The 112499-nt window shown below is 68.8% G+C and carries 107 protein-coding genes, 1 tRNA gene and 4 riboswitches (2 of these 112 running past the window's edge); of the genes, 75 read left to right on the top strand and 33 right to left on the bottom strand.

Annotation, left to right across the window (positions count from 1 at the left end; genetic code table 11):
- A protein-coding gene (locus tag AC1MBE_RS12580; RefSeq protein WP_479778711.1) for a glycoside hydrolase family 13 protein crosses the window boundary here: on the bottom strand, nt 1-520 show its beginning. It extends 1226 nt beyond the left edge of the window; only the first 520 of its 1746 coding nucleotides appear in the window; its start codon is at nt 518-520; the stop codon falls past the left edge of the window.
- Nucleotides 521-842: 322 nt separating this feature from the next.
- Here AC1MBE_RS12580 and AC1MBE_RS12585 point away from each other — a divergent pair, with 322 nt between their 5' ends.
- The 5 genes from AC1MBE_RS12585 (at nt 843) to AC1MBE_RS12605 (ending at nt 8248) form a co-directional block, all read left to right on the top strand.
- Complete coding sequence (locus AC1MBE_RS12585) at nt 843-2153, top strand: sugar ABC transporter substrate-binding protein (RefSeq protein ID WP_479778713.1); 1311 nt, start codon at nt 843-845, stop codon at nt 2151-2153.
- Nucleotides 2154-2270: 117 nt separating this feature from the next.
- The gene (locus AC1MBE_RS12590; RefSeq protein WP_479778715.1) at nt 2271-3923 is read left to right on the top strand and encodes an ABC transporter permease subunit; all 1653 of its coding nucleotides are present in this window, start codon (nt 2271-2273) and stop codon (nt 3921-3923) included.
- A complete protein-coding gene (locus AC1MBE_RS12595; protein WP_479778716.1) occupies nt 3920-4909 on the top strand; it encodes a sugar ABC transporter permease in 990 nt (329 codons plus the stop codon). Before AC1MBE_RS12590 ends, AC1MBE_RS12595 begins: the two co-directional genes overlap by 4 nt.
- 2 nt (nt 4910-4911) lie before the next feature.
- Nucleotides 4912-6828 (top strand): glycoside hydrolase family 13 protein, encoded by a 1917-nt coding sequence (locus AC1MBE_RS12600; protein ID WP_479778718.1) that lies wholly within the window; start codon nt 4912-4914, stop codon nt 6826-6828.
- A gap of 49 nt (nt 6829-6877) precedes the next feature.
- Nucleotides 6878-8248: an FAD-binding oxidoreductase gene (locus AC1MBE_RS12605; protein WP_479778720.1), complete on the top strand. Its 1371-nt coding sequence runs from the start codon at nt 6878-6880 to the stop codon at nt 8246-8248.
- 36 nt (nt 8249-8284) lie between these two features.
- Here AC1MBE_RS12605 and AC1MBE_RS12610 read toward each other — a convergent pair whose 3' ends face one another.
- Together AC1MBE_RS12610 and AC1MBE_RS12615 are read right to left on the bottom strand one after the other, a co-directional pair.
- Nucleotides 8285-9697: a DUF4032 domain-containing protein gene (locus tag AC1MBE_RS12610; RefSeq protein ID WP_479782597.1), complete on the bottom strand. Its 1413-nt coding sequence runs from the start codon at nt 9695-9697 to the stop codon at nt 8285-8287.
- A 124-nt stretch (nt 9698-9821) separates the two neighbouring features.
- Nucleotides 9822-10904: an ABC transporter ATP-binding protein gene (locus AC1MBE_RS12615; protein ID WP_479778722.1), complete on the bottom strand. Its 1083-nt coding sequence runs from the start codon at nt 10902-10904 to the stop codon at nt 9822-9824.
- Between the two features lie 258 nt (nt 10905-11162).
- On the opposite strand from AC1MBE_RS12615, the gene AC1MBE_RS12620 reads away from it, so the two are divergent.
- On the top strand, nt 11163-11579 hold the full coding sequence (locus AC1MBE_RS12620) for a VOC family protein (RefSeq protein ID WP_479778723.1): 417 nt from the start codon (nt 11163-11165) through the stop codon (nt 11577-11579).
- Nucleotides 11580-11583: 4 nt separating this feature from the next.
- On the opposite strand, the gene otsB is transcribed toward AC1MBE_RS12620, so the two are convergent.
- Both otsB and AC1MBE_RS12630 read right to left on the bottom strand, forming a co-directional pair.
- Nucleotides 11584-12393: a trehalose-phosphatase gene (otsB, locus tag AC1MBE_RS12625; protein WP_479778725.1), complete on the bottom strand. Its 810-nt coding sequence runs from the start codon at nt 12391-12393 to the stop codon at nt 11584-11586.
- Nucleotides 12383-13792, bottom strand: coding sequence for an alpha,alpha-trehalose-phosphate synthase (UDP-forming) (locus AC1MBE_RS12630; protein WP_346960099.1), 1410 nt, complete (start codon nt 13790-13792; stop codon nt 12383-12385). The genes otsB and AC1MBE_RS12630 overlap by 11 nt, the downstream gene beginning before the upstream one ends.
- 308 nt (nt 13793-14100) lie before the next feature.
- On the opposite strand from AC1MBE_RS12630, the gene AC1MBE_RS12635 reads away from it, so the two are divergent.
- Together AC1MBE_RS12635 and AC1MBE_RS12640 are read left to right on the top strand one after the other, a co-directional pair.
- Nucleotides 14101-14991, top strand: coding sequence for a DsbA family protein (locus tag AC1MBE_RS12635; RefSeq protein ID WP_479778727.1), 891 nt, complete (start codon nt 14101-14103; stop codon nt 14989-14991).
- Between the two features lie 158 nt (nt 14992-15149).
- A tRNA-Thr gene (locus tag AC1MBE_RS12640) sits at nt 15150-15223 on the top strand.
- A 358-nt stretch (nt 15224-15581) separates the two neighbouring features.
- Here the strand turns inward: AC1MBE_RS12640 and AC1MBE_RS12645 are convergent.
- The 5 genes from AC1MBE_RS12645 to AC1MBE_RS12665 form a co-directional block, all read right to left on the bottom strand.
- Entirely contained in the window at nt 15582-17252 is a 1671-nt protein-coding gene (locus tag AC1MBE_RS12645; RefSeq protein ID WP_479778729.1) for a phosphodiester glycosidase family protein, read from the bottom strand.
- A 396-nt stretch (nt 17253-17648) separates the two neighbouring features.
- Complete coding sequence (locus AC1MBE_RS12650) at nt 17649-18191, bottom strand: hypothetical protein (protein ID WP_479778731.1); 543 nt, start codon at nt 18189-18191, stop codon at nt 17649-17651.
- 108 nt (nt 18192-18299) lie between these two features.
- Entirely contained in the window at nt 18300-21158 is a 2859-nt protein-coding gene (locus tag AC1MBE_RS12655; protein WP_479778733.1) for an FAD-binding and (Fe-S)-binding domain-containing protein, read from the bottom strand.
- 30 nt (nt 21159-21188) lie between these two features.
- Nucleotides 21189-21941, bottom strand: a complete 753-nt coding sequence (locus AC1MBE_RS12660; RefSeq protein WP_479778735.1) for a FadR/GntR family transcriptional regulator — start codon at nt 21939-21941, stop codon at nt 21189-21191.
- A 70-nt stretch (nt 21942-22011) separates the two neighbouring features.
- Nucleotides 22012-23757, bottom strand: a complete 1746-nt coding sequence (locus AC1MBE_RS12665; protein ID WP_479778737.1) for an L-lactate permease — start codon at nt 23755-23757, stop codon at nt 22012-22014.
- Nucleotides 23758-23947: 190 nt separating this feature from the next.
- Between AC1MBE_RS12665 and AC1MBE_RS12670 the strand changes: the two genes are divergently transcribed.
- From AC1MBE_RS12670 to AC1MBE_RS12685, 4 genes are all read left to right on the top strand, one after another.
- Nucleotides 23948-24751 (top strand): (Fe-S)-binding protein, encoded by an 804-nt coding sequence (locus AC1MBE_RS12670; RefSeq protein ID WP_479778739.1) that lies wholly within the window; start codon nt 23948-23950, stop codon nt 24749-24751.
- A complete protein-coding gene (locus AC1MBE_RS12675; RefSeq protein WP_479778741.1) occupies nt 24748-26316 on the top strand; it encodes a LutB/LldF family L-lactate oxidation iron-sulfur protein in 1569 nt (522 codons plus the stop codon). Before AC1MBE_RS12670 ends, AC1MBE_RS12675 begins: the two co-directional genes overlap by 4 nt.
- Nucleotides 26313-26948, top strand: a complete 636-nt coding sequence (locus AC1MBE_RS12680; protein ID WP_479778743.1) for a LutC/YkgG family protein — start codon at nt 26313-26315, stop codon at nt 26946-26948. The genes AC1MBE_RS12675 and AC1MBE_RS12680 overlap by 4 nt, the downstream gene beginning before the upstream one ends.
- A gap of 68 nt (nt 26949-27016) precedes the next feature.
- Nucleotides 27017-27538 carry a GyrI-like domain-containing protein gene (locus AC1MBE_RS12685; RefSeq protein WP_479778745.1) on the top strand — a complete coding sequence of 174 codons (522 nt, stop codon included), beginning with the start codon at nt 27017-27019 and terminating at the stop codon, nt 27536-27538.
- Between the two features lie 37 nt (nt 27539-27575).
- On the opposite strand, the gene AC1MBE_RS12690 is transcribed toward AC1MBE_RS12685, so the two are convergent.
- The gene (locus AC1MBE_RS12690; protein ID WP_479782599.1) at nt 27576-27923 is read right to left on the bottom strand and encodes a hypothetical protein; all 348 of its coding nucleotides are present in this window, start codon (nt 27921-27923) and stop codon (nt 27576-27578) included.
- A gap of 141 nt (nt 27924-28064) precedes the next feature.
- Between AC1MBE_RS12690 and AC1MBE_RS12695 the strand changes: the two genes are divergently transcribed.
- Together AC1MBE_RS12695 and AC1MBE_RS12700 are read left to right on the top strand one after the other, a co-directional pair.
- Nucleotides 28065-28367: a DUF4193 domain-containing protein gene (locus AC1MBE_RS12695; protein WP_056424304.1), complete on the top strand. Its 303-nt coding sequence runs from the start codon at nt 28065-28067 to the stop codon at nt 28365-28367.
- Nucleotides 28368-28585: 218 nt separating this feature from the next.
- Nucleotides 28586-29146 carry an AMIN-like domain-containing (lipo)protein gene (locus tag AC1MBE_RS12700; RefSeq protein ID WP_479778747.1) on the top strand — a complete coding sequence of 187 codons (561 nt, stop codon included), beginning with the start codon at nt 28586-28588 and terminating at the stop codon, nt 29144-29146.
- Between the two features lie 58 nt (nt 29147-29204).
- Here AC1MBE_RS12700 and fliW read toward each other — a convergent pair whose 3' ends face one another.
- The 4 genes from fliW to AC1MBE_RS12720 are packed head-to-tail and all read right to left on the bottom strand — an operon-like array spanning nt 29205 to nt 32427.
- Nucleotides 29205-29594, bottom strand: a complete 390-nt coding sequence (gene fliW / locus AC1MBE_RS12705) for a flagellar assembly protein FliW (RefSeq protein WP_479778749.1) — start codon at nt 29592-29594, stop codon at nt 29205-29207.
- On the bottom strand, nt 29591-30514 hold the full coding sequence (gene flgL, locus AC1MBE_RS12710; protein WP_479778751.1) for a flagellar hook-associated protein FlgL: 924 nt from the start codon (nt 30512-30514) through the stop codon (nt 29591-29593). Before flgL ends, fliW begins: the two co-directional genes overlap by 4 nt.
- A gap of 4 nt (nt 30515-30518) precedes the next feature.
- A complete protein-coding gene (gene flgK / locus AC1MBE_RS12715) occupies nt 30519-31931 on the bottom strand; it encodes a flagellar hook-associated protein FlgK (RefSeq protein WP_479778753.1) in 1413 nt (470 codons plus the stop codon).
- A 10-nt stretch (nt 31932-31941) separates the two neighbouring features.
- Entirely contained in the window at nt 31942-32427 is a 486-nt protein-coding gene (locus tag AC1MBE_RS12720; RefSeq protein WP_346960058.1) for a flagellar protein FlgN, read from the bottom strand.
- Nucleotides 32428-32721: 294 nt separating this feature from the next.
- Between AC1MBE_RS12720 and AC1MBE_RS12725 the strand changes: the two genes are divergently transcribed.
- The 16 genes from AC1MBE_RS12725 (at nt 32722) to AC1MBE_RS12800 (ending at nt 46361) form a co-directional block, all read left to right on the top strand.
- Entirely contained in the window at nt 32722-33597 is an 876-nt protein-coding gene (locus tag AC1MBE_RS12725) for a flagellin N-terminal helical domain-containing protein (RefSeq protein WP_479778755.1), read from the top strand.
- 189 nt (nt 33598-33786) lie between these two features.
- A complete protein-coding gene (gene fliD, locus AC1MBE_RS12730) occupies nt 33787-35115 on the top strand; it encodes a flagellar filament capping protein FliD (protein WP_479778757.1) in 1329 nt (442 codons plus the stop codon).
- Nucleotides 35115-35651: a flagellar export chaperone FliS gene (gene fliS / locus AC1MBE_RS12735; protein WP_479778759.1), complete on the top strand. Its 537-nt coding sequence runs from the start codon at nt 35115-35117 to the stop codon at nt 35649-35651. The genes fliD and fliS overlap by 1 nt, the downstream gene beginning before the upstream one ends.
- A complete protein-coding gene (locus tag AC1MBE_RS12740) occupies nt 35644-36030 on the top strand; it encodes a hypothetical protein (protein WP_346960062.1) in 387 nt (128 codons plus the stop codon). The genes fliS and AC1MBE_RS12740 overlap by 8 nt, the downstream gene beginning before the upstream one ends.
- 156 nt (nt 36031-36186) lie before the next feature.
- Nucleotides 36187-36528 (top strand): flagellar basal body rod protein FlgB, encoded by a 342-nt coding sequence (locus tag AC1MBE_RS12745; protein ID WP_346960063.1) that lies wholly within the window; start codon nt 36187-36189, stop codon nt 36526-36528.
- Entirely contained in the window at nt 36528-36920 is a 393-nt protein-coding gene (locus tag AC1MBE_RS12750; protein WP_479778761.1) for a flagellar basal body rod protein FlgC, read from the top strand. The genes AC1MBE_RS12745 and AC1MBE_RS12750 overlap by 1 nt, the downstream gene beginning before the upstream one ends.
- On the top strand, nt 36920-37225 hold the full coding sequence (fliE, locus tag AC1MBE_RS12755) for a flagellar hook-basal body complex protein FliE (RefSeq protein ID WP_479778763.1): 306 nt from the start codon (nt 36920-36922) through the stop codon (nt 37223-37225). Before AC1MBE_RS12750 ends, fliE begins: the two co-directional genes overlap by 1 nt.
- Nucleotides 37225-38835, top strand: a complete 1611-nt coding sequence (gene fliF, locus AC1MBE_RS12760) for a flagellar basal-body MS-ring/collar protein FliF (protein WP_479778765.1) — start codon at nt 37225-37227, stop codon at nt 38833-38835. The genes fliE and fliF overlap by 1 nt, the downstream gene beginning before the upstream one ends.
- The gene (fliG, locus tag AC1MBE_RS12765) at nt 38832-39848 is read left to right on the top strand and encodes a flagellar motor switch protein FliG (RefSeq protein WP_479778767.1); all 1017 of its coding nucleotides are present in this window, start codon (nt 38832-38834) and stop codon (nt 39846-39848) included. Before fliF ends, fliG begins: the two co-directional genes overlap by 4 nt.
- Nucleotides 39838-40512 carry a FliH/SctL family protein gene (locus tag AC1MBE_RS12770; protein ID WP_479778769.1) on the top strand — a complete coding sequence of 225 codons (675 nt, stop codon included), beginning with the start codon at nt 39838-39840 and terminating at the stop codon, nt 40510-40512. Before fliG ends, AC1MBE_RS12770 begins: the two co-directional genes overlap by 11 nt.
- On the top strand, nt 40509-41837 hold the full coding sequence (locus tag AC1MBE_RS12775) for a FliI/YscN family ATPase (RefSeq protein ID WP_479778771.1): 1329 nt from the start codon (nt 40509-40511) through the stop codon (nt 41835-41837). The genes AC1MBE_RS12770 and AC1MBE_RS12775 overlap by 4 nt, the downstream gene beginning before the upstream one ends.
- Complete coding sequence (locus AC1MBE_RS12780; protein WP_479778773.1) at nt 41834-42268, top strand: flagellar FliJ family protein; 435 nt, start codon at nt 41834-41836, stop codon at nt 42266-42268. Before AC1MBE_RS12775 ends, AC1MBE_RS12780 begins: the two co-directional genes overlap by 4 nt.
- Nucleotides 42265-42978 (top strand): C40 family peptidase, encoded by a 714-nt coding sequence (locus tag AC1MBE_RS12785; protein WP_479778775.1) that lies wholly within the window; start codon nt 42265-42267, stop codon nt 42976-42978. Before AC1MBE_RS12780 ends, AC1MBE_RS12785 begins: the two co-directional genes overlap by 4 nt.
- Before the next feature lie 992 nt (nt 42979-43970).
- Nucleotides 43971-44702 carry a flagellar hook-length control protein FliK gene (locus tag AC1MBE_RS12790; protein ID WP_479778777.1) on the top strand — a complete coding sequence of 244 codons (732 nt, stop codon included), beginning with the start codon at nt 43971-43973 and terminating at the stop codon, nt 44700-44702.
- Nucleotides 44703-44720: 18 nt separating this feature from the next.
- Nucleotides 44721-45155 carry a flagellar hook assembly protein FlgD gene (locus AC1MBE_RS12795; protein ID WP_346960073.1) on the top strand — a complete coding sequence of 145 codons (435 nt, stop codon included), beginning with the start codon at nt 44721-44723 and terminating at the stop codon, nt 45153-45155.
- Between the two features lie 30 nt (nt 45156-45185).
- A complete protein-coding gene (locus AC1MBE_RS12800; RefSeq protein WP_479778779.1) occupies nt 45186-46361 on the top strand; it encodes a flagellar hook protein FlgE in 1176 nt (391 codons plus the stop codon).
- Nucleotides 46362-46520: 159 nt separating this feature from the next.
- Here the strand turns inward: AC1MBE_RS12800 and AC1MBE_RS12805 are convergent, their stop codons facing one another.
- Nucleotides 46521-47486: a DUF559 domain-containing protein gene (locus tag AC1MBE_RS12805; protein ID WP_479778781.1), complete on the bottom strand. Its 966-nt coding sequence runs from the start codon at nt 47484-47486 to the stop codon at nt 46521-46523.
- Between the two features lie 185 nt (nt 47487-47671).
- On the opposite strand from AC1MBE_RS12805, the gene AC1MBE_RS12810 reads away from it, so the two are divergent.
- The 13 genes from AC1MBE_RS12810 (at nt 47672) to AC1MBE_RS12870 (ending at nt 58481) form a co-directional block, all read left to right on the top strand.
- Nucleotides 47672-47959: a flagellar FlbD family protein gene (locus AC1MBE_RS12810; RefSeq protein WP_479778783.1), complete on the top strand. Its 288-nt coding sequence runs from the start codon at nt 47672-47674 to the stop codon at nt 47957-47959.
- 2 nt (nt 47960-47961) lie between these two features.
- Nucleotides 47962-48783, top strand: a complete 822-nt coding sequence (locus AC1MBE_RS12815; RefSeq protein WP_479778785.1) for a motility protein A — start codon at nt 47962-47964, stop codon at nt 48781-48783.
- On the top strand, nt 48780-49607 hold the full coding sequence (locus tag AC1MBE_RS12820; protein ID WP_479778787.1) for an OmpA/MotB family protein: 828 nt from the start codon (nt 48780-48782) through the stop codon (nt 49605-49607). Before AC1MBE_RS12815 ends, AC1MBE_RS12820 begins: the two co-directional genes overlap by 4 nt.
- An 85-nt stretch (nt 49608-49692) precedes the next feature.
- Nucleotides 49693-50589 carry a flagellar motor switch protein FliM gene (locus AC1MBE_RS12825; protein ID WP_479778789.1) on the top strand — a complete coding sequence of 299 codons (897 nt, stop codon included), beginning with the start codon at nt 49693-49695 and terminating at the stop codon, nt 50587-50589.
- A complete protein-coding gene (gene fliN / locus AC1MBE_RS12830) occupies nt 50586-51314 on the top strand; it encodes a flagellar motor switch protein FliN (protein ID WP_346960079.1) in 729 nt (242 codons plus the stop codon). The genes AC1MBE_RS12825 and fliN overlap by 4 nt, the downstream gene beginning before the upstream one ends.
- Nucleotides 51315-51944, top strand: coding sequence for a flagellar biosynthetic protein FliO (gene fliO, locus AC1MBE_RS12835; protein ID WP_479778791.1), 630 nt, complete (start codon nt 51315-51317; stop codon nt 51942-51944).
- Between the two features lie 38 nt (nt 51945-51982).
- Nucleotides 51983-52831, top strand: coding sequence for a flagellar type III secretion system pore protein FliP (gene fliP, locus AC1MBE_RS12840; protein ID WP_479778793.1), 849 nt, complete (start codon nt 51983-51985; stop codon nt 52829-52831).
- Complete coding sequence (gene fliQ, locus AC1MBE_RS12845; RefSeq protein ID WP_175321994.1) at nt 52828-53103, top strand: flagellar biosynthesis protein FliQ; 276 nt, start codon at nt 52828-52830, stop codon at nt 53101-53103. Before fliP ends, fliQ begins: the two co-directional genes overlap by 4 nt.
- Before the next feature lies 1 nt (nt 53104).
- Nucleotides 53105-53863: a flagellar biosynthetic protein FliR gene (locus AC1MBE_RS12850; RefSeq protein WP_346960082.1), complete on the top strand. Its 759-nt coding sequence runs from the start codon at nt 53105-53107 to the stop codon at nt 53861-53863.
- Nucleotides 53863-54945 carry an EscU/YscU/HrcU family type III secretion system export apparatus switch protein gene (locus AC1MBE_RS12855; protein ID WP_479778795.1) on the top strand — a complete coding sequence of 361 codons (1083 nt, stop codon included), beginning with the start codon at nt 53863-53865 and terminating at the stop codon, nt 54943-54945. The genes AC1MBE_RS12850 and AC1MBE_RS12855 overlap by 1 nt, the downstream gene beginning before the upstream one ends.
- Nucleotides 54946-54982: 37 nt before the next feature.
- The gene (locus tag AC1MBE_RS12860; protein ID WP_479778797.1) at nt 54983-57031 is read left to right on the top strand and encodes a flagellar biosynthesis protein FlhA; all 2049 of its coding nucleotides are present in this window, start codon (nt 54983-54985) and stop codon (nt 57029-57031) included.
- Nucleotides 57009-58217: a hypothetical protein gene (locus AC1MBE_RS12865; protein ID WP_479778799.1), complete on the top strand. Its 1209-nt coding sequence runs from the start codon at nt 57009-57011 to the stop codon at nt 58215-58217. Before AC1MBE_RS12860 ends, AC1MBE_RS12865 begins: the two co-directional genes overlap by 23 nt.
- Before the next feature lie 9 nt (nt 58218-58226).
- Complete coding sequence (locus tag AC1MBE_RS12870; RefSeq protein ID WP_346960086.1) at nt 58227-58481, top strand: carbon storage regulator; 255 nt, start codon at nt 58227-58229, stop codon at nt 58479-58481.
- A gap of 6 nt (nt 58482-58487) precedes the next feature.
- Here AC1MBE_RS12870 and AC1MBE_RS12875 read toward each other — a convergent pair whose 3' ends face one another.
- Nucleotides 58488-59003, bottom strand: coding sequence for a flagellar protein FlgN (locus AC1MBE_RS12875; RefSeq protein WP_479778801.1), 516 nt, complete (start codon nt 59001-59003; stop codon nt 58488-58490).
- A gap of 224 nt (nt 59004-59227) precedes the next feature.
- Between AC1MBE_RS12875 and AC1MBE_RS12880 the strand changes: the two genes are divergently transcribed.
- From AC1MBE_RS12880 to AC1MBE_RS12895, 4 genes are all read left to right on the top strand, one after another.
- Entirely contained in the window at nt 59228-60046 is an 819-nt protein-coding gene (locus tag AC1MBE_RS12880) for a sigma-70 family RNA polymerase sigma factor (RefSeq protein WP_479778803.1), read from the top strand.
- Nucleotides 60047-60182: 136 nt separating this feature from the next.
- Complete coding sequence (locus AC1MBE_RS12885; RefSeq protein WP_441418241.1) at nt 60183-60665, top strand: Dps family protein; 483 nt, start codon at nt 60183-60185, stop codon at nt 60663-60665.
- Nucleotides 60666-60775: 110 nt separating this feature from the next.
- A complete protein-coding gene (locus AC1MBE_RS12890) occupies nt 60776-61162 on the top strand; it encodes an ArsR/SmtB family transcription factor (RefSeq protein ID WP_479778806.1) in 387 nt (128 codons plus the stop codon).
- A gap of 10 nt (nt 61163-61172) precedes the next feature.
- The gene (locus AC1MBE_RS12895) at nt 61173-61646 is read left to right on the top strand and encodes an SRPBCC family protein (RefSeq protein ID WP_479778808.1); all 474 of its coding nucleotides are present in this window, start codon (nt 61173-61175) and stop codon (nt 61644-61646) included.
- A gap of 9 nt (nt 61647-61655) precedes the next feature.
- Here the strand turns inward: AC1MBE_RS12895 and AC1MBE_RS12900 are convergent, their stop codons facing one another.
- Nucleotides 61656-63224, bottom strand: a complete 1569-nt coding sequence (locus tag AC1MBE_RS12900; RefSeq protein WP_479778810.1) for an MFS transporter — start codon at nt 63222-63224, stop codon at nt 61656-61658.
- Between the two features lie 68 nt (nt 63225-63292).
- Here AC1MBE_RS12900 and AC1MBE_RS12905 point away from each other — a divergent pair, with 68 nt between their 5' ends.
- From AC1MBE_RS12905 to AC1MBE_RS12930, 6 genes are all read left to right on the top strand, one after another.
- Nucleotides 63293-63832 (top strand): TetR/AcrR family transcriptional regulator, encoded by a 540-nt coding sequence (locus tag AC1MBE_RS12905; RefSeq protein WP_346960093.1) that lies wholly within the window; start codon nt 63293-63295, stop codon nt 63830-63832.
- A 212-nt stretch (nt 63833-64044) separates the two neighbouring features.
- Nucleotides 64045-64143: riboswitch (glycine riboswitch) on the top strand.
- Nucleotide 64144: 1 nt separating this feature from the next.
- A riboswitch (glycine riboswitch) is annotated at nt 64145-64260 on the top strand.
- Nucleotides 64261-64299: 39 nt separating this feature from the next.
- Complete coding sequence (gene gcvP / locus AC1MBE_RS12910; RefSeq protein WP_479778812.1) at nt 64300-67200, top strand: aminomethyl-transferring glycine dehydrogenase; 2901 nt, start codon at nt 64300-64302, stop codon at nt 67198-67200.
- A gap of 12 nt (nt 67201-67212) precedes the next feature.
- Nucleotides 67213-68361 (top strand): glycine cleavage system aminomethyltransferase GcvT, encoded by a 1149-nt coding sequence (gene gcvT, locus AC1MBE_RS12915; protein ID WP_479778814.1) that lies wholly within the window; start codon nt 67213-67215, stop codon nt 68359-68361.
- Nucleotides 68362-68855: 494 nt separating this feature from the next.
- Nucleotides 68856-69239 carry a glycine cleavage system protein GcvH gene (gene gcvH / locus AC1MBE_RS12920; protein ID WP_441425582.1) on the top strand — a complete coding sequence of 128 codons (384 nt, stop codon included), beginning with the start codon at nt 68856-68858 and terminating at the stop codon, nt 69237-69239.
- Nucleotides 69236-70564: a serine hydroxymethyltransferase gene (glyA, locus tag AC1MBE_RS12925; RefSeq protein ID WP_479778816.1), complete on the top strand. Its 1329-nt coding sequence runs from the start codon at nt 69236-69238 to the stop codon at nt 70562-70564. Before gcvH ends, glyA begins: the two co-directional genes overlap by 4 nt.
- A gap of 367 nt (nt 70565-70931) precedes the next feature.
- The gene (locus AC1MBE_RS12930) at nt 70932-72344 is read left to right on the top strand and encodes an L-serine ammonia-lyase (RefSeq protein WP_479778818.1); all 1413 of its coding nucleotides are present in this window, start codon (nt 70932-70934) and stop codon (nt 72342-72344) included.
- A gap of 9 nt (nt 72345-72353) precedes the next feature.
- Here AC1MBE_RS12930 and AC1MBE_RS12935 read toward each other — a convergent pair whose 3' ends face one another.
- Nucleotides 72354-72908, bottom strand: coding sequence for a TspO/MBR family protein (locus AC1MBE_RS12935; protein WP_479778820.1), 555 nt, complete (start codon nt 72906-72908; stop codon nt 72354-72356).
- 135 nt (nt 72909-73043) lie between these two features.
- Between AC1MBE_RS12935 and AC1MBE_RS12940 the strand changes: the two genes are divergently transcribed.
- Both AC1MBE_RS12940 and AC1MBE_RS12945 read left to right on the top strand, forming a co-directional pair.
- Nucleotides 73044-74117 (top strand): lipid II:glycine glycyltransferase FemX, encoded by a 1074-nt coding sequence (locus AC1MBE_RS12940; protein ID WP_479778822.1) that lies wholly within the window; start codon nt 73044-73046, stop codon nt 74115-74117.
- Between the two features lie 31 nt (nt 74118-74148).
- Nucleotides 74149-75645, top strand: coding sequence for a threonine/serine exporter family protein (locus tag AC1MBE_RS12945; RefSeq protein ID WP_479778824.1), 1497 nt, complete (start codon nt 74149-74151; stop codon nt 75643-75645).
- Nucleotides 75646-75679: 34 nt separating this feature from the next.
- Here the strand turns inward: AC1MBE_RS12945 and AC1MBE_RS12950 are convergent, their stop codons facing one another.
- Both AC1MBE_RS12950 and AC1MBE_RS12955 read right to left on the bottom strand, forming a co-directional pair.
- Nucleotides 75680-76519 carry a siderophore-interacting protein gene (locus AC1MBE_RS12950; RefSeq protein WP_479778826.1) on the bottom strand — a complete coding sequence of 280 codons (840 nt, stop codon included), beginning with the start codon at nt 76517-76519 and terminating at the stop codon, nt 75680-75682.
- Between the two features lie 26 nt (nt 76520-76545).
- Complete coding sequence (locus tag AC1MBE_RS12955) at nt 76546-77325, bottom strand: uracil-DNA glycosylase (protein ID WP_479778828.1); 780 nt, start codon at nt 77323-77325, stop codon at nt 76546-76548.
- A gap of 112 nt (nt 77326-77437) precedes the next feature.
- Between AC1MBE_RS12955 and AC1MBE_RS12960 the strand changes: the two genes are divergently transcribed.
- The 6 genes from AC1MBE_RS12960 (at nt 77438) to AC1MBE_RS12985 (ending at nt 83396) form a co-directional block, all read left to right on the top strand.
- Complete coding sequence (locus tag AC1MBE_RS12960) at nt 77438-77761, top strand: DUF3263 domain-containing protein (protein ID WP_479778830.1); 324 nt, start codon at nt 77438-77440, stop codon at nt 77759-77761.
- Between the two features lie 91 nt (nt 77762-77852).
- Nucleotides 77853-78488: a LytR C-terminal domain-containing protein gene (locus tag AC1MBE_RS12965; RefSeq protein ID WP_479778832.1), complete on the top strand. Its 636-nt coding sequence runs from the start codon at nt 77853-77855 to the stop codon at nt 78486-78488.
- Nucleotides 78489-78661: 173 nt separating this feature from the next.
- Nucleotides 78662-78865 carry a cold-shock protein gene (locus AC1MBE_RS12970; RefSeq protein WP_479778833.1) on the top strand — a complete coding sequence of 68 codons (204 nt, stop codon included), beginning with the start codon at nt 78662-78664 and terminating at the stop codon, nt 78863-78865.
- Nucleotides 78865-80184, top strand: a complete 1320-nt coding sequence (locus tag AC1MBE_RS12975) for an ABC transporter substrate-binding protein (protein WP_479778835.1) — start codon at nt 78865-78867, stop codon at nt 80182-80184. Before AC1MBE_RS12970 ends, AC1MBE_RS12975 begins: the two co-directional genes overlap by 1 nt.
- 298 nt (nt 80185-80482) lie before the next feature.
- Nucleotides 80483-82120, top strand: coding sequence for a chaperonin GroEL (gene groL / locus AC1MBE_RS12980; RefSeq protein WP_346960625.1), 1638 nt, complete (start codon nt 80483-80485; stop codon nt 82118-82120).
- Nucleotides 82121-82349: 229 nt separating this feature from the next.
- Nucleotides 82350-83396 (top strand): RNase H family protein, encoded by a 1047-nt coding sequence (locus AC1MBE_RS12985; protein WP_479778837.1) that lies wholly within the window; start codon nt 82350-82352, stop codon nt 83394-83396.
- A 38-nt stretch (nt 83397-83434) separates the two neighbouring features.
- Here the strand turns inward: AC1MBE_RS12985 and AC1MBE_RS12990 are convergent, their stop codons facing one another.
- From AC1MBE_RS12990 to AC1MBE_RS13015, 6 genes are all read right to left on the bottom strand, one after another.
- Complete coding sequence (locus AC1MBE_RS12990) at nt 83435-83722, bottom strand: WXG100 family type VII secretion target (protein ID WP_479778839.1); 288 nt, start codon at nt 83720-83722, stop codon at nt 83435-83437.
- 106 nt (nt 83723-83828) lie between these two features.
- Nucleotides 83829-85412, bottom strand: a complete 1584-nt coding sequence (locus tag AC1MBE_RS12995; RefSeq protein WP_479778841.1) for a sensor histidine kinase — start codon at nt 85410-85412, stop codon at nt 83829-83831.
- Nucleotides 85413-85414: 2 nt separating this feature from the next.
- Complete coding sequence (locus AC1MBE_RS13000; protein WP_175322020.1) at nt 85415-86125, bottom strand: response regulator transcription factor; 711 nt, start codon at nt 86123-86125, stop codon at nt 85415-85417.
- A gap of 67 nt (nt 86126-86192) precedes the next feature.
- Entirely contained in the window at nt 86193-87839 is a 1647-nt protein-coding gene (locus AC1MBE_RS13005) for a DNA repair helicase XPB (RefSeq protein WP_479778843.1), read from the bottom strand.
- Nucleotides 87836-90343, bottom strand: a complete 2508-nt coding sequence (locus AC1MBE_RS13010; RefSeq protein ID WP_479778845.1) for a helicase-associated domain-containing protein — start codon at nt 90341-90343, stop codon at nt 87836-87838. The genes AC1MBE_RS13005 and AC1MBE_RS13010 overlap by 4 nt, the downstream gene beginning before the upstream one ends.
- 10 nt (nt 90344-90353) lie before the next feature.
- The gene (locus AC1MBE_RS13015) at nt 90354-90587 is read right to left on the bottom strand and encodes a hypothetical protein (protein ID WP_479778847.1); all 234 of its coding nucleotides are present in this window, start codon (nt 90585-90587) and stop codon (nt 90354-90356) included.
- Nucleotides 90588-90763: 176 nt separating this feature from the next.
- On the opposite strand from AC1MBE_RS13015, the gene AC1MBE_RS13020 reads away from it, so the two are divergent.
- Genes AC1MBE_RS13020 through AC1MBE_RS13030 form a run of 3 tightly spaced genes read left to right on the top strand, consistent with a single transcriptional unit; the run spans nt 90764 to nt 93153 of the window.
- Entirely contained in the window at nt 90764-91147 is a 384-nt protein-coding gene (locus AC1MBE_RS13020) for a cold shock domain-containing protein (RefSeq protein WP_175322024.1), read from the top strand.
- Between the two features lie 5 nt (nt 91148-91152).
- Nucleotides 91153-91755: a DUF3027 domain-containing protein gene (locus tag AC1MBE_RS13025; RefSeq protein ID WP_479778849.1), complete on the top strand. Its 603-nt coding sequence runs from the start codon at nt 91153-91155 to the stop codon at nt 91753-91755.
- 42 nt (nt 91756-91797) lie between these two features.
- Nucleotides 91798-93153 (top strand): MFS transporter, encoded by a 1356-nt coding sequence (locus tag AC1MBE_RS13030; protein ID WP_479778851.1) that lies wholly within the window; start codon nt 91798-91800, stop codon nt 93151-93153.
- 27 nt (nt 93154-93180) lie between these two features.
- Here the strand turns inward: AC1MBE_RS13030 and serC are convergent, their stop codons facing one another.
- Nucleotides 93181-94311: a phosphoserine transaminase gene (serC, locus tag AC1MBE_RS13035; protein WP_479778853.1), complete on the bottom strand. Its 1131-nt coding sequence runs from the start codon at nt 94309-94311 to the stop codon at nt 93181-93183.
- Between the two features lie 328 nt (nt 94312-94639).
- On the opposite strand from serC, the gene AC1MBE_RS13040 reads away from it, so the two are divergent.
- The 9 genes from AC1MBE_RS13040 to AC1MBE_RS13080 all read left to right on the top strand — a co-directional run bounded on the left by AC1MBE_RS13040 (nt 94640) and on the right by AC1MBE_RS13080 (nt 105365).
- Nucleotides 94640-95332 (top strand): iron-dependent transcriptional repressor DtxR, encoded by a 693-nt coding sequence (locus tag AC1MBE_RS13040; RefSeq protein WP_346960615.1) that lies wholly within the window; start codon nt 94640-94642, stop codon nt 95330-95332.
- Nucleotides 95333-95452: 120 nt separating this feature from the next.
- Nucleotides 95453-95696, top strand: a riboswitch (cyclic di-AMP (ydaO/yuaA leader).
- A gap of 4 nt (nt 95697-95700) precedes the next feature.
- On the top strand, nt 95701-96519 hold the full coding sequence (locus AC1MBE_RS13045; protein WP_479778855.1) for a M23 family metallopeptidase: 819 nt from the start codon (nt 95701-95703) through the stop codon (nt 96517-96519).
- Between the two features lie 147 nt (nt 96520-96666).
- Nucleotides 96667-96825, top strand: a riboswitch (cyclic di-AMP (ydaO/yuaA leader).
- A gap of 264 nt (nt 96826-97089) precedes the next feature.
- Nucleotides 97090-97878 (top strand): NlpC/P60 family protein, encoded by a 789-nt coding sequence (locus tag AC1MBE_RS13050; RefSeq protein ID WP_479778857.1) that lies wholly within the window; start codon nt 97090-97092, stop codon nt 97876-97878.
- A 284-nt stretch (nt 97879-98162) separates the two neighbouring features.
- Nucleotides 98163-98663: an HNH endonuclease gene (locus AC1MBE_RS13055; RefSeq protein ID WP_479778858.1), complete on the top strand. Its 501-nt coding sequence runs from the start codon at nt 98163-98165 to the stop codon at nt 98661-98663.
- 53 nt (nt 98664-98716) lie between these two features.
- Nucleotides 98717-99442: a molybdenum cofactor guanylyltransferase gene (gene mobA / locus AC1MBE_RS13060; protein WP_479778860.1), complete on the top strand. Its 726-nt coding sequence runs from the start codon at nt 98717-98719 to the stop codon at nt 99440-99442.
- A complete protein-coding gene (locus tag AC1MBE_RS13065) occupies nt 99426-99713 on the top strand; it encodes a DUF6457 domain-containing protein (protein WP_349627252.1) in 288 nt (95 codons plus the stop codon). The genes mobA and AC1MBE_RS13065 overlap by 17 nt, the downstream gene beginning before the upstream one ends.
- Nucleotides 99710-101263, top strand: a complete 1554-nt coding sequence (locus AC1MBE_RS13070) for a molybdopterin molybdotransferase MoeA (protein ID WP_479778861.1) — start codon at nt 99710-99712, stop codon at nt 101261-101263. Before AC1MBE_RS13065 ends, AC1MBE_RS13070 begins: the two co-directional genes overlap by 4 nt.
- A gap of 84 nt (nt 101264-101347) precedes the next feature.
- Complete coding sequence (gene fdhD / locus AC1MBE_RS13075) at nt 101348-102217, top strand: formate dehydrogenase accessory sulfurtransferase FdhD (RefSeq protein WP_479778863.1); 870 nt, start codon at nt 101348-101350, stop codon at nt 102215-102217.
- A 121-nt stretch (nt 102218-102338) separates the two neighbouring features.
- On the top strand, nt 102339-105365 hold the full coding sequence (locus AC1MBE_RS13080) for an alpha-mannosidase (protein WP_479778865.1): 3027 nt from the start codon (nt 102339-102341) through the stop codon (nt 105363-105365).
- Between the two features lie 212 nt (nt 105366-105577).
- Here AC1MBE_RS13080 and AC1MBE_RS13085 read toward each other — a convergent pair whose 3' ends face one another.
- The 5 genes from AC1MBE_RS13085 to AC1MBE_RS13105 all read right to left on the bottom strand — a co-directional run bounded on the left by AC1MBE_RS13085 (nt 105578) and on the right by AC1MBE_RS13105 (nt 109381).
- The gene (locus AC1MBE_RS13085) at nt 105578-106297 is read right to left on the bottom strand and encodes a hypothetical protein (protein ID WP_479778867.1); all 720 of its coding nucleotides are present in this window, start codon (nt 106295-106297) and stop codon (nt 105578-105580) included.
- Nucleotides 106290-107036 (bottom strand): hypothetical protein, encoded by a 747-nt coding sequence (locus AC1MBE_RS13090; protein ID WP_479778869.1) that lies wholly within the window; start codon nt 107034-107036, stop codon nt 106290-106292. Before AC1MBE_RS13090 ends, AC1MBE_RS13085 begins: the two co-directional genes overlap by 8 nt.
- Nucleotides 107033-107770 carry a hypothetical protein gene (locus AC1MBE_RS13095; RefSeq protein WP_479778871.1) on the bottom strand — a complete coding sequence of 246 codons (738 nt, stop codon included), beginning with the start codon at nt 107768-107770 and terminating at the stop codon, nt 107033-107035. The genes AC1MBE_RS13090 and AC1MBE_RS13095 overlap by 4 nt, the downstream gene beginning before the upstream one ends.
- On the bottom strand, nt 107767-108501 hold the full coding sequence (locus AC1MBE_RS13100) for a hypothetical protein (protein ID WP_479778873.1): 735 nt from the start codon (nt 108499-108501) through the stop codon (nt 107767-107769). The genes AC1MBE_RS13095 and AC1MBE_RS13100 overlap by 4 nt, the downstream gene beginning before the upstream one ends.
- 100 nt (nt 108502-108601) lie before the next feature.
- On the bottom strand, nt 108602-109381 hold the full coding sequence (locus AC1MBE_RS13105) for a hypothetical protein (RefSeq protein WP_479778874.1): 780 nt from the start codon (nt 109379-109381) through the stop codon (nt 108602-108604).
- Between the two features lie 256 nt (nt 109382-109637).
- Between AC1MBE_RS13105 and AC1MBE_RS13110 the strand changes: the two genes are divergently transcribed.
- Nucleotides 109638-111308, top strand: a complete 1671-nt coding sequence (locus AC1MBE_RS13110; protein WP_479778876.1) for an ABC-F family ATP-binding cassette domain-containing protein — start codon at nt 109638-109640, stop codon at nt 111306-111308.
- Nucleotides 111305-112499 carry the 5' portion of an ABC transporter ATP-binding protein gene (locus AC1MBE_RS13115; RefSeq protein WP_479778878.1) on the top strand. Its footprint extends 719 nt past the window's final position, so only the first 1195 of its 1914 coding nucleotides appear in the window; the start codon lies at nt 111305-111307; the stop codon falls past the right edge of the window. Before AC1MBE_RS13110 ends, AC1MBE_RS13115 begins: the two co-directional genes overlap by 4 nt.

A 112499-nucleotide genomic window follows, 5' to 3' on the forward strand; every position in this document is an offset into this window, starting at 1 on the left:
CGCCGAAGTGCGACTGCCAGTTGTTCGGCGGCTCCTCGCCGAAGGGGCCGCGGCCGTCGCGGAAGATGAACATGTCCCGCTCCGGGCTGCCCGCGGGAGCGGCCAGCGCGGCCTGGAACGCGGCGTGCTGGTCTGAGCAGTGGTTCGGCACCAGGTCCACGATCAGCCGCAGCCCAAGGCGCGTGGCTTCGGCCATCATGGCGTCGAAGTCGTCCAGGGTCCCAAACAAGGGGTCGACGTCGCAGTAGTCGCTGACGTCGTAGCCGGCGTCGCGCTGGGGGGAGCGGTAGAACGGCGAGAGCCAGACCGCGTCGATCTCCAGCTCGGCGAGCTGGGGGAGTTCGGCGGTGATGCCGGCCAGGTCGCCGACGCCGTCGCCGTTGAGGTCCCGGAACGAGCGCGGGTACACCTGGTAGATCACGGCCGAGCGCCACCAGCCGGGGGTGTCATCTGCGGCGTGCACCAGGGTCAGCGGGCCGGCCAGCGCGGCGGGGGCTGTGAGTACTGAATCAACGGACATGCCGGTAATCGTAAGTCCCCAACGTCGAAATTGAAAACGCTTCCAGCCGAAGACTGTTTTGAGTCGCCCGGACAGCCTGCGATGAATCCGCGGCCCGGACCCGCAGGTTCCGCACCAACTGGCCTCTTAGGGGTGTCCCGCGGTTTTTCGGCCTGGTCGTCGCCCCGCGACACGCCACGCTAGAATGACTTTCCAAAGCGTCCATCACCGTGTAGCTTGGAAGCGCTTGCAGCTGTGAGCCACATCACCGACGATGCCACCGGGCCAGGAGTCTTCCGAAGAGCCCTCCGCGTGGATGCAGGATTTTATGAAAGGGACACCAATGAAGGTGCAGAACACCCTCACAACCGGGACCAGCCGCCGGGTATTCACGGCCGGTGCGATTTCCGTCGTTGCAGCGCTGGCGCTCAGCGCCTGCGGCGGGGCAGCAGCCACCGGCCCGGCCACGGCGACGGCCACGGCCACCGCGAAGCCGGACCTCAAGTCCGGCGGCGCCGGCACGATCACCATGTGGGTCGACGCCGAGCGCTCGCCCGCCCTGAAGGACATCACCGCGAAGTTCAAGGCCGACACCGGCATCGACGTCAAGCTCGTGGTCAAGGACTTCGCGGCCGTCCGCGACGACTTCATCACCCAGGTCCCCACGGGCAAGGGCCCGGACCTGATCGTCGGTCCGCATGACTGGGTAGGCAAGTTCGTGCAGAACGGTGTGATCGCGCCGGTTGAGCTCGGCGACAAGAAGGACGCCTTCCAGGAGTCCTCGGTCAAGGCCATGACTTACAACGGCTCCGTTTACGGCGTCCCCTACGCGGTTGAGAACATCGGCCTCCTGCGCAACACGGCCATCGTCCCGGACGCGGCCAAGACCATGGACGAGGTCATCGCCAACGGCAAGAAGGCCGTCGCCGACGGCAAGGCGAAGTTCCCGTTCCTGGTCGGCATGGACCCGAAGCAGGGCGACCCGTACCACCTGTACCCGCTGCAGGCCTCCATGGGTTCGCAGGTCTTCGGCAAGGCTGCCGACGGCGGCTACGACCCGAAGCAGCTCCTGATCGGCGACGCCGCCGGCGTCGAGTTCGCCAAGAAGCTCACCGCCTGGGGCGACAAGGGCGAGAAGATCATCAACTCCAACATCACCGGTGACATCGCCAAGGAGAAGTTCCTCGCCGGCGAGTCCCCGTACTACCTGACCGGCCCGTGGAACCTTCCGGACGTGCAGAAGAAGGGCATCAAGTTCGCTGTTGACGAGCTGCCGACCGCCGGTGACCAGCCGGCCCAGCCGTTCATCGGCGTCAATGGCTTCTTCATCAGCGCCAAGAGCGCCAACGCACTGGCCACCAACGAGTTCGTCACCAACTACCTCACCTCCGAGGCAGCCCAGGACTCCATGTACAAGGCCGGCGGCCGCCCGCCGGCACTGAAGGCCTCCTTCGAGAAGGCCTCCAGCGACCCGGTCGTGGCCGCGTTCGGCAAGATCGGCGCCACCGGCGTCCCGATGCCGGCCATCCCGGAAATGAGCGCCGTGTGGGCCGACTGGGGAGCCACCGAGCTCGCCCTGATCAAGGGCCAGGGCGACCCGGCCGCTGACTGGGCCAAGATGGCCGCCAGCATCAAGGCGAAAATCAAGGGTTAGTCCCGCGCCGGTTCCTGACGCATGCGCCGGTAACCGGCAGCACCGGGCCGGGCGGCCGCCAAGCCGCCCGGCCCGTTCCTGCATCACCCCAGCTTCTCCCAAGGACTGTAGACAGCCATGTCAGAAACCGAACTCCGCGAGGACACAGACCCCGCAGCGTCGTCCGCCCCGGACACCGCCCCCACCGCCCCCGGCCGGCAGGCCAGCAGCCTCCGCCGACGCCGGTCCGGCCCGGAGGGCACAAAAGGGACCATCGCCAAGATCGTGCTCCTGGGCCTCGTGGACGCCCTTGCCGTCTACGTCCTGATGATGCTCTTCCTGAGCCAGTCCTGGCTGGCGCTGGGAGTGTCCGCCGCCGTCGTGCTGGTGATCAACTGGATCTACCTCCGCAAGGGCGGCCTGCCCGCCAAGTACCTGGCCCCCGGTGTGCTGTTCCTGCTGGTCTTCCAGGTCTTCGTGGTCATGTTCAGCGGCTACATCGCCTTCACCAACTACGGCGACGGCCACAACAGCACCAAGGATGATGCGATCGCCGCCATCCAGCTCACGGCGCAGAAGCGCGTCCCGGATTCACCGGCCTACAAGACCTCCGTGCTGGCCAAGGACAACTCCTTCTACCTGCTCTTCACCGACCCGCAGGGCAAGGTCTCGCTGGGCAGCACCGACAAGCCGCTGGAGGAAGTCGCCGGGGCAGGCAAAGACTCCACCGGCAAGGCCAAGACGCTGGACGGCTACCGGACCCTGAACTTCCAGGAAATCGTCGCCAACCAGCAGAGCATCCTGGACATCACCGTCCCGGTCTCCGCGGACCCGGCCGACGGCACCCTGCGCACCGCCGACGGCAGCAACGCCTACCAGTTCAAGCCGGCACTCAAGTACGACGCCGGCGCGGACACTTTCACGGACACCGCCACCGGTTCCGTCTACCGCGACAACGGCAAGGGCGCCTTCGCGGCGGACAACGGCGAGCAGCTCTCCACCGGCTGGAAGATCGACGTCGGGATGGAAAACTTCGCCCGCGCCTTCACCGACCCCAGCCTGCGCGGTCCGCTGCTGGGCGTCATCCTCTGGACCTTCACCTTCGCCGTGGCCTCGGTGGCGCTGACCTTCGCGCTGGGGCTGTTCCTGGCCATCACCTTCAACCGCGAGGACCTCAAAGGCAAGAAGGCGTACCGGATCCTGATGATCCTGCCCTACGCCTTCCCGGCCTTCCTCACCGGCCTGGTCTGGTCCGGCATCCTCAACCCCGAGTTCGGCTGGCTCAACCAGACCCTGCTCGGCGGAGCCTCGATCGGCTGGCTCACCGACCCGGTCCTGGCCAAGATCAGCGTCCTCATGGTCAACCTCTGGCTGGGCTTCCCCTACATGTTCCTGGTCTGCACCGGGGCCCTGCAGTCGCTGCCCTCCGAACTGGAGGAGGCCGCCCGGATGGACGGCGCCGGACCGTGGCGGGTGTTCCGCTCCATCAAGCTGCCGCTGCTGCTGGTGTCGATCGCGCCGCTGCTGATCTCCTCCTTCGCCTTCAACTTCAACAACTTCAATGTGATCTTTATGCTCACCGGCGGCGGACCCCGCTTTGCCGACACGGACCGGGACATCGGAGCCACCGACATCCTGATCACCTTGGTGTACAAGGTGGCGTTCGGGCAGGGCACCGGCCGTGACTACGGCCTCGCCAGTGCGCTGGCCATCATCATCTTCATTATCGTGGCCACCGTCTCGGCCATCAGTTTCAAGCAGACCAAGGCACTCGAGGACGTGAACTCATGAACGGGTCAGCATCGCGCACCGCCGCAACGGCGGACGACGCCGAACGCGGCACCGGCACCGACACCGGCGCCGGCAGCACCGCCACCGGCACCACCGACGTCGAATACCTCCAGTCGCTGCGGCGCCGGCGTCCCTTCGGCGTCTGGTTCAAGGACAAGGGCTGGCGCCACCTGGTGGGCGTCATCGTAACGATCTTCGCGGTCTTCCCGCTGCTCTACGTCCTTTCCGCGGCATTGAACTCCACCGGCACCCTGGTGGGCTCCAACGCGCTGTTCAGCAAGATCGACTTCGGCAACTTCACCGCGCTGTTCGACATGCCCTCGCGGCCCTTTGCCCAATGGTTCCTGAACACCATGGTGGTGGGCGGCGTGACCTCCGCGGCCACGGTGTTCCTCGGCGCGATGGCGGCATACGCCTTTTCCCGGATGCGCTTCAAGGGCCGCCGGATCGGGCTGCTGAGCCTGCTCCTGCTGCAGATGTTCCCGCAGCTGCTGGCCGTGGTGGCCATCTTCCTGCTGCTCAGCGGAATCTCCGAGGTTATCCCCGCGCTGGGACTGGGCAGCCAGCTGGGCCTGATCATGGTCTACCTCGGCGGCGCCCTGGGCGTGAACACCTACCTGATGTACGGCTTCTTCAACACCGTGCCGCAGTCCCTGGATGAGGCGGCCAAGATCGACGGCGCCAGCCACACCCAGATCTTCTTCGGCATCATCATGCGCCTGGTCACGCCGATCCTGGCCGTCGTGGGCCTACTGTCCTTCATCGCCATCTCCGGCGAATTCGTGATCGCGTCCGTGGTGCTCACGGACCCGGACAGCCAGACCCTCGCCGTCGGGCTCTACTCCTTCGTGGCGCAGCAGCGCTCCGAAAACTGGGGCGTCTTCGCCGCCGGCGCCGTCATCTCCGCCATCCCGGTGATGGCACTGTTCCTGTTCCTGCAGCGCTACATCGTCAGCGGGCTCACGGCGGGCTCGGTGAAGGGCTAGGCATGTCCGGTGCTGCCGCGGCCGGGTTGCTCCCGCACCACGACGGCTCCGGCCTGCACACGGTGCAGACGGCGGGCCCCGGAGCCGCGGCCCGGCTCCGGGTCCGCATCCCGGCCGGGTGGGGTGCGGCCAGCCGGGTCTGGCTGCGCTCCGTGCACGACGGCGAACCGCGGTACGAACCCTGCGTGAACCTCGGCGACGCCGACGGCTGGGTCTGGTGGGAAGCGGGCATGACCGTCACCAACCCGGTGGCCCGCTACCGGTTCCTGATCGAAACCGGGCCACGGTACTGGAGCCTCAACGCGCAGAGCCTCTTCAGCCGGGACGTCTCCGACTACGCGGACTTCCGGCTGACCACGTTCCCGGCCGCGCCGCCGTGGCTGCGCCGGGGCACCTTGTACCAGGTCTTCCCGGACCGTTTTGCCCGTTCGTCCGCCGGACAAAACCCGGCCTCGGCGCACCCGGTCCCGGACTGGGCCGTGCCCTGCGAGTGGGACACCCCGGTGCAGGGTGCGTCCGCCGAGACGCCGTTCCAGTTTTACGGCGGCGACCTCCCCGGCATCACGGAGCACCTGGACCACATCCAGGGGCTCGGGGCGGACATCATCTACCTGACGCCGTTCTTCCCCGCCCGGTCCAACCACCGCTACGACGCCTCGACCTTTTCCACGGTGGACCCGCTGCTGGGCGGTGACGAGGCCCTGGTGGAGCTGGTGGAAGCGGCGCACACCCGCGGCCTGAAAGTCATGGGGGACCTGACCGCCAACCATTCCGGCGACGCGCACGAGTGGTTCCAGCGCGCCCTGGCCGCGCCAGGGTCCGAGGAGACCGGCTATTACTACTTCAGCAAGGACCACAGCTCCTACGAGGCCTGGTACGGGGTGGCCTCGCTGCCCAAGCTGAACTGGGCCTCGGCGGCCCTGCGGCAGAAGTTCGTCCTGGACGACGATTCCCCGGTGGCCCGCTGGCTCCGGCCCCCGTTCAACCTGGACGGCTGGCGGATCGACGTCGGCAACATGACCGGGCGGCTCGGGGCGACCGACCTCAACCAGGAGGTGGCCCGGCTGATCGCGGACCGGGTCCGCGGGATCAACCCGGAGGCGGCGCTGCTGGCCGAAGCGACCAACGACGCCGCGCCGGACTTCAGTGGCGAGCACTGGCACGGCGCCATGACGTACTCCAATTTCACCCGCCCGCTCTGGGCCTGGCTGTCCGGCGACGCCGGCCACGTCAACTTTTTCGGCACCCCGCTGCCCGGGCCCAACCGGATGGACGCGGCGGATTTCCTCGCCACACACCAGGACCTGGCCGCCGCCTTCAGCTGGGACGTCCGGCAGCAGAACATGAACGCCCTGAACAGCCACGACACGGCCCGGGCCGCCACCGTGATGATCGACGGCGGCCAGCAGCTTGGTGCGGTGCTGATGTTCACCCTGCCCGGCGTGCCGGTGGTGTTCGCCGGGGACGAGTTCGGGCTCAAGGGCGACAACGGGGAGTTCTCCCGGACGCCCATGCCCTGGACCGATCCGGGACGGATCCTGGCCGACCTGCGGGGAGTGTACGCCGCGCTCACCGCGCTGCGCCGGGAACAGCCCGCCCTCACCGGCGGCGGGATCCGCTGGCTGCACGCCCAGGGCGATGCGCTGGCGTTCGTGCGCGAAACCGCGGACAGCACGGTGCTGGTGGTCGTGGCCAGGGCTGCCGCGGACGTGGACCTCGCCTCGGGCCTGCTCTCGGCCCGGCAGCTTGCCGCGCTCGCGTTTCCGCCGGCTTTTGCCGCCGGCACCATCACGGCGGACCCGGCGGACCCGGCGGATCCGGGCGTGGCGGGCGCGCTGTTCCGGGCTGGCGGCCCCGCCGCCGCCGTCTGGGTGCTGCCCGGAGTCGGGCTGCCCGGGGGCGGGCTGCCGGCACCCTAGACTGAAGGTCAAGACTGACGGCCGGATTCGATGGAGAACTGGAGAGCGCATGCGCAGCATTGTTGAGGAGCTGACTTCCGCCCTGGGCAGCGGGAAAGTCGCCGTGGATGAGGCAACCCTGGCCGCCTACGCCGTGGACCAGGCGCCGGTGCTGGATTACCAGCTCCCGCAGGCGGTGGTCCTCGCTGAATCCGTGGCGGACGTCCAGGCAGTGGTGCGGGCCTGCGCCTCCGGCCGGATCCCGCTGGTGGCCCGCGGCGCGGGCACCGGTGTCTCCGGCGGCGCACACGCCAGCGAAAACTGCGTGGTGCTCAGCCTCGAACGGATGAACCGCATCCTGGACCTCAACGCGGACGATGAAACCGCCGTCGTCGAACCCGGCGTCATCAACGCCGAGCTCAACGCCGCCGCCGCCGTGCACGGCCTGATGTACGCCCCGGACCCCGCCAGCTATAGGGTCTCCACCATCGGCGGCAACGTCGCCACCAACGCCGGCGGCCTGCGGTGCGCGAAGTACGGGGTCACCCGCGACTCCGTGCTGGCGCTCGACGTCGTCCTCGCCGACGGCACCCTCATCCACACCGGACACCAGACCTTCAAGGGCGTGGCCGGCTACGACCTCACCGGACTGTTCGTGGGCTCCGAGGGGACCCTCGGGATCGTCGTCGGGATAACGGTGCGGCTGAAGTACCTGCCCCGGGAGGTCCACACCATCGCCGCGTTCTACCCCGACTTCCGCAGCGCCGCGGCCGGTGTCCTCGCGGTGGGCAAGGCGCGCGTGCAGCCGGCCATCATGGAACTGCTCGACGGCGGTTCGCTCGCCCAGCTCGACGGCGCCCACGGCTCGGACCTGGCCTCGCGGGGCGCCTCCCTGCTGCTGATCCAGACCGACGGCTTCGGCGCCGCGGCGGAGGCTGCCGCGATCCGGCCGCTGCTGGCCGCCGACGGCGCCGTGGTGACAATGGAGGCCAACGCCGAGGCCGAACAGCTCGTGGAGCTCCGCCGCAACAGCCGGGGCGTGGAAGTCGACGACGAATACCGGGTGGGCGAGGATGTCGCCGTGCCGCGGTCCCGGCTGGTGGACTACGTCGCGGAGCTGGAGGCGATTGCCGTCAAACACCAGGTCAAGCTCAAAGTGGTGGCGCACGCCGGTGACGGCAACCTGCACCCCACCTTCTGGGTGGACCGGGCCGACGACGCCGTGGACGCCGCGGCCATGGAACGGCTGGGCGCCGCCCTGGACAATTCGGTCACCGTGGCGCTTGCGATGGGCGGCACCATCACGGGGGAGCACGGCGTCGGCCAGTACAAGCTGCGCTGGCTGGGCCTGGAGCAGAAGGAACCGGTGCGCGAGCTGCAGCGCCGGATCAAGGAACTCTTCGACCCGGCCGGGATCCTGAACCCGGGCAAGGCGATTTAGCGCGCCTGTGCTGGAAGGCGGCGGGTGCCTGGGGGACTAGTCGTCTGAGTCCGGGTATTCCTCGTCCGACTCGTCCTTGCCGTAGCGGGACTCCTCGGTCTCGACCTCGAGGATCTTGAGCAGTTCGGTGTCCGGATTGAGCATGATCGCGGCCTCGTCCCGGCGGTGCCGGAGTTCGGAGTCGATGTAGGACTGCACGGCCTCGGCCAGCGGAATGTGCCGGTTCTCCTTCTCGGACATGTACCAGCGGTGCTCCAGGATCTCGTGCACGGCCTCCGCGGGCTCGAGCTTGCCGGACAGGTCCCGCGGGATCGACCGGACAATCGGTTCGAAAATCTGGCTCACCCACAGGTGTGCGCTGTATTCCTCGTCCATGCCCGGGTTGTTGTCCGCCCGGAAGGAATCCATGTCGTTCAGTAGCCGCCGGGCCTGGTTTTCCTGCGCATCCAGCCCGGTCAGGCGCAACAGCCGGCGCTGGTGGTGCCCGGCATCCACCACCTTGGGCTGAAGCTGGATCGTGGAGCCGTTCTGCGTCGTCTTGATGGCGTATTCCTCGACGTCGAAGCCGAGTTCGTTGAGCCGCCGGATGCGGGCGGCCACGCGCCAGCGCTCGCCAATCTCGAAGGACTCCTTCTCGGTCAGCTCGGTCCAGAGCCGCCGGTAGCTCTCCATGATGAGTTCGCTGGTGGCGACCGGGTCCACCTTCTCCTCGATCAGCCCGCCGTCGAGCAGGTCCATCAGTTCGCCGGCGATGTTGACCCGGGCGATCTCCAGGTCGTACTCGCGCTGGCCGGTGGACAGGTCCGGGTACAGTTCACCGGTTTCGGCGTCCACGAGATAGGCGGCGAAGGCCCCGGCGTCGCGCCGGAACAGCGTGTTGGAGAGCGAGACGTCACCCCAGTAGAAGCCGATCAGGTGCAGCCGGACCAGGAGCAGGGCCTGGGCGTCGATCAGGCGGGTCAGGGTGTCCTTGCGCAGCATCTGGGAAAACAGGGCGCGGTAGGGCATGGAGAACTTCAGGTGCCGGGTGACCAGCACGGGGTTCAGCGGCCGGCCCTCCGGGGTGGTCCGGCCGGTGATGACCGCCACCGGCTCAACGCAGGGCACGTCCAGCCGGGCGAGCTTGCGGAGCATGTGGTACTCGTGCCGGGCAATGTGCTCGGAGGTTTCCTTGATGGCGATCACGGAACCGCCGAGGTGGGCGAAGCGCACGATGTGACGGGAGATGCCGCGGGGGAGGGCCGCGAGGTATTCCGCCGGCCAGTCCTCCAGGGCGATGTGCCAGGGCAGGTCCAGCAGTTCGGGCTCGGTGGCGGCAGCCGTGATGCTCAGCGAACTGGAGACGCCCTTGTCGTCGTTGGCGCTGGCAGCCACGTACCGAGGCAGTTTGCCGATTTGCCCGTAGTCAGTGGGTTCGTCGTGCCACTGGGCGCCGTTGTCCTCGGTCATGCGGTTTTCCTCGGTCATAATGCAATTCTCCCGTACGAGGGCGGGCCCCGCCTAAAATCTGCCGGTTAACGGCCGGCGGCGGCCCTCCCGGAGGAGGACCGCCGTCGGTCTCGAAGCTCGAACCTCAGTCGCCGAGGCGCAGGCCGGTCTTGGTGTCGAACAGGTGCACGTGGCCCGACTGCGGGCGGACCCAGACGGTCTCGCCCTTCATCGGGGGGCGGCGGCCGTCGACGCGGGCCACGATGTCGTGGTCCTTGCCGTCCAGCGTGGTGTGGCCGTAGACGTAGGCGTCGGCGCCGAGTTCTTCGACGACGTCGACCTCCACCTGGAGGCCCTCGCCCTGCGGCGCGGTCTCAAGGTCTTCCGGACGGCTGCCCAGGGTGACGGTGGAGCCGGAAGCGACCTCAAGGACATCGCGCGGGACCGGGTAAACGGTGCCGCCGAACTGCACGCCGCCGTCGACGACGGGAAGTTCGAGCAGGTTCATGGCCGGTGAGCCGATGAAGCCGGCGACGAACACGTTTTTCGGCTTGTCGTAGAGGTTGCGCGGGGTGTCAACCTGCATCAGCAGGCCGTCCTTGAGGACCGCGACGCGGTCGCCCATGGTCATGGCCTCGACCTGGTCGTGGGTGACGTAGACCGTGGTGACGCCGAGGCGGCGGGTCAGCGACGCGATCTGCGTGCGGGTCTGCACGCGGAGCTTGGCATCGAGGTTGGACAGCGGCTCGTCCATCAGGAACACCTGCGGGTTACGCACGATTGCGCGGCCCATGGCGACGCGCTGGCGCTGGCCGCCGGAGAGCGCCTTCGGCTTGCGGTCCAGGTACGGCTCGAGGTCCAGGAGCTTGGCGGCTTCACGGACACGCTCGGCGCGTTCTTCCTTGCTGACGCCGGCGATCTTCAGCGCGAAGCCCATGTTGTCCGCGACGGTCATGTGCGGGTACAGGGCGTAGTTCTGGAACACCATCGCGATGTCGCGGTCCTTGGGCGGCATGTCGGTGACGTCGCGGTCGCCGATCAGAATCCGGCCGGAGTTCACGTCCTCAAGACCTGCAAGCATGCGCAGGGAGGTGGACTTTCCACAGCCGGAGGGTCCAACGAGGACCAGGAACTCGCCGTCGGCGATTTCAATGTTGAGCTTGTCAACAGCGGGCTTCTCTGTGCCCGGGTACAGACGCGTAGCGTTATCAAAAGTAACTGTAGCCACAGTTATCAATCCCTTCACCGGCAGGTACGTGCCGGACGATCCGTAGTGAATGGTTCTTCGTATTCAGTTGTGGCATCCGGAGGTGGATGCGCATGCTCCCCGGCCGAAGCCGAGGAGCATCCAATGACGCCGCACGGTAGTTGTGCGCCACATCACATACAGAGTATGTCAGATTTTTGGTTTTAGGGTGAAAAAGTTACGGATGTCATAGGTGGGTTCCGTCACGTGGCGCCGGAAGCGGGTGTATACGCTGTCCGTATGACGGCCCTCCAGATCTATGTCAGTTTCCCAGGCACGGCGCGTGAAGCTCTCGGCTTCTACTCCGAGGTTTTCGGCGGCGAGCTCGCCTTGTTCACGTACGAGGAGTTCAATCGCAGCGACGGCCCGCCGGACGCCATTGCCCACGGACAGCTGAACGGCGCAGTCGGTTTGGCGGGATCTGATGCGGCACCGGGAGAGAAGACTGTCCGGCTGGAGGGCGTCATGCTCTCGTTGCTGGGCACTGCCGAGCCTGCGGTGCTGCACGACTGGTTCGACAAACTCGCTGTCGGCGGACGGGTGGTGGACCCCCTTGCGCCGAAGCCGTGGGGCGCGTCGGACGGACAGGTCATCGACCGGCACGGACTGCACTGGCTGATCGGCTACGAACCCGACGCTTCGCCCGGCGAGGTGTAGCTCTTTAGCTCCCGACGGCCTTCGTCCGTTCGCGCAGCAGCGCCTCCAGCAGTTCGGAGACATGCACCGGCGCCTCCACCCGGAACTCGGCCTGGGTAAAGTCCAGCCCCACCTTGACGCCCACGTCCCCGCGGAGGAGGCTGCCCAGGGCGTCCTCGTCGGTGGTGTCATCGCCCGCGAACACAACCGCGGTGGCCCCGGTCGCCTGGCGGAGGAAGGAGACGCCCTCGCCCTTGGAGGCGTGGACGACGGCGGTTTCCAGCACGCGGTTTCCGGTCTTGAGGAAGACCCCCGGGCGGTCCTGCAGGGCGGCTTTGGCCGCCGCCACGGCATCCTCGGCGACGTCGTCGGCGGCCAGCCGGGTGTGCAGTACGACGCCGGCCGGCTTGTCCTCAAGCAGCGTGCCGGGGGCAACGTCCACGATCTCGGCCAGGATCCGCCGGACGTCGGCGAGCAGTTCCCGCTGGGCGTCTTCCAGGACGAGCTCGGCGGAACCGGGGCCCATCCAGATCTCCGCACCGTGGCTGCCGATCAGCAGGGTCTTCTCCGGCGGCGAGGCGACCGCCCGGAGGCTGTCCAGGGCCCGGCCGGAGATGAGCGCCGTCGTCGTCCGCGGAAGTTCCGCGAGGGCGGCGAAGGCCGCGGCCGAGCGGGGCAGGGCGCGGGAGTCCGCCGCGTGGTCCACCAGCGGGGCCATGGTGCCGTCGAAATCCATCGCCACCAGCAGTTGGTCCGTGCCGGCGACGCGGTGCACGGCCGCCAGCAGTTCCGGGGACAGCGAGAGCCGGATGGTGGGGTCGGGCTCAGGAGTCATCGCGGACCACCTTTTCCTGCAGCGCGCTGAGGAAGTCAGCGGACCAGAGGTCGACGTCGTGGGTGAGGATCTGCTTGCGCATGGCGCGCATCCGGCGGGCGGCCTCGGCGGGCTGCATGTTGACGGCCCGCATGATGGTGTCCTTGAGGCCGTCGATGTCGTGCGGGTTCATCAGGAGCGCCTGCTTGAGCTGGTCCGCGGCGCCGGCGAATTCGCTGAGCACCAGGGCGCCGTCGTTGTTCGTCCGGGCCGTGACGTATTCCTTGGCCACCAGGTTCATGCCGTCGCGCAGGGCGGTGACGAGCATAACGTCGGCGGCCAGGTAGAGGGCCACCATTTCCTCGATCGGGTAGCTGTGGTGCAGGTAGCGGACGGCGGTGTTCTGCATGGTGTCGTAGGTGCCGTTGATGTGCCCGACGGTGCCTTCGACCTCCTCGCGCAGCAGCCGGTACTGTTCGACGCGCTCGCGGCTGGGGCTGGCCACCTGGATCAGGGAGGCGTCCTCCACCGTGACCTTGCCGTCCTGCAGCAGCTCCTCGTAGGCCTTGAGACGGTGCCGGATGCCCTTGGTGTAGTCCAGTCGGTCCACGCCCAGCAGGATGGTCTTGGGGTTGCCGAGGTCCCGGCGGATCTGCTTGGCCCGCTCGATGATCTCCGGTTTGCGCGCCAGTTCGCTGATCTGCTTGACGTCGATGGAGATCGGGAAAGCCTGGGCACGGGCAATGTGGGTGGTTTCGCCGTCGGCACCCTTGACGTGCACCTGCTGCTGTTTGACGCTGGCGCCGAGGAAGCGGCGGGCTGAGCGCATGAAGTTCCCGGCGTCGCTGCTGCGCTGGAAGCCCACCAGGTCCGCCCCCAGCAGGCCGTCGATGATCGCGCGGCGCCACGGCAGCTGCGCGAAAATCTCCGGCGGCGGGAACGGGATGTGGTTGAAGAAGCCGATCTTGAGGTCCGGGCGCGCCTCGCGGAGCATTCTCGGAACCAGCTGGAGCTGGTAGTCCTGCACCCAGACCGTGGCGCCCTGGGCGGCGTGGCGGACGACGGCGTCGGCGAACCGCTTGTTGACCTTCCGGTAGGTGTCCCACCAGGCGCGGTGGAACTCCGGCGGCGCGATCACGTCGTGGTAGAGCGGCCAGAGTGTGGCGTTGGAGAAGCCCTCGTAGTAGAGCTCGACATCGCGGGTGCTGAGCTGGACCGGGATGAGGTCGATGCCGCCGTGGCTGAACGGCTCAAGGTGCTCGTCGGGGGCGCCGTGCCAGCCCACCCAGGCGCCGTCGGTCTTGGTCATCATGGGGGCCAGCGCCGTCACTAGGCCGCCGGGGGAGCGGCGCCAGCCGTCCTCGCAGCCGGGCTCATCCGGGGAGCACCGGTCCACCGGCATGCGGTTGGACACCACCATAAAGTCGAAGCTCGCAGCCGCCTCGGAGGCGTCCGGGTGCTTGTCCGTCGCGGACGCGGCATCCTGCTTCCCGGCTGTCTGCGCAGTATGGTGCTCGGCGCGCTGCTCGGCGTGGTCCGTTGCTTGCATTGGTGCCCCCTGGGTCGCTTGTGGCTCTCATCCACCCTAGCCGGGCGGAATCTTCTGTGCTATTCGTCCGTTGGGCACACGGAAGGAAACTTGAAAGCGCAAGCTCCTCAGGTTTCTCCCCTAAAATGATGAAGTTGCCACCCAGTGGAGCATCCATGGCCGATCGACACGAGGAACTAATGAGCGCCGCAAACGAACCCCGTCAGTCCAAAGCGGAGCGCACCGCCGCGGCCCGCGAGAAAGCCCGTGAGATCCGCGAGGCGCAGCTAAAGAAGGAAAAGCGGAACAAGCTGCTCATCGGCTGGGGCATTGTCGCCGCCGTCGTCGCCATCGTCGTGATTATTGCCCTGGTGGTCACCTCGAACATCAAGAACAACGCCCCGGTGGCCGACTCGGGCCCGACCCCGGCGAACGGCAACGTCCACGGCGGCGTCACCCTGCTGGCCAACACCGAGGTGGCGAAGACGGACCCGGCCACCGTGAACGTCGCGGACCTGCCGTCGCCCGCTGCCACCCCGCCTGCCGAGGTCAAGGCGCCCGGGGCGGAGGCTGTGGCCGGGAAGCCGGTGAAGGTGGTTCTCTACATCGACTTCATCTGCCCGGTCTGCAAGAACTTCGAGGCCCAGTACAACGAGACCCTCACCAAGCTGCGCAACGAGGGCAAGATTACGGTCGAGTACCGTCCGCTGGGCTTCCTGGACAGCCGCTCCAGCACCAACTACTCCTCGCGCGCGGCCAACGCCGCGGCCTGCGTTGTGAACGAATCCCCGGAGAAGTACTCCGCCTTCGTCGACGAACTCTTCGCGAAGCAGCCGGCCGAGGGCGGCGCCGGCCTGTCCGACTCGGAGCTAAAGACGATGGCAACCGACGTCGGGGCCAAGAGCATCGACAAGTGCGTCGATGACAAGACCTACCGCCCGTACGTGAAGTACACCACCCAGGAGGCGGCGGCCATCGGTGTTACCGGAACGCCGACCGTCTTCGTCGAGGGCAAGCAGTGGGGCAAGGGTGCCAGCGCCCAGACCCCGTTCGAGCAGTTCCTGCAGGCTGCGGTCGACGCCAAGAAGTAACCACCGCGCGAAGCAGCAGCCCGGCCCCGGATTCGTCCGGGGCCGGGCTGCTTTGTTTTCGCCGCTTGCGGCATTTTTTACCGGCGGGCGTCCGTGGGCTACCCTTATCTAGCAGTTAGCGCCGGGCCGGATTTTCCGTCAGGCGACGACGGCGGATTGCCTCCTTAGCTCAGTTGGCCAGAGCACCGCTCTTGTAAAGCGGGGGTCGTCGGTTCGAATCCGACAGGGGGCCCACCAACCCCTCCGTTCCGGCGATTTTGCCCGGGACGGAGGGGTTTTCGCGTGCCCGGGGCCTGCCTGCGGCGCCGTTTCGACGGTTCCCTGCCCGCTCGCTGCTTCTAAACACCGTGTGCGCAGGGAACCGTCGAAACGGGCCCTCGGTGCGGCCTGTCCGGCGGGGATCTTCCTGGCGGCGCCGTCCCGGATTCCGCTGCAGTTCGTGGTGCCGTAGCCGCTGCGCCGGACGTCGCCGCCCATGGCCGCGGCCATGCAGTCGGCCAACTGCTCGACGCCGACAGCGGTACGGCTCCCGGCCCAAAGAAGAAAACCCCGCCCACGGCCCCGAGGGCCTTGGGCGGGGTTTGACCGGCCTAGTTCTTGCGGCCGGGCAGAACGAGGAGTGCGTCTCCCACCGGGCGTTCACCGGTCGAGTCGGAGGGCGAGTTCAGGACCTGACCGCCCTGGACCATGGTGGTCGAGCCGCCGCCGTCCAGATTGATCGCGTTGACCATGCCCAGTGAAAGCGCGACGTCGGCGGACTCCTTGATGCTCAGCCCGAGGGACGTCGTCTGGCGACCGTCGGCGGTGACGATCATGGTGCGGCCTTGGGCGTCAACGCCGGCGAAGGTGCGGGGGTTGCGCTTGTGTACCCAGCCGTAGAAGAAAGAGTTGTTGTCGCCGGTGCGGACCATTCCGTCGCGCTTGGCGGTCACGCTGAGTTCACCGTTCTGGACCAGAGTGGGGCCGCCGTTGACGACATCGGTGGTGGTGCCAACCTTCAGCGCCCTCCCGCTTTCGTTGAGGAGGTCCGTACCGATCTTCAGCTTCGCGCCGGGCTTGGCCAGCGCGGAGAGCTTGTCCACGTCCGCTCCGATCGCCTGTAGCGTGTGACCGCCGGCCGGGACTCTGGTGCCACGCGTGTGGTGGAGGGCCGTGACCGTGCCGTGGGCGTCTACGACGGCTTCGAGGCCGGCACCGGACGGCGTGGAGGTGCCGAACTCGGGGGTGAAGGCCACGATCTCGTCCGCGTCGGTGCAGGTGAAATCGTGCAGCGGCAGGTTCGTCGGGGTGTCGTCGGTGCCGCCGCAGTTGCGGATGAGACCCGGCACGCGGTTCAGGCCGTCCAGGGCAAGGGCCGCGGGGTTGCCGGGGGTACCTACAGTGCCGCGCCAATGCAGCCGCTGGACCGAGGTGGTGTTCTTAGCCCCGATGACCAGAGAGGGGCGGTCTCCGACGGGTTCGCTGAGAATTTTGCCGTCCTGCACTGCCGCTCCCGCGGGATCGCCTTCGGCTCCGGCGGCCGGATCCATGACAAAGAAGCCGCCATTGGTCCCCGCCAGAGCGCCCGATGCGGCCGCGAGCTTGCTGGTCGTTTCCCGGGTCTCGAGGTCGGGTCCGAAGGAGGAGGTCAGGTCGCCGCGGAATTGCTTCGGGTCGATGGTGAGGACCTCCAGCTTCCAGGGTCCGCGGTCGTCCTCGCTGGTGCCTTCGTCGCCGTCCCAGCCGGTGTAGATCACCGAGGACTTGTAGCCGGCCGCCTGGATCTGCGCGACAGTGGCGGAACCGTCTGCCTTGGCCGTGAAGTTCCCGGCGCGTACCCGGTAGCCGAGGTCCCCGCCGGCATCTGCGAGCTTCGGGGACTGGACGTGCTCGACGCGGGCGACCACACCGACCGCGTTGAGCTTGTCGGCGACCACCTGGGCCTGCGACTGCGTCGACAGCGCCGAAGCAGGAGCGTCCGGATCCGGGGACGTAGAAGGAACGGCGACCTCAGCGGTCCAGAAGAAGTCCTGGTTGGGGGTGCCGCGGGTGATGGACGTCCGGGTGAGGCCGGGGGCCAGGGTGGTCACGGTGCGGGTCTCCGGCCGGCCGGGAGCACCCAGGTCGAGCTTGGCGGACGGGTCCCGGGCGACGGCCGCGGCCTGGTGCGCGGTGCCCGGCGCGGCAGAGGATGCGCCGGCGGGGGCAAGGAAGGCAACCGGGAGCGTGACGGCCAGGGCGGTGATGGCGGCCCTGCGGAAACGATGATGGGGTGTGATCATGCACCCGACGCTATGAGAAGCCGAGAAGCCACCCACAACCGACATGCCGCAGTTCACCGCCACTTCGCGAGCTGTTCACGGCACGCTCACGCCTGCCTGTGGCGACCTTCTCGCCCCCATTTCGACGGTTCCGTGCCCACTCGTTGCTTCTAAACACCTAGTGGGCAGGGAACCGTCGAAACGGGTCCTTGGGCGGGCCAGATTGAGGTGCGGAGGCTGCTGGCGGCCATGGCGGCCATGGCGGCAAGGCTCAGGGCCTCGGTGCCCCGGTGCCGCCGTTGCTTCGCCGACGGAGCCGCCGCACGGCCCACGCGACAAGCAAGGTCACGCCGTGCACCACAACGGCTGCAGCCGCCAGCAGGAGCAGGAGAACCGTGACATTACAGCCCTCGAGTTTCATGGAGCGGTGATCCTGATCCCGGCGACCGCACCGGTCCAGACGCCGTCCGGGTGGACGCGGGTGAGCTGGACGCCGACGGGCCCTGCCGCCAGCTGAACCACCTGCGTCTGGGTCTGCGAGCAGTCGACCTCGAGGACCGTGTACTGGCTTCCGCCCTTGATCTCCTGCGAGAGGTAGATCTGGGCATGCGGAAGGCCGATGCAGGCCGCCGTTACGGTGTGCTGTCCGGCGATCTTTACCGTTGCGGTTTTCCTGAATCCGACACTTGGGCCGTCGGCGGGACCTGAGTCGGCCAGCAGCGCCTCACCGGGCGTTGTGGCCAAGCGCCGCTCCAGTTCCGCATAGTTGCGCCCCTCCACTGCCAGGACATCAGGATCCTTCGCCGCAACGGTGGGCGCCGGTCGGTGGCTTTGCGCATCCGTGTGCTGCGGATCGCCCGGACCCTCGTAAGTGCAGGCGCCCAGCCCTGCGGCCAGCAGCAGCGATCCAATGAGGGCTGGAGCAGCCCGGGTGGTCTTTGTTCCCCCAGAACGTGACATGCCCCGAGTCTACAAACCCATTCCGCCACTTCGACGGTTCCCTGCGCATCCGACGCCTTGAAACGTCGAATGTGCACGGAACCGTCGAACCGGCCGCTTGCGCCGCCCTTACCCCTCCGGGCGCGTGGCCTCTTCGAGGATCTCCAGCAGGTGCCGGTAGGAGTGGCCGGTGGCCTTGGACATGCCCAGTTCACAGGTGCGGTTCGTCGAGGCGTAGGCGTCGAATTCGCGCTCGTTGATTTCCCGGGCCTGCTTGTCCGTGGCGGAGTCGGTCAGTTCCGGGTGCAGCAAGCCGCGGTCCCCGGCGAACGCGCAGCAGCCCCAGTTCAGCGGCACAAACACGTCCTCCGTGACAGTCCGGGCGATGTCCATCAGCGCGCCGTTGGTGCCCAGCTGGGTGGAAGAACAGGTGGGGTGCAGGGCCATGGACCCCACCGGCGCCGTCACCGTGAGCTGCCCGAGCACGTGCTGGTGCACAAACTCCACCGAGTCCACGAACCGCAGCCCGGCGTACCGTTCCCCGCCCTCGGCTGCGAGCCGCTTCATGGTCTCCAGGCCTTCGGTGCAGGAGGCGGCGTCGCACACCACCGGCAGCCGGCCCTGGCCGCTGGCCTCGTAGAGCCCGTCCAGGACCTTGGCGGACATCGCCGCGTAGCCCTGCGCGAAGCCCTTGGATTTCCACGGGGTGCCGCAGCACAGGCTGCCGATGTCCTCCGGGACGGTCAGCCCGACGCCGGCGCGCTCGCAGAGGTCCACGAACGCCTGGGCCGAGCCTTTCGCGGGCCCGCCTGCAGCCCCACCGCCCGCAGCACTGCCGCCCGCATCCGCGGGGCCGAACATGGTGCCGATGCAGGCGGGGAAAAACACGGCGACGCTGTCCGGGTCCCGGCGCGGCCGGCGCTTGGAGCCGCCGCCGGGCAGCACGGCGTCGTAGGCGGGAACGGTCTCGGCGCCCAGCACCGCCCGGCCGACGGCGGTCGCTGCCTTGGCCAGCGGCGCGGGCATCGCCTTCGCCACGGTCAGGGCCAGGCCGCCGCCGGCGGTGACGGCGCCCCAGCGGTCCGCGGCGGCGCTCCAGCCGGCCTCCGCGACGGCGTTCGCGTTTTCCTGCCGCAGCCGCCGCACCAGGTCCCCGGTGTTGATCAGCACCGGGCAGGCGGTGACACACATGCCGTCGGCCGCGCAGGTCTGCACGCCGTCATACTCGTAGTCCTTGCGCAGCCGGGCGGCCAGGGCGTCGTCGCCGCGCTGTTCCGCCGCGGCCATCTCGCGCCGCAGCACGATGCGCTGGCGGGGCGTGAGGGTGATGTCTTTGCTCGGGCAGACCGGCTCGCAGTAGCCGCACTCCACGCAGCGGTCCACCTCTTCCTCCACGGTCGGCGCCACCTTGAGGTTCTGCACGTAGGAGAGCGGCTCCTCCGCGAGCAGCACGCCCGGGTTCAGGAGATTGGCCGGGTCGATCAGCCGTTTGATCTCCTGCATGACTTCGTACAGCTCGTCGCCGTACTGGCGGCGGACGAACGGGGCCATGATGCGCCCGGTGCCGTGCTCGGCCTTTAGCGAGCCGCCCGCACCGAGGACCAGGTCCACCATGTCGTCGGTAAACGCCTGGTAGCGGAGCAGCTGGGCCGGGTCGTCGAAGCGCTCGTTGAGCATGAAGTGGACGTTGCCGTCCTTCGCGTGGCCAAAGATCACCGACTCCTCGTAGCGGTGTTCGGCAAAAAGCCGGGTCAGTTCGCCGCAGGTGTCCGCCAGCGCCGGGACCGGCACCACGATGTCCTCCAGCAGCGCGTTAGTTCCCGACGGGCGGGCACCGGCCACCGTGGTGTAGAGGCCCTTGCGTACGTGCCAGAGTGCCGCGCGGTCCTTCGGATCCGTGGTCAGCGCGAACGGCGAGGCCAGGTCCAGCGACGCGAAGAGCGGCTGCGAACTCTCCCGTCGGAAGGCCAGTTCCGCGGCGTCGGCGCCCTGGTGTTCCACCAGCAGCGCGGTGTGCCCCTCGACCGGGAGCGAACGAATGGCCGCGGGCGCGTCGGCCGCGAGCTGCGCGACCTTCAGCGCGGCGGCGTCCATCAGTTCGATGGTCGCCAGGCCGGAGGCCACCAGCTCGGGCAGGGCGGCCGTGGCTGCGGCGAGCGTGTTAAAGACCAGCAGCCCGGTGGCGACGGCGGGCTTGACCTCCACGGTGCGGAAGACCGCTTCCGCCACGAAGCCGAGGGTGCCTTCGCTGCCGATCATGAGGTGCATCAGGATGTCGACGGCGCGTTCGTAGTCCAGGAACGAGTTCACCCCGTAGCCCATCGTGTTCTTCATCGAGAACAGCGAGGTGATGGTCCGCACCGATTCCGCGTTCCCGGCCACCCGGCGGCGCAGCCGCAGCAGGCCCTCATGGAGGTCCGGTTCCAGCTCCCGCAGGCGCGCGTCCGCGCCGGCGTCGGCGGTGTCGATGACCGTGCCTGAGGGCAGCACCAGGACCATGGATTCCAGGGTGCGGTAGGTGTTGAACTCCGTGCCGCAGGCCATCCCGGAGGAGTTGTTCGCGATCACGCCGCCCACGGTGCAGGCGATTTCACTCGCCGGGTCGGGGCCGAGTTTGCGGCCGAACGCGGCCAGGCGGGCGTTGACGCTGCGGATGGTGGCGCCGGGCTGGACGCGGACGCGCGCGCCGCCGTCGAGGACCTCGATGCCGCGGAAATGCTGGCGGGTGTTGATAAGCAGGCTGTCGCTAAGCGCCTGGCCGGAGAGGCTCGTGCCGCCGGAACGGAACGTGGCGGGCAGGTTGAGCTCGCGGCTGCGGCGCAGCAGCAGCCCGACGTCGTCGGCGTTGCGCGGGGTGGCGACGCCCTGGGGGATCAGCAGGTAGTGGGACGCGTCGTGCGCCATGGCCCGGCGGTCCAGGTCCCGTGTGCTGACCGTATCGAGGTCCAGCTGGTCGATCAGGGGTGCGGCGGCAGCCGTGGCGGTCATGCGGTGCTCCAGAGTCTTTCGGGGAGTGTGTTACGGGGTGGGAGGGGCTTGCGGCGGGGTGGCTTCCTGCGCCCGGATGTAGAACCACTCGATGTGTTCGCGCAGCAGGCGGGCCGCACGCTCGCCGTCGCGGGCCACCACGGCATCAAAGATGCCGTGGTGCTGGCTCCGCAGCTCGCACAGGACATCCGGCCAGGACTCCATCGCGTCCATGGCGCCCTTGACGTAGCCGACAATGGACCCGCTGAGCGACTCCATCATCGTGGCGACGACGGCGTTCCCGGCGAGCGAGCTCAGCGCGACATGGAACCGTGCATCGAGTTCGTGGAAAGTGGCCCGGTCAAGTCCGGGGTTGTCCATGGCGTCCAGCAGCGCGGCGGCCTGCTTCAGCTCTTCCTCCGTGCCGCCGCGGGCAGCCCCGGCCTGGGCCGACCAGGTCTCGAGCAGGATGCGGGTCTGCACGATGTCCTCGACGGGCAGCCGGTTGCTGGCCACATGCAGGCGCAGGGCGGAGGACAGGCCCGCGGACGGATCCGAGATGACGATGGCCCCGGAAGTGGGCCCGGAGCCGACGGAACTGCGCAACACACCCATCGCGTCCAGGATCCGGATGGCTTCGCGGACCGAGGCCCGGGAGATCCCGTAGCTTTCCGCCAGGGACCGTTCGCCCGGCAGGCGGTCGCCGAGCTTGATCTTGCCGGAGCGAAGATCGGCCTCGATGTCCTGCAGGAGCGCGTCATAGGTACGACGGCGGGGGGCTGCTCCTGCTTCGGCGGTTGTCACGGGCTTTTCCTTCCGGGCGGGAGTGCGGGCCGCGGCGCGGCCCGCACTCATGATGGCGTGGGGCTGGCCGCTAAGGCAGCATCCAGCCCAGGACGGGGGTGGACTGCAGGAAGGCGAGGGTGCACAGGACCAGCAGCAGAGCCACGCTCCACCCGACCACCTTACGCAGGATCACCGACTCCTGGCCGTCAAGGTTGACCGCGCTCGCCGCGATGGCGAGGTTCTGCGGACTGATCAGCTTGCCCACCACACCGCCGGAGGTGTTGGCGGCCACCAGCAGGTTCGGATCGATGCCGGCCTTCACGCCCGCGGTCTGCTGCAGCTTGGCGAACAGCGCGTTGGCGGAGGTGTCCGAGCCGGTCACGGCGGTGCCCAGCCAGCCGAGCACAGGCGACAGGAAGGCGAAGAAGCTGCCGGTGCCGGCCAGCCAGGTGCCGATCGAGACCGTCTGGCCCGAGTTGTTCATGACGTACGCCAGGGCCAGCACCGTGATGATGGTCAGTCCTGCCCAGCGCATCTTGAAAATGGTGCGTCCGATCTCCTGGACCGCATCGCCGACCGAGAGGCGGAAGCGGCCGCCGTCGTCGTACTTGGAGTACACCAGCGCCACCAGCAGCCCGGTGATCAGCAGCAGCGTGCCCGGGCTGGACAGCCACTGGAACGAGTACACGGTGGAGGAGACGGGCTTGCCCTCGGCGTTGACCAGGGCGTCGTGCAGGATCGGCCAGGGGATCTTGATGTCCGTGGAGGCAAGGAACGCGGGCAGGTCGATCCCGAGCTTCCACAGTTTGGCGATGCCGAACACCACAATCACGAGGAAGTACGGAAAGAGGGCCAGCCAGGTGCGCGTCGGGGTGAGGCCGCCGTCCGTGGCCCTTTCGGCGGTCACAACGCCGGCCGTGCCCGCAACCTGCGAGCCGCGGCTCCGGGCGGCGCTGCCGCCGGCAACAGCGTCAGCGGCAACACCAAGGCGCTCGCGGGCGGCCGCGCTGCCCTTCGGCTTCCACATCCGGAAGAACACGACGGCGGCGCCGAGGCCGACCAGCGAGGCCAGGATGTCGGTGAGTTCGTAGGAGAAGTAGTTGGAGCACAGGAACTGGGCGACGGCGAAGGAGCCGCCGACCACCAGCGCGGCGGGCCAGCAGTCCTTCAGGCCGCGGCGGCCGTCGATGATGTAGAGCAGGATCAGCGGCACGAAGGTGGCCAGCAGGGGAGCCTGGCGGCCCACGATGGAAGCGATGTCCGTCGCGTGCAGGCCGGTCAGTCCGGCGGCAGTGGTGATCGGGATGGCCATCGCGCCGAACGCGACCGGTGCGGTGTTGGCCACCAGCACGGCGGCGGCTGCGCGCAGCGGCGGCAGACCCAGGGCCAGCAGCATGGTGGCGGTGATGGCCACCGGGGCGCCGAAGCCGGCGAGGGCCTCGAGCAGGCCGCCGAAGCAGAAGGCCACCAGGACGGCCTGCAAGCGCACGTCGCCGCCGCCGATCACGTCGAAGACGCGGCGCAGGTCCTCGAACCGGCCGCTGAGGACGGTCACCTGGTACAGCCAGACGGCCATCACGACGATCCAGAGCACCGGGAAGGCGCCGAAGACCCCGCCCTGGGTTGCCGAAAGGACCGCCAGGCCGGCCGGCATGTGGAAGGCGGCGATGCCGACCACGAGGGCGACCAGCAGGGCGAAGGCACCGGCCACATGGGCCTTGGTCTTCACGACGGCCAGCAGGATGAAGAAGGTGAGCAGCGGCAGCAGGCCGACAATGGCCGACCAGGCCACACTGTTCAGCACCGGGTCGGTGGTGGGGGTGAAGTGGTCCACGGAAGTTCCTCTGCGTTGAGAGACGACGAAAGCTTTGGTCAGACCACTGTGGTCGGACCATTAGAGTGTAGCGCAGATCTCAATCGCCGTGTGAGCGGGTTCACGCCCCGGCCCGCCTTGGGAGTGGCAGGCATCACGTGCTTTACTATGGTCAGACCACATACCTACCGGCGTTCCTCGAAAGGCTGTTATGAGAATCGCTTTGTTCGCGACCTGCATCGTGGATGCGATGTATCCGCGCACCGCGCAGGCCACCGTGAGCATCCTGGAGCGTCTGGGGCACGAGGTCGTGTTCCCGTCCGGCCAGGCCTGCTGCGGGCAGATGCACGTCAACAGCGGCTACCTCAAGGAAGCCGTCCCGGTCGTCGCCAACCATGTGCGCGCCTTCGACACCGAGGACTACGACGTCGCCGTCGCACCGTCCGGGTCCTGCGTCGCCTCGGTCAAGCACCAGCACCCGATGGTGGCCCGCTCCTGCGGCGACACCGCGCTGGAGGCCAGGGCGTCCGCCGTCGGCGCCAGGACCTACGAGCTGTCCGAGCTGCTGGTGGACGTGCTGGGCGTGACCGACGCCGGCGCCCAGCTGGGCTCCTACTTCCCGCACCGGGTCACTTACCACCCCAGCTGCCACGGCATGCGCCTGCTCCGCCTCGGCGACCGCCAGGCCCGGCTGCTGCGCAGCGTCCAGGGACTCGAGCTGGCCGACCTGCCGGAAGCGGACCAGTGCTGCGGCTTCGGCGGCACCTTCTCGATGAAAAACGCCGACGTCTCCTCGGCCATGCTCGAGGACAAGACGGCCAACGTCCGCTCCACCGGCGCCGCGCTGTGCACGGGCGGGGACGCCTCTTGCCTGATGCACATCGGCGGCGGCCTGTCCCGTCAGGGCAGCGACGTCACCACCCTGCACCTGGCCGAAATCCTCGCCAGCACCGCGGACGCGCCGGCGTCCGTCACCGGCGAGGTACGCGTCGCCACCGGAAAGGCAACACGATGAGCACCTTCCTGGGCATGCCCTCCCTTCCCGTCTTCGGCACCGGCAACCTGCACGCCGCCGAATCGTTCCCGACGGCGGCGCACCGCGAGCTGGGCAACGCCCAGCTGCGCGCCAACCTCGGCCACGCCACCCACACCATCCGCGACAAGCGCCTCCAGGTGGTCTCCGAGCTGCCCGACTGGGAACAGCTGCGCGACGCCGGGTCCGCCATCAAGGAATCCGTGATGGCCAGGCTGCCCGAACTCCTCGAGCAGTTCGAGCGGAACTTCACCGCCCGCGGCGGCGTCATCCACTGGGCGCGCGACGCCGACGAGGCCAATGAAATCGTCGCGGGACTGGTCCGGGACACCGGCGAAACCGAAGTGGTCAAGGTCAAATCCATGGCCACCCAGGAGATCGGGCTCAACGAGTACCTCGAAGAGCAGGGGATCACGGCGTTTGAAACGGACCTGGCCGAGCTGATCGTGCAGCTGGACCACGACAAGCCCAGCCACATCCTGGTCCCCGCCATCCACAAGAACCGCACCGAAATCCGCGACATCTTCCTGCGCGAGATGCCCGGCGCGGACCCGGAGCTGACCGATAACCCCGCAGTGCTGGCCATGGCGGCCCGCGCGCACCTGCGCCGCAAATTCCTGACGGCCAAGGTGGCCGTGTCCGGGGCCAACTTCGCGCTCGCCGATTCCGGCACCCTCGCCGTCGTCGAATCCGAAGGCAACGGCCGGATGTGCCTGACCCTGCCGGAAACCCTGATCACCGTGATGGGCGTGGAAAAACTGCTGCCGGGCTGGCAGGACCTCGAAGTGTTCATGCAACTGCTCCCGCGCTCCTCCACCGGGGAACGGATGAACCCCTACACCTCGCTATGGACCGGCGTCACCGAGGGCGACGGGCCGCAAAACGTGCACCTGGTGCTGCTCGACAACGGACGCAGCGCCGCGCTCGCGGACGAGATGGGCCGCTCCGCGCTGCACTGCATCCGCTGCAGCGCCTGCATGAACGTCTGCCCCGTGTACGAGCGGACCGGCGGCCACGCCTACGGCTCCACCTACCCCGGCCCGATCGGCGCCATCCTGTCACCGCTGCTGACCGGCATCGAATCGGAGGAAAACAGCTCCCTGCCGTACGCCTCCTCACTGTGCGGTGCCTGCTACGACGCCTGCCCGGTGAAAATCAACATCCCGGACATCCTGGTGCACCTGCGCAGCGTCGACGTGGACAGCAAGCGCGGAAAGAAGAAGCTGCCCAGCCAGATGGACGTTGGCATGAAGGCCGCATCCTGGGCGCTGTCTTCCGGGAAGCGGCTCGGGCTGATCGAAAAGGGCCTTCCGCTGGGCCGCCTGGCGGCCGGCCCGGATCAAAAGATCACCAAGCTCCCCGGCATCGCCGCCGGCTGGACCCAAAGCCGCGACATCCCGGCGCCCCCGCAGCAATCCTTCCGCGACTGGTGGGCCAAGGAGCACCACGGCCCGGAAACCGGCGGCACCTCAGCGCCGGCCCCAGCCCACGACGATGCCCAAGCCAAAGCCCAAGTCAGTGCCCAGGAGAAGGAAGACGGAGCATGAGCGCACGCGAAGATATCCTCGGCCGGATCCGCTCCGCGCTGCGGGACGCCCCACAAGCGCCGCAGATTCCGCGGGAGTACCGCACATCATCGGAGCTGGACCAGGATGCGCTGATCCACCTGCTGGTGGACCGCCTGGTCGACTACAAGGCCCGGGTGTGCGTGGTGGACGCGGCCGAGGTGCCGGAACGGATTGCCGAGCTGCTCGCGGACGCCCGCAGCTACGTCGTGCCGGCCGGGCTCGACGCCGGCTGGACCGCCGGCCTGCGCTCCATCCCCGACGGCGCCCGCCGCCGGGTGGATTCCGTGTCGGCGCCGCTGAGCGTTGCCGACCTCGACGGGGTCGACGCCGTCGTGACCGGCAGCGCCGTCGCCGTCGCCGAAACGGGGACGATCATCCTGGACGGCAGTCCCAACCAGGGCCGCCGCGCCATCAGCCTCGTCCCGGACCACCACATCTGCATCGTGAACGCCGCGGACATCGCCGGCATCCTTCCGGAGGCGCTGCGGCGCATCGACGGCACCCGGCCGCTCACCATGATCAGCGGACCGAGCGCCACCAGCGACATCGAACTCGAACGCGTCGAAGGGGTCCACGGCCCGCGCACCCTCGACGTGATCATCGCCCGGTAGCCGCGCGGCTGCGGTACGCGGGGCGTTGGGCCCTTGACCGGCCAAATCCGGCGGCGGAGGCTTGCCCTATGAGCGAAACGAATCCCGAAACGACACCGGACATCAAGTCCACCGACCTCCAGGAACAGCCCACCGCGGTGCTGCGCGAGACTGTGCCCATGAATGCCTTGCGCGACTTCTTCGACCGCGCCTACCGGACCGTCATGGAGGCCGTTCAGCAGCAAAACGTCCAGTTGGCGGGGCCCCCGTTCGCGCTGTACCGCGGCATGCCCACCGACGTCGTCGACGTCGAGGCGGGCTTCCCGCTGGCCGCGCCGTACCCGGGCGGGGGAGGCGGGGGAGGCGGCGGGGCCGATCGCGGGGCCGCGCCGAGCGTGACGGCGGGCGTGCTTCCAGCCGGCAGGGCCCTGCAGGCCATGCATGTGGGCCCCTACGAGACCTTGCCTGAGACCTACAACGCCGTGATGGCGCGGATGCAGGCGGACGGTCTGACCCCCGGCGACGCCATGTGGGAGTACTACCTCAGCGATCCGGCCGCCGAACCGGACCCGTCGGCCTGGAAAACCCTCATCGTCTGGCCGGTGGCCTGAGTCCTGGCACCGGATGGCCTCCGGCCGGCCGCCGGTGCTAATCGGCGTCGATCTCCTCCAGCAGCTTCTTCGCCGCGGCGGCAATGTCGTCGTGGCCATGCTGCGCAGCCCGGCTCTCCAGCGAAACAATGGCGCAGCGGTGGACTTTCTTGAAGTCGCCGAAGGGGAAGGTCACGCTGCCTTTGGTGCCCTCGGAGGCGTCCGGGTCGAGGCCCAGATGCCACTGGGAAAACTCGGCGAATCCGTTCTTTTCGATGAACTTGTTCTCCTGCTCGGCGGACGGCGCGTGCTCGCTCCAATCGTCCCGGGTGTCGCGCTGGACCTTGCCGTCCTTGATCAGCCGACGCGCCTGGGCGAGCGATTTTTTGTTGAGTTTCGTAGCCATCATTGCCTCCGTGGTTCGTCTGGTTCGTGACGCGGAATGTCGCTTTAAACACACTATGCGCCAACTACCAGCATGATGCCCTAAACTGCTTCACTGAGGTGCCTGAAATGGCGCTGTGCAGCAACGAAAGTGAACCCCGTTATGGCTACCGATTACGACGCCCCACGCAAGACAGAAGAAGAGTCTCCCGCTGAATCGCTGGAGGCCCTTCAGGCATCCCGCGGCGGCGGTGCCCAGACTGCTGTGATCGACGTCGACGAGAACGACACCGCCGAGGGCATCGACCTTCCCGGCGCCGACCTCTCCGGCGAAGAACTGACCGTCATTGTTGTTCCCGAGCAGTCAGATGAATTCACCTGCTCCTCCTGCTTCCTGGTCCGCCACCGGTCCCAGGTCGCCAAGGAAAAGAACGGCATGAAGTACTGCCGCGACTGCGAAGGCTAAAACCCTCGCCCAGGGCGGCCAGCCCGCATCGCCGGGCTCGTTTCAAGAATTTCACATCATTCCAAGCAAAGCGCCGGACGCCCGCAGGGCCCGGCGCTTTGCCGTACCCGACCGGTGCCAGTTGGGGCTAATGACCTCTCGTCAACCCAGGCGGGCGGTTCTACTCTTGAGGTATCCGGATGAGGTGCATGTCCGGATGATTTGAGGGGGCGGTCCGGATGGTCAAACTCCACGGAAGAAAGTTCACCGCTTGGCTGGTGGCCGTGCTGACGGCGGCAGGGCTGGGACTTCTGACGGCCGGGCCGGCCGCGGCGGAACCGTACTGCGGCCTTGTCTGGGGCTCGCTGGCCAAAGCCGACCCCTCGATGAGCCAGGCCAAGGTGGTCAACGTCCGGACCGGGCAGCATTACTGCTTCGACCGGCTCGTCATTGACCTCAGCGGGCGGGCGGCCGGCTACTCGGTGCGCTACGTGCCCCAAGTGGTGCAGGACGGGTCCGGCCTGCCGATTGCGCTGCGGGGCCAGGCCTTCCTTCAGATCACCGCCCACGCGCCCGCCTACGACCAGGGCGGCAAGGCCACCTACACCCCTGCCAACAAGACCGACGTGAGCAACGTGGGCGGGTACCAGACCTTCCGGCAGCTGGCGTGGGCCGGGAGCTTTGAGGGCTACACCAGCCTAGGGCTCGGCGTCCGGGCGCGGCTGCCGTTCCGGGTCTTCACGCTGGCCGGGCCGGACTCGGGCTCACGCCTGGTCATCGACGTCGCGCACTACTGGTGAACCGGACCCGGTAACCTTTCGCCGGTGAGCCGTTGGCAGCGCTCGACGGCGGTTCCCGCTAGGCTGCGCCAAGCTCCGCCCGCAGCGGGTACTCCTTGCCGTCCAGCACCAGCTGGGTGCAGCGGCGGGTGGCCGGGTTGAGCACGATCGGTGCCATCAGGTTCACTGTGGTGGCAGCGGGGGAGTGGTTGATCACCACGAGCACCTGCGGCGTCTCCCCGTCGCCGAGTTCCAGGGCGTCCAGCGCAGAGCCCGGCAGCGGTGGCGTGTAGCCCGGAACGAAGACCGCGGCGTCCGCCAGGAACAGCCGGACCGGAGCGGAACCGGACTCAAGGGCGAACAGGCCGGGGGCGCTGTCGATGTTGCGCAGGGCGAAGTCGTGCACGCTCTCCAGCCCGGGCATCGGGGCCGTGAATGTCACCGGAGTGCTGTTGAGGACGGAGTTCATCGCAGGAAGTCCATCAGCGTTGGCTGCAGGACCCGCGCCGTGGCGGCCAGCGCCACCTGGTAGTTGGTTTCCTGAAGCTTCAGGTCCATGATCACGCTGCCAAGGTCAGCTTTTTCAATCCCGGTCCGCTGGGCGTCCAAGGAAGCCTCCAATTCGGTGTTGACGTTGCCGGCACGTTCCAGCTGTGCCTGCCGTGTTCCTATTTCAGCACGGCCGTTGACGATGTTCTTAAAGGCCGTGTCGACGTCGGCCACCCGTGGGGAAATGTCCGTACCGGTCCGCAGGCCCGCCGCAATCTTGCTCACGACGTCGAAAACCGAACCGGCGCCGCTGCCGAAGATCGCCTCGCCGTCGGCGTCAACCCGGACGGTTTGGGTGGCGCTGATCCGCCGCTCCACCGGGTTGATGCCGGCGCCGTTGTAGGTGGGCGGGGTGCCGGTGTCGCTGGGGATGCTGGGATCGCGAGGGGTGCCGGGGGTGAAGGCGCCAGGGTCGTCCGAGCTGCCGGCGAAGATGTTCCGGCCCAGGTGCTGGGAGTTAGCGATCGAGACCAGGTCCTGGTTGAGGGATTCCAGCTCGGCGGCGATCGCGTCCTTGCCGGACTGGTTTAGCGAGCCGTTACCGGCCAGGACGGTGAGGTCCTTGACCCGGTGCATTACGTTGGTGGCCTGCTCCAGCGCTGAATCGGCCGCGGTGAGCCAGGAGTTGCCGTCGTCGATGTTCCGGCCGTACTGGGCGTTGGCCGCCTGCAGCGAGCGGGTGGCCAGGGCTTGGGCGGTGGCGGCGGGATCGTCCGAGGGCCGGGAGATCTTGTTGAGCGAGGTTGCCTTGTCCTGCAGTTCGGCCAGCTTGGCCTGCTGCGTTTGCAGGGTCCGCTGGGCGTTCGCGCTCATGGTCAGATTTGTTACCCGGTTCAGCATGGTTCTACCTTCCTACCAATCCGGTGCGGTTGATCAGGACGTCCAGGGCCTCGTCGACCGCGGTCATCACACGGGCGGCCGCTTGGTACGCGTGCTGGTTGGTGAGCAGGTTGACGTTCTCTTCATCCAGGCTCACCGACGCCTGTGACGCGCGGCCGGTCACCGCGGACGCCTGGGCGGCGGACGTGAGGGCTTCACGCTGCTGCGCGCCGCGGGACTCGACGCCGATCCCGGTGACGATGCCGGACCAGAGCTTGTCCGGTGAGTCCGGGCCGGTGCCGAGCTGGGAAATCAGGTCTGCGACGCTGGTGTCCAGCGCGCCCTTGTTCGGGGCCTTGAGTGCGATGCCGGTGGTGTCCGCGGGGGCCTTGAGCCCGAGGGCTGCCGGCCCGGTAGCGCTGACAGTGAAGAAGACGACGCCGGTGGCGCCGGTTCCCGTTACGCCGGTGCGGTGCACGGTGTTGACGGTCTGGGCGAGGGAGTTGGCGAGCTTGTTGTAGGACTCAGCTGCCTCGGCGATGGCGCCGCCGCTGCCGCCGGAGGCCGGTGCCAGCACGGAGAGGGCTCCGGCGATTTCACCGCCGTCGGAGGACGCCACCCCTGCCGGGTTCTTCCAGAGCAGCTGCACGGTCGACCCGAGCGCATCCCCGGACTGGCTGCCGGAGAGTTCCAGCCCTCGGACCGAGGTCCCCATCACCAGGGCGTTGCCGCCGATGTGGACGTCCACGGTGCCGTCCGCCTGTTCGCGGACGGTGCCGCCGGCAAGCCGGGAGATGGTCTCGGTGAGCTTGACGCGGGCGTCGATCAGTTCGTTGGCGGACCCGCCGGCGGCGAGGGTGGAGCGGATGGTGGCGTTGTAGGCGGCCACCTGGCTGGCGGCGGCATTGACGGCGTCAACCGCGTCGGCGGCCTGGGCGCGAACGCTGCTCCATTGCCCTTGAAGCGCCTGGTAGGCGGAGGAGATTTTCTCGGTGAGCGAAGTGGCCGCGTTCAGCAACAGACCCTTGGGTCCCTCTTCGTCCGGCTGGTTCGCGGCGCCCTGCCAGGCGGACCAGAAGCCCTGAAGCGCTGCGGAGATGCCGTTGTCGCCGGGTTCCTGCAAAATGCCTTCGATGCCTTGCAGAGCGGCGGAGCGAATCCCGGCGTAGCCAGCCTGCGCGCTCGCGGAGCGGACGCTAGCGTCGAGGACGCTGCTGCCCAGCCGTGCAATGGCATCGACCGAGACACCTTGGCCGGTCTGGGCTACGCCGTTGCTGAACATCCCCGGGGCCGGTGCCGCGATCGCGGACTGCTGCACGCGCTGCCGGGTGTAGCCCTCGGTGGCCGCGTTGGCGATGTTCTGCCCGGCCACGTTCATGCCCTGCTGGGCGGCGGTAAGTCCACGGTAGGCGGTGTTCAGGGCGCCAAAGGTGCTCATGGTCGCTTCCTTAGAATTGCTTGTCGAAGATGCGGGAGCCGGCGGATTCCCCGGTCTTGCCGTGCGCGTCGTAAGTACCGGCGGTTGCCGGACGCAGGTCGGCGAGGGACTCTTGGGTGGAGCGGACGGCCGTGCGCAGGTACTGCTCGTTGGAATCGCGCAGCTCCTTGATCAAGGCGGTCTGGCGGGTCAGGGCAGCGAGGTGGGCGTTAAGAACCTCGGCCCAGGCGCCTTCCGGCGCGGCCGCGGCCAATTCACCCAGGGTGGCGTCGGTGGGCAGGCCCCACATCTCGGCAACAACGGCGGCCTCGATGGTTCGGGCCAGGCTCGCCTGGGACAGGTGCCCCAAGACCTGCTCTACTTCGCGGGTGCCGTGCGGCAGCCAGCGGGACTTGCCGGCGGTGAGCAAAAGCTGCTCTTCCTCCAGCTTGAAAGTCAGAACGTCCAGAAGTTCACGCTCCCGCCACAGCAGGGCAGAAAGTTCGTGGATGGCCATGGTCCGGACGGCTCCCTTAATAAGTGTGATGGTGCGGGCGAGTGGTGCGGTGCTGCTGCGGGCGGATCTGCATCGTGCGGACGATGCAGCCTGCAGCAGGGTTCGTACAAACTATCGGCAGGATTTCCGCAGGCGTTAGCAGGAATACGCCTGATAACAGGCGGAAACTTGCGGCGCGCAATCCGAAAAACAATTTTTGAAATTTGCTTACCGGGGCCACCCAAGTGGCGATAACTACTCCTGAAGGCCCACGGATGGGCCATCGCTTACAGTCCCACTCACGGAGGAAACATCATGGGCTTCGTTATTAACAACAACCTCGCGGCGAACAACTCGTACCGCAACCTCAACTCCACCCAGACCGACCTCTCCAAGTCCCTGGAGAAGCTGTCCACCGGCCTGCGCATCAACCGCGCCGGCGATGACGCAGCAGGCCTGTCCATCTCCGAGGGCCTGAAGGCACAGGTCACCGGCTCGGCACAGGCGGCCCGCAACGCCCAGGACGGCATCTCTGTCATCCAGACCACTGAAGGCGCCCTGACCGAGGTTCACTCCATCCTGCAGCGTATGCGTGACCTCGCTGTCCAGGGTGCGAACGATACCAACAACGACAAGGCCCGCCAGGCGATCAAGGACGAAGGCGACGCCCTCGGCAAGGAACTGAACCGACTCACCGAAGCTACCAACTTCAACGGCATCGATCTGCTCAAGGGTGCTGCCGGCAAGGGCCTTACTGCTACCACGACCCCGGGCAGCCTGGAAATCCAGGTTGGTACAGGCGGTACTGTTGGGGTCGACTCCCTCTCGGTGAAGGTGGGTGACGTAACTACCGCTGTTGGTGCTCTGTCCGAGACCACGGGCGCGGGCGACTTCAAGGTTTCGACCAGCACTGAGGCTCTTGCCACCATCACCGCTATTGACACCGCCATCGAGAACATCTCGAAGCAGCGTTCGGAGCTGGGTGCTTCGCAGAACCGCCTTGAGCACACCATCAAGTCGCTGAACGTTGCCGGCGAAAACCTGCAGGCCGCTCAGTCCCGCATCGCCGACGTGGACATGGCTTCGGAAATGGTCAAGTTCACCAAGGCCAACATCCTGTCCCAGGCCGGCACCGCAATGCTGGCCCAGGCAAACCAGTCCAGCCAGGGCGTTCTTTCGCTCCTGCGCTAGGCCGGATCCGGCAGTCCGGTAGTCCAGAAGTGCGGCTGCCACCCTGATCGGACGAAGAGATACCCCCGATCATCAAGCTGCGGAAGGGCCGGACGATGGCAAAACCATCGTCCGGCCCTTACGTTCAACACCCGATACATCAGAAACAGCTCCACCAACGAACGTTCTTGATAGCTAAGAGAGGCAGCGATGGGAATCTCACTCGACGGACTGGCCAGCGGGCTCGACACCACCGCGCTCATCAGCTCCCTCATGCAGTCCGAGGCCCTGCCGCAGACCCTGCTCAAGAACAAGTCCTATGACCTGCAGTCCATGGTCTCCGCCCTGCAGGGGCTCAACAGCAAAGTCGCTGCGCTCGCCACCCAGGCCACCGCTGCCGCCAAGCCCGGCGCCCTGGACCTCACCACCGCGACCACCAGCAGCGACAAGGTCACCGCCACCACCACCGCGGCCGCCAAGGCCGGATCGCTCGACTTCCAGGTCACCAAGCTGGCCCAGACCCAGGTCACCGTGACCCCCAAGGTGAACGCCGTCACCGGCTGGCCCTACACCACCATGACCATCAACAGCGGCGGCAAAGACTTCACGATCACACCGGCGTCCAGCAACCTGGACGACGTCGTCACCGCGGTCAACGCCGCCGGCGCCGGCGTCACCGCCAGCAAGGTCGACGTCGGCGGCGGAGACTTCCGCCTCCAGTTCACCGCCACCAAGCCCGGCAGCGCGGGCGCGTTCACCATCACCGACCCCGGCACCACGTTCACCAACGTCAAGGCCGCCCAGGACGCGGAGATTTCGCTCTGGCCGGGGACCACCGCGGCGCAGACCGTGACGTCCTCCACCAACACCTTCACCAATCTGCTGCCCGGCGTCTCCATCACTGCCAAGGACGTCACCACGACGCCGGTCACGCTGACCGTGTCCCGCGACGACGCCGGCATCACGAAACTCGCCTCGGACCTGGTGGACGGCGTGAACGGCATCTTCTCGCTGGTGGCCAGCAAGACCGCGGTCAGCACCACCACCAACACCAGCGGCACCAACGTCTCCGCCGGAATCTTCGCGGGGGACAGCACGGTGCGCTCCGTGAACCAGAGCATCCTCTCCGCCGCATCGCTGCCGGTGGGCACGCCGCCGCGGTCGCCGTCGGAAATCGGCATCAGCATCACCAAGACCGGCACCATGGAGTTCGACGCCACCAAGTTCGGTGCCGCGCTCGCCGCCGACCCGGCCGGCACCGCCGCCAAGGTGCAGGAACTTGCCGGGCGCATCGCGACCGCGGCCACCAACGCGTCGGACAAGTACACCGGCACCCTGACCACCAAGATCACCGGGCAGCAGTCCGAAGTCCGGGACCTGGCTGACCGGATCAGCGACTGGGACCTCCGGCTCGCCTCCCGCAAAGCCACCCTGCAGAGCACCTACTCTGGCCTGGAGGTGGCGCTGAGCAACATGAAGGCGCAGCAGTCCTGGCTCACCTCGCAGCTCGCGGGCCTTTCCGGCGGGAGCGCCCAGTAATGACCAGCACCCCCTTCGGCGGCGGCTACGGCAATGGCAGTGGCTTCAGCGGCGCCGCCCAGCGCAACCAGTACCTCGCCGACTCGGTGCTCTCCGCACCGCCGGCGCGTCTGCTGACCATGCTCTACGACCGCCTCCTGTTGGACCTCGGCCGCGCCGAGACGGCGCAGCAGGCCGCCAACTGGCCGGTCGCCTCGGAAAACCTGCTGCACGGCCAGGCCATCATCGCCGAGCTGATTTCCTCGCTGAAAACGGACGCCTGGGACGGGGCCGACGGCCTGCTGGGGCTCTACAACTACGCGTTCACTGCCCTCATTAATGCCAACATCCAGCGGGACGCGGCGCTGACCCGCGAGGCGATCGAACTGCTGGAACCCCTGCGCCAGGCCTGGCACGAGGCCGCGGCAGCCATCCCGGCAGCGCAGCCGGCCGGCCAGCACGCTGCGGCGGCAGCGCCGGCGTCGTCCGCCTTCGCAGCCGCCGGAGCCTGGAACACACAGCCCGGTGCCGGCGGCGGGAGCCTTGGCTTTGGCTGAGCAGGCCCATTGGGGGGACCAAACAGCCGAGCCATTCGAGGGGGATCCCGCCCTCGCCGCATGGTCCTTGGTGCTGGACGTGCTGGAGATGGCTGTCGTTGCCGCGGAGAAGACACTCAGGGACCCCTTGGGTCCCCTTTCGGCGCGGGACCAGCCGGTGGCCGCGCTGCCGGTGGAGCGCTGGTCCCCGCCCTCCCTGAACGCCCCCTTGCCGCCCGAGGCACGACGCCGGGCCATGGCGCTCTCCGCGGCGCAGGAGCGGGTGGCCCGGCGGCTGGAAGCCGCCAAACACGACGTCGTCCGTCAACTTCAGGCCGTGAGCTCGGTGCCCGGCGTGGGCGACCCGTCCGGTGCGATTTACCTCGACGTCAAGGGCTAACGCAGCCTCCGGCCGGCCGGTTGAAAGAACCCGAATAAACGTTTCACACTTTTGGCTAACGCGGCACTGATCAGTGCCGATAACCACAGTAAGAGCACGGATCGCTCGTTTACCGGCCACGGATCGGCCACCCCACAATTTCCCAGGCAGGACTCTGTGCTCGAATCCGTGACTTCCGCAGCCCTGGCCAGCGCCATGGACGGGCTGGCCCTGCGCCAACGCGCCATCGCGAACAACATCGCGAACGTCAACACCCCGAACTACCACGCCAAGCGCGTCAGCTTTGAGGCTGCCCTGGCCGCGTCGGTGCAGTCAGGTGACGGCCATGCCGAGGCCACAACCGCGACCTCGCTCGAGCCCACCCAGCTCAACGGCAACAACGTCAACCTGGACACGGAAACCCTCTCCAACATCGACACGGTGCTGCGCTTCCAGTTCGCCGCCCGCGCCGTCGGTGGGGAATTCAACGCCGTGCGCGCCGCGATGAGGACCAACTGATGACTTTCGACGCAATCGGCATCGCCGGATCCGCCCTGACCGTGCACCGCAAGTGGCTCGACGCCGTCTCGGACAACCTTGCCAACATGAACAACGCCTCCGCTACGTCCGGCCCGGCGTTCCGCGCCAAGTACGTCGAAGCAGCCGAAGGCGCCGAGGGGACCGGCGTTTACGTCAAGGCCACGCAGCTGGGCGACGGCGCGGGCCGCATTGTCTACCAGCCGGACCACCCCCTCGCCGACGCCAACGGCAACGTGAAGTACCCGGACATCGACATGGCTGAGCAGATGGGCGCGCTGATCATCGCCCAACGCGGCTACCAGGCCAACGCCCAGGTCGTGGACCGCGCCCGCGAGACATATCTCGCCGCCCTTGAGATTGGAAGATCCTGATGCCTGTTTCCCCTATCGCCCCGGTCCAGGGTGTCCTCCCCACGGACTACCTCTCCGGCGCCGCCTCGGTGCCCGCAACCGACGGCTCCGGGTTCGCCTCTTCCCTCACCGGCGCCGTTGACAACCTGCAGCAGCTGCAGTCGACGTCGAAGCAACTCGCCGTCTCTGCCGTGACCGGCAACCTGGACGACATTCACAACGCCACCATCGCGGCCAGCCGGGCGCAGATCACGCTCGAACTCGTCGCCACCGTCCGGAACAAGGGCGTTGACGCGTTCAACGAGATTATGAGGATGCAGGCCTGATGCCTCCGCAGATTACCGTCTTCTTCCAGCGCTTCGGCGCCGGTCTCAAAGGCTTCACCACCGGCCAGCGCACGCTCGCCGCGATCGGCGCCGCCCTCCTGGTGGTGGGCATCGTGGCGCTCTCCGCCTGGCTCACCCGCCCCACCCTGGCGCCCCTGTTTTCCGGCCTCAAGGACACCGACGCGAACGGCATCGTGGAGCAGCTCCGCAAGGACAACGTGCCCTACGAGCTCAGCGACGGCGGTTCCACCATCCTCGTGCCGCAGGACAAGGTCTACGACGAGCGGCTCAAGGCCGCCGCCGCCGGCCTCCCGACCGCCGCGGCCACCGGCTACTCGCTGCTGGACAAAATGGGCGTCACATCCTCCGAGTTCCAGCAGTCCGTCACCTACAAGCGGGCGCTCGAAGGCGAACTGGCCAGCACCATCTCCGCCATGGACGGCGTGAAGACCGCCGCCGTCCGGCTCGCGATCCCGGAAAAGACCGTCTTCGTCTCCAAGACTCCGGACACCACCGCCTCCGTCTTCGTTGAGACCGCCCCCGGCGTCACGCTCTCCGGCGACAAGGTCCAGGCCATCGTGCACCTCACCTCCGCCGCGATCGAGAACCTCAAGCCCGCCAACGTCTCTGTGGTTGACTCGCAGGGCAACGTGCTCTCCACGGTGGGCGGCGGGGCCGCAGGGTCCTCGTCCAAGCAGGCCGCCGACTACCAGCAGCGCACCGGCGACGCCGTTCGCGCCGTCCTGGACCGCGTCGTCGGACCCGGAAACTCCACTGTGGCGGTGGCCGCGGACATCACCGGCGAGTCCGCCCAGCAGAAGAGCGAGACGTTCTCCAACACGCCCGGCGCGCTGCCGCTGAGCGAATCCTCCAAAACGGAAAAGTACAGCGGCACCGGGGGAGGCGCCGCCGGCGTCCTCGGCCCGGACAACATCGCCGTGCCCGGCGACACCAGCGGCAACGGCAGCTTCGACTCCACCACCGCGACCAAGAACAATGCCGTCAACAAGGTCACCGAGGACCGCGTGATCCCGCCGGGCGCCGTCAAGCGCCAGACCATCTCGGTGGCCGTCAGCCAGACCGCCGCGGGCGGGCTGAACCTCGGCTCGCTGACCGCACTGGTCACCTCCGCCGCCGGCGTGGACAAGGCCCGCGGCGACGTCGTCACGGTCGAAGTCATCCCGTTCAGCACGGCTGCCGCGGACCAGGCCAACGCCTCCCTCGAAGCGGCCAAGGCCGAGCTCGAGGCGCAGAAGCAGCAGGCCTTCTTCAGCACCCTGGTCACCGCCGGCAGCATCCTGCTGGGGCTCCTGATCCTGGCGTTGGTCATCACCGTGATCCTGCGCCGCCGGCAGAAGCGCGAACCCGTGGACCTGGGCGAACGGCTGGACATGCTGCCCGCGATCCCCGCGGTCACCGCCTTCGACCCGGCCCCCGCGACGTCGGCCATCCCGCTGACGGCCCTGCCGCTGCAGCCGCTGCCGGCGCCGCCGATGGAAGTCCTCGAAGCCGAACGCCGCATGCAGGAGATCGACAACATGGTCGCCGCCAACCCGGAAAAGGCCGCCGACTACCTCCGCGGCCTGATGGATGACAGGCAACCGGTATGAAACTCGCCGATTTGACCCTCACCGGAACCCAGCGCGCCGCCGTCGTCCTGATGCAGATGAGCCCGCCCAACGCGGCCAAGGTGATGGCACAGTTCACCGACGCCGAGGCGGAAGATATCGCCGCCGAGATCGTCCGGCTCCGCAGGGTCGACCCCGAGGTCGCCGAACAGATCATGAAGGACTTCCACGAGGCCGCCCTGAGCAGCCCGCGGCAGGCGCGAGGCGGCCGCGAGCTCGCCGAGGGCCTGCTCGAGGCCTCCTTCGGCTCGGAGAAGGCCGCCGGCCTGATCAACCGGCTGACCGTCAACATGGCCGGCAAGTCGTTCGAATTCCTCGAAGACATTGAACCGGTGCAGATCCTCGCGCTGATCGACGGCGAACTGCCGCAGACCATCGCGCTGGTCCTGGCCCACCTGAGCCCGCGCAAGGCCTCCGCCGTGATGTCCGGGCTGCCCGGCACGCTCCGGGCCGACGTCGCGCTCAGCATCGCCACGATGGGATCCGGCGCGCCGGAAGCCATCGGCATCGTCGCGGACACGCTGAAACTGCGCGGCGGCGCTGCCGTTTCGCAGCAGGCCTCCAAGGTGGTGGGCGGCATCCAGCCGCTGCTGGAAATCATCAACCGGACCGACGCCGGCACCGAACGTTCCGTCCTGGACGGCCTGGACCTGCTGGACCCGGACCTGGCCGTGGAAATCCGCGCCCAGATGGTCACGTTCGACGACATCGTCAAGCTGGAACGCCGCGACGTGCAGCTGGTGCTCCGCGGCCTGGACGCCTCGGTACTCGCCGTGGCCATGAAGGGCGCCTCGGAACCGGTCCTGGAAACCATCACCACCAACGTCTCCGGACGCAACCTGGAAATCCTCGAATCGGAAATCGCGGCGCTGGGACCGCTGCGCGCCTCGCAGATCGAAGAGGCGCGGGCCGCCGTCGTCCGCTCCATCCGCGAACTCGAAGCCGAAGGCCAGATCACCATCCAGCGCGGGGACGAAGAAGACTATGTTTACTGACGGGGTCCGCACCGGCGGAGCTGCCGCCGAGAGCGCCCCGGCCCGCATCATCTTCCCCTCGCTGCGTTCCAGCGGACCGGCCAACGAACAGGCCGGCTACACCGAGGGCCACGCCGCCGGCTACGCCGCGGGAGTCCGCGCCGCCGCCAAGGAACAGCGCCGCTGGCGGGACCGGATGGCCGCCGAGCAGGCGGCCTCGCTGGCCGCCGGGCAACAGGACCTGGACCGCGCCGTCCGCGCGCTCGCGGTGGCCCGCGCCGACTTCGCGCACCGCAACGTCCAGGCGCTGCACGACGCCGAGGAAGTCCTGGCCCGCACCGCGCTGGAGCTTGCCGAGGCGATCCTTGGTTATGAGCTGGCCGAGGGGACCCGGACCGCCCGCGCCGCCCTCAACCGCGCCCTGTCCGGAAACGACGCCGCCACCGTGCTGGCTATCCGGCTGCACCCCGCCGACATCGAGGTCCTCGCCAAGGAAGGCCAGGACCTGCCGGCCGGGCTCCCGCTGCTCGCCGACGCGTCGCTGCAGCGCGGCGACGCGAAGGTGGAGTACCAGCAGGGCTGGCTGGATGCCAGCCTCGGCAGCGCCCTGGCCCGGGCCAAGGCGGCCCTGCTGGGGGACCAGCACTGGCCCGCCGCTGACAGCTCTCCCGGCGGCCAGGCATGATCGCCCAGTGGCGCCCCAAGGGCGACGACTTCGCCGCAGCGCTCGCCGCGGCCGCGCCGCAGCGCGTCGGCACCGTCACCTCCGTGATGGGCCTGGGCCTTGAAGTCTCCGGCCTGGACTGCGCCCTCGGCGACCTGGTCACCGTGGGGGAGAACCCCGGGCTCGACGCCGAGGTGGTGGCCGCGCTCGACGGCGCCGTGCGCTGCATGCCGCTGGGACGCCTCGCCGGCGTCGCCGCCGGTGACCCGGTCCGGGCCAAGGGCGGCACCGTGCTGGTCCCCACCGGCGCAGGCCTCTTCGGCCGCGTCATCGACGGCCTCGGCCGCCCGATAGACGGCAAGGGCCCGCTGCTCAGCGGCCCCCGCGTGCCGATCGACAACGAAGCGCCGAACGCCATGAAACGCGCCCGGATCAACACCGCGCTGCAGACCGGCGTCCGGGTGCTGGACACCATGACCACCCTGGGCAAGGGCCAGCGCATGGGCCTCTTCGCAGGCTCCGGCGTCGGCAAATCCTCCCTGCTGTCCATGATCGCCCGCGGCACCGACGCCGAAGTGTCGGTGATCGCCCTCGTGGGGGAGCGTGGCCGTGAAGTCCGCGAATTCCTTGAAGACGACCTCGGCCCGGCCGGGCTGGCCCGCTCCGTCGTCGTCGTCGCCACCTCCGACGAACCGGCGCTGATGCGCATGCGCGCGGCCTTCACCGCCACCCGGGTCGCCGAATCCTTCCGCGACCAGGGCCAGGACGTGGTCCTGATGATGGATTCGCTCACCCGGGTGGCCATGGCCCAGCGCGAGATCGGCCTCTCCGCCGGCGAACCGCCCGCCACCCGGGGCTACCCGCCGTCGACCTTTTCCATCCTGGCGCGGCTGCTGGAACGCGCCGGCACGGCCGAGACCGGCTCCGTGACCGGCATTTACACGGTGCTGGTGGACGGTGACGACCACAACGAACCGATCGCCGATGCCGCCCGCTCCATCCTGGACGGCCACGTGGTGCTGGACCGCAAGCTCGCCGTGACGGGACATTTTCCCTCGGTTGACGTGCTGGGTTCGGTCTCGCGCGTCGCCTCCAAGGTCAACGCCCGTCCCCACCTGGACGCGGCCTCCGCGCTGCGCCGCGTCCTCGCGGCCCGCAAGTCGGCCCAGGATCTGATCGACGTCGGCGCCTACCAGACCGGGACCAACCCGCTGGTGGACGCCGCCCTGGCGCATGAGGAGTCCGTCAGCGGATTCCTGCAGCAGCCGATGGACGAGTCCACCCCCCACCCCGAGTCCTGGCGCCAGCTGGGCCACCTCACTTCGATCCTGGGAGCCGCGGCATGAACCGTCAATTCTCGCTCGCGGGGCTGCTGCGCCTCCGCCAGATCCAGCAGGACCAGGCGGCCTCCGGGCTGGCCCGCGCCCGCTCCCGGTCCAGCTCCGTCCGCGCCCGGGAAGCCTCGGCGCGCCGGCAGCTGTCCGCTACCGACGAGGGCATTGACAGCTCCGCCTCGCTGCGCGCCGTCGCCGCGTCCCGCTCCGCCTCGCACAGCATGCTCGCGGACCTGCAGAACCTCGCCCGCATCGCCGAGACCGACGAGACCGCCGCACGCGAGGAATTCATCGCCGCCCGGACCCGCTCTGTAGGCCTCGAAAAGCTGCAGGCCCGCCACCACGCCGAGGTCAGCACCGCGGAACTGCGCGCCGAACAGTCCACCCTGGACGAGATCTCCTCGACGATCTGGCACCGGGACGAGCAGCAGGTGCGCTCATGAGCCTGACCGAGGCGCTGGGGCGCATGCAGGGCATCCAGTCGATGATCGCTGAACTGACCCGCCCCGCGCAGACCGAAAGCACGGCGGCGCTGAAGTCCGCCGCCGCGGCGTCCCTCGCCACCGGGACCGGCACCGGCGATGCCGGTTCCTTCACCGACGCGCTCACCGCGGCCCTGGGTGGCAGCGCCACAACCGCCAGCACGGACGCCACCGGGCTGTCCGGCGGCCTGGGGCTGGGCGGTCTGGGGCTGGGCGGCGCATCGGGACTCGGGGCGTTGACCGGGCTCACCGCGCCGGCCGCCGTCACCACCCCGGCTCGGGTTGGGGCCGGGACCGCGACCGGCACGGACGTGGTGGCCATGGCCAAGAAGTACATTGGCGTGCCCTACGTCTGGGGCGGTACCAACCCGGCCACCGGGATGGACTGCTCCGGCTTCACCCAGCGGGTCTTCAAGGATCTCGGCGTCGAAATTCCCCGCGTCGTCAGCGACCAGATGAAGCAGGGCACCCCGGTGGCCTCCCTCGCCGAGGCCAAGCCCGGCGACCTGCTGGTGAGTTTCGGCGGGAACCACATCTCCATCTACCTGGGCAACGGCAAGGCCATCGACGCTCCGGTGCCGGGCAAAACCATCCAGATCCGCGACGCCTGGGAACAGCAGTCCAACCTGACCTCGATCCGCCGGATCGTCCCGGCCGGAGGTGCCTCGTGAAGGGCGCCGCTTCGATGGACCTGGCGTCCGCGCTTGCCGCGGCGCCGGTGCACGCGCGCGGCGCCGGGCAGGGCAACCGCAGCCGCGCCGAGGGCGGAACGTCCGACGCCGAGGCCTTCGGATCCGTCCTGAGCGACGTTGTCGGCAGCGGAGCGACCCCCACCCCCAACGCTCCCTCAGGTTTGGCGCCTTCCGTACCCAACGCTCCCTCAGGTTTGCCTGCCATACCCAACGCTCCTTCAGGTCTGACTGCCACGACCCCCAACGCTCCTTCAGGTCTGACTGCCACGACCCCCAACGCTCCCGCAGGTCTGGCTGGCACGACCCCCAACGCTCCCTCAGGTTTGACTGCCACGACCCCCAACGCTCCCTCAGTTTTTGCGCCTTCCGTTCCCGTCGCCCCCGCAAACTCCGCATCGGCCTCCGCACGCGGCGCGGCGGCAGCGACGACGGCCGCGAACCAGGGTTTGGGCCCTGCGACGGCACCGACCGACGCGCCGACGGCAGACCCGCTGGCGTCGGGTTCCGATTCCATCGCCAACGCCGTTGCTGCCCTGGGCTGGCTTAATCCCGGCGCCCTGGGAGGCGCGGCCGTGAATCATTCCCCCGCCGCGGCTATAGCGGACGTCGTGAAAGCGGAAACGGGGACCGGCCCGGTAGCACCGGCAGGGGGTCCCGGCCTCTCCCTCGCGCAGTCACCGGACGTCCTCCGCCCGGAGCCGGTCGCTGCCACCGGGCGTCCAATGGGTGCACTGCCGGGCGGCGCAGTGGCCACCAGCGCCGCCCCTTCCGTGCAGCCTGCCTCCACTCCGGTGACGACGGCGGCAGCCGCGCCGGTGCCGCGTGCAGCGACGGCGGAAGCCGTTCCGGTGCCGACCGCAGTTCAGGCCGCGGCGTCCGCTGCTGAACCGGCCCAAACAACCGCAGGTGGAAAGGCTGGCCCGGTTGAGACTCCCTCGGTGCCCCCGGCCGGCATGCCCGGAATTTTCAACATGACCGGCACGGCGACCGGTACGCCCACCGGCGTAGTGGCGGCCGGCGTCGTCGTCCGAGCAGGAGGCGTACCCGGCGCCACTGCCGCCGCCCCCGCGGACGGCACGCCCGCGACTGCTGCCGCAACGGACAACCTGGCGGCGGCCGGCGCCGCCGGCGCGGTAGCTGTGGCCCCGCCCGCGCCAGGCCAGGCAGCCGGCACGGGAGCACCGGCGGCCCAGGCTCCGGCTCCGCCGGCCCAGCAGCCCGCTCTCCAGCCGCAACTGGCCAAACCGCTCTTTACCCTCGCCGGGGCGCCGCACGGCCAGCACATCATGACCCTGAAGGTCAGCCCGGAGGACCTGGGGCCGCTGACCGTGCGCGCCCACATCGACGGCGCCGGCGTGCGGATCGAACTGTTCGCCCCCGGGGACACCGGCCGGGAGGCCCTGCGTGGGATCCTCCCCGAACTGCGCAAGGAACTTGCCGGCGCCGGCTTCGGCGCCAGCCTCGATGTCTCGGACCATAGCGGGCCCGCCGGCGGGGGCCGGGACGCAGGGCAGGCCGCAGGTCAGGGAGCCAGCGGACGCGAAGCCTCCCACGCCGGCAGCGGCGGCCCGGGCGCCGGCGGCCGGAACGGGCCCGGCGAATCCCGGCCGGGACACCGCTGGGACGCCCTGGCGGACGAAGCCTCGCTGCGCACCGCCCGGATCCTGAACGGCCCCCAAACCACCCTCGACATTCTCGTCTGACACGAAGGAACCCGACCCATGACCATCCAGCCCATCGCCCCCCAGCCGATCACGGCCGCGGGGACGACCCCGGAGGCTGCTGCCGTCCGGGCACCCGTGCAGACCATGGACGCCAACGTGTTCATGACCCTCCTCGTGGCCCAGCTCAAGAACCAGAACCCCAGCGCCCCCATGGACACCAACCAGATGATGGCGCAGACCATCCAGCTTTCCATGATGGAAAAAATGACCGAACTGACCACCAACAGCAAGGAGGGTTTCTCCCTCCAGATGCGCTCGGCCGCAGCCCAGCTGATCGGCCACTCCGTCGACTACACCCTCGCCGACGGCACCACCGGCACCGGACTCGCCAGCTCGGTGTCCTTCGCCGGCACGGTGCCAACCGTCAAGGTCGGCGACCTTTCCATCCCTCTCGACTCCATCAGCGGCCTCACCGCACCGGCCGCTTCCTAGCCGTTTACCTCCCGTAGAAAGGCAGTTCCCATGCTCCGCTCGCTGTACTCCGGAATCTCCGGCCTCCGTGCCCACCAGACCATGCTGGATGTCACCGGCAACAACATCGCCAACGTCAATACGGCCGGCTTCAAGGCGTCTTCCACGCAGTTCCAGGACACCCTGTCGCAGATGACCCAGGGCGCCTCCGCGCCGCAGGGGGAGTCCGGTGGCAGCAACCCGGCGCAGATCGGCCTGGGCGTCCGCGTTGCCGGCGTCAGCACCAACTTCGCCCAGGGCTCCTCGCAGAGCACCGGCCGCGCCACCGACATGATGATCTCCGGCGAGGGCTTCTTTGTCACCAGCAAGGGCGGCCAGCAGTTGTTCACCCGCGCGGGATCCATGACGTTCGACGCCGCTAGCCAGCTTGTCAGCCCCGACGGCGGCATCCTGCAGGGCTGGACCGCAGACGCCAGCGGCACGGTCGACCAAGGCAGGGCGATCGGCGACATCACGCTCAACCCCAACACCATGATCGCGACCGCTACCTCCAAGGTCACGCTGGATGGAAACCTGCCCGCTGACGCGGCTGCCAACGCCACCTTTGACCGCATCGTCAAGGTTTACGACGGCCTGGGTGCACCCCGCGATATCTCGCTGAGCTTCGCCAGGAACGGCGCTGATTGGGATGTCACCGCCAAGGACGGGGCAACCACGTCCCCGGTCACCAAGCTCACCCCCGGCCCGGGCGGGACCCTAGTTGCCAGCCCCGCGCTTTCGATCAACGGCATCGACGTCGACCTTTCCAAGGTCTCTGGCTTCGCCGGCATGAGCTCCCTCACCGTCAGCGGCCAGAACGGGTCCGCCGTCGGCAAGCTCGAGTCCTTCACCCTTGGCAACGACGGGTCCCTGATCGGATCCTTCAGCAACGGCGTCAAGCAGGTGCTGGCCAAGATCGCGCTGGCCAAGTTCACCAACCCGGCCGGACTGGAGAAGGCCGGCGGCTCCTCCTACGTCGCCACCGGCAACTCCGGCAACGTCCAGCTGGGCGCGGCGGGCGACCCGGGCATCGGCACCCTGGCCGGCGGCTCGCTGGAGATGTCCAACGTGGACCTGTCCCAGGAATTCACCAACCTGATCGTCGCCCAGCGCGGCTTCCAGGCCAACGCCCGCATCATTACCACCTCCGACGAGGTCCTGCAGGAGCTCGGCAACCTCAAGCGTTAACCGCCGAAACCCCGCCCGCGCAGGGTATGCCTGAGCCGGACAACCCCTGGGTTGCTCTCTCACTTATGGCTGGCAAGGGCAGGTCATAGCCGCCATAAGTGAGAGAGCATCGCCGGGCGGGGAGACGGCCGGAAGAAGCGGGCGGAAGAACCGGCTGGCTCAAACGGTGCGCAGGGCGAGGCCGACCTTGCGTACCGCCGTCCGGAAACCGTTGGCCAGATCGTCGGCGTTGAACTTGAAGTACTGCCAGCCCGCACTGGTGAACACCTCGTCCCGGTGATTGTCCCGGGACTGCTGTGCGGGCGTGCGGTGATGGGCGCCGTCGTACTGGATGGCAATGCGCTGTTTGCGGTAACCAAGGACCGTCGGCGGCGAGTACGGGTCATCAGGCACTAGCTTGAGCTGCAGCTCCGGCTCGGGAAGCCCGGCGGCCGTCAGGGCCAGCCGAAGGAACGTCTCCGGCGCGGAATCAGCCCCGCTGCGGATCAGCTCCATCGCATGCCGAGCCTTCACTATCCCCTGGATCTTCGGGTGGCGCCGCAGCCTGGCCCGAAGCTGGTCCGGCGTGGCCCATGCCGTGGTTCGCATCTCCAAACCCCTCCGCGGCTGGCGCACCAACTGGTCGCCGATCGCCACGAGATCCTCCAGGGGCAGCCGGCGGGCCAGGTCAAGCCAAGTCCGTGCCGGCGTCGAGATGGCCATGCCGTCCAGCGCCATGACCTCCCCCGGGAACACCAGCACTCTATGCCCCACCACCCCCTCGCGCCGGACCGCGGGCAGAGAGCGGGGTTTGCTGAGGTGCAATTCCCGGCATCCGCGAAACCACGACGGAAGCCACAGGCCGTGGATGACCGCGGCGCTCAGGTGAGAGATCCAGCCGCCCGGCGTCGCAGCTGAAAGCGCCCGCGCCAAGCCCCGCAGCTCAAAATCCCAGCCCCCGGGCAGGTAGAGCAGGCGGCCGGCCGAAGTCAGGTCCAAGGCGCGCAGCCGTGCCCTGCCGAGGCAGCCCGCCCGCGCCTCGTACACCGTGAACGGGGCAGCCGACAGGTGGACGGGCAAAGGGGCGGGCGCTCGCATGCGGACCATTGTGGCCGTAACAGCACCGACGCCGCTCAGGTTATCCACACCCCCGGGTTGCTGTCGCACTTATGGCGGCTAAACCCGGATCTGAGCAGCCATAAGTGAGAGAGCAACCGGGGGAGCGCGGGCCGATTCCTAACGAAAGCGCGCTTGCGGCCGACAGTAAGGGGAGAACACCCTTCCCGCCGCTTGGCCGCACCGCCAGGCAGTCCCCAGAGCAGAATCGGCCCATGATCGTTGTTACACGCCTCAACGGAACGCGCTTCGCGGTCAATCCGGACCTGATCGAACGGATCCACGAGAGCCCGGACACCCACCTGGTCACGCTCGACGGCGCCGCCTACGTGGTGCTCGAAAGCCTCGCCGAGGTGGTGGAACTGATTGCCGACTACCGTGCCTACGTGCTGAGCAAGGCCCGGGACTTTCCCGTGGTCACCGGCTTCCCGCTGAGCCTGGTCCCCCCGGCCGAATCGGACGACGACGCCGGCACCACTGCACCTGAACCACCAAGGAAGTAACCATGGATCCCGCAACAGCCGTCGGACTCCTCCTCGCCTTTGGCTCCGTCATCGCCATGGTGCTCATTGAAGGCGGCAGCATCACCGCCCTGCTGCTGCCCGGGCCCCTGATCCTGGTCTTCGGAGCCACCCTGGCGATCGGGCTGGCCGGCAACACCCTCAAGGACGTCATCCAGGCCTTCAAATCCGTGCCGGCAATGTTCGTCGGAAAGACGTCAAAGCCGCAGGAAAGCATCGACCAGATGGTCCGCTTCGCGGAAAAGGCGCGCGCCGAGGGCCTGCTCTCCCTCGAGGAGGAAGCGGCGAGCGTCAAGGATCCGTTCCTGGCCCGTGCCCTGCAGAACATCGCCGACGGCACCGACGCCGAGGACCTCCGAATGCAGATGGAGGACGAGATCGACACGAAGTCCCGCAGCGACCACGCCTCGTCGAAGTTCTTCGCCAGCCTCGGCGGCTACGCCCCCACCGTAGGGATCGTCGGAACCGTGGTCTCCCTGACCCACGTCCTGGAAAACCTCTCCAAGCCGGACGAGCTGGGGCACATGATCGCCGCCGCGTTCGTCGCAACCCTGTGGGGCCTGCTCTCCGCCAACTTCATCTGGCTGCCGTTTAGCTCGCGCCTGGCCCGGCTCTCCGAGCTGGACATCGAACGCATGACCCTCGTGATGGAGGGAATGCTCGCCGTGCAGTCCGGCGCCCAGCCGCTGCTGCTGGCCGAACGGCTCCGCTCCATGGTCCCCGAGCACCAGCTTAAAAGCGCCGACAAGGGCCGCAAGGCACCCGGCGGGGACGACCGTGCGGAGTCGATGGACACGGCCGCGTGAGCGGGCGCCGGCGGCCCCGCAGAAAACCCGAAGCGCACCACGTCGACGAGCGCTGGATGGCTTCCTACATGGACATGGTCACGGTGCTCATGTGCCTCTTCATCGTCCTCTACGCCATGTCCACGGTCGATGCGAACAAGTTCGAGAAGCTGCGCAACTCGCTCGCCACGGGCTTTGGTGCGGTGGCCTCGGAGACCGTGGACACCGCCTCCGGCACCGTGGTCCCGCCGGAATTTGTCGACAAGGACCTCGAGGCCTTTGCCGCCGTCCAGTCGGACGACAAAACGGCCCCGGACCAGGCCCTCGCTGCGGCCAAGAAAGAGGTCGACCGGCTGAGGGCCCTGGAGCAGAAGATGAAGGCCGGGCTTGCCGCCGCGGGGTTGAGCCAGAACGTCGAGTTCCAGATCGACCAGCGCGGGCTGACGGTCAAGCTGGTCGGCTCGCAGGCCTTCTTCGCCCCCGACCGTCCCGAACTGACGGCCCGGGCGTCCCGCGTGCTGGAGATCATCTCCCCGATCCTCCGCACCGCGGCCCTGGAAATCATGGTGGAGGGCCACGCAGCGAAGGGCATCACGGCGTACCCCTCCACGTGGGAACTGTCCTCGGCGCGGGCCGTCAACGTGCTGCGCCACATGGTGGACCGCGGCGGAATACCGCAGAAACTGATCGGTGCCGTGGCCTTCGGATCCGCCCGGCAGGTCAACGACGATTCGACGCCGGCGCTCATGGAGCGCAACCGCAGGGTGGACATCGTGGTGATCTCGGACAAGCCCGACGTCGTCCGCGCCCTCATCCCGAAGGCGCTGAAGCTGAGCCAGAAGTAGGCCGGCCGCCGCCGTCGGGAAGTCGTCAGGAACTGCCTGCCCCCTACTGCTTACGACGGCGGATCCGCTGCCGATAGTGGCAACCGTGAGTGTTCTGGATGAGCGGGAAGTGGTACGGGAGCGGACCGTCAGCGTCTATGACTTCCGGCGTCCCGCGACGCTGGCGCGTGAGCACAGCCGGGTCCTGGAACTCGCCTTCGAAACCTTCGCCCGCCAGTGGGGAACCCAGCTGACCGCCAAGGTCCGCGTGAAATCCGTGGTGCGGCTTGAAGACGTCCGGATGCAGAGCTACGACGAGTACGCCGCCTCGCTGCCGGCCGTGACCGCGATGGTCCTGTGCACCATCGAAGCGCACGATTCCAAGCTGGTGGTGCAGTTCCCGGCCCCCTCGGCCCTGGGCTGGATCAACCGGATGCTTGGTGCCTCGAACGACTCCGCCATGCCGGACCGGAAATTCACCCAGATCGAACAGGCCCTGGTCAAGGGACTGATGGACGAGGCCCTTGAGGACCTCGGGTACTCGCTCGGGCCGCTGCTGAGCGAAGCCATCCGGGTGGACACGGTCCAGTACAACTCCCAGTTCGCCCAGGCCGCAGCGCCGAGTGAACTGATGATTGTCGCCGCCTTCACGATCAACGTCGGCAACATCAGCGCCCCCGCCACGCTGGCCGTACCGGCCGGGATCCTGCTGGGCCGGCTGAAGAAGGCCAACCCGACCGACAACCGCGGCGACGCCGCCGCCCGGATCAGCTCGCAGCTGGAGCGGGTCCCGGTGGAGCTCTCGGTGCGGCTCTCGACGTCGTACGTCACCCCCAGCCAGGTGCTGGGCCTCGCGGTCGGGGACGTCCTGACCCTGCCGCACCAGGAAAACCGGCCGTTCGACCTCACCCTGGACGGCACGAGGCTGGCCACCGCCGCCCCGGCCCGCAACGGGTCCCGGGCCGCTGCCGTCATTGTCACAATCGAGGAGAACAACCAATGAGCATCACCCTGACCAAGCATGAATCGTCGGCGGAACGGCTCGTTGAGGAGCTGCCCAGCCCGGTAGCCCTGAAGGTCGTGGCGCTGGTCCCGTCCCGTGCCGCGGCTTCCTACGCCCGCCAGGCAGTCACGGCGACCTTCGTCGGCTCCGTGACCGCGGATCTGGCCCTGATGCTCAGCGACCGCACTTTCCTGGACGAAGCTGCCGGCGGCATGGCCGGCGGCCAGCTCGGCGTCGTCTCCGTGACCGATGTGCTGCGCCCGGCGATGGAAAGCGCCAGCTCCGTCTTCGGCGCCGGTGTGCTGTCCGACCTGCGCGAATCCGACGCGTCCGGGCTGCTCTCGGACCCGGACACCGCCGTCTTCGAACTCTCCGACGGCACCAGCCCCGCGGCCTGGTTCGCCGTCCGGCTGCGCGAACACGGCACCGGCCAGGACCGCTCCGGCGACGTCTTTGGCGGCGGCGACACGGTGGCCGGCCGGCTGGGGCGCATCAACAACATTGAAATGGCCCTGACCGTGGAGATCGGCCGCACCCGCATGTCCGTCCGCGACGTGCTCTCGCTCGAACCGGGCAAAATCATCGAACTGGACCGCTCGGCGGGCGCCCCGGCGGACGTCCTGCTCAACGGCCGGCTGATCGCCCACGGCGAGGTTGTGGTGCTGGACCAGGACTACGCCGTTCGGATCACCCGGATCCTCGACGTGGCCGAGGGGCTTAGCTGAATGGACTCGCTGATCCTCGGGCTGCGGGTAGCCGTAGCCCTGGGCGCGGTGCTGGGCCTGATCTGGTTGCTGCAGCGCCGTCTCGGCAAAGGCACGGGACGACGCCGGGCTGACGCCGCCCTGAGCGTCGTCAGCCGCCAAAGCGTCGGCCAGCGGGCCTCCGTGGTGGTGGTCGACGCCGGCGGGCAGCGCTTCCTGCTCGGCGTCACCGACCACGCCGTCAACGTCCTGCACACCGGCGAGATCCCGGAAGAGCCCGCGGAGGCTCCCGTTCCGGAGCCCCGCCGCGGCGGCGCGGTCGGCGCCTTCGCCCAGATCCTCGCCAGCGCCGGTGTTCCCGTTGGGGCCTCTCCCGCTGCACCCCGGCCCGACGCCGTGGCCCCCGACGCCGGTTCGTCCGCCCAGCCGGCCACCGCAGCCGGCGCCGAGCCGGGCACCCCGGAGCGGCCGCTGTCCCGCCGCAGCTCCATCCACCGCGACTCCCACACCCGGACCTCACCGGGGCGCGGCACCATGGCCGCATCCGCGGCGCACCCGCCGCTGCACGGGTCAATTCTGCACGGGTCGATCCTGGCCGGTTCCACCTGGAAGCAGGCCGCTGCCGCTCTCAGGAGCGGACGCCGCAATTGATCCGCCCTGCCACCGCCCGCCCTGCCCCCGCCCCGACAATGAGCACAAACCGCACCAACACCGGCGCCAGCCGGCCCCTCAGGATCCTGGCGCTCGGCCTTGCCGCCGTGCTGTTCGCTTTCCTGCTGCTCTGGCTCAACGCTTCCGCCGGCCACGCCACCGCCCCCGCCCCCGTCCCGCCGGTTCCGCCAACCCCGCCGGCCAGCCCGGACAACGGCAGCGTCAACATTGAGATCAACGGCATGGACGGGAAACCCTCCACTGCGGTCCTGACCCTGATCGGGATCACGCTGCTGTCCGTGGCGCCCGCGCTGCTGCTGATGATGACCTCGTTCACGAAGATCTTCGTGGTGCTGGCGATGACCCGCAACGCGCTCTCGCTGCCGTCCATCCCGCCCAACCAGGTGCTGGCCGGCCTGGCCCTGTTCCTCTCGATTTTCGTTATGTGGCCGGTCATCAACGAGATGAACACCATCGGGGTGCAGCCCTACCTCAACGGCACGCTCGACTTCAACGGCGCCCTCAGCGCCGGTTCGGGACCGCTGCAGCACTTTATGCTGGCGCACACCCGCGAGGAAGACATCGCGCTGATGACCCGCGCCGCCGGTATGGAGAACCCGGCCACCCCGGAAGCCGTGCCGCTGCAGACGCTCATCCCGGCGTTCATGATTTCCGAGCTCCGCGCGGCGTTCATCATCGGCTTCGTCATCTTCATCCCGTTCCTCGTGATCGACCTCGTTGTCTCCGCGGCCCTGATGTCGATGGGCATGATGATGCTCCCGCCGGTCATGATCTCGCTGCCTTTCAAGATCCTGCTCTTCATCCTGGTGGACGGCTGGGGCCTGATCATCACCTCGCTGATCCAGAGCTACGCGGGCACCGGATGAACGCCAACGCCGTCCTGGACATCTGCCTCCAGGCCATGATCGTGGCCGCCAAGCTCTCGGCCCCGGTGCTGGTGACGGCACTGGTGGTGGGCTTGGCGATTTCCCTGCTCCAGTCCATCACCCAGCTCCAGGAAGCCACCCTCTCCTTCGTGCCCAAACTGGCCGCCGTGGCGGTGGCCCTGCTGATCTGCGGGCACTGGATGATCTCGGAAATGGTCGCGTTCACCAATGACCTCTTCGCCAAGATCCCCTCCCTGCTCGGAGGCCTGTGAGGTGGGCATCCCGATCGACCAGACGTGGCTGGAGGTGCTCCTGCTGGCCACCGTCCGGATGACGGCATTCCTGGTCGTGGCGCCGCCGTTCGCGCACCAGGCCTTCCCCGGGCGGATCAAGGCGATGCTGGGCGTGGGCCTTGGCCTGGCCGTCACGCAGCGGCTGTCCGCCGGTTACACCGCCCGGGACACGGCCGGGTTCTTCACCGGTGTGGTGCTGGAACTGGTCACCGGCCTGGTCCTGGGTTTCCTGGTCATGCTGGTCTTCGCCGCGGTCCAGTCCGCCGGCAGCCTGATCGACCTCTTCAGCGGTTTCCAGATGGCCCAGGCCTTCGACCCGCAGATGATGGTCAACGGCGCCCAGTTCACCCGGCTGCTGCAGATGGCGGCGCTCGCCCTGCTCTTTTCCTCGGACGGCTACCAGCTCGTCATCGGGGGCCTGACCGGGAGCTTCACCGCGCTGCCGCTGGCCGGCGGCCTCGACCTGGCCCAGCCCGTCCAGGCCATGACCTCCGCCGTCACAGGCATGTTCCTCGCCGCCGTCCAGATCGCCGGGCCGCTGCTGGTGGTGCTGTTCCTGGCCGACGTCGGGCTCGGCCTGCTGACCCGGGTGGCCCCGGCACTGAACGCCTTCTCGCTGGGCTTCCCGCTCAAGATCATGCTGACCCTCGCTCTGGCAGGGTTCCTCTTCCTCGCGCTGCCCAGAATCGTCTCCACCCTGGCCGGGCAGGCCGCCAAGACCGTGCTGGGGGTGGGCTGATGTCGGATTCACAGGAGAAAACCGAACAAGCCACCGACAAACGCATGCGGGAGATCCGCTCCAAGGGCCAGCTCTCCCGCTCTCAGGACCTCACGGCCTGGCTGGCGGTCGGCGCCGCCGCCGTGATGATCCCGGCCACGGTGGAACGCGGAGCGAACGCCGCCACCGACCAGGTCTTCAGCGTCCGGGGCGTGATGGCTGACCCGGATCCGGCGAAGGCCGTGAAGGCGCTCGAGGACGGCCTCGGTTCGCTGGCCGGAATCCTCGGTCCCATGCTGATCGTGGTGCTCATCGTCGTCCTCGTCGGCTCGGCACTGCAGGGCGGGATCCACCTGAAGAAGTTCCGCGTGGACTTCGAGAACTTCAAGCTGCTCAGCGGGCTGAAGCGCATCTTCGGCACCCAGGCGCTCTGGGGCGGGGTCAAGGCGCTGCTGAAGGCGAGCGTCGTCGGCCTGGTGCTCTATTCCGTGGTGCAGGGGCTCATCCCGGTGCTGCTCACCGCCGGCGGCCTCCCGGTCTCCGGCGTCGTGGCCGCGGCCGGCGGCGGCATCTCCTCCCTGGTCCAGTTCGCCGTCTTTGCCGGCATCGCCCTCGCGGCCGTGGACTTCTTCGTCGTGATGCGCCGGAACCGGAAGAAAACCCGGATGTCCAAAAAGGAAGTCCAGGACGAAAACAAGAGCAGCGAGGGCGATCCGCTGATCCGTTCCCAGCGCCGCGCCCGGCAGTTGGCGATGAGCCGGAACCGCATGATCGCGGCGATCGGCGACGCCGACGTCGTCCTCGTCAACCCCACACACGTCGCCGTCGCGCTGAAGTACGAACCCGGAAAGTCCGCCCCCCGGGTGGTGGCCAAGGGCGCCGGCCACGTCGCGGCACGGATCCGGCAGGAAGCCGAGGACAAGAACGTGCCGATGGTCCAGGACATCCCGCTGGCCCGGGCGCTGCACGGCGCCTGCGAGCTGGGGCAGGAGATCCCGGTGGATTTCTACCACGCGGTGGCCGGTGTCCTGGCCTTCGTGATGTCGCTCAAGGCCCGCGGCGCCGGCGCCGGGCTGCACCGGATGGCGGGGGCCGCACTGTGAACACTTCTCGAACCAGCGTCTGTGAAAGGACCGCATCATGAACAACAGGCTCGCCCGGCTGGCGGTGCCGATCGGCATCGTGGGCATCGTGCTGCTGCTGGTGGTTCCGGTGCCCGCACCGCTGCTGGATTTCCTGATCGTCTGCAACATCCTGCTGGCGCTGCTGGTCCTACTCACCAGCATGTTCGTCAAGAAGCCGCTGGACTTCTCCGTCTTCCCCTCGCTGCTGCTGGTGGCCACGCTGTTCCGGCTGGGCCTCAACGTCGCCTCCACCCGACTGGTCCTGGGCAACGGCTACGCCGGCCAGGTCATTGAGGCGTTCGGCAAGGTGACCGTGGGCGGTTCCATGATCATCGGCGCCGTGGTGTTCCTGATCCTGGTGGTCATCCAGTTCGTCGTCGTCACCAAGGGCGCGGAACGCGTCGCCGAAGTGGGCGCCCGCTTCACCCTGGACGCCATGCCCGGCAAACAGATGGCGATCGACGCCGACCTGAACGGCGGCCTGATCACCGACACCCAGGCCCGGGAGCGGCGCGCCGAGGTCTCCGCCGAGGCCGACTTCTACGGCGCCATGGACGGCGCCTCGAAGTTCGTCAAGGGCGACGCGATCGCCGGCATCATCATTATCATCATCAACTTCATCGGCGGCATCGCCATCGGCATGCTGCAGCGGGGCATGGAAATCGGCGACGCCCTCAACACCTACGGCCTGCTGACCATGGGCGACGGGCTCGTCACCCAGATCCCGGCGCTGCTGATGGCCGTCTCCACCGGCATGATCGTGACCCGCTCCAATGCGGAGGCGGATATGGGCCGGACGGCGTCCACCCAGCTGCTGCAGTCGCCCAACGCCCTGATGATCGCCGGCGTCGCCGCCCTCGCCATGGCGCTGATCCCCGGCATGCCGCCCCTCCCGTTCGTCCTGGTCGGGGCCGGGCTGATCCTGGCCTCGCGCCGCACCGCGGCCAGCCAGCAGCAGGCCGAACAGGCCCGCGATGCCGAGGCCGCAGCCCTTAACTCCCCGGAGCTTGACCCGAACGAGAAGCTGCTCGAGGACATGCGTATCCACCCCGTGGAGATCCTGCTGGCTCCGGACCTGGTGGACATGGTCTCGGGCGCCTCCGACGACCTGCTGGCCCGGGTCCGGTCGCTGCGGCACAAGATCGCCATGGAACTGGGCCTGGTCATCCCGCCGGTCCGCACCCGGGACAGCGTGGACCTGCCGCCGGCCACCTACGCGATCCGGATCGCCGGCGTGGAGGCCGGCCGCGGCACCGCTCCGGGCGGACAGATGCTGGCCCTCGGCGACTCGCTGGATACGCTGCCGGGCGTGGCCATGATCGAACCGGTCTTCGGGCTCGCCGGGAAATGGATTCCGGCCGAAATGCGCCACAACGCCGAGATGACCGGCGCCACCGTGATCGACCGCGTGTCGGTGCTGGTCACGCACCTGTCCTCGATCGTCACGGCCAACGCCGCCCGGCTGCTGTCCCGCGAGGACGTCCGGGTACTGACCGAGGGGGTCCGCAAGCAGAGCCCCTCCGCCGTGGACGAGCTCACCCCCGCGCTGCTCTCGCTCGCCGAGCTGCAGCGCGTGCTCCAGGGCCTGCTCGACGAACAAGTCCCCATCAACGACCTGGCCCGCATCTACGAGGCGCTCACCCTCCGGGCGCGGGTGTCCACGGACCCGGAATCGCTCGTGGAAGCGGCACGCCAGTCCCTCGGCCCGGCGCTGACCGCCAAGTTCATGGACGGCCCGGTGCTGAACGTGATCATGATCGACCCGCTGCTGGAGCAATCCATGCTGGAGGACATGCGCCCGGCCGAGGGCGGCAGCCAGATCGTGATGGGACAGGACCGGCTCGACGCCGTGCTCCGCTCGGTGGGCAACGCGGTGGACTCCGCGGCCGCCGCGAACCGGCAGGCCGTCCTGGTCTGCGCCCCGGCACTGCGCCCGGCCATCCACCGGCTCCTCGGGGGGCAACCGGGGTCCGTCCCGGTGCTGTCCTACCGCGAAGTCACCTCCGCCAACGTCCGGATCGAAACCGTAGGAGTCGTGCGCCATGCCGAACCGCTATCGGCTTAAGGGAGCCTCGCTGGAGGAAATCCGCAGCAAGGCCGAAGCCCAGTACGGCCCGTCGGCCCGGATCGTTTCCGCCGAACGCGTCATCAGCCCCGGGATCGCCGGGCTCTTCGCCGGGAACCGTTACGAGGCCGTCGTCGAGGTCCAGCCCAAGCACGACGTCGTCACCGGCGAGGTGGTGCCGGAGGCCGACATCCTCACCGAAGGCGAGATCGTGGAGCCGCGCGCCGCCGCGCCCCGCGCTGCTACGCCGGCCGCCGCACCGCCGCACCCGGCAGGCAACCCGGCCAAGAACGCGCCCCGAAACACAGCGCAGGATGCGCCGCGGCCGCGGCCGCAGCCAACGCCGGGCGGTTCCCGCGTCTCCGCTGCGCCCGGCCATGCGCTGCAGGGCGACGCGATCGCCGCCCTGCTGGCGGAGGCCGACGCCGCCGAACGGACGCTGCACCGCTCCGGCGCCGCCGGCGCCCCCGGCCTCTCGACCGAATCGCCGGGCTTCGCCGAACTGCTGGACCAGCTCGGCTCCGGGCTCCGGACGCCGGCGGCCGGCGGGGGACAGGCTGAACCGGACGCTCCGGTGCGTCCGGCCGGCAGCATGGGGGAACGCCCCGCGCCGGACCGCAGCCAGGCGGCGCCGCCGTCGTCCGTGCGGGCGGCCGTACCGGCGCGCGAGCGGATCCCGGTCCCGCTGCGCGGTACCGGGGACCTGGTGGTGCTAGTCGGTCTAGGGGATGACGCGCTGGACACGGCCCTGGCCATGTCGATCGCCGCCGGGGGCGCGGACGTGCGCACGGCGGGGGAGCTGAGCGCCTACGGCCACCTGCACCTGGACGGGCGCCAGAGCGCGACGGCGGCCCGCGCCCACGCGGTGGAGACCGAACAGACGGTGCTGGCCGCCTTCGGTTTGGGCAAGGGCCGCAACACCTTGGCCCGGCTGCAGGCGATCGCGGCCCTCTCCCCGGACCAGCTCTGGGTGGTGGTGGACGCCGGCCGCAAGCACGAAGACACCGTCCGCTGGGTGGGCCAGCTCAGGGCCCGGCTTGAGGTGGCCGCGGTCGCCGTCGTGGGAGCAGCGGACACCGCGACCCCCGAAAGCGTGGACGCCCTGGGCCTGCCAGTGGGCTGGATTGACGGACGGGCGGCGACCCGGCCGGCCCCGTGGGCCGCAGCGCCCGGCCGCGAAGGGTAGATTGAGAGAATGCTGGTACTCACACGCAAACCGGGCGAACAGATCATGATCGGCGACGGCATCGTCATCACTGTTCTGGAGGGCCGCGGCGACGGCGTCCGGATCGGCATCGAGGCGCCCCGCGGCGTCTCGATCCAGCGCCGGGAAGTCATCGAGGCCATCGCCGCGGCGAATCTTGCGGCAGCGGAAGCAGGCGCCGACGCCGGTTCCGGCACCGAGGATGCGCTGCGCGGGCTGATGCCGCCGGCGCCCGCCAGCGACTGAGCCCGCTTAGTGCGAATTGGCGTCGTCGCCGAGGTACTGGGCCATCATCGGCTGGGTGGCGCGGCGCGTAATGGCGAGGGCACGCTCAATGTTTCCCGCCAGCGTCAACTGCTCGAGCACCCCGGCCGGGTCGTTTGACGCTTCGGGCCGTTGCAGGCCCCGGAGCGTTGCCTCGTTGGTGCGGGCGGCCTCGCCGAGGCGGCCCATCAAGGCGCGCAGGCCGTCCAGGTGCTCCTGCAGGACGGTGGGCCAGGAACCCGGCGGTGCGGCGGCTATCAGTTCAACCAGTGTTGCCTGCGCCGGCAGGCCCCATTCGGCCGCCACCGCCGCGGACTCGACATTCCGGGCCAGCGCCTCAAAACGCAGACGGTCCAGCACGCCTTCCACCTCGGAGGCGGTAAAGGGCAGCCAGTGGGTGTTGCCGGCGGCCGCGTGCAGCCGCTGGGTTTCCAGCCGGAACAGGAGCAGCTCCAACTGCCGCCGTTCCTGCCACAGCGCCGCCGAAAGATCCCCTGCACCCATGGGCCCCATTCCCCTGCCATCCCGGCCAAATTACGGCTTTCCGCATTTTCCGCCAAGCTTTTCCCTGAGGGTACACGCAGATTCCGGATCAGGTGATAGGTTTCGTTCTGGGTGCTGCGCCCGGGCTTCGAACACCGCCTCCCATGGGGGGAGTGCGGGACTGTTTGCGGGTGCGGCTCTCAGGGTTTTAAAGCTCCTGATCCGTCTCATGGGGGGACACACTATTGAATCGCGTGGAACGCAACGAGATGGTCACCCAGCACCTTCCGCTGGTTGGCTATCTCGTCTCAGATTTGTGCTCGAAGGCGTCCCACCTCTCGCGCGATGACCTGGCGTCGGCTGGTGCCGTGGCCCTGATTACCTCGGCCGATTCCTTCGACCCGGCCCTTGGCGTACCCTTCGGAGCCTTCGCCCGCCGCCGCATCCTTGGCGCGTTCGCCGACGAGATGCGCGCCAGCGACTGGGCCACCCGCTCCGCGCGCCGCCGGATCAAAGAGACCATGTCCGTCCAGGAAACCCTGGCCGCGGCCCTCGGGCGCACCCCCTCGGTCGACGAGATCGCCTCCGCGCTCGGCGTCCAGCAAAGCGTCGTGGAAGCGGCCCTCGCCGACGCGTCCCGCACCCTCACGCCGCTGGACGACGCCGTCGTCGACACGCTCGCTGCGGAGACCCTGACCCCTGAGCACTCCGTGCTTGCGGACGAACGGCTCCAGTACCTCCGCGCGGCCGTGAAGTCCCTGCCGGAACGGATGCGCTACGTGGTCGAGGAGATCTACTTCGGCGACCGGACCGTCAAGGACCTGGCAGCCGAGCTGGGCTCCACGCACGCGGCGGTGTCGCAGCAGCGCGCCGAGGCGATCCGCCTCATGCGCGACGGCCTGACCGCCCACTACGCGGACGACCCGGACCAGGGCTTCGAGCCGCAGTCCCGGATCACGCCGCGCCGCCGGAACGACTACCTCGCCCAGCTCTCCGAGGCCACGGCCGGCGGCATCACCCGGGCCATCTTCCAGCAGGGCCCGATGCTGAACCAGGCCGTCTGACGACGCGCCGCACCGTTAGTAAGCTCACTTAGTAAGCTGATCGTGAAATTCCGCCGCGGCCATCGCGTGCCGTCTGCTCCCTGGGGTAGCGTCTGAGGCATAACGCCGGACCAGCCGTTCCTACCAAGGAGGATGCATGAAAGCAACACCCACCCTGACGAGCAACCTGCAGGCCGTTCTCGTGGACCTGATCGAGCTCCACGTCCAGGGCAAGCAGGCCCATTGGAACATCGTGGGCACGAACTTCCGCGACCTTCACCTGCAGCTGGATGAGATCATCGAGGCTGCCCGCGGCTTTGCCGACGATCTGGCCGAGCGGATGCGCGCCCTCCACGCACTGCCGGACGGCCGCAGCTCCACCGTTTCCAAGACCACCGCGCTCGCCGAATTCCCGACCGGCCTGATCAACACCAAGGATGCGATCGACAAGATCGTCGCGGCGCTTGAGGCCGCCGTCGGCACCATGCGCAAGGTGCACGACGAGGTGGACGAGGAAGACCCCACCACCGCCGACCTGCTGCACGCCTTTATCGCCAAGCTGGAGCAGTACGCCTGGATGGTGAATGCCGAAACCATGCGTGCCACCGCCAGCGTCACCACACCGGACACCAAGAAGTAGGCGCCACCTTCCACGCGCCTTCCAAGCGTCCGGCGCCGGGTTCCCTCCCGGCGTCGGACGCTTGTCTTTAACCCCTTGACAGCCTCTGCCCCTGCGCAATACTTAAGTATGTGCTTAACAATCAGGGCGGTCCGGACGGAGAGCGGGAGGACAAGGAGCGCGAGCTCGACGGCGTCTTCCACGCCCTCGCGGACCCCACCCGCCGGGCCATCGTGGTCCACCTGTGCGAGGGGCCGGCCACGGTCTCCCAGCTGGCGGAGCCGTTTCAGATCAGCCTGCCCGGCATTGTCCAGCATCTCCAGGTCCTGGAAGCCAGCGGCCTGATCCGCAGCGAGAAGATCGGCAGGGTGCGCAGCTGCAGCATTGTCCCTGCCGCGGTCCGGGGCACCGAGGACTGGCTGGGCCTGCGCCGGACAACGGAGGAGCGCCGCCTTGACCGGCTGGAGCACTTCCTGGATCCCAGCGTCCGCACTGAGCCCTTCCGCCATGAGCCATAAGGAGTCCGTCATGAGTGTCCCCGTTACGCACGCAAGCTTCAGCCTGGAACGCCGCCTGAACGCGCCGCCGGCCCGCGTCTTCGCAGCGTTTGCCGACCACGCCAGCAAGAAAAAATGGTTCGGCGGCCCGCCGGAGTGGTACCAGGGCGAATCCAGCCTCGACTTCCGCGAGGGCGGCCGCGAGACCGACGTCGGCGGCCCGGTGGGCAGCTGGGTCTCGACCATGCATTCCATCTACCACGACATCGTCGAGAACGAACGGATCGTCTACAGCTACGAAATGCTCCTCGACGGTCGGCGCATGTCCGTGTCGCTCAGCACCATCGAACTGGAGCCCGACGGCGACGGCACCGTCCTGACCCTGACCGAGCAGGGCGCGTTCTTCACCGGGACGGCAGCGAGCGACGCCGAGCAGGTGGCCGGGCGCGAGGAAGGCACCGCCGGCCTGCTGGACGCGCTGAAGGCCGCCGTCGAGGCGGGCTGACGCCGGCGCCTAATTCGCCGTCGGCACTTTGCGCAGGACGACGCCGGCAAGCACCGCGGCGCCGGCCATCAGCACCAGCGCGATCGCGGCGGTGATGTGGACGCCGGAGTCGAACGCCGCGCGGGCGGCGGCCATCACGGCCTCTGCCAGCGGGCCAGGCAGGGCATGGGCCAGCTCGGCGGCCCCCGCCAGGGTCTCGCCGGCCTGGGCCGCGGCTTCCGACGGCGCCGCCCCGGCAACGCCGTCGGGCAGCAGGAGGTTGCGCTGGTAGGAGGCGGTCAGGATGGAGCCGAGGATGGCAGTGCCCAGCAGGGAGCCGACCTCGTAGCCGGTTTCCGAAATGGCGGCCGCCGCGCCCGACTTCGCCGCGGGAGCTGCCCCCAGGATCAGGTCGTTGGAGATGGTCTCGGCCGCGCCGACGCCCAGGCAGAGCACCAGCAGGGCAGCCAGCAGCATGCCGGGCCAGGCACTGTGGTCGGCCAGGGCCACCAGGGCGTAACCGGCCGCGCTCAGCAGCAGCCCGCCCGCCACCACAAAGCCGGGCCGGATCCGGCGCACCAGTGGGACCACGAGCAGCCCGGCCGCGACGGTGGCGACCAGTGCCGGGACCATGGCCACTCCGGACTCGGACGGGGACTGGCCCTCAAGCAGCTGCAGGTGCTGGGCGAGGAACAGGATGAAGCCGTTATAGGAAAACAGGGCCAGGACGTTGGCGGTGATCGCGGTGCTGAACACCGAGTTGCCAAAGAGGCTGAGGTCCAGCAGGGGAGTGGCCGAGGTCGAGGCGGCCAGCCGGCGCTGGCGGCGGACGAAGGCGAAGCCCATCAGCAGCCCGGTGCCGAGGGCGGCGAGCGGTTCCGGTGCCACGCCGTCGGTGGCGAGGATCTTGATGCCATAGACCGCCGGCACCATGGCCAGTAGGGACAGGACGATGCTCGGCACGTCCACAGGGCCCGGGTTGGGGTCCCGGGATTCCGGGATCAGCGCGGGGCCCAGGACCAGCAGCGGAGCGATGATCGGCACCGCGACCAATAGGACCGCGCCCCACCAGAGGTGTTCGACGAGCCAACCGCCGACGATCGGGCCGAGTGCGGCGCCGCCGGAGAAGCCCGCGGCCCAGATCGCCACCGCAAGCCGCCGCCGGTTGGGCTCCGGGAAGATATTGCGGATCAAGGACAGCGTGGACGGCATCAGCATGGCACCGAAGAACCCCAGCCCGGCCCGGCCCGCGATCAGCCACTCCGCGCCGGGCGCAAAGGCCGTTACCGCGGAGACGGCCGCGAAGCCGGCGCTGCCAACGAACAGCAGCCGCCGGCGGCCGATCCGGTCGCCCAAGCTGCCCATCGCCACCAGGAGGCCGGCCAGGACCAGCGGATAGGCATCGACAATCCACAGCAGCTCCACCCCGGTGGCATCCAGGCTGCGGGCGATGGCGGGCAGGGCAAAGGTGAGGGCGGTGTTGTCCACGGCCACGAGCAGCACCGGGAACATCAGCAGGGACAGCGCCACCCAGTCGCGCCAGGGTGCGCGTGGGGCCGGGGCGGGGTGAACGGCAGCGGACATGGACGTGGTGCTCATGGAAGTTAACTGTACCGTCTGGACGGTATAGTTAAGAAATGCCGGTCCGGACGGGCATGATGGGAGTCATGGCCAGAAAACCCGTCGCCCGCGAAGCCGTCCTGGATGCCTTCGAGTCCCTGCTCATCACGGAGGGTGAGCGTGCCGCGACGCTGGATGCGGTGGCCCGGACGGCAGGCGTCTCCAAGGGCGGCCTGCTTTACCACTTCCCCACCAAGGACGCGATGATCTCGGTGCTGCTGGAGCGCCTGGACAGGCTCCTCGCAGAAGACCTAGAGGCCATGGCCGCCGCGCCGGAAGGGGCCGCGGCGTATTTCATCAAGTCCTCGGTGTGGGCCGATACGCCGCTGGACAGGGTGTTCGTGGCCGCCACCCGGCTGGCCGAAGTGGCGCACGCCGAGACCCTGAGGCGGATGGCCGGTGTCCAGGAGAGCTGGCTGGCGCTGCTCGCGGCCGACGTGGGCCCGGCTATGGCCAAGCCCGTGCTTTATATGGGCGACGGGCTGTACTTCAACGCCATGCTGGCCCGCGGGCCCGGCGGAGCAGCTCCGGATGTGGCCGGTGACGTGGAGAGCCTGCTGGCCGCCGTCGAACGGCTGCGCGGCTGAGGGGCTGCCCCACCAAAGTACGCTCCCGCAGATATGGCGGGTTTGTACGTGACGCTCCGGCAGGACGTGCGGGAGCGTTGGGGAAATTGACGCCGGAGGTGCGGGAGCGTCCGTTAACGTTCGCGCCGGCCGGGGTAGGGAGTTTGCGGACGCGCGTCCGCCATAGGACAATAGAGGCTGTGACTACGGTCACGAGCAATTGAATAAGCCTTTGATCTGCGGCGGGAGAGTCCTGCAAGTAGGTACAAGCAGGCGCCGTAGGAGCAAACCCTCCCCAGGAATCTCTCAGGCCCATGTACCGCCGCGGCAAGGCAACTCTGGAAAGCAGCAGGCATGTCCTCCAACATGCCGTGCTCACCGACGGTGCAAGCGGAGCCTCGCGAAAGCGGCTGCGCGGAAACTCTCAGGTCCAATACAGAGCGGGGAGGAACCCGAATCAATGTGGCGTACCCTGCGCCGCCTTAGTTATGGAGTTCCTTGTGACTGTTACCTCAGCCTCCACGTCCTTCGTTGACCGGCACATCGGCGCCCGCCGCCAGGCCGACGTCGACACCATGCTGAAGGCCGTCGGCTACGACACCGTCGACGCTCTGGTGGATACCGCCGTCCCGAAGGACATCCGGCAGGACTCCGATCTTGCGCTCGGGGCGGCCCTCAGCGAGGTTGAGGTCCTTGCCGCACTGCGCAGGCTGGCGTCGAAAAACAAGACCGCCGTGCAGATGATCGGCCAGGGTTACTACGACACCGTCACCCCGGCCGTGATCCGCCGCAACATCCTCGAGGCCCCGGCCTGGTACACCGCCTACACCCCGTACCAGCCGGAAATCTCGCAGGGCCGGCTCGAGGCGCTGCTGAACTTCCAGACCATGGTCCAGGACCTGGTCGGGCTGCCGATCGCCAACGCCTCGCTGCTGGACGAAGCCACCGCCGTCGCCGAGGCTGTGCTGATGATGCGCCGGGCCAACAAGAACAAGACGGCGCACGACGGCAAGACCGTCCTCGACGCCGACTGCCTCCCGCAGACCATCGCGATCGTCAAGGGCCGCGCCGAGGCCCTCGGTTTCGAGGTGGAGGTCGCCGACCTGTCCAAGGGCCTGCCCGAGGGCGTCATCAACGGCGTCGTGCTGCAGCAGCCCGGCGCCTCCGGCCGCGTCTTCGACCACTCCGCCGTGATCGCCGCCGCCAAGGAACGCGGCGCGCTCGTCACCGTCGCCGCGGACCTGCTGTCCCTGACCCTGATCACCTCCCCGGGCGAGCAGGGCGCGGACATCGCCGTCGGCTCCGCGCAGCGCTTCGGCGTGCCGCTGTTCTTCGGCGGCCCGCACGCCGCGTACATGGCCGTCCAGAAGGGCCTCGAACGCTCCATGCCCGGCCGCCTGGTCGGCGTTTCCAAGGACAACGCCGGCGTCCCCGCCTACCGCCTGGCCCTGCAGACCCGCGAACAGCACATCCGCCGCGAGAAGGCCACCTCCAACATCTGCACCGCGCAGGCGCTGCTGGCCATCGTCGCCTCCTTCTACGCCGTCTACCACGGCCCGGACGGGCTGAAAGCCATTGCCGAGACCACCCACGGCCACGCCCTGACCATCGCCGCCTCGCTCAAGGCCGCCGGCCTCGAAGTGCTGCACAGCTCCTTCTTCGACACCGTGACCGTGTCCGTGCCCGGCAAGGCCGCGGACATCATCGCCGCCGCGGAGGCCAAGGGCATCAACCTGCGCGCCATCGACGCCGACACCGTCGGCATCTCCGCCGATGAGGCGACGACGGGGAGACACGTCGCCGACGTCGTCGCCGCCTTCGGCGCCAGCGTCGCAGACGCAGACGCCGGCTTCGGCCTGGACGCCGCCGTCGAGCGCACCTCCGACTACCTCCAGCACCCGGTCTTCAACACCCACCGCTCCGAGACCCAGCTGCTGCGTTACATCCGCCGCCTCTCGGACCGCGACCTCGCCCTGGACCGCACCATGATCCCGCTGGGCTCGTGCACCATGAAGCTGAACGCCACGGCCGAGATGGAAGCCATCTCCTGGCCGGAGTTCGCCTCCATCCACCCCTTCGCCCCCGAATCCCAGACCGCCGGCTGGCGCGAACTGATCGAGGACCTCGAAGCCCAGCTGACCGAGATCACGGGCTACGACCAGGTCTCCATCCAGCCGAACGCCGGCTCCCAGGGCGAGCTGGCCGGCCTGCTCGCCATCCGCGGCTACCACCTCTCCCGCGGCGACGACCAGCGCAACGTCTGCCTCATTCCGGCCTCCGCGCACGGCACCAACGCCGCCTCGGCCGTGCTGGCCGGCATGAAGGTCGTCGTCGTCGCCACCGCCTCCGACGGCACGATCGACCACGCCGACCTCACCGCCAAGATCGAGCAGCACCGGGACGCCCTGTCCTGCATCATGATCACCTACCCCTCCACACACGGGGTGTACGACGCCGACGTCCGCGAGGTCTGCGACGCCATCCATGCCGCCGGCGGCCAGGTCTACATTGACGGCGCCAACCTCAACGCCCTCGTCGGCCTGGCCCAGCCGGGCCAGTTCGGCGGCGACGTCTCGCACCTGAACCTGCACAAGACCTTCTGCATCCCGCACGGCGGCGGCGGACCCGGCGTCGGGCCGGTCGCGGCCAAGGCGCACCTGGCGCCGTTCATGCCCGGCAACGCGGCTGACCCGGCCAACGGCGCCGAGGGCACCCCGATCTCCGCCTCCCGCTACGGCTCGGCCGGCGTGCTGCCGATCTCCTGGGCCTACGTGAAGCTGATGGGCGGGCAGGGCCTGACCGAGGCCACCAAGTCGGCCCTGCTCGCGGCCAACTACATCGCGGCCCGCCTCAACGACTACTTCCCGGTGCTCTACACCGGCGAGGGCGGCCTGGTGGCACACGAGTGCATCCTGGACCTGCGCGAACTCACCGCCAAGACCGGGGTCACGGCCGAGGACGTGGCCAAGCGCCTGATCGACTACGGCTTCCACGCCCCCACCCTGGCGTTCCCGGTGGCCGGCACCCTGATGGTCGAACCCACCGAATCCGAGGACCTCGGCGAAATCGACCGGTTCATCACCGCCATGATCGCCATCCGCGCCGAGATCGACCAGGTGGCGCACGGCGACTTCAGCGTGGAGCACAGCCCGCTGCGCAACGCCCCGCACACCGCAGCGGCCGTGATCAGCACCACCTGGGAGCGCAGCTACCCGCGCGAACAGGCCGTCTTCCCGGTCCACACCCTCAAGCAGGACAAGTACTTCCCGCCGGTGGGCCGGATCGACGGCGCCGCCGGCGACCGCAACCTGATCTGCTCCTGCCCTCCGCTCGAAGCCTTCGAAGAAGACACCGCAGACCACTCCGCCACCTCCGCCTCCAACGACTAGGGACAGCCAACGATGACTGAGAACTACACGGCACTGTACGAAGAGCACAAGAAGCTCGGCGCCTCCTTCACGGACTTCGGCGGCTGGCAGATGCCGCTCAAGTACAGCTCCGAGCTCGCCGAACACCACGCCGTCCGCAAGTCCGCGGGCCTGTTCGACCTCTCCCACATGGGCGAAGTCTGGGTCACCGGCCCGGACGCCGCAGCCTTCCTGGACTACGCCCTGGTGGGCAAGATCTCCGCCATGGCGGTCGGCAAAGCCAAGTACTCGCTGATCTGCAACGAGGACGGCGGCATCATCGACGACCTCATCACCTACCGCCGCCCGGCGGGGGCCGACAACACTGAGAAGTTCCTCGTGGTCCCCAACGCCGGCAACGCCAAGGTCGTCGCCGCGGCACTGGCCGAGCGGGCTGCTGAATTCGACGTCACGGTCCAGGATGCCTCCGCCGAGACCTCGCTGGTCGCGGTCCAGGGCCCCAAGGCGGAGGCCATCCTGCTCCGTCTGGTCCCCGCCGCGCAGCACGGGCTCGTCACCGGCCTGAAGTACTACGCCGCCGTCGACGTCCCGTTTATGGTCAGTGGCGCCAGCCAGGACCTGCTGCTGGCCCGCACCGGCTACACCGGTGAGGACGGCTTTGAGATTTTCGTATCCAACGACGACGCCGCCGCCCTTTGGCAGGCGCTCATCGCCATCGCCGAGGAGGGCGAGCTGACGCCCGCCGGCCTCGCCTCCCGGGACTCGCTCCGGCTCGAGGCCGGCATGCCGCTCTACGGCAACGAGCTCTCCCTCGAAGGCGACCCGTTCGCCGCCGGGCTGGGCCCCGTCGTCGCGCTGTCCAAGGAAGGTGACTTCGTCGGCAAGGCGGCACTGGCCGCCAAAAAGGAAGCCGGCGCTGGCACCACCACCGGCCGCAAGCTCGTCGGGCTCAAGGGCCTTGGCCGCCGCGCGGGCCGCGGCCACTACCCGGTCCTGAAGGACGGCAGCACGGTCGGCGAAGTCACTTCCGGACAGCCCAGCCCCACCCTGGGCTACCCGGTCGCCATGGCCTACGTCGACGTCGAGTTCACCGAACCCGGCACGGCCCTGGACATCGACCTGCGCGGCAAAACCGAGCCGTTCGAAGTCGTCGCACTGCCTTTCTACAAGCGCCAAAAGTAGCCCTTGTCGGTCCCGGAGCCGTCGCCGGCTCCGGGACCGGCCGCCGGTTCCCGACTCCGGGACCGGCGGGCCCCGGTATTCACGCGTGCTCGCTCGTCCCTCGCTTAGACGCACGCTTTCGAAAACCGCGGCCAGCCGGCCCCTCAAGGTCAGCTCACCTCCGGTTCCAATCACCTTGGGAGACGCCTTCGAAAGCCAAAGGTGCTGGGGCCCGCACCGCCTACCGCGGCCCGACCCTAGAAGAATCGACGGCCATGTTTCTTTCCGGAGAACTGTTGGCCTCCGGAACTGAACTGGCCATTAGCGGCGGGGGCGCGCCATCCGGAAGCGTGCGTCTAAGCGAGTGCCCCATCGTCAGGGTTCCCTGACCGAGCTTGCGAGGTTAGGGAGACGATGGGGTGTACGAGCGAGCACGCGGAGGATGGCGAACTCCGCCGCGAAACCCAGCCACAATTGATTTAGCCCACGACTTTTCAAACGTAAAGGAAAAACACATGGCAAAAGTTGCCCCTGAACTGCAGTACTCCGACGAGCACGAGTGGGTTGCCCGCGAGGCCGGGAACGTTGTGTCGATCGGTATCTCGGCCGTGGCCACCGACGCGCTGGGCGACATTGTCTACGTTGACCTGCCCGAGGTCGGTTCCGCGGTGACCGCGGGGGAGACCTGCGGCGAGGTTGAGTCGACCAAGTCCGTCTCTGACCTGTACGCCCCGGTGACGGGCGAGGTCACCGAAATCAACCCCGCCGTCGTCGACGACCCCGCGCTGATCAACAGCGATCCGTACGGCGCTGGCTGGCTCTTCAAGGTCGCCGCGGAATCCGACGGCCCGCTGCTCTCCGCGCAGGACTACGCATCCAAGAACGGCGGCGAACTGTGAGCGGCGCAGCGGCAGGGACCGAGACCGTGTTCGAGCAGGTCGTTTCCCCGAGCCTGGACGCTGAGCTGTCGGCGCTGGATCCGGAGATCGCCGCGAAGATCGACGCCGAACTCACCCGCCAGCGCGACGGCCTGGAAATGATTGCCTCGGAAAACCACACCGCCAAGGCCGTGATGCAGGCGCAGGGCTCGGTGCTGACCAACAAGTACGCCGAGGGCTACCCGGGCAAGCGCTATTACGGCGGCTGCGAGCACGTCGACGTCGTCGAACAGCTCGCTATCGACCGGGTCAAGGCCTTGTTCGGCGCCGAATATGCCAACGTCCAGCCGCACTCCGGCGCCCAGGCCAACGCCTCGGTCATGCATGCCCTGATCCGCCCGGGCGACACCATCATGGGCCTGAACCTGGCGCACGGCGGCCACCTGACCCACGGCATGAAGATCAACTTCTCCGGCCGGCTGTACAACGTGATCCCGTACCAGGTCCGGGAAGATGACCACCGGATCGACATGGCCGAGGTGGAGCGTCTGGCCCAGGAGCACAAGCCGCAGCTGATCGTGGCCGGTTGGTCCGCGTACGCCCGCCAGCTCGACTTCGCGGAATTCCGCCGGATCGCCGACTCGGTGGGTGCCTACCTGATGGTGGACATGGCCCACTTCGCCGGGCTCGTGGCCGCCGGGCTGCACCCCTCGCCGGTGCCGCACGCGCACGTCACCACGTCCACCACGCACAAGACCCTCGCCGGTCCGCGCGGCGGCATCATCCTCTCGAACGACGCCGACATCGCCAAGAAGATCAACTCGGCCGTGTTCCCGGGCCAGCAGGGCGGACCGCTGGAGCACGTCATCGCCGGCAAGGCCGTGGCGTTCAAGATTGCCGCCTCGCCCGAGTTCAAGGAACGCCAGGAACGCGTGCTCGCGGGCGCCCGGATCCTCGCCGAGCGCCTGGTCCAGCCAGACGTCACCGCCAAGGGAATCAACGTGATCTCCGGCGGCACCGACGTGCACCTGGTCCTGGTGGACCTGCGCAACTGCGAGCTGAACGGGCAGGAAGCCGAGGACCGCCTCGCGGAAATCGACATCACCGTCAACCGCAACGCCGTCCCGTTCGACCCGCGCCCGCCGATGGTCACCTCGGGCCTGCGGATCGGCACCCCGGCGCTCGCCACCCGCGGCTTCGGCGAAGCCGCCTTCGCCGAGGTGGCGGACATCGTCGCCGAGGCGTTGACCGCCGACGCCGGCGCGGACCTCTCCGGACTGCGCACCCGGGTCGAAGCCCTCGCCGCCGCCCACCCGCTCTACCCGTCGGTTGCTAACCTCGGCTAACGACCGCTCTCCCGGATCCGATCTCTTTCGGGTTGGCTCCGGGCCCGGCGGAGCCGGACTTTTCACGCGTGCTCGTTCGTTCTCCCCACCGTCCCCCTAGCCTCGCAAGCTCGGCCAGGGAACCCTGACGGCGTGGGCCCCCGCTTAGACGCACGCTTTCGAAAACTGCGTCGCGCTGGCCCCTCGTGGTCTTGCTCGCCGCCGCTTGGTGACTCGCGAACGGTGGTTGGGTGGGGTCCGGAAGCGTGCGTCTAAGGGAGGGCGACGTCCGCTCAGCGGGCGGCGTCGACCGAGCACGCGGAGGAGCCCCGCCCAACCACCAACCCAGCCCTCCCACCGACCGCAGTGTTTTAGTTAGGATTTAGTAATGGCTGTAGGCGTCTTTGATCTGTTCTCGATAGGAATAGGTCCGTCGAGTTCGCACACCGTGGGGCCGATGCGGGCTGCTGCGGTGTTTGCCGAGGAACTCAAGGCCTCGGGGGACCTGGAGCAGGTCGCGTCACTGCGGGTTGACCTGTATGGCTCGCTCGCCGCCACCGGACACGGCCACGGCACCATGACTGCCATCCTGCTCGGCCTTGAGGGCTACCATCCGGAGAAGATCCTGCCGGAGGAAGTCGAGGGCCGCCTGGCCGCGATTGCCCAGACGGGCACCCTCCAGCTGGCGGGTGCGGTGCCCCTGCCCTACGGGGTGAAGGACATGGTGCTCCGGCCGCTGACGATCCTGCCCCGGCACACCAACGGCATGACGTTCACCGTCTCCGGCGCCGACGGCGCCGTCCTGCACAGCGCCACGTTCTTCTCCGTCGGCGGCGGTTTCATCGTCCGCGAAGGCGAGGAGGACGCGGCCCTGAAGGAACTCGACGAGTCCAAGAAGGAACTTCCGCTGCCGTTCCGCACGGCCGCTGAACTGCTGGGCCGCTGCCAGTCCAAGGGCCTCTCGATCGGCGACATCATGCTGGTCAACGAGCGCGCCTCCCGCAGTGACGAGGAAATCCGCGAGGGGCTGCTGCACATCTACTCCGTCATGGCCGAATGCGTGGAAACCTCCCTCAAACGCGAAGGCCTGCTTCCCGGCGGCCTCAAGGTCCGCCGTCGGGCCCCCGACTGGCACGAACGCCTCATGAAGGAAAACCACGGCCAGGACCCGGACTACCGGGACCCAAAATACTGGCAGGAGTGGGTGAACCTGATCGCGCTGGCGGTGAACGAGGAGAACGCCTCCGGCGGCCGGGTTGTCACCGCGCCCACCAACGGCGCCGCCGGGATCATCCCCGCGGTGCTTTACTACGCGTTGCACTTCGCCCCCGGCATGGACAAGGCCACCCAGCAGGACCGCGACGACGTAGTGGTCAAGTTCCTGCTGACCGCCGGCGCCATTGGGGTGCTCTACAAGGAGCAGGCCTCCATTTCCGGCGCCGAGGTCGGCTGCCAGGGCGAGGTGGGCTCGGCGTCGTCAATGGCGGCCGCCGGGCTGGCCGAGGTCATGGGCGGCACACCCCAGCAGGTGGAGAACGCCGCCGAGATCGCGATGGAGCACAACCTCGGCCTGACCTGCGACCCGATCGGCGGGCTCGTGCAGATCCCCTGCATCGAACGGAACGCCATCGCCGCGGCCAAAGCCATCAACGCCGCCAAGATGGCCCTCTGGGGCGACGGCTCCCACCGGGTCTCCCTGGACGAGGTGATCGTGACCATGCGCGAGACCGGCAGAGACATGAGCTCCAAATACAAGGAAACCGCGATGGGCGGCCTCGCCGTCAACGTGGTGGAGTGCTGATCCGCCGGCTCAGTTGTGCAGTGCCGCCCACAGATTCAACGACGAGGCGAACACGACCCAGGACAGGTAGGGGAGCATCAGCAGCCCCGCCGGGCGGCTGATCGGGCCGAACCGCAGCACCGTGACCGCCACGGCTACGGCCAGCGCGGCGATGATGGCGAAGCCGATCCAGAGGGCAGCCGGACCCAGCACCGGGTACAGGCCGAAGAACACCGGAGTCCACAACAGGTTCAACACCAGCTGGACGGCGTACGCGGTGAGCGCGGCCCTGCTGCCATCCGCCCGGCGGCGCCAGACCAGCCACGCCGCCACGGCCATCGCGGTATATAGGAGGCTCCAGACCGGACCGAAGAGCCAATTCGGCGGGGACCAAGGAGCCTTGTCCGCCGTTGCGTACCAGCCGTCGACATTGCTGGCGCTGGCCAGTCCGCCGAGCGCGGCCACCACTGCCGAGGCGCCGAGCAACACCAGCAGGCCCAGCGCCTGGGCACCGGGCCGGCGCTTCCCGGCACCGCCCGGGCCGGATTGCGGGCGGACGACGGACGGTTCCGGCTGCGCTTGCATACCTCCAGCCTAGTCCCGGCGCCAGCGGCCGGCCCAGGGCCGCGGGACCCTGAGGCCCTGGCCGCCGGATAGACTTGAGGTTGCATGTTCGCCATGCCGCCGAAGCTCGTTCCGCAAAGATTGGATACCGCACCCTTGCGAGAATTCACTGCCCGCTTTGCCTCCGCCGAAGAGGTCGCCAACTGGGACGCCCACGTCACCGCGAACCCCAACGGCGGGAATCTGCTTCAATCCGAGGCCTTCGCTGAGGTCAAACAGCACTTCGGCTGGAAGCCCCTCCACCTGGTCTACGAGACGGCTGATTACTCGAGCTACAACCTCGTCCTGGAAAAGTCCCTTCCCGTTCTCGGCAAACTCTGGTACCTCATCAAGGGACCGGACGTCGCCTCGGTGGAGGATATCCCCGGCATCGCGGCGGCCAACGCGGACTTCGTCAAGCGCGCCCGGCTGGGAGTCTTTGCCATCAAGATCGAGCCCGACATCGTCCTGTCCGAGGACGCCCGCCGCGTCATCGAAGGCGCGGGCCTGGTCAAGACCCACAACCTGCAGCCCAACGACTCCACCGCGCTGCTGGACATCTCGCCGCAGGAAAACCAGCTGCTGCGCAACCTCCACTCCCGCGGCCGCAACGCCGTCCGGCGGGCCATCCGCGAGGGGGTCGAAGTCCACAACGTGGAGCCGACCGAAGAAAACTTCCGGGCCATGTACGCGCTGATGACCACCACCGTGGAGGCCAAGTCCCAGGTCCGGGTCCGCGAATACGAGTACTACCGCCAGTTCTGGACCAACTTCCTGGACCGCGGCCAGGGCCGGCTGCTCTTCGTCTACGAAAACGGTGTGCCCTCCGTCGGCGCCTTTGTGATCAACTACGGACGCAAGGGCACCTACAAGGACGGCGGCTCGCTGCAAAAGCGCAGCCAGTACGGGGACTCGCACTTGGTCCAGTGGACGGCCATCAACCAGCTCAAGGAACTCGGCTGCACCGAATACGACTTCTGCGGCACCCCGCCCAGCGACCAGCTCAAGGACACCTCCAACCCCTTCCACGGCCTCGGCCTGTTCAAGACGAGCTTCAGCAAGACCGTCACGGACTTCGTCGGCTGCTACGACCAGGTCCTGAGCCCGCTGAAGTACAAGGCCTGGATGGCTGCCGGGGAGCGCGTGGCGCGCCAGCTGTACACGCGGCGCACGGGCCAGCAGTTCTACTAGACCGCCCGCAAGGTGAAGTGAGGAGGCCGGAATGACCAAAACACCCGACGGCCGCCGCGGGCCGCAGACGGACGGCCTGCCCCGGACCGAGCCGATGTCGGCCCTGCAGGTGCGCCAGAACGCCGCCGCCAAACGCATGCTCCGCAGGCTGGTCCAGGGCGAGAACCCGCCCACCGCGCCGCTGAGTATTGTCGACCGGCTGGCCGGCAGCCCCTACGCCAACCCGATGATCCAGGTCGGCGGCGTGGACACCTCCGCCCGCAAGACCATCGACTTCGCCCTCAAGCTGGCCGAATCGATGTTCCGGTACGGCGCCGGAGCGCTTGAGGTGGAGACCAGCATCATCGCCATCACCGCCGCGCTGGGGCTAAAGAACATCGAAGTGGACATCACCAACCAGTCGGTGGCCATCAACTACGCCCCGAAGGACCAGACCCCCATCTCGCTGCTGCGCGTGGTCCGGTCCTGGACCAACAACTACGCCGGCCTCGCCCAGGTCCACCAGTTGGTCACGGACATTGTGGCCGGGGGCGTGGGCCGCGAGGAAGCGATACGCCGGCTCGACGAGATCACGCACAGCCCGAAGCCGTTCCCGCGCTGGATGGTCACCGTGGCGTTTGGCGTCTTCTCCGCCGTCTTCGTCGGCGTCCTGGGCGGCGGGCTGGCCGCCTCCGGGATCGCGTTCCTGTCCAACCTGTTGGTCAGCCTGCTGGCGCGGCAACTGGGCCGCTGGCGTACGCCGGACTTCTTCATCACGGCGGCGTGCTCCTTTGTGGTCACCCTGGTCGCGCTGTTGCTGTGGCGCTTCGGCAGCCCGCTGGGGATCAACATCGCCCCCGCCATCGTGGTGGTGGGCGGCATCCTGCTGCTCCTGCCCACCGGACGGCTCGTCTCCTCGGTCCAGGACGCGATCAACGGCTTCCCGGTCACCGCCGCCGGCCGTTTCCTCTCCACCATGCTGACGTTCGGGGCGCTCGTCTCCGGGATCGCGGTCGGCTTCGTCGTCGGCGCGATGACCGGGATGGAAGCCATTGACGTCACCGAAACATTCCCGCCGAAGTATCCCTTGTGGGTCCTGGTCCCGCTGGTGGCGATCGCCGTCGTCGCGATCGGCGTCACCGAGCAGACCTCGCTGAAGCTGCTGCTCCCCACGGCGGCCGTCGGCGTCGTCGGCCATCTGGTGCTGATCGGCGGGACAGCGGCCGGCATCGGCCCCCGGTTCGCCCCGGCCCTCGCCGCCGTGGTCATCGGCCTCCTGGCCCGGGTGGTGGCGCTCCGGATGGGTGCCCCGCAGCTGGTCGTGGCCGTGCCCGCCGCCCTCATCCTGCTGCCCGGGCTGACTATATTCCGGTCCATGTATGTGTTGACGATCGAGGAATCCGAGATCCTGATGGGCGCCGGCGGCATGCTCAACGCCGGGGCGATTGTGCTGGGCGTCGCGGCCGGAATTGTGCTGGGCGATACGCTCGCTAGGCCGCTGACCCGGAGCCTGGCCAGCAACGAACGACGCCGGGCCCGGCGCCGCTAGGCCGGCGCCGGCCCCGGCAGCCGGGAAGGGCCGGCTAGATCTTGCCGACGGGCAGTTTTTTCTCGGCCTGGAATTCGTCCTCCACCCGGCCCCTGGCCCAGTAGCCGGACAGCGAGACCTGCCCGCGTTCCAGGCCGCGCTGGGCAAAGAAAACCTCGCGCAGGGACTTCATGGAGCCGCGCTCCCCGTGCGCGAAGACGTGGACCCGGCCCTCGGGCCACTGCGCATCGCGCACCGCCTCCACCAGCAGTCCGCCGTCGCCGGCCGGAGTGCCGCGGCGCAGCAGCCAGTGTAGCTGGACCCCGGCGGGGGCGTCGATCGCCAGGACATCGGCGTCGCCGTCCACTTCCAGGAAGGCCAGGCCGCGGGCGTCCCGGGGCAGGGACTCGATCGCTGCGCTGATCGCCGGCAGGGCGGACTCGTCGCCGGCGAAGAGGTGCCAGTCGGCCGCAGGGTCGGGGTTGTAGCCCCCGCCCGGCCCGGTGAACACGAGGGCGTCCCCGGCCTGGGCTGCGGCGGCCCACGGTCCGGCTAGGCCTTCATCGCCGTGGATGACGAAGTCGATCGCCAGCTCACCCGCGGCCGGATCAACCCAGCGCACGGTGTAGGTCCGGGTGTGCGGCCACTGCTCCCGCGGGTGCGACTCCCGGATGGCCCACAAATCCAGCGGCTGCGGGTAATCGACCCCGGGTTGCGGGAAAGCGATCTTGATGTACCGGTCCACGTAGTCGTTGTTGACATAAGCGGCGAAGCCGGGGCCGCCGGCGACGATCCGGACCATGTGCGGTGACAGCTGCTCGCGGCGCAGGACCGTGAGATTGGTCTGGGGCCGGGAGTTCCGGTTGGCGGTGGTGGCGGCGGGGACGGAAGTCATGCAGCCAAGCCTAGCCAAGAACCGGGTCAGGGCAGCGGCGGCAGTTCCCAGTCCACGGTCCCGTCACCCTGGGCGGCGAGCAGCTCGTTGGCCCGGCTGAAGGGCCGCGAGCCGAAAAAGCCGCGGGCGGCCGACAGCGGGCTGGGGTGGGCGCTGGCGATCACGGCGGCCGTGCCCAGCAGCGGCCGCACACCCTCGGCGTCCTTGCCCCAGAGGATCACGACGAGCGGCACCGGGGCGCCGTCGTCGCCGCGCCGCTCCGCGACGGCGCTGATGGCGGCCGCCGTGACGGCTTCCCAGCCCTTGTTGCGGTGCGACCCGGCGGCTCCGGCCCGAACGCTGAGCACCCGGTTGAGCAGCAGCACCCCCTGCTCCGACCAGCGGCTGAGGTCGCCGTGCACGCGCGGCGGCAGCCCCAGGTCGGCGTCGAGCTCCTTGTAGATGTTGGCGAGGCTGCGCGGGATCGGACGGGTGCCGCCGTCCACCGCAAAGGACAGCCCGACGGCGTGGCCCGGCGTGGGATACGGGTCCTGGCCCACAATCAGCACCCGGACGCCGGCCAGCGGCTGCCGGAAGGCCCGCAGCAGGTTCGAGGGGGCCGGCAGCACCTCGTGGCCGGCGGCGGCCTCGGCGGCGACGAACTCGAGGGCCGCCCGCAACTGCCCCTCGACGGGGGCCAGCGCCACGGCCCAGTCCGGGGCGAGAAGTTCCTCCAGCGGCAGTCGTGCCAGCGCCGCGAAGTCCTCCGCCCCGCCGCCCCCGGGTTCGAACTGGAAGAGCGCCTCGGAATCAAACGAATCAAACACGGTCCCATTCTCGCAGGACACCCGCCGCCCCTTCGGGGCTGGCCAAATGACAAGCCTGTTATTCGGCCGTAACATGTGGGGAGACCCATCCGATCGAGCCAGGGAGTGTGCAGTGGCCGAAGCAGCACCCGAGTACCTGCCCGCGGAAGACGCCGACGCCGGGCCGGCGGCGGCGTCCGAAGATTCGCCGCTGAGCAGCCGGGACCAGCAGATGCTCGCGTTGGAGCGGCAGTGGTGGAAGTACGCTGGCGCCAAGGAACAGGCCATCCGGGAGCTCTTTGACCTCTCCGCCACGCACTATTACCAGATCCTCAACGCCCTGATCGATACCGAGGCGGCGCTGGCCCACGATCCCATGCTGGTCAAGAGATTGCGTAGACTACGTACGTCACGCCAACGTGCCCGCACGGCACGCCGTTTGGGCTCGGACGCGTAAACGCGCGTAAAGTCCGGCCGGAGACGCGGTATTCCGCGGGGATTCCGGCGCCGGACCACCAGCCAGAAATCAGCAAGGACGTCGTTTTACCATGACCAAATACGCTCGGGATGAATTTGATCGGGTCCCGGAGACCTCCACCCGCCAGGGTGTCCACCGGGCAGTCTCCGCCCCCGCCGCCCGCCGCCTGGGTGCCATCCTGGCCGTCGGCGCCGCGGCCCTGGCGATCGGCCTCGTCGCGTTCTTCCTTCTGCCCAAACTAGGCTTCGGCCCCGGCAGCTCCGCCATGACGGCGGACCAGGCCGGCAGCAACTCGGCGGCCTCGCAGGCGCCCACCACCGCCGCGGCGGGCAGCACTCCGTCCGCCAGCAAAACGCCAGCCGGCACCCTTGCGCCGGCAGCCTCCAAGCCGACCCCTTCGGCAACCCCCTCGGCCACGCCGGGCGGCGCCGTGGACAAGACGCAGCCGGTGGCCGTCTACAACGCCACCGGGACAGCGGGCTTGGCCGGCCGGGTCGGCTCCACGGTCACCGCCGCGGGCTGGGCCGCGGGCCCGCTCGGCAACTGGGGCGGCGCACCCCAGCAGACCTCCGTGGTCTTCTACAACGGCCCGGCCCAGAAGGCCAACGCCGAGGAGCTGGGCTCGCTCCTCGGAATCGGCACCCTGGTGGATTCGGCCGAATTCCAGATGCCGCTGGTCGTAGTCCTGGGCCCCGGGTTCGAATAACGCCCGCCGGCCCGCCGGCTTCGGTTACGCCTGAATAACTATTCCGGGCGGACGCGTGCCCGTGCCGGCGCCCGGGTGGAGGCCTGTGGGTACAGTGACTGCGGACTTCGTTCCGCATACCGCGGCGCACATCGGGGTGGGCCGTTAGCAAGCTAGCTGAAAGTGTGGAGAACATGGCACTGGGGACCGTCAAGTGGTTCAACGCCGAAAAGGGCTACGGCTTCATCACCGTCGACAGCTCCGGGGCGGACGTCTTCGTGCACTGGTCCGCGATTGCCGGTGAGGGCTATCGCGCCCTGAGCGAGGGCCAGCGGGTGGAGCTGGAAGTCGGCGAAGGCGAAAAGGGTCCCCAGGCCGAAAGCGTCCGGCCCGCCTAGTGGCTTCCTCCACGGCGGAAGCTGACCCCAGTAACATCGAGCGCCGGCGGAACGCCCGGCGCTTCAGCCGCGCCGCAGTTACCGGCGTGGCCGCCACCCTGGCGCTGGCAGCCTGCGCCGGGCCCACCGGCAACGCCCGGCTGGACCCAGCCGAGGCAAGCGGCGACGGCACCCTGCGGATCGGCCTGATTCTGGATAACACCGGAACACAGGACTTCCTCAACGCGCCGCAGCTGGCGGCGGCAAAGCTGGCCGTCAAGGAAATCAACGCGGCGGGAGGCCACAAAGGCAAGCCGGTGGAACTGCTGCCCTCAGCGGTTGGCACGGACACCGCCGCCCAGGCCAAGGACCTGGTGGCGGCCAAAGCCGACGTTGTCATCGGCCCCACCGACTCCAGCCGGGCCGCGGGCGCCATCGACGTGCTCGCGCGGGCGAAGGTCGCGATCATTTCCCCGGCGAACACCGCACCCGGGCTAAGCACCTACAAGAGCGGCGGCTACTACTTCCGCACCGCCGCGGCCGACGTGGCGCAGGCGTCGATCCTCGTCAAACTCGCCAAGGACGGCGGCGCCAAGACCATCGCCGTCGTGCACGAGGAAGGCGACTACGGCAAGGACGTCTCCGTCGCCGTCGCAGCGGCAGCGAAGGCCGCGGGCCTGGGCACCGCTGTCGACGCCGAGTTCAAGGCCGGCCAGGCCCAACAAGCGGCAGCTGCCGCCAAGGCAGCGGCCCCGGACGCCGTCGTGCTCGTGGCCCGCGACGGCGCCCAAGGCGCCATCGCCGAGCTCAACAACGCGGGCCTGGCCGGGAACAAGCTCATCCTCAGCGACGGCGCGGTCAACCAGTACGGCGCCGGCCTCGGCTCCAAGGCCCTGGACGGCGCCCGCGGGGTCCTGCCCGGGACCTTCCCCTCCGCGCACTTCCAGGCCGAACTCGTGGCCGTTGATCCGGGCCTCAAAGACATGGCCTTTGCCGCCGAGACCTATGACGCCGTCAACCTCGCCGCCGTTGCTGCCGCCGCGGCAGAGGACGACGCCGGCACCTCGATCGCCTCGAAGCTGGTCTCCGTATCCGGCGGCACGGCGGCGAACGGCGGTGCCGGTGCTCCCTCCGGCGAAGCAGCGGCGTGCAAGTCCTACCGGGACTGTGTGGCCGCCCTCCGGGCCGGCAAACGCCCCGATTACGACGGCGCCTCCGGCCCGATCAATTTCGACAGCAACGGCGACGTCACCGCCGCCGCCTACATGGTCTACAGCTACGGCACGGACAACATCGCCACGATGACCGGCAGCGAAACCGCCCGCAGCACCGGCTCCTGATCGCTGGTAGCGAAGCGCCCCGCGCGGCGGCGCCGCCATCCGCCGCCACTGCTTGCACTCTCCCCGGGGGAGTGCTAATTATTGAGTTAGCACTCCCGCGTATTGACTGCTAACACGACGCCCGGTTTCGGCCGGCTGCGGCCGTGGGAGCGGGCGGTCCGGGAGCGAGAGAAATACCTGGCTGGGGTGAGATCCCCGGCCCGGCGGCATACAGAGGCTGCCGGGCAGGAATCGTCCGTCGCGGGCACCAAAGCCCAGGTTCATTCTTAACGACTGTCCCGAAAGGACTACTGCCGTTATGGCCAAGATCATTGCATTTGATGAAGAGGCACGCCGCGGTCTTGAGCGGGGCCTGAACATCCTCGCCGACGCCGTCAAGGTCACCCTCGGCCCGCGTGGACGCAACGTCGTCCTCGAAAAGAAGTGGGGCGCCCCCACGATCACCAACGATGGTGTTTCCATCGCCAAGGAGATCGAACTGGACGACCCGTACGAGAAGATCGGCGCCGAGCTGGTCAAGGAAGTTGCCAAGAAGACCGACGACGTCGCCGGCGACGGTACCACCACGGCCACCGTGCTGGCCCAGGCCCTCGTCAAGGAAGGCCTGCGCAACGTCGCGGCCGGTGCCGACCCGCTCTCCCTGAAGCGCGGCATCGAAAAGGCCGTTGACGCCGTCACCCGCGAGCTCCTGGCTTCCGCCAAGGAAATCGAGACCAAGGAAGAGATCGCCGCCACCGCGTCCATCTCTGCCGGCGACAACGAAATTGGCGCCCTGATTGCCGAAGCCCTGGACAAGGTCGGCAAGGAAGGCGTCATCACCGTCGAGGAGTCGAACACCTTCGGCCTCGAGCTGGAGCTCACCGAGGGCATGCGCTTCGACAAGGGCTACATCTCGGCCTACTTCGTCACCGACGCCGAGCGCCAGGAAACGGTCCTCGAGGACCCGTACATCCTGATCGTCAACTCCAAGATCTCCAACGTCAAGGAACTGGTTGCGGTCCTCGAAAAGGTCATGCAGTCCAACAAGCCGCTGCTGATCATTGCCGAGGACATCGAGGGCGAGGCCCTGGCCACCCTGATCGTCAACAAGATCCGTGGCACCTTCAAGTCCGTCGCCGTCAAGGCTCCGGGCTTCGGTGACCGCCGCAAGGCGCAGCTGGCCGACATCGCCATCCTCACCGGCGGCCAGGTCATCTCCGAGGAAGTCGGCCTCAAGCTTGAGACCGCCGGCCTCGAGCTGCTTGGCAAGGCCCGCAAGGTCGTTGTTACCAAGGACGAGACCACCATCGTCGAAGGTGCCGGCGACGCCGACCAGATCGCCGGCCGCGTCTCCCAGATCCGTGCCGAGATCGAGAACTCCGATTCCGACTACGACCGCGAGAAGCTGCAGGAACGCCTGGCCAAGCTGGCCGGCGGCGTTGCAGTCATCAAGGCCGGTGCCGCAACCGAGGTTGAGCTCAAGGAACGCAAGCACCGCATTGAGGACGCCGTCCGCAACGCCAAGGCTGCTGTCGAAGAGGGCATCGTCGCCGGCGGTGGCGTGGCCCTGATCCAGGCCGGCGCCAAGGCGTTCGCCAACCTGCAGCTCGAAGGTGACGAGGCAACCGGCGCGAACATCGTCCGCGTAGCCATCGACGCCCCGCTGAAGCAGATCGCTTTCAACGCCGGCCTTGAGCCCGGCGTTGTGGTGGACAAGGTCCGCGGCCTGCCCGCCGGCCACGGCCTGAACGCTGCCACCGGCGAATATGTCGACCTGCTGGCTGCCGGCATCAACGACCCGGTCAAGGTCACCCGCTCTGCCCTGCAGAACGCGGCTTCCATCGCCGGCCTGTTCCTCACCACCGAGGCCGTCGTGGCCGACAAGCCGGAGAAGAACGCTCCGGCCATGGGCGGCGGCGACGACATGGGCGGCATGGGCGGCATGGGCGGTTTCTAACCATCCGGCTTTCCAGCCCTGAACGCCCGGCCTGACGGATTCCCGTCAGCGCAGTACGTTCGACGACGGCGGTCCCACCTTTGGTGGGGCCGCCGTCGGCGTTAACCCCGAGGCCAGGGCGCTCCCTCAGTTGGTGCGCCGGTGGTGCGGCGGTGGTGCGGGAGCGTTGGGGGATTTGGCGGCGGTAGTGCGGGAGCGTTGGGTGGCGGAGGTCTGGCAGGATGGTGCAGTGACGATTACAGCAGCGGCCGACGGTTCGGCTTTAGGAAATCCCGGCCCGGCCGGATGGGCCTGGTACGTGAACGATGACTGCTGGCGTGCCGGCGGTTGGCCGCACGGCACCAACAACCAGGGCGAGCTGATGGCGGTCCTGGACCTCTTCCGGGCCACCGCGCACGTCCCGGACGAGGACCTGCACATCCTGTGCGACAGCCAGTATGTGATCAACTCGGTGACCAAGTGGATGCCGGGTTGGAAGCGGAAGGGCTGGCGGAAGTCCGACGGCAAGCCCGTACTCAACGTCGAGCTGCTCAAGGAAATCGACCAGGCGCTCACCGGACGCAAATACACCTTCGAATGGGTCCGCGGGCACGCCGGCCACGATCTTAACGAAGCGGCCGATGAACGCGCCCGGGCCGCCGCCACCGCCTACCAGCAGGGCGTCGCGGCCAGGCAGGGCCCCGGCTTCGTCCGCGCCGGCGACACGGCTGCTCCGGCCCCCGCCGGCAACGCTGCCGCCCCCGCCGCGCGGCAGACTGCCGCGCAGCCCCGCCCCGCAGCCCAGGCGGAGTCCCGGCAGCCGCTGGCCGCCCGCGCCGGCACCCGGGAGGTGTTCGCTGAACCGACCCTGTTCGGTGAATCCGGGCTGTTCGCCGAACCCGACCTTTTCAGCGAGCTGGAAGAGGAATCCCGGGCAGCCGCGGCCGGTCCGGAACAAAGCCCGGAGGATGTCGTCGAGTCGCTGGAGCGCGAACTGCTGCTCCCCGAGACCCGTGCGGACCTGGGACGCCTGGGCGTGCTGCTGCATCCTGACTTCACCGAGATCGGCAGCTCGGGGCGGCTCTGGACCCGCGACGAGCTGATGATGGAATTGGAGGAGAATCCCGACAGCACGGCCGAACTCGAGCTTCTGGCCGCGGACCGGCTCGGCGACACGGCGGTGCTACTGACCTACCGCAGCCACACCCGCGTCGGGGCGGTGCTGCGCAGCTCCCTGTGGGTGCTGGACGGTGCCCAGTGGCGCCTGCGCTTCCACCAGGGCACCCCGGAGGCCTAGCTGCCGCACAGGACCGCGGCCGGCCACCGGGGAGCCGGCTAGCTGAACCGCTGGGTGTTGTTCAGCTCGGCCTGGGCGTAGCTGGCCGCTGCAGAGTTGAGCGCGAGGTTGATCGAGGCCAGGGAGGCCTCGACCTTGCCCTGGGTCAGCACCCACTCGGCGAGCAGGGCCTGGAAGTTCGTGGCAGCCGAGCCGCGCCAGCTTGCCTGCAGCTCGTCCAGCCCGTGCCGCATCGCCTGCACGTCGGCGCTGATTCTCTCGACCGTGGCCTGGACGTTGGCGGACTTGAGCTGGAGCAGTTCGGTATCGACGGAAATAATGCTCACTTCGGTGGCCTTTCGACGGCTGGGGGTGCCCGGACTTTCCGGACACTGTGAGCCTAGGCAGCTGCCGTCACCGGTCCCAGCACGCAGAACCCCTATGTGGAAAACGCTAGCTGCGCGCCGGGCCGCCTGGTTCGGCTCCGGACCCCACGTGAGGGCTGGCTCCGGACTCCGCCTCGGCGTCGGGGCCGGTATGCAGGCCGGTCCCGGCAACGGAGTCGGTGCCGTGCTCGGGGCCGGCCAGCTCCGCCTCCGGAGGCTCCGCGTCCGCCAGGTACGGGAGGCTGACCACCAGGGTGGCGCCGCCGCCCTCGGTCGGCTCGACGCGGACGGTGCCCGAGTGTGACCCAACGATGGCGGCCACGATCGCCAGGCCCAGGCCGCTGCCGCCGGTTTCCCGGGTCCGGGAGGTGTCCGCCCGGTAGAAGCGTTCAAAGATCCGGGCCGCCTCGTCCTCGGGGACGCCGGGGCCGTGGTCGCGGACCTCGATCACCGAGCGGCGCGTCCCGTCAGCATCGGCCCGCACCCCCACGGCGAGTTCGATCGGAGTGCCCTCCGGGGTATAGCGCAGGGCGTTGCCAACGAGGTTGCCGACCACCTGGCGCAGCTTCGCCTCGTCGCCCATCACCGGGGCGGGGGCGCCGGCGCCGCCGTCGAGGCCGCGAAGCGAGATCACCCGGCTGCGGTCGCTGGCCTGGGTGTCCACCACGGCGTCGTGGGCCAGCAGCAACATGTCCACGGGCTTCTGCTGCAACGGGCGCTGCTCGTCGATCCGGGCCAGCAGCAGGAGGTCCTCCACCATGGCGCCCATCCGCTTGGCTTCGCTCTCGATCCGCCCCATCGCGGTGGCCACGTCCTCGGGCGTGGCCAGGGCACCGTGCCGGTACAGCTCCGAGAAACCGCGGATGGTGACCAGCGGGGTGCGCAGCTCGTGGGACGCGTCGGCGGCGAAGCGGCGCATCTTGGCCTCCGACGCCATCCGGGCGGCGAAGGCCGACTCGATGTGCGCCAGCATGGCGTTGAGGGACCGGCTCAACCGGCCGACCTCGGTGTCGGGATTCTCGACCTCCACGCGGCGGGACAGGTCCCCGGCGGCGATCGCCGCCGCGGTCTTCTCCACCCGCCCCAGCGGGCGGAAGGACCGGGTGACGGTCCAGGTGGCGATGAAAAAGGCCAGCACCAGGGTCAGCAGCCCGACGCCGACGACGACGAGGACGGCGTGCTCCATCACCGAATCCACCGGGTAGAGCGGCAGCCCGATCACGACGACGGCGGCGTGCTGGTTGCCGTCCAGCACGGTAACGGCCACCACCCGCCAGTTGCGGCCCTCGGTGCCGCGGACCTGGAACGGCACCTCGCCGCGGTCGCGGGCCTCCTGCGGCGTGATGCTGGTGATGGCCGGACGCGAGCCCTTGCTGCCGCCGAAGACGTAGGACGGCTGGCCCGGGCTGAAGAGCATCAGCGAATAGTCGGTGGGGACATTCGGGTTCTGGTCCTGCAGTTGGCTGAACGACTGCTGCTGGCGGGCCGTCTCGACGGCGGCCTTGAGCTTGTCATCGACCTGGCCCTGCAGGTAGCTGTGCAGCAGGGCGAGGGTGCCGGCGCCGGTGGCGGTGAGGGCCACGAGCATCAGGGCCATCATGATGGCGACCAGCTGGGACCGCAGCGACGCCGTCCTCCAACGGTGCAGCAAGGTCAGCGCTTCTCAGCCGTCCGCAGCACGTAGCCGACGCCCCGCTTGGTCTGGATCAGGGCCGGTGCCGCGGGGTCGATGTCCACCTTGCGCCGGAGGTAGGAGATGTAGGACTCCACGATCGAGGCGTCCCCGTTGAAGTCGTACTCCCAGACGTGGTCGAGGATCTGGGCCTTGGAGAGCACCCGGTTGGGGTTGAGCATGAGGTAGCGCAGCAGCTTGAACTCGGTGGGGGACAGCTCGATCACGGTGCCGCCGCGGCGCACCTCGTGGGCGTCGTCGTCGAGCTCCAAATCGTCGACGCGGATGACGGCGTCGTCGTCCTGGAGCGGCTGGGTGCGGCGCAGCACGGCGCGGATGCGCGCCACCACCTCGTCGAGGCTGAACGGCTTGGTGACGTAGTCGTCGCCGCCCACGGTGAGGCCGGTGACCTTGTCCTCGGTGTCGTCCTTGGCGGTCAGGAAGAGCACCGGGAAGTGCTTGCCTGCGGCGCGTAGCCGGCGGGTGACGGTGAACCCGTCCATGTCCGGCAGCATCACGTCGAGGACGGCGAGGTCCGGGGAGTGGAGCTCCGCGGCGGCGAGGGCATCGCGGCCGGTGCCGGCGGAGACAACTTCGAACCCGGCGAAGCGCAGCGAGGTGGAGAGCAGCTCGCGGATGTTGGGTTCGTCATCGACGACGAGCAGCTTGGCTTCGGGACCGTTCTTTTTCATGGTTCCCATGATGCTCCCAGACTCTGTGAGTTTTCTGAACGCCGGATGTGTGTTGAATGGGCGTCCGCTAGTGGCCGGCGCCGACGTCCTTCGCGTCCATGATCCGGTATGCGTAGCCCTGCTCGGCCAGGAAGCGCTGGCGCTTCGCCGCGAAGTCCTGGTCCAGCGTGTCCCGGGCCACCAGGGAGTAGAAGCGCGCGGCGCGGCCGTCCTGCTTGGGCCGGAGCAGCCGTCCCAGCCGCTGCGCTTCCTCCTGGCGGGAGCCGAAGGAACCCGATACCTGGATCGCCACCGAGGCCTCGGGCAGGTCGATGGAGAAGTTGGCAACCTTGGACACGACCAGGGTCCGCACCTCGCCGGCACGGAACGCGTCGAAGAGCCGTTGGCGCTCCTTCACCGAGGTGTCGCCCTTGATCACCGGCGCCTGCAGGCGCTCGCCGATCTCGTCGAGCTGGTCGATGTACTGCCCGATCACGAGCAGCTGCTCGCCGGCGTGCTCGGCCACAAGCCGCTCCACGATCCCGGTCTTGGTCTCCGAGGTGGCGCAGAGCCGGTACTTGTCCGCGTCCTCGGCCATGGCGTAGGCCACCCGTTCGTCGCGGGGGAGATCCACCCGGACCTCCACGCAGTCCGCGGGCGCGATGTAGCCCTGCGCCTCGATGTCCTTCCACGGGGCGTCGTAGCGCTTGGGCCCGATCAGGCTGAAGACCTCGCCCTCGCGGCCGTCCTCGCGGACCAGGGTGGCGGTCAGGCCGAGGCGGCGGCGGGCCTGCAGGTCCGCGGTCATCCGGAAGATCGGCGCCGGCAGCAGGTGCACCTCGTCATAGATGATCAGGCCCCAGTCATTGCCGTCCACCAGCTCCAGGTGCGGGTAGAGCCCGCCGCGCTTGGTGGTGAGCACCTGATAGGTGGCGATCGTGACGGGCCGGACTTCCTTGACCGAGCCGGAGTATTCGCCGATCTCCTCCTCAGTCAGGGAGGTCCGCTTGAGCAGTTCGTCCTTCCACTGCCGGGCGGACACCGTGTTGGTCACCAGGATCAGCGTGGTGGTGGAACTCGTGGCCATGGCGGCCGCACCGACCAGCGTCTTGCCGGCACCGCAGGGGAGCACGACGACGCCGCTGCCGCCGGCCCAGAAGTTCTCCGTCGCCAGCTGCTGGTAGGGCCGGAGCTTCCAGCCGGTTTCGTTGAGCATGATGGGGTGCGGCGTGCCGTCCACGTAGCCGGCAAGGTCCTCTGCGGGCCAGCCGATCTTGAGCAGCAGCTGCTTGAGCTGGCCGCGCTGGGAGGAGTGCACCACCACGGTCTCGGCGTCGATCCGCGGGCCCAGCAGGGGAGCAATCTTCTTGGCGCGGCTGACTTCCTCCAGGACCGGGTAGTCGGAGGTGCGCATCACCAGGCCGTGCTGCGGGTCCTTCTCAAGGCGCAGCCGGCCGTAGCGGGACATGGTCTCTTCGATGTCGATCAGCAGCGAATGCGGCACCGGGAACCGGGAGTACTTGAGCAGCGTGTCGAGCACCTTCTCGGCGTCGAGCCCGGCCGCCCGGGCGTTCCACAGTCCCAGCGGCGTGAGCCGGTAGCTGTGGACGTGTTCCGGGGCGCGTTCCAGCTCGGCGAACGCCGCGATCGCGTGGCGTGCCTCGGTGGCCTGGGCGTGGTCCACTTCCAGCAGGATGGTCTTGTCACTCTGGACGATCAGCGGTCCGTCATTCACTGGAGCAGTTCCTCTGTGGCTTCAACATCAATGATCCGGTGGATGGACAGGACCCGTTCGGTTTCCTTGGCCGGATCGAACACGCGCACACGCCCGCCATTCACTGCTACCGGAACAACGGTTTCGCGGGTGGCATTCCCCAGGCTGTCCACGACGTTCATCACCACCCGCTGCTTGAGCCGGATGGCCTTCTGCAGCGTCTCCAGGCCCAGCTGCGTCGCGGCCTCGCCGCCGGACGCCCCGGACGCGGCTGCGGCGCCGCGGCCTCCCGACGCAGCGGCGCCGGAGGGAGACCCGCCGTCGCGCAGCACCGCAAGCTGGGCGTCGACATCGGCGTCCGCGGGAGCGGTGCGCGGGGCCGTGTAGACCGGCCGGGCGCTGCCCGGTGCCGCGGTGCTGCGGCGCAGCCGGACGACGGCGGAGTCGGCCTCCTCCACCGCGGGGGACAGGCCCAGGCTGCGCAGCAGCTGCGCCGCTTCCCGGGGCGTTGTGTGCGAGACCAGCACGGTCGGCGCGATCCGGACCAGGCCCAGGCCGGAGGCTGCCGGGGTGTTGAGCAGCTCCAGCAGGGCGGTTTCGTCCTCGCTGTGGATGAAGCTCGCAGCCGGGCCCACCCGGAGCCGCGCGTGGCGCGCTGCGGTGTCCTCGATGAGGTACTGCAGCGGCTGCGGGACGGCGGTGGCCGAGTGCTCGCGGAGGAAGTCCAGCAGCGCGCCGGCGTCCTGTCCGGCGTCGAGGGCGCGCCGGACCGAGGCCACCGAGAAGCGGTAGATGGTGGCCGGGCCCTGGCCTTCGGCATCGGCCATGGTCAGGAGCTTCTCACTCAGCTCCGGGTCCAGATAGCCGGGGGCGACGGCGGTCAGGTCCGCCTGGAGCAGCACGTGGTTCAGTGCCGCGGGCAGGTGCTCGCCGAGGATGGCCAGCGCTTGGTCGGGCTGTTCGACGGCGATCGCCGCGCCGATCTGGCTCAGCGCGCCGGAACCGACCAGGCCCAGCATTTCGGCCTCGGCGAGGACCCCCTGGATGAGCGAACTGAACCGGCGCGCCATCCGCGGCTGCGACCAGTCGGCCCGTTCCAGCACGGCGGCGGCGTCCAGCACCGGGGCTTCGCCGTCCGCCGCGGCGGCCTCCAGGGTGAGTTCATTGAGGATTTCCAGGATCCGCTTCCGGACCACCGGGGCGTCCGGCCGCTGCGCCTCCGCGGAGAGGGCGTTGATCGCGCTGCCGGCCGGACCGCGGTGGGCCTGCGCGGTGGCGACGCCGCTGACCGGCTGGCCGACCAGGGACGGGACCCGCTCACTGGCGAGCCAGGCGTTGACCAGCCAGAGCCACTGCTCCTGCCGGGGCAGCGTCAGCCATTCCAGCTGCGGCGCCTGCACCCAGGCGGAACTGTCCACGTCCAGCCGCAGCAACCCGGCGAGGGCGCACAGCTCGGCCAGCACACCCGCCTCGTGCAGCCCGATCCGCAGCGCGTCGGCGAGGCGCTTCATCTCCCGCACCCCCACACCGCCGCTGCGCAGCGTGACGAGGGGCTGCTCACGCACCGCGTAGAGCAGTTCGCCGGTCAGCCGCAGGGTTTCGGCGATGGCGCCCAGCGCGGCGTTGCGGCGCAGCGCCGCGCTGGTCAGCCCCAGCCGCGGCGCCGGCGGGCTGAGGGCGAAGTGCTCGATCACAACACCGCCGCGGAGCGCGACGCCGACGCTGTGCGGCAGCTCCACATGGGCGGCGTCCAGCGGCACCAGCAGCCCGCGGGCCAGCAGCCAGTCGACCGGCCCGACGTCGGAACCCTCGTTCAGCACCGACGCGCGCCGCTGCGCCTGGGGCACGGCACCCATGGCCCAGTTGCCGAAGCGGGCGAGCAGCGCCGTCGTGCGTTCCGGCGCGGTGGCAAGGAGCGCCTGCAGGGCCTCCGGCGACGCGGTCCAGTGCTGCAGCGACAGCGCCGCCTCCATCGGGGTGGTGGCGGGGGCGATGTCGGCGCCGCTGCGGTGCAGTTCGCCGACCAGCTGCACCACCCGCTGCGCGAAGGCGGGCTGGAGCCGGACGAGTTCGGTGTAACTTCTCCCCAGCCCGGCAGGGTAGATGCCGATGACGTCCTTGAGGCTGCCGACCGGAAGGTAGTAGCGCTGCCGGCCCGCGGCCGGGGTCACGCCGTGCGGCGGCTCGGCCCGGTGCACCAGGGCCAGTTCCTGTAGCGAGTGCAGCAGCCGTTCCAGCGCGGTAACCGTGGAGCCGTTGATCAGCCGCTTGAGCGTTGCGGCGGACGCGCTGTGTCCGGTGTCCGTGTTGGTGCACAGGTGCAGGGTCTCGAGGACCTGCATTTCGGGGCGGTTCAGCCGTTCCAGCGCCCGCTGCACGCTGACCCGGCCGCTGGCGCGGGCGGCCAGGGCGGAGAAGTCCGGCACCGCGGGGGAAATCAGGTCCGGCCGCGCGGCGAACAGGGCCCGCAACGAGTCGTCGCTGCGTGCCTGCAGTTCCTTGCTGAGCGCGCGGATAAGGGACATCAGTCCAACGTTACCTTTCGCCGTGCCCGGGCGTCCGGCGCCGGGCTGCGACGGCGTCGACCACCAAGGCAAGCATCAGCAGGAACGCCAGCGGCAGCCCGTAAAGCGCGGTGGATGTAATCCACGCCGGGGCGACTACGTTGTTGAAGGCCATGACCATGACGGCTCCGACGGCAGCCAGCGAGAGCGCGGCCACGGCGGCCGCAAGAATCAAGAGGGGCCGCCGGAAGCGCTGTGCAGTCATGGAGGCAACGCTAACAGCCCGGCTTCGCCCGCGCCTCAAGCCGTCAAAGTGGCCAAGGCAGGATAACCTTGGAGGAACAGACCAACACGGTCCGGGCAGTCACACCCTGAACCCGCATAACCATGCGGATGCGGTGACCGCCGGCCGCGTCCCCCAGAACGAAGAAGGTTGATTACGTGCCCACCGGCAAGGTCAAGTGGTATGACAAGGAAAAAGGCTTCGGATTCCTCGCTGGCGAAGACGGCCAGGAGGTCTTCCTGCCCAAGTCGGCGCTGCCCGAGGGCGTAACCGAACTCAAGGCCGGAACCCGGGTGGAGTTCGGTGTGGCCGACGGCCGCAAGGGAGCCCAGGCGCTGGGCCTGCGGGTCCTGGACAAGACCCCGTCGATCGCGAAGGCCAAGCGTCCCAGCGCGAAAGACCTCGCGCCGCTGGTGCAGGACCTCGTCAGCGTGCTGGACAACCTCTCCGGAACACTGTCCGCCGGGAAGTACCCGGAGGGCAACAAGGCCAAGGCCATCGCCGTCGCGCTTCGTAAGGTCGCCGACGAGCTGGACGCGTAAGTCTGATGACTCCGGAACCTGAACAGAACGCGGCCGCGGCGGCCGGTGCAGCCGCCAAGGCCGCCGGCGCCAAAGCAGGATCCAAGCCGCGCCACGGCGTGCCCGTCTGGCGCGTCGGCAAGCCCGACGCCTTCCTGGCAGCCTCGGTCGACGTCGCACGCGCCGCGGTGGAGGGCATCGCCCCGGCGGAACAGATCGGCCGGCACCTGGCTGCCAAGAGCGAGGGCGACCGCTTGGTCACGCACCTTTTCGAGTCCAAGCTGCCCGGTTACGGCGGCTGGCAGTGGTACGCGGTGCTGACGCGCAATTCGCGCTCCAAGACCGTGACGGTGGATGAGCTGGGCCTGCTGCCCTCCGAGGATGCCATCCTGGCCCCCGAGTGGGTGCCGTGGGCCGAGCGGGTGCGTCCGGAGGACGCGCAGCAGGACGAGGCCGCCGAAGCCCCCGCGGCTGTTGCCGCGCCGGAAGACGACGCCGACAGCGACGCGGAAGAGCCCGCCGACGAGAACGCGCCGGAAGACGACGCCGACGACGACGCCTCCGGGCCGGCTGCCGGCGGCGCCGGCAGTGATCCGGCGCAGGCCGAGTCCGCCGCCGAGGCCGACTAGCGGTTTGGAACTGTCCGGGGGAATGCGGCGGAGGGTCGGGACATGAGGTCCACCTTCAAATCGCTGCACATCCTGAACTACCGGATCTGGTTCATTGGCGCCCTCGTCTCCAATATCGGGACCTGGATGCAGCGCACCGCCCAGGACTGGCTGGTCTTTGACCATCTGAGCGCGCAGGACGCCGGCGCCATGGGCGTCACGATGGCCCTGCAGCTGGGCCCGCAGCTGTTCCTCGCCCCCGTGGCCGGGCTGGTGGCCGACCGCTTCAACCGCAAACAGCTGCTGGTCCTGACGCAGTCCGCGATGGCGCTGCTGAGCGCGGCCCTGGGCCTGCTGGTGCTGTCCGGCGCTGCGCAGCTTTGGCACGTCTACATCTTCGCCCTGCTGCTGGGCGTCGTGTCCGCCCTCGATGCGCCCGTGCGCCAGACCTTCGTCTCCGAGCTGGTCCGCGACGACTACCTGCCCAACGCCGTCGCCCTCAACAGCGCCTCCTTCAACGTGGCGCGGATGATCGGCCCCGCCGTCGCCGGGATGCTCACCGTCGCCATCGGCCCCGGCTGGGTCTTCCTGGTCAACACCGTCACCTTCCTGGCCCTGTTGCTGAGCCTGGCCAAAATCCCCACCGCCTCGCTCCGGCAGCTGCCGCGGGCCCCGGCCGGAAAGGGCAGGATCCGTGAGGGCCTGCGCTACGTGCGGTACCGGCCGGACATCGTTGTGGTGCTGGTGGCCGTGTTCATTGTGGGCACCCTCGGCCTGAACTTCGTCCTCTTCATCGCCGCCATGGTCGGCACCGAGTTCGGCCTGGATGCCGGTGCCTTCGGTCTGATGAACTCGATCATGGCGATCGGTTCCGTCGCCGGCGCGCTGCTCTCCGCCGGGCGCGGCCGGCCGCGGATGCGCGTGATCTTCGGCGCGGCCGGTGCCTTCGGCCTGACCTCAGGCCTCGCCGCGCTGGCACCGAACTACTTCTGGTTCGGCGTCGCGCTGGTGCCGGTGGGGCTCTTCGCGATCACCATGATGACCAGCGCCAACGGCTACGTCCAGACCACTACGGACCCGGTGATGCGCGGCCGGGTGATGGCCCTGTACATGGCGATCTTCATGGGCGGCACCCCCATCGGCGCGCCGCTGGTCGGCTGGGTGGCAAACGTGGCCGGCGCGCGCTGGTCCATGGGCGTCGCTGCGGCGGCCGGCGTGATCGCGGCCCTGATCGGCATGGTCTGGATCGCCCGGGCGAAGCAGCTGCGGATCGCCTTCAACCGCAGGGCCCGCGGCCTGCGCTACTTCCGGGTCGTCCCCGGCAACGCTCTTCGGGAGGAAAACCGGGCGGAAAACCGGGCGGAAAACCCGAACGGCGCCGCCCGGGAGGAAAACCCGGACGACGCCGTCGGCCGCTGATCCGTCCCGGCAGGGACGGCGGCGGCGCTACTTCTTGAGTTCGCCGACGACGAAGTCGATGCACTCGAGCAGCGCGGAGACGTCGTCCGGCTCGATCGCCACGAAGGTGGCGATGCGCAGCTGGTTCCGGCCCAGCTTGCGGTACGGCTCGGTATCCACCACGCCGTTGGCGCGCAGGACCTTGGCGATGGCCGCGGCATCGATCGAGTCGTCGAAGTCGATCGTGGCAATCACGTTGGACCGGTCCTCGGCCCTGGCCACGAAGGGGGTCGCATAGGAGGAGGCCTCGGCCCAGCGGTAGATGCGGCCCGCCGAGTCGGCGGTCCGCGCGGCGGCGAAGTCGAGGCCGCCGTTGGCGTTGAGCCACTGCACCTGCGCGTCCAGGGTCACCAGGGTGGCCAGCGCCGGAGTGTTGTAGGTCTGGTTCAGCCGCGAATTGTCGATCGCGGTCTGCAGATCCAGGAAGTCCGGAATCCAGCGGCCGCCGGCTTTGATCCGGGCGGCGCGCTCCAGCGCTGCCGGGGAGAACAGCCCCAGCCAAAGGCCGCCGTCGGACGCGAAGTTCTTCTGCGGCGCAAAGTAGTAAACGTCGGACTCGGCGACGTCCACGTCCAGGCCGCCGGCGGCGGAGGTGGCGTCCACCAGGACGAGGGAACCGGCATCGGCGCCGGGCACGCGCTTCACCGGCGCGGCGACCCCGGTGGAGGTCTCATTCTGCGGCCAGGCGTAGGCGTCGACGCCGGCCTCGGCCTGCGCCTCGGGGCGGGTGCCGGGCTCGGACTTGATGATCGAGGATTCGGCGAGGAACGGTGCCTTGTTGGTCGCCGCGGCGAACTTCGAGCCGAACTCGCCGAAGGACAGGTGCTGGGCCTTGTTCTCCACCAGGCCGAAGCTGGCGATGTCCCAGAACGCCGTGGACCCGCCGACGCCGAGGATGACCTCGTAGCCGTCGGGGGCGCGGAAGAAGTCACTCAGACCGGTCCGGACCGACCCCACCAGGTTCTTCACCGGCGCCTGGCGGTGCGAGGTGCCGAGCAGCTTCGCCGACGCCGCGGACAGGGCCTCCATCTGCTCCGGCCGGACCTTGGACGGCCCGGCGCCAAACCGGCCGTCCTTGGGAAGGAGGTTCGCGGGGATGGTGATGCTGGTGTCGCTCACAGTGGCTCCAATTTTTCGGCTGGGTGCGTGGCGTGGCTCGGACGGGCCCCGCGCCGGATTCGGCCGGACCCGCTCTATATTCTGCCCGACGGCCACGGCCGGGCGGGAAAACCGTCCGTCACAGTCCGGTCATTGACGCGGACGCGGGAACCGGACACGCGGCCGGTTCCGGCGTCGGAAGCAGGTCCACGGAAGAGCGGACAAATTATCCGGACTAATTCAAAATAGGCTAGGCTGTGCGGTGACGTACGGCGGATCTCGCCGGGGCGCATCCTGCACGCTGTACGGTGGGAATGACGCAAGGACGGCGCTCGAGGAGCTGAGCTGAATGACGGATCTGATCGACACCACCGAGATGTATCTTCGGACCATCCTGGAACTTGAAGAAGAGAACATCGTCGCCCTCCGCGCCCGCATCGCCGAACGGCTCCGTCATTCCGGCCCCACCGTTTCCCAGACCGTCGGACGGATGGAACGGGACGGACTCGTGGTTGTTTCCGGGGACCGGCACCTTGAACTGACCGACACGGGCCGGAAACGCGCCATTGAGGTCATGCGCAAGCACCGCCTGGCCGAGCGGCTGCTCGCCGACGTGATCGGACTCGACTGGGCGTACGTCCACGAGGAAGCGTGCCGCTGGGAGCACGTGATGAGCGAACGCGTCGAACGCCGCATCTTCGAAATGCTGGACCACCCGACCGTCTCCCCCTACGGGAACCCGATCCCCGGCCTCGCCGAACTCGGCGGGCTCCCGACGGCGGAACGCGGCGGGGTGGTCAACCTGCTCGAGGCGATGGCCGGCTACGGCGCGGATTCACGGATCACCGTGAACCGGCTGGCCGAGCCGATCCAGGTGGAGCCGGAGCTGCTGGTCCAGCTCGACGAAGGCGGAATCCGTCCCGGAGCCAGGGTGTCACTGGAGCGTGTGGGAGAGTACATCTCGGTCCGGGTGCCGGACATTGAAGGCGCGCTCGAACTGCCGCCCGAGGTCGCCGCCCACGTGTTCGTTACGCTCGGGTAACCTCGGCTCCTCCTGTATCCGCGGACCCGCTGTCACGTTATGCACAGGCGAGATAACGGAATTATTACCGCTTGCCTTAATCCCCTATAGTTGATGACTAGCACCGATACTAAAGCGTTATCTGATCCGAAGCCGAGCTCTGCCAGCGGACCAGTAAGCGAGTCACCTTCTGGCAGAGGCGGGGGAACCACAACCGGCTGCTGATTCAGCAGCCTTGGGGTGAAGTCCGCTAGCGGCGAGCAAACACCATGAGGGATCCGCTGAGGACGCCCCTGTGTCTGGATGCTTGCACCGGCGGACCGGGTCTTTGATCTCTCTGACCCGAATCCGACAGCTAACTTCGCAGGCTATCCAGAGAGGAACCCTTCTTGACCACCCAGACCGTCAGGGGCCGCCGTCGTGCGACCGGTCCCGCTCCGGAGCCGCGCCCGGCCGCCGTCGTTCTCACCGAGCGCCCGCGCGATGCGCACCGCGACGAGCGCCGCGGCCGGCGCAGCCCGTTCCGCCAGGTAACCGACTTCGCCGCCGTGAGCGGTGTGGGTCAGAAGGCCGGCATCGCCCTCGCGGCCACCGGTCTGGTCCTCACCGTCGCCGTTCCGGCCACCGGCCCCGTGATGGCCACCGAGGCCGGCAAGGCTGGCTCGGTTTCCGCCGCAGCGCAGCCCGAGGTCAAGGCAGCGGCCGCCGAAATCAACTTCAACCGCACGGCGGTCACCACCAAGGGCGACCCGGACAGCAAGCTCAAGCAGCTGCTCAGCGCCCAGTCCGTGGGCACCATCACCCGTGCGGCCTCGGCCGGCAGCCTCGGGGCCCCGCTGGACGCCATGGTCACCGCGTCGCCGTTCGGCTACCGGGTCAGCCCCATCACAGGCGCCGTTGGCGAATTCCACCGCGGCCAGGACTATGCCGCGCAGTGCGGCACCGCGGTGCACGCCGCCGCGAGCGGCACCGTGACTTTTTCCGGCTGGCACCCCTACGGGGGCGGCAACCGGGTCGTGATCGACCATGGCAACGGCCTGGAGACCACGTACAACCACTTATCGTCCTCCAACGTCCACGTGGGCCAGCAGGTCTCGCGCGGCGATGTGGTGGCGATGAGCGGAACCACCGGCGCCTCCACCGGCTGCCACCTCCACTTCGAGGTGATGGTCAACGGGGAAGTCGTTGATCCGCTGGGCTGGCTCTAAGCCGACCCGAGGGACGACTCGCATTTCTGTGACACGCCGTGATCTGAATGTGACATTGAGTCCCAACTGTTGTACCGTATGAAGCACGCCAACTTCTCCGAAGTTGGCGCTCTTGAGTGGATTGCCTAACTCTGCCACCGCTCAAGGTCCGTTCGCATGACATCGTCTGGCAGGGGCGGGGGAACCAATTTTGGTCTTCGCAAGAAGACCTTGGGGTTAAGTCGCAAAGCTTCCCAGGAAGCGGAGCGGCCGGGTGACTCCCATCCGAATCCGACAGCTCACCTCGTAGGCATTGGGAGAGGCTACTTTCGTGTCTTCACGCCACAATGCTGCGCGTTTTCGCGCTGGCGAGGCTCAGTTGAGCCCGCTGAACTCCATGCTCCGCGTCGCCCTTGCCGGCGCCCGGGCTGGATCACGCAACGCAGTTCCCGCTTTTGGCGCGTCTTCGCAGTACACCCTTCGCTAAGAAACCCGTTTCGGGGCGATCCGGCGTACCCCCAAGATGCCGGAGCGTCCTCAGTCCCGCCTGCAAGCAGTGCGGACACTTAGGATCACGAAAGAGAGAACTAAATGACTACTCGTGCAAACATTGCACGCCACCGCGCGGAGGTCACCAAGACCAACTCGCTGGCTGTCATTGCTAAGGCCGTCGGCGACAACGCCGGTGGTATGGGTCGTCAGGCCGCGGTTATCGCTGCAGCCTCCGGCCTGGTTCTGACCAGCGGTATCGCAGCCAACGCTGCCGAGACCAACGTTCAGCGCGAATCGACGTCCGCTTCCGCCATGGAAGTACAGTCCAACGCTCCGGCCACGATCTCCGCGGCCTCCACCATCGCGATCTCCTACGAGAAGCCCGCGGTCAAGACCGCGCCGGGCCCCGTCGTCGAGGCTCCCAAGCCCGTCGTACAGGTCCAGGAAGCCAACACCGACGCAACCGCGCCGGCAGCGGGCTCCACCGCCACCGCCACCGCCGGCACCGGCGCTGCGACCACCGCCTCCGTGGCGACCAAGGCTCCGGCCGCGGTCAGCGGCATGGGCGCTTCGATCGCCGCCGCTGCCTACGCGCAGATCGGCGTCTCGCAGGACTGCACCATGCTGGCCACGAACGCACTGGCCGCCGTCGGCGTCAACTACCATGGCTGGCCGGCAGGTTACCTGTCCCTGGGCCGCACCGTGAGTGCTGCCGAGGCCCAGCCGGGCGACCTCGCTTATTACCAGAACGGCGGCATGGGCATGGCCCACATCGCCGTTTACGTCGGCAACGGCATGGCCGTCCACGGCGGCTGGAACGGTGGAACCACCGCGCTGTACAGCGTCAACGTCGGCTCCGGCCCGGTCTTCATCCGCGTCGGCGGCTAGGACCCAGTCCGGGCATCAGCCCGAAGCATCGTGAAAGGACCCCTGCCCCTGCGGCAGGGGTCCTTTCCGTTAAGCAGCAGGCCGCCCGGCTGCGGCCCTACACGGTGATGCGCGGGCGCCCGGTTGCGGCCGCCGGCGTCGCGGCGCGGGGAAACGCGGCACAGAAAAATTCGGCAATCCGGGCCTTGGGTGTTTACTCTTGTGGTGTCGATCCATAGCCCGACCATGCACAGGGCAGCCGGCCCTAGTGCCCCTGGCGGGTGCGGCCGTGAAGAGGTATGCGGATGCGCACTCTCGTTCTGAATGCTGGATATGAACCGCTGGCGGTAGTCACCTTCCGCCGGGCGCTGGTCCTTGTATTGACCGGAAAGGCCAGTGTGGTGGCCGAAGGGGACGACCCGGTGGTGGGCCCGCAGGACATCCTCGGCCGCCCGTCGGTGATCCTGCTGAACCGCTACATCAGGCCGCGCTACAACACCCTGACGGCTGTCAGCCGCAGGGGAGTGCTCCGCCGCGACAGCCACCGCTGCGCCTACTGCGGCAAGGCTGCCCACACCATTGACCATGTCCAGCCCAAATCGCGGGGCGGCGCGGACTCGTGGGAGAACCTCGTGGCGGCGTGCCTGCGCTGCAATAACGCCAAGGGCGACCACACCCCGGCCGAGATGGGCTGGAAGCTCGGCTTCGTTCCCGGGCCGCCCAAGGGCACCATCTGGCAGATCAAGGAACTGGAGAAGCCGACCCCGGCCTGGGACCCGTTCCTGCTCCCCGAAAAGGCGCACTAAGCCCCGCTCTGACGGCGACCGATCCTGCTGCTCGATGCGGCTAGGCTGGGCTGGTGGAGTTCGACGCCGTTATCCTCGCCGGGGGCCGGTCCTCCCGGCTGGGTGGTGTGCCCAAGGCCGGGCTGATGGTCGACGGCGCCACCCTGCTTGGGTGGGCGTTGCGGGCTGCCGGGGACGCCCGCCGGATCGTCGTCGTCGGCCCCGCGTCCGGTGACCTTCCGCCGGGGGTGTTTGGCTGCCGCGAGGATCCGCCGTTTTCCGGGCCCGCAGCAGCCATCGCCGCCGGCGTCTCCGCCCTCGCCGCGCAAGGCTCAGGTACGCAAGGCCCCGACGGCCTGCCCGGGGGATCTGCCGCCGACGCTCCGGCGCCGCTGACTCTGGTGCTCGCCTGCGATATGCCCCGCGTCGCCGGCGCCGTGGCGGCACTGCTGGACGCGGCGGCCGAGGGCCCGGGCGGGAACCCGGCTGGTGCGCGTAACGGTCTGGTGGCGGTCTCCGCGGACGGCCGCACTCAGCCCCTCGTCGGGCTTTATGGCACGGCCGCGCTACAACATGCTGTGGCCGACGCGGCCAGGCGGAACACCCTCGAGGGGGGTTCGGTCTTCGCCCTGCTTGCTAGTCTTGAGCTGCGGACGATTCCGGTTCCGCCCGGTTCCACGGACGATGTGGACACCTGGGATGACGCCTCCGCACTGGGGGCCGCCAGCCCGGGACCGGGCACGTCCGGGACGCTCAGGCCGAATTCGACTTTGGAGGCAAACGGTGAAAAGCCAGGATGAAACGCTTGAAGACTGGTGCCGCGCGCTGCTCCAGGCCCTTGAACTCGAGGATGTTGAGATCGACATCAATGAAGTGCTGGGACTGGCCGGGGTGGCCGCGCACTCGGTCGTGCGCCCCGCTGCGCCGCTGACGACTTTCATCGCCGGCTTCGCGGCCGGCCTGGCATCCGGCTCCGGCCAGGCGCCCGACAGCGTATCGATGCAGGCCGCCATGGGCGTGGCACGGAAACTCGCCAAGGAGTACGCCGCCGCCGAGGCTTCCGGGGCATGACCCCCGCGCCCCCTCACGGCGAAAGCAGCCCAGACCAGGAGGATTCCGTCCCGGAAGGGGCGGCTGCCGGCCAGTCGGCCCAAACCGACGCCCAAACCGACGCCCAAGAAACCGACGCCCAAGAAACCGGCCCCGATGAAACCGGCCCCGACGCGGCCGCCGACGGCGCCGAAGGCGCAGGCACCGGCGCGCCGGAAATCCCGCACCATCACCTCGCCCACAGCTGGCAGGAGGCCCGGAAGCTGGCCTTCGACTGCGCCGAGCCCATCCCGGCAGCCCCGGTTCCGCTCCGGCACGCCCTGGGCCGGACGCTGGCCGGGGACCTGACGTCGCTGCATGACATGCCCCACTATGCCTCCTCCGCGATGGACGGCTGGGCGGTCAACGGCAGCGGACCCTGGATCCTCGCCGAGCCGGGCCAGCGGCTGGCCCCGCACCAGGCCAGCCCGGTTAACACCGGAGGGCTGATCCCGCCCGGCGCAAAGGCCGTGCTCCGCAGCGAAAGCGGCGTCATCGCCCCGGACGAGGACGGGCTGCCGGTTCTGAAACTAGGCGGCCGCGCCAAACCGGGGGAACCCCGCAATGGCGACCACATCCGCAAGGCCGCGGAGGAAGCCGGCGCCGGCGAACTGCTGATCAAGGCAGGCGCCGTGCTCAACCCGGCCCACCTGGCTCTGGCCGCCCTCGCCGGCCACGACGCTTTGCCGGTCCTGGGCAAACCCCTGGTGCGGTTGGTCCTCACCGGATCCGAGGTCGTCAGCGCCGGCGTCCCTGCGCCGGGGGAGGTGCGGGACACCTTCGGGCCGCAGCTGGCCGCCGTCGTGGAAATGCTCGGCGGGATCTGCGCGGCGCAGGTCAAAATCGGGGACAGCGACGCCGAATGGCTCGCCGCTCTCGAAGACACTGATGACCCCGGCGCAGACCAGGATCCTGCCGGCGGCGCGGAGCTGCCCGGCGAGGAATTGCCGGCCGACGTCGTCATCACCACCGGCGGCACGGGCCGCTCCGGCACGGACCACCTCCGGCGCACGGTGGCGGAACTGGGCGGCCGGCTGCTGATTGACGGCATCGCCATGCGCCCGGGCCATCCCGCCGTGCTGGCCGAGCTGCCGGACGGCCGGTTCGTCATTGGCCTGCCCGGCAATCCGCTCGCCGCCATGATGGCTCTGTCCACCATCGGCGCCCCGCTGCTCGCCGCCCTCGGCCACCGGCCGCCGCCGCCGCTGACCGAGGTGCCGTGCGGGACCCTGATCGAGGCGGACCCCGGCCGGACCCGGCTGATGCCGTTCCGGATGTTGTACGGCATGGCATCGCCGGCGCAGCACACCGGTCCGGGCATGATGCGCGGACTGGCCGCGGCCGACGGCGTCCTGGTGGTCCCGCCGCACGGTGTCCAGCTGGGCGAACCGGTGCCGGCCTTTGCGCTGCCCTGGGGCGCGGCCCTCCCGGAGCCGGCCGCCGCGAAACCCGCCGCGAAGCCGGCCACGAAACGGCCCGCCCGGAAACCGGCCGCCAACGGCCCGGTTGACTGGAGCGGCCTGCTTGGCTGAGCCGGGGCCAGAGTTCATGATGGATCAAGGGGTGTGCCGCCGCCGGCGGCCGAACCCGTACGCAATGCTGATGAGGAGTATCCGATGGGCCGCGTGACACAGCGCCGCAAGGTGCACAAATTTGTCCTGGACGGCTCGCCGCAGGCGCAGGAATTCCCGGTCCGTTACCGGGAGGACGTGCTGGCGGTCGAGGAGCCGCTCGAAATCCGGCTGGGCACCCTGTCCTTTTCCGTCACCATGCGGACCCCGGGCAACGACTTCGACCTGGTCGCCGGGTTCCTCGTCTCGGAGGGCGTCATCTGGTCCCCGGAGCAACTCGTCTCGCTGCGCTTCTGCGCCGGCGAGGACGAGGACGGCGTCCAGACGTTCAACGTTGTGGAGGCGCAGCTGCGCCCCGACGTCGTCCGGCCGGACACGGGCCGCAACTTCTTCACCTCCAGCTCCTGCGGGATCTGCGGCACCGACTCGATCGACGCCGTACGCAAGTCCTCGCACTACAGCCCGGCCGCGGACCCGCTGACCGTGCCGGTGGAAACCCTGGCCTCGCTGCCGGACCGGCTCCGGGAAGCCCAGGCAGTCTTCGACGTCACCGGCGGCGTCCACGCGGCGGGGCTGTTCCGGATCGCCGACGACGGCTCGGCCGAGTTGCTCTGCCTGCGCGAAGACGTGGGCCGGCACAACGCGGTGGACAAGGTGGTGGGCTGGGCGCTGCGGGAAGGCCTGCTGCCCCTGAGCGGAACCGTCCTGCAGGTCTCCGGCCGCGCGTCCTTCGAACTGGTGCAAAAAGCGTCGCTGGCCGGGATCCCGGTGCTGGCCGCCGTCAGTGCGCCCTCCAGCCTGGCCGTGGAGCTGGCCGAGGCCGGCGGGATGACGCTCGCCGGGTTCAGCCGGGGCACCACCCTGAACGTCTATGCGGGCCACGAACGCGTGGCCGCGCCGGCAGCCATCGGCTGAGGCGGCGCCGGGCTTAACCCGTTGGCCAAACCGCGGCCGCCCACGTAGATTTTATCCAACGACTGGACACAAGGCTCGAACACGACGTCGCATCACCCGCACCAGCGCTAAGAGGATCACATTGCACGACGACCGCCGTCTCACGGAAGTCCGGCTGGACCGTTTTCTGCGCGAACGCATCATCCCCGCCGTCTACCCGCGCCGCGTGCCGCTCATGCTGAGCAGCTGGGACGCCCCCGGCGAACCTGTCCCGGCGGCGGAGGCGCTCCGGCAGGAGTTTGTCCCGCAGCAGCAGGGCGCCGCCTGGGGCCGGCCCTGGAGCACCAAGTGGCTGCGCGTGCAGGGCGACGTCCCCGATGCGTGGGGCGGCGGTCCGGACACCGCCGTGGAAATCCTGGTGGACCTGGGCTTCAGTGCCGACCTTCCCGGCTTCCAATGTGAAGGCACCGCCTGGCGGCCCGACGGTACGGTCATCAAGGCGATCTCCCCGCGGAACCAGTACATCCCGCTGAAGCTGCTGGGCAGCGGCATGGCCGTGGACTTCTATGTCGAAGCCGCTGCGAATCCCGACCTGTCACAGGGCTGGACCTTCGCAGCCACCCCGTATGGGGACAAGGCGACCGCCGGCACCGAACCGCAGTACCGGCTGGGCCCGATCGTCATCGCCGAGCTGAACCAGGCCGTCTGGGAACTGAGCCAGGACATCGGCACGCTCAGCGGGTTGATGCACGAACTCCCGAGGGAGCTGCCGCGCCGGCACGAGATCCTCCGTGCGCTGGAGCGGATGCTGGACGTCATGGACCCCGACGATGTGCCCGGGACGGCCGCGGCGGGCCGTGCAGCGCTCGCGGAAGTCCTGGCCCGGCCGGCCTACGCCTCGGCGCACCAGCTCGTCGCCACCGGCCACGCGCACATCGACTCCGCCTGGCTCTGGCCCGTCCGGGAAACCATCCGGAAATGCGTGCGGACGTTCTCCAACGTCGTGGCGCTGATGGATGAGGATCCCGGGTTCGTGTTCTCCTGCTCCTCCGCGCAGCAGCTGGCCTGGATCAAGGAGTACCACCCGGAACTGTTCGCCCGGATCCGGGAAAAGGTCAAGACCGGCCAGTTCGTCCCGGTCGGCGGCATGTGGGTCGAATCGGACAGCAACATGCCCGGCGGCGAAGCCATGGCGCGCCAGTTCCTGGAGGGCAAGAGCTTTTTCCTCGCGGAGTTCGGCGTCGAGTGCCAGGAGGCCTGGCTGCCGGACACCTTCGGTTACTCTGCCGCGCTGCCGCAGATCGTCAAGGCGGCGGGCAGCCGATGGTTCCTGACCCAGAAGATCTCCTGGAACCAGGTCAACCGGATGCCGCACCACACCTTCAACTGGGAAGGGATTGACGGCACCCGGCTTTTCACGCACTTCCCGCCGGTGGACACCTACAGCTCCGAAATCAGCGCCCGGGAGCTGGCGCACGCCGAGCGCAATTACCGGGACCACGGCCGCGGCACCATGTCGCTGCTTCCGTTCGGCTACGGCGACGGCGGCGGCGGACCGACCCGGGAAATGCTGGCGGCGGCCCGGCGCACCGCGGACTTGGAAGGATCGCCCAGGGTGCGTCTCGGCGCGGCCGCGGACTTCTTCGCCAGGGCGGAAGAGGAATACGAGGGCCTGCCGGTCTGGGTGGGCGAGATGTACCTCGAACTCCACCGCGGCACGTACACCAGCCAGGCCAACACGAAGCGGGGCAACCGGCGCAGCGAGCACCTCCTCCGGGAGGCGGAGCTGTGGTGCGCTACCGCGGCGGTCCGGGCCGGCGCCACCTACCCGGCGGAGGAGCTCAAACGGCTCTGGCGGCTGGTGCTGCTGCAGCAGTTCCACGACATCCTGCCCGGCAGCTCGATTGCCTGGGTGCACCAGGATGCCGAGCGGAACTACGACGCCGTGGCCCGCCGGCTGGAGGCGGTCATCGCCGACGCCGTGGCTGCCGTGCTGGGGGACGGCGACCGGGAGCTCCTGCTCAACGCCGCCCCGCACGCCCGCGACGGCGTGCCGGCCCTCGGCGCCGCGGTCCCGGTCCGCGCGGCTGCGGCCGTGGAGTCGGCGGCCGCCGAGGGCGGCTACGTGCTGGACAACGGGATCATCCGCGCCGTGGTGAACGCCGACGGCCTCCTGGTCTCGCTGCGGGACCACGCCAGCGGCCGCGAAGCGATCGCGCCGGGCGCGTTCGGCAACTTGCTCGAACTGCACCGGGACACCCCCAACGAATGGGATGCGTGGGACATCGACGCGTTCTACCGCCGCAACGTCACCCCGCTGACCGCGGCCCGCTCCGTGACGCTGGAACGCGACGGCGGGGCCGCCGTCGTCGTGGTGGAGCGGCTGGCCGGAACCTCCGCCATGACGCAGCGGATCCGGCTGGAACCGGGCGCGCCGTCGCTGGCCATCTCCACCGCGGTGGACTGGCAGGAACGCGAGAAGCTGCTCAAGCTCGGCTTCGCCCTCGACGTCCGGGCCGACCGCTCCGCCTCGGAGACGCAGTTCGGCCACGTGTTCCGGCCCACCCACCTGAACACGTCGTGGGAGGCGGCCAAGTTCGAGATCTGCGCGCACCGTTGGATCCACGTGGCCGAGCCGGGTTACGGCGTCGCGGTCTCGAACGCCGCCAGTTACGGGCACGACGTCACCCGCAATGTCCGCGGGCACGACGGCGGCACCACCACCACCGTCCGGGTCTCGCTGCTGCGGGCCCCCAAGTTCCCGGACCCGGATGCGGACCGCGGCCTGCATGAACTGACGGTCACCGTCCGGCCCGGCGCCAGCATCGCGGACGCCGTCGAGGAGGGCTACCGGACCAACCTCGCCCCGCGCGTGGTCAGGGGAGCGCACGGCGTGGACCCGCTGGTCACCGTGTCCCATCCCGGCCTGGTGGTCGAGGCGGTCAAGCTCGCGGAGGACGGCTCGGGTGACGTGGTGGTCCGCCTCTACGAGTCCCTGGGGGAACGCTCGTCCGGAACGGTGGCAGCGAATTTTGACTGCTCGGGTGTGCGGACCGTGGATCTGCTGGAAAGGCCGGCGGACGCGCCCGGCGTGAGCGCCGGTCCGGGCGGCACTGCCGGGCTCTCGCTGCGGCCGTTCCAGTTGGTGACGCTCAGGTTCCAGCGCTGACGGGATGGAGCGGTGCAGAGGGCTATCGGGCGCTTAAACAGGCTGAGTGGGAGCGGTCCTTGCGGACCGCTACCACTCATCCCCCCAATGGCGCTTGGACGACCCGCCTGGCTCCGTAAGACTGAATCCCCATTCACGGAACCGGCCGTCGCTTTCACACATTTATGATTCTCTCACGCTCTAATGATTTTGTGAACGGCTGCCACTACTTCTTAACGTAACGTTGCAGGAGCGTTATCCGGCGGCCGGGCGATTCGCCCGGAAAACCAGAACAACAGCAGCCCCAGGACGTAGCCCAGAACCGCCGCGTAGTTGACGGCCAGCCGGACGGGGTCCCAGGACTCCGGCGCGAACGACGCCGGAACGCTGGCGATCGCCGCGGCCGCCCCCATCATGGTCGCCGCGGCTCCGGCCCGCACCAGCCTCGGCAGCGTGGCTGCGGCAGTAGCGAGCAGCCGAGGCAGCAGGACGAGCGAAACAAACGCGGGGTAGCTGCGGCCGGCCGCGGCGTAGAGCGGGGCAAAGACGGCGTTGCGGCCGTTGCCTGCCAGATCCTGCAGCCCCGCCGATGAGACCCGGGTGTCCATCAGCAGGAACGTCGCCGTCACCGCCAGGCACGCGACGGCCAGCCCCCAGCGTCCCGCCCGGCCGGTGATCACGTCCCGGGCGCGGGCGGCGCCGAGGCCCTTGCTCAGCCGCACCCCCACCAGGAAAACCATCCCGAAAACGATGAAGCGCAGGATCAGGTTGGTCAGGTTCCAACCCCCCAGCACCCGGTCGATCGCGGCGTAGGGTCCCGGGATGCTGAGCAGGCTGCACAGCGTCGCAAGGAACAGGATTCCGAACACGGCCCTGTTGCGGCCGTGGAGGGCGTCCGGCACGCGCAGCAAGAGGGCCAGGCCGCAGAGAATCAGGGTGGCCCATTCAAGCATCGGAGGCTCTCCGGGCCCCGGTCCTTGCCTGCCGGCGGTTGGCGGCCAACCTGGCCAGCCAGATGACCGTCAGGCCGAGGCTTACGCCGAGCACGGCCGTGTAGCTGATTACCGGCTGGCACCACGCCCGTCCTGCCGGCACGAGGGGGTACAGGGCGCCGGCAACCATGGCGGCATAGCCGACCGACAGCAGAAGGGCCCCGGTCCGCAGCGCCATCGGGAACCGTCCGCCCACCACGGCGCGCATCGTGGCCGGCACCAGGCAGACCGCCACGAAGGCGGGGTAGACCCTGCCGGCGGTCGCGTACAGTCCAATCAGCTGGGCGTTCGCCTCGCTGCGCAGGGGCAGTCCGGTGAGGCCGGTGGCGGAGCCTGCAGTGTCGGCCAGCAGGAAAGTCACTGTGGTGACCGCGGCGATGCCGGCCAGCACGGCAAGCCCTGGCGGCCCTGCGATCCGCCGGGTGCCCCTGGCATCGCCGAAGGCCTTCGCGGTGCGGTAGCCGGCGAGCATGACCGCCCCGTAGACCAGGAACCTCAGGAGGAGGTTTGCGTAGTTGGTGCCGCCGAGCCACGCATCCACCGCCAGATACGGGGCATCGATGCTGAGCAGGATGGCAAAGGCGGTGAGCAGGAAAGCACCGAAGATAGACCGGTTGCGGCCCCTGACCGCGTCGGGGAGCCGTGCAAGCGCCGCGGCCCCGCAGACCACCAGGGCGGACCACTGCAGGGCCTGGATCATTGGGATGCTCCGGCTCCCGGCTTCGGCAGGCGCCTCGCTGCCAGCCGCCCCACCCAGACCAGCACCAGCCCGAGCACGAGGAAGAGAATCCCGGTGTAGTTGATGACAAATTCCCAGCAACCCAGTCCTGGCGGAATCAGAGGGAACGCTAACGACAGGGCGATGGCGACGGATCCAATGCCCAGGGCGACGGCGCTGCTACGGATAATCACCGGAAGCCGGCCGCGGGCAGTCCGGATCATCGCGGGAAGCAGTGCCCCCAGGACGAACGCCGGATACAACCGGCCCGCGGCTCCGTAAAACTCGGCGAGCAGAGCATTCCGGCTGCTCTTGGCCGCGACCTGGAGGAGGCCGGCCGATGATCCGGCCGTGTCCATCATCAGGAAAAGTACGATCACCACAGCGGCTGAGAGCACCGCCATGGCGATTCCCACCGGACCAGTCAGGAAACGCTGGGCATCCTCGGCGCCGAAGCCTTTCGCGATTTGGAGGCCCAGGAAGAAGACCGCGGCAAAAACAACGAACCGAAGCACCACATTCGCGACGTTGAACCCGCCCAAGAGGCCGTCAATGGCCACGTAAGGCTCCTTGATGCTGAGCAGGATCGCCGCCATCATGAGCACCAGCACGTAGAAGACCGGCCGGTTTTCGCCGCGCAGCGCGCTGGGAATGCGGGCGATTGCCACGAGGGTGCACACCGCGAGGGTGCTCCACTGCAGGGCCGTGACGATCATCCGAGGTTCTCCCAGATCTTTTCCGTTTGCGCCTGCTCCTGCTCCTGGCGGCGGAGCGCCTTGCCGAGCGTTTGCAGCCGCTCCCCGGCCAAGGCCACGAGTTCTCCGTCGGAGAGCGTGTCCAGTGCCGCCTGCCGGGCATCTGCGGACCAGCCGGCCTCGGCTTCGGTGATGAGCCCCGTCGCCACGAGGCCGCCGGAGAAGCCGACGCCGGCGGCGCGTGAGGTTGCCACGGCGAGTTCGGGTGAGAGTCGGTTGGCGGTCAGCTGGGCCGAGTAGTTCTGCGGAGCGATGCCGGTGGCGGTGGAAACGCGGTGGCGGAGTTCGCCGTCGTCGATGGCGTCCACCCAGTTCCGCACCGAGGTGGCGTGCGGCGCCGGGCTGAGCAGGCGCGGCGCCCCGGCGGCGGGACCGTGCTCCGCGGCGGAACGGGTGATGACCGCCTGCAGCAGGTCCATGGTGGCGACCTGGCTGACCAGCTCCGCCGTGGTGGGAGGATGTGCCAGCCGGGTCAGGTCCGCATAGGTGTCGAAGGTGGCGAGCGACTCGGCAGGGTTCAGGCCGAGCGCCCGGCTGATGCTGACCACGGTGGTCTCGGCGACCTTGCCGCGCACCAGTTGCTGCGCAAGGGTGGTGCGCTTAACGCCGGAGATCCGGCAAATGTCCGCGGTGCTCATCGCCGGTGCAACGCCATGGAGCCAGAGTTGAAAAGCTTTGGCGGGTAGTGGCATTTATGACTTTCTGCAGGTTCGGTGCCGTAGCAGGTTGGGCGGACTTAGCAGCATGGCCGGTATGCCGCCGAAACGCCCGACGACACCACCCTTGTCACCATCATAATTCGTCGGCCCCAATGTTCTGCTGGCTTGGCGCGCGGTGCAGGCGGGTCGCTGAGGGCAGACTGCGGGCGGCTCGGCGGGTAGCCACTTTCCCGAGCCAGATCAGGGACAGACCCACCACCAGTCCGAGCACCGCGGTCAAACTGATGATGTATTGGATGAAGGCCAGGCGCTGGGGCAGGAGGTCACTGATGGCCAGCAGGATCATGGCGGCGGATCCGGCCGTCAGCAGTGCCGCTCCGCCACGAACCAGCCGCGGAAGGCGGGAGCGAAGGACCTTAATGGTCGCTGGCAGGAGGCAGGCCGCCACGAACGCCGGATAGAGCCGGCCAGCCATGGTGTAGAGGGCGATCAGCTGTCGGTTATGACCGCTCTGGTCCGGCAGCGTGGCCAGCCCCACCGCGGTGCCGGCGGTATTCGCCATCAGGAACGGCACGGCGGTGGCGACGCAGATGATTGCCAGCGCCGCCAGGCCCACCGGTCCCAGGAGCAGGCGGAGGGTGGTGGGGTTCTCAAAGCCCTTGGCAATCTTGTACCCGGCCAGCAGGACGGTTCCGTAAACCACGTACCGCAGCGCCAGGTTGGCGTAGTTATTCGATCCCAGGAAACCGTCAATCAGCGTGTAGCTCCACTGGATGCTGAGGAGCATGCCCACCGTGACAAGCAGGAAGATGCCGAACAGGGAGCGGTTCTCTCCGCGCAGCGCTGACGGCAGCCGGAGGAAGGTGATGAGGGCGCAGACAGCCAGGACGAACCATTGCAGGGCACTAATCATGGGGCGTTTCCTCTTCCGGCTCGGCTGAACGTACCGCCGTGCATCTCCACTTAGGGCCCGCGAGGCTGGTGATTTTGCCGGGGGGCCGAATTCAACTATGCTAGATGCTCGAACCCGCTGGTCCGTACACCCCCCAAGTCCGGACCAGCGGGTTCTTCTATGCCCGGCGGAAGGTGCGCCGATTCCCGCGGTTTTCCGGCCCCGGCCGGGCGGCGTCCTGGCCGCCCGTTTTGGGCCTCGGTGAGAGAATGGACTAATGACTGCAACCCTTGTTGCCAAGGACCTCGCCGGTGGCCATGACCACCGCACACTCTTCTCCAAACTCTCCCTCACCGTCGCGCCCGGCGACGTCGTCGGCGTCGTGGGAGCCAACGGCGCCGGCAAGTCCACGCTGCTGCGGCTGCTCGCCGGCGTCGACCAGCCGCAGGAGGGCACGGTCAGCCTTGCCCCGGCCGACGCCTTCGTCGGCTGGCTGCCGCAGGAACACGAACGGATCGATGGCGAAACCGTGGCCGGCTACATCGCCCGGCGCACCGGCTGCGGGCAGGCGACGGCGGACATGGAATCCACCGCGGAGGCGCTGGGAACCGGCGCCCCGGGCTCCGAGGACGCGTACTCGGTGGCATTCGACCGCTGGATGGCCTCCGGCGCCGCCGACCTGGAGGAGCGGATCCCGCCGGTGCTGGCGGACCTGGGCCTCGAAGTGGGCCCCGACGCCGCAATGACCGGGCTCTCCGGCGGGCAGGCCGCCAGGGTGGCGCTCGCGGCCCTGCTGCTGAGCCGTTTCGACATCGTGCTGCTGGACGAGCCCACCAACGACCTTGACCTGGGCGGCCTGGCCAAGCTGGAGGCCTTCGTCCAGGGCCTGCGCGGCGGCGTCGTGCTGGTCTCGCACGACCGGGAATTCCTGGCCCGCTGCGTCACCACCGTCGTGGAGCTGGACCTCGCCCAAAACGCCGTCGCGGTCTACGACGGCGGCTACGAGGCGTACCTGGAGGAACGCGCCGTGGCCCGCCGGCATGCCCGGGAACGCTACGAGGAGTTCGCCAATACCAAGGCCGATCTGGTCTCCCGGGCCCGCACCCAGCGGGAGTGGAGCTCCCAGGGCGTCCGCAATGCGATGAAAAAGAGCCCGGACAATGACAAGATCCGCCGTGCCGCGAACACCGAGTCCTCGGAGAAGCAGGGCCAGAAGGTCCGGCAGATGGAATCCCGGATCGCCCGGCTGGAGGAAGTCGAGGAACCGCGGAAGGAATGGCAGCTGCAGTTCAGCATCGGCGCGGCGCCGCGCTCCAGCGCCGTCGTCGCGACGCTGCGGGACGCCGTTGTGCACCAGGGGGACTTCACCCTGGGGCCGGTCAACCTGCAGCTCAACGCCGGAGAACGGATCGGCATCACCGGCCCCAACGGCGCGGGCAAGTCCACCCTGTTGCGCCTGCTGCTGGGCGTGCAGCGGCCCGACGCCGGCGACGCCTCCAGGGGCGCCTCGGTGGCGGTCGGGGAAATCGACCAGGCCCGCGGGTTGCTGGCCGGCCACCTCAAACTCGCCGACGCCGTCGAAGCCGTGCTGACGGACCAAACCCCGGCGGAGGTCCGGACCCTGCTGGCAAAGTTCGGGCTCAAGGCCGACCACACCTCCCGGCCCGTGGACTCACTTTCACCGGGCGAACGGACCCGGGCCGCGCTGGCGCTGCTGCAGGCCCGCGGGGTGAACCTGCTGGTCCTCGACGAACCGACCAACCACCTGGACCTCCCCGCGATCGAGCAGCTCGAGGAGGCCCTCGACAGCTACGACGGCGCCCTGCTGCTGGTCACCCACGACCGCCGGCTGCTGGAAAACGTGCGCCTGGACGTGCGCTGGAACGTCGTCAACGGCGTCGTCACCGAACTGCTGGGCGCGAGCGCCCCGAAAGGTACCAACTCATGAGCATGGACCGAGTTGCCTGGAGCTCCCTGTACAACATCACCCGCGCCTCGTCCGGCTCCAAGCCGTTCTCCAAGGAGCTCCTCAAACGTGTGTTCGGCTTCGCCCGGCCGCACCGCGGCCGGCTGATCGCCTTCGTGCTGCTTTCCATCGTGATGGCCGTCCTCGCGGTCGCGACGCCGGTGCTCGCTGGCCAGGTGGTGGACGCGATCATCGCGAAGGCCGACGCCGGCACGGTAATCTGGCTCGCCGTTCTGATCGCGATCGTGGCGGTCGCCGAGGCCGGGATCGGGCTGGTGACGCGCTGGTTGTCCTCCACCATCGGCGAGGGCGTGATCGTGGACCTGCGCACTAAGGTCTTCGACCACGTGCAGAAGATGCCGATCGCGTTCTTCACCCGGACCCGCACGGGGGCGCTGGTCAGCCGGCTCAACAATGACGTGATCGGCGCGCAGTCCGCCTTCGCCGGCACGCTCTCCGGTGTGGTCAGCAACGTGGTGGCCCTGGCCCTCACGCTCGTGGTGATGCTGAACAAGTCCTGGCTGGTGACCGTGCTGGCCATGATCCTGCTACCGATCTTCCTCATCCCGGCCCGCCGGATGGGCTCCAAGCTGGCCGAACTGCGCCGCGAGGCCGCCGAGCACAACGCCGCGATGGGCACGCAGATGACCGAGCGCTTCTCCGCCCCGGGCGCGACCCTGGTGAAGCTCTTTGGCCGGCCGGACGAGGAATCCCGCGAGTTCGCGCTCCGCGCCGGCCGGGTGCGGGACATCGGCGTCCGCACCGCCATGCTCCAGTTCACTTTTGTCACCGCCCTGACCCTCGTCTCCGCCCTGGCCCTCGCGCTGGTCTACGGCCTGGGCGGCTGGCTGGCCCTCGGCGGGCAGCTCGCCGCCGGCGACGTCGTCGTGCTGGCGCTGCTGCTCACCCGCCTCTACGCGCCGCTCACCGCGCTCTCCAATGCGCGGGTGGAAATCATGAGCGCGCTGGTCAGCTTCGAGCGCGTCTTTGAGATCCTGGACCTCAAGCCGCTCATCCAGCAGAAGCCGGACGCGGTGGAATCGCCGCGCGGCCCGCTCTCGGTGGAGTTCGACGACGTCCGCTTCTCCTACCCTTCGGCGGACAAGGTCTCGCTGGCCTCGCTCGAGGACGTCTCCACGCTGGATACCCGCGGCGGCGAGGAAGTGCTGCACG

The sequence above is a fragment of the Arthrobacter sp. BG5 genome, from assembly GCF_056680155.1.

Bases quoted from the DNA above. Each gene is read 5' to 3' on its own strand.
- AC1MBE_RS13090 (WP_479778869.1), bottom strand. From the start codon at position 107,036: ATGATCCAGGCCCTGCAGTGGTCCGCCCTGGTGGTCTGCGGGGCCGCG.
- AC1MBE_RS12935 (WP_479778820.1), bottom strand. From the start codon at position 72,908: ATGCAAGCGCAGCCGGAACCGTCCGTCGTCCGCCCGCAATCCGGCCCG.
- AC1MBE_RS12895 (WP_479778808.1), top strand. From the start codon at position 61,173: ATGAGTGTCCCCGTTACGCACGCAAGCTTCAGCCTGGAACGCCGCCTG.
- AC1MBE_RS12780 (WP_479778773.1), top strand. From the start codon at position 41,834: ATGAACCGTCAATTCTCGCTCGCGGGGCTGCTGCGCCTCCGCCAGATC.
- AC1MBE_RS12585 (WP_479778713.1), top strand. From the start codon at position 843: ATGAAGGTGCAGAACACCCTCACAACCGGGACCAGCCGCCGGGTATTC.
- AC1MBE_RS12790 (WP_479778777.1), top strand. From the start codon at position 43,971: ATGACCGGCACGGCGACCGGTACGCCCACCGGCGTAGTGGCGGCCGGC.
- AC1MBE_RS12595 (WP_479778716.1), top strand. From the start codon at position 3,920: ATGAACGGGTCAGCATCGCGCACCGCCGCAACGGCGGACGACGCCGAA.
- AC1MBE_RS12695 (WP_056424304.1), top strand. From the start codon at position 28,065: ATGGCTACCGATTACGACGCCCCACGCAAGACAGAAGAAGAGTCTCCC.
- fliW (WP_479778749.1), bottom strand. From the start codon at position 29,594: ATGAACTCCGTCCTCAACAGCACTCCGGTGACATTCACGGCCCCGATG.
- AC1MBE_RS13010 (WP_479778845.1), bottom strand. From the start codon at position 90,343: ATGTCCCTTATCCGCGCGCTCAGCAAGGAACTGCAGGCACGCAGCGAC.
- AC1MBE_RS12945 (WP_479778824.1), top strand. From the start codon at position 74,149: ATGACCAAAACACCCGACGGCCGCCGCGGGCCGCAGACGGACGGCCTG.
- AC1MBE_RS12590 (WP_479778715.1), top strand. From the start codon at position 2,271: ATGTCAGAAACCGAACTCCGCGAGGACACAGACCCCGCAGCGTCGTCC.
- AC1MBE_RS12785 (WP_479778775.1), top strand. From the start codon at position 42,265: ATGAGCCTGACCGAGGCGCTGGGGCGCATGCAGGGCATCCAGTCGATG.
- fdhD (WP_479778863.1), top strand. From the start codon at position 101,348: ATGGGCCGCGTGACACAGCGCCGCAAGGTGCACAAATTTGTCCTGGAC.
- fliD (WP_479778757.1), top strand. From the start codon at position 33,787: ATGGGAATCTCACTCGACGGACTGGCCAGCGGGCTCGACACCACCGCG.
- AC1MBE_RS12950 (WP_479778826.1), bottom strand. From the start codon at position 76,519: ATGACTTCCGTCCCCGCCGCCACCACCGCCAACCGGAACTCCCGGCCC.
- AC1MBE_RS13100 (WP_479778873.1), bottom strand. From the start codon at position 108,501: ATGCCACTACCCGCCAAAGCTTTTCAACTCTGGCTCCATGGCGTTGCA.
- fliS (WP_479778759.1), top strand. From the start codon at position 35,115: ATGACCAGCACCCCCTTCGGCGGCGGCTACGGCAATGGCAGTGGCTTC.
- AC1MBE_RS12905 (WP_346960093.1), top strand. From the start codon at position 63,293: ATGGCCAGAAAACCCGTCGCCCGCGAAGCCGTCCTGGATGCCTTCGAG.
- AC1MBE_RS12610 (WP_479782597.1), bottom strand. From the start codon at position 9,697: ATGACCGAGGACAACGGCGCCCAGTGGCACGACGAACCCACTGACTAC.
- AC1MBE_RS12810 (WP_479778783.1), top strand. From the start codon at position 47,672: ATGATCGTTGTTACACGCCTCAACGGAACGCGCTTCGCGGTCAATCCG.
- AC1MBE_RS12865 (WP_479778799.1), top strand. From the start codon at position 57,009: ATGCCGAACCGCTATCGGCTTAAGGGAGCCTCGCTGGAGGAAATCCGC.
- AC1MBE_RS12635 (WP_479778727.1), top strand. From the start codon at position 14,101: ATGAGCGCCGCAAACGAACCCCGTCAGTCCAAAGCGGAGCGCACCGCC.
- AC1MBE_RS13105 (WP_479778874.1), bottom strand. From the start codon at position 109,381: ATGATTAGTGCCCTGCAATGGTTCGTCCTGGCTGTCTGCGCCCTCATC.
- gcvP (WP_479778812.1), top strand. From the start codon at position 64,300: ATGGAGTTCCTTGTGACTGTTACCTCAGCCTCCACGTCCTTCGTTGAC.
- fliE (WP_479778763.1), top strand. From the start codon at position 36,920: ATGCCTGTTTCCCCTATCGCCCCGGTCCAGGGTGTCCTCCCCACGGAC.
- AC1MBE_RS12775 (WP_479778771.1), top strand. From the start codon at position 40,509: ATGATCGCCCAGTGGCGCCCCAAGGGCGACGACTTCGCCGCAGCGCTC.
- AC1MBE_RS13000 (WP_175322020.1), bottom strand. From the start codon at position 86,125: ATGAAAAAGAACGGTCCCGAAGCCAAGCTGCTCGTCGTCGATGACGAA.
- AC1MBE_RS12750 (WP_479778761.1), top strand. From the start codon at position 36,528: ATGACTTTCGACGCAATCGGCATCGCCGGATCCGCCCTGACCGTGCAC.
- fliO (WP_479778791.1), top strand. From the start codon at position 51,315: ATGGACTCGCTGATCCTCGGGCTGCGGGTAGCCGTAGCCCTGGGCGCG.
- flgK (WP_479778753.1), bottom strand. From the start codon at position 31,931: ATGAGCACCTTTGGCGCCCTGAACACCGCCTACCGTGGACTTACCGCC.
- AC1MBE_RS12675 (WP_479778741.1), top strand. From the start codon at position 24,748: ATGAGCACCTTCCTGGGCATGCCCTCCCTTCCCGTCTTCGGCACCGGC.
- AC1MBE_RS13050 (WP_479778857.1), top strand. From the start codon at position 97,090: ATGACTACTCGTGCAAACATTGCACGCCACCGCGCGGAGGTCACCAAG.
- AC1MBE_RS12800 (WP_479778779.1), top strand. From the start codon at position 45,186: ATGCTCCGCTCGCTGTACTCCGGAATCTCCGGCCTCCGTGCCCACCAG.
- AC1MBE_RS12630 (WP_346960099.1), bottom strand. From the start codon at position 13,792: ATGGTGGTGTCCAACCGCATGCCGGTGGACCGGTGCTCCCCGGATGAG.
- AC1MBE_RS13055 (WP_479778858.1), top strand. From the start codon at position 98,163: ATGCGCACTCTCGTTCTGAATGCTGGATATGAACCGCTGGCGGTAGTC.
- fliF (WP_479778765.1), top strand. From the start codon at position 37,225: ATGCCTCCGCAGATTACCGTCTTCTTCCAGCGCTTCGGCGCCGGTCTC.
- AC1MBE_RS12885 (WP_441418241.1), top strand. From the start codon at position 60,183: ATGAAAGCAACACCCACCCTGACGAGCAACCTGCAGGCCGTTCTCGTG.
- AC1MBE_RS12620 (WP_479778723.1), top strand. From the start codon at position 11,163: ATGACGGCCCTCCAGATCTATGTCAGTTTCCCAGGCACGGCGCGTGAA.
- AC1MBE_RS12605 (WP_479778720.1), top strand. From the start codon at position 6,878: ATGCGCAGCATTGTTGAGGAGCTGACTTCCGCCCTGGGCAGCGGGAAA.
- AC1MBE_RS13085 (WP_479778867.1), bottom strand. From the start codon at position 106,297: ATGCTTGAATGGGCCACCCTGATTCTCTGCGGCCTGGCCCTCTTGCTG.
- AC1MBE_RS12875 (WP_479778801.1), bottom strand. From the start codon at position 59,003: ATGGGTGCAGGGGATCTTTCGGCGGCGCTGTGGCAGGAACGGCGGCAG.
- AC1MBE_RS12970 (WP_479778833.1), top strand. From the start codon at position 78,662: ATGGCACTGGGGACCGTCAAGTGGTTCAACGCCGAAAAGGGCTACGGC.
- AC1MBE_RS12645 (WP_479778729.1), bottom strand. From the start codon at position 17,252: ATGATCACACCCCATCATCGTTTCCGCAGGGCCGCCATCACCGCCCTG.
- AC1MBE_RS12965 (WP_479778832.1), top strand. From the start codon at position 77,853: ATGACCAAATACGCTCGGGATGAATTTGATCGGGTCCCGGAGACCTCC.
- AC1MBE_RS12855 (WP_479778795.1), top strand. From the start codon at position 53,863: ATGTCGGATTCACAGGAGAAAACCGAACAAGCCACCGACAAACGCATG.
- AC1MBE_RS12680 (WP_479778743.1), top strand. From the start codon at position 26,313: ATGAGCGCACGCGAAGATATCCTCGGCCGGATCCGCTCCGCGCTGCGG.
- fliN (WP_346960079.1), top strand. From the start codon at position 50,586: ATGAGCATCACCCTGACCAAGCATGAATCGTCGGCGGAACGGCTCGTT.
- otsB (WP_479778725.1), bottom strand. From the start codon at position 12,393: ATGACTCCTGAGCCCGACCCCACCATCCGGCTCTCGCTGTCCCCGGAA.
- AC1MBE_RS12725 (WP_479778755.1), top strand. From the start codon at position 32,722: ATGGGCTTCGTTATTAACAACAACCTCGCGGCGAACAACTCGTACCGC.
- AC1MBE_RS13095 (WP_479778871.1), bottom strand. From the start codon at position 107,770: ATGATCGTCACGGCCCTGCAGTGGAGCACCCTCGCGGTGTGCACCCTC.
- gcvT (WP_479778814.1), top strand. From the start codon at position 67,213: ATGACTGAGAACTACACGGCACTGTACGAAGAGCACAAGAAGCTCGGC.
- AC1MBE_RS12690 (WP_479782599.1), bottom strand. From the start codon at position 27,923: ATGGCTACGAAACTCAACAAAAAATCGCTCGCCCAGGCGCGTCGGCTG.
- flgL (WP_479778751.1), bottom strand. From the start codon at position 30,514: ATGCTGAACCGGGTAACAAATCTGACCATGAGCGCGAACGCCCAGCGG.
- AC1MBE_RS13030 (WP_479778851.1), top strand. From the start codon at position 91,798: ATGAGGTCCACCTTCAAATCGCTGCACATCCTGAACTACCGGATCTGG.
- fliP (WP_479778793.1), top strand. From the start codon at position 51,983: ATGAGCACAAACCGCACCAACACCGGCGCCAGCCGGCCCCTCAGGATC.
- AC1MBE_RS12600 (WP_479778718.1), top strand. From the start codon at position 4,912: ATGTCCGGTGCTGCCGCGGCCGGGTTGCTCCCGCACCACGACGGCTCC.
- AC1MBE_RS12900 (WP_479778810.1), bottom strand. From the start codon at position 63,224: ATGAGCACCACGTCCATGTCCGCTGCCGTTCACCCCGCCCCGGCCCCA.
- AC1MBE_RS12795 (WP_346960073.1), top strand. From the start codon at position 44,721: ATGACCATCCAGCCCATCGCCCCCCAGCCGATCACGGCCGCGGGGACG.
- AC1MBE_RS13040 (WP_346960615.1), top strand. From the start codon at position 94,640: ATGACGGATCTGATCGACACCACCGAGATGTATCTTCGGACCATCCTG.
- AC1MBE_RS13110 (WP_479778876.1), top strand. From the start codon at position 109,638: ATGACTGCAACCCTTGTTGCCAAGGACCTCGCCGGTGGCCATGACCAC.
- groL (WP_346960625.1), top strand. From the start codon at position 80,483: ATGGCCAAGATCATTGCATTTGATGAAGAGGCACGCCGCGGTCTTGAG.
- AC1MBE_RS12770 (WP_479778769.1), top strand. From the start codon at position 39,838: ATGTTTACTGACGGGGTCCGCACCGGCGGAGCTGCCGCCGAGAGCGCC.
- AC1MBE_RS12650 (WP_479778731.1), bottom strand. From the start codon at position 18,191: ATGTCACGTTCTGGGGGAACAAAGACCACCCGGGCTGCTCCAGCCCTC.
- AC1MBE_RS12670 (WP_479778739.1), top strand. From the start codon at position 23,948: ATGAGAATCGCTTTGTTCGCGACCTGCATCGTGGATGCGATGTATCCG.
- AC1MBE_RS13015 (WP_479778847.1), bottom strand. From the start codon at position 90,587: ATGACTGCACAGCGCTTCCGGCGGCCCCTCTTGATTCTTGCGGCCGCC.
- AC1MBE_RS13070 (WP_479778861.1), top strand. From the start codon at position 99,710: ATGACCCCCGCGCCCCCTCACGGCGAAAGCAGCCCAGACCAGGAGGAT.
- fliG (WP_479778767.1), top strand. From the start codon at position 38,832: ATGAAACTCGCCGATTTGACCCTCACCGGAACCCAGCGCGCCGCCGTC.
- AC1MBE_RS12685 (WP_479778745.1), top strand. From the start codon at position 27,017: ATGAGCGAAACGAATCCCGAAACGACACCGGACATCAAGTCCACCGAC.
- AC1MBE_RS13025 (WP_479778849.1), top strand. From the start codon at position 91,153: ATGACTCCGGAACCTGAACAGAACGCGGCCGCGGCGGCCGGTGCAGCC.
- AC1MBE_RS12930 (WP_479778818.1), top strand. From the start codon at position 70,932: ATGGCTGTAGGCGTCTTTGATCTGTTCTCGATAGGAATAGGTCCGTCG.
- AC1MBE_RS12700 (WP_479778747.1), top strand. From the start codon at position 28,586: ATGGTCAAACTCCACGGAAGAAAGTTCACCGCTTGGCTGGTGGCCGTG.
- AC1MBE_RS12870 (WP_346960086.1), top strand. From the start codon at position 58,227: ATGCTGGTACTCACACGCAAACCGGGCGAACAGATCATGATCGGCGAC.
- fliQ (WP_175321994.1), top strand. From the start codon at position 52,828: ATGAACGCCAACGCCGTCCTGGACATCTGCCTCCAGGCCATGATCGTG.
- AC1MBE_RS12815 (WP_479778785.1), top strand. From the start codon at position 47,962: ATGGATCCCGCAACAGCCGTCGGACTCCTCCTCGCCTTTGGCTCCGTC.
- AC1MBE_RS12860 (WP_479778797.1), top strand. From the start codon at position 54,983: ATGAACAACAGGCTCGCCCGGCTGGCGGTGCCGATCGGCATCGTGGGC.
- AC1MBE_RS12655 (WP_479778733.1), bottom strand. From the start codon at position 21,158: ATGACCGCCACGGCTGCCGCCGCACCCCTGATCGACCAGCTGGACCTC.
- AC1MBE_RS12720 (WP_346960058.1), bottom strand. From the start codon at position 32,427: ATGGCCATCCACGAACTTTCTGCCCTGCTGTGGCGGGAGCGTGAACTT.
- gcvH (WP_441425582.1), top strand. From the start codon at position 68,856: ATGGCAAAAGTTGCCCCTGAACTGCAGTACTCCGACGAGCACGAGTGG.